The organism is Bacillus sp. RB3 (assembly GCF_030164735.1).
Lineage (GTDB): Bacteria > Bacillota > Bacilli > Bacillales > Bacillaceae_G > Bacillus_A > Bacillus_A cereus.
The window spans coordinates 1-115,343 of sequence record NZ_JASNGE010000008.1; the positions used below are offsets into that span (position 1 = coordinate 1).

The following is a 115,343-nucleotide window of genomic DNA, read 5'->3' on the forward strand; positions in this document are numbered from 1 at the left end:
TTTGTCTAGCATCTAAAATAAAAATTGACGTTTCACGTTGTTTGTTTCGTTCAGTTTTCAAAGAACTACTTAGTCGCTCATTCGCGACTTCCTTATGTTAACATCTTCATTTTTCAATGTCAACTAAGTTTTTTAATTTCTTTTTTGTCGTTTTCTGCGTTTCCGCATCAGCGACGGTTATTAATATATCATGCAGTATATACAGGGTCAATACTTTTTATAAAAAAATTTCACATCCCGTTAAAAACTTAAAAACCGCTGTAAAAATCCTTATAGCGTCCATTCATTCTTCATGGTCCCCCTCCTATTCATTTCATATCTTATCCCTTTATCAATTTACAAGAGAGTGAAAATTCTAAATTGTATGTTATATTATTAGTATAGGAGCGTGGTGAGAATGAGCATTAAGTATTCAAACAAAATCAATAAAATCCGGACCTTTGCATTAAGTTTAGTATTTATCGGCCTCTTCATTGCATACTTAGGTGTCTTTTTCCGCGAAAACATTATTATTATGACAACGTTTATGATGGTTGGCTTTTTAGCTGTTATCGCTAGCACTGTCGTTTACTTTTGGATTGGCATGTTATCTACTAAGACTATCCAAATTATTTGCCCAAGCTGTGATAAGCCAACCAAAATGCTCGGCCGTGTCGATGCATGTATGCACTGCAATCAACCTTTAACACTAGATCGAGATCTAGAAGGAAAAGAATTTGATGAAAAGTATAATAAGAAGAGTTATAAATCATAAGTATCAAGGGAAATACGAATTTGCAACACTACAAACGTTTCAACTCATTAAAAAGTTGATTTCTTAAAAAATCAACTTTTTAATTGTTTTATTAAATTTATTACACCTATTTTTTCGAAATAACAGTAAACATCCCTGTCATATTAGGCGAATAATCTTTAAAATCATATTTTTCGTAGAATGATGTTTTACCTTGCGACGCAAACAAACCAATGAATGCTTTATCTGGAGCATTCTGATTTAAGTATTCTACTAAAGTATTCATTATTTTCTTTCCAATACCATTCTTTTGATACTCTGGATGAACCACTATATCTTGAATATAGAAATAGATAGCCCCATCACCAACAATTCTCCCCATGCCGATGATTTGATTATTATCCTTGACTGTTATACAGTAAATCGAATTTTGAAGTGATATTTCCGCCACCTCAAAGTTCATATAGTTAGTCCATCCCACAGAATCACATAAATATTTATATTCTTCCAATGTTGGAATGTTATTTTTAATCTCATATTTCTTCAAAATGTCCCCTCCCAGAATTCATTTCCACCAATACAAAGTAAATTCGACAAACTTTTATCTAACCCTCCTTACTAACTTAGCACTGTAAATCCCGATTAACCTCACGCTAATCCTTATATAATAAAGAAAGAGGCTGACGTATAGCCGTCAGCCTCTTTCTTTATTATATATTACGCCTTATGACACTCTGGACAAACGCCATAAATTTCTAAGCGATGACTATTGATAACGAAGCCTGTCGTTTTCGCAGCTTCCTCTTCCAGCTTTTCCAAGCCTCCATAAGGAAAATCAACAATCTTACCACATTTTTCGCAAATCACATGATAATGTTGACTTGTAACATAATCAAATCTACTTGAAGCGTCTCCATAAGTTAATTCCTTTACAAGTCCAACCTCTTTAAACACACGTAAGTTATTATAGACAGTTGCAACACTCATATTTGGAAACTTACCTTCTAATGCTTTATAAATATCATCCGCTGTTGGGTGCGTCATTGATTCCACAAGGTACTCTAAAATAGCATGACGCTGTGGAGTAATGCGTACACCCGTATTTTTCAGCATTTCTAGCGCTTCTTTTAATTCTTCTTTGACCACCGTCATGCACCCCGATTCTATACGGATTATTATTTTATAATTCTTATAAAGAGTGTACTCCTTTTCTTATAAATCGTCAATATTTCTACTATAAGTATGTAGTTTATTTTTATATTCAGGACTTGTTTTTATGTATCTTTCCCTTTTTTCTTCATATATTCCATAGAAAAAAGTGCGACATAATCGCACTTGGAATACTATCATCTGAGGAGGTATGCCCTACACTTCCACTTTATGTAAGGCAGTAAAATATGTATAGACACTTGCCTTGTTTCTGCATATTTTATCTCCAATGTAGATTTATTTTATATAAGAAAGAACATCCTCAATATGTCCTTTCACTTTCACTTTACGCCACTCTTTTACAAGTTCACCGTCTTTATTAATAAGGAATGTAGAACGCTCGATTCCCATATACTCTTTCCCAAAGTTCTTTTTTAACTTCCAAACATCGTATAACTCTGCTACTTTATGATCTTCATCTACTAAAAGTATAAATGGCAATTCATGTTTCTCAATGAATTTCAAATGTCTATTCGCTGAATCAGGACTTACTCCAAGAATAACCGTATCCTTCTCTTGAAATACTCCATACGCATCACGAAAATCACATGCTTCAGTTGTACATCCTGGCGTCATATCTTTCGGATAAAAATAGAGAACTACATTTTTACCGCGGAAATCAGCTAGGCAAACTTCTTCTCCGTTACTTCCCTCTAATGTGAATTCTGGTGCCATTTCTCCTACTGTAATCATATTTATCACTCCTACTCTTTTCCTTTACTATAACAAATGCTTCCTTATTTTTCATTGTCTATTACAGACCTCATCACAAAAGCAAAAGGGAGTGTATATCCAATTAGCGCTTCTGCGATTGCAATCCATCGCCCAATTCCAATCGGAGATATGTCACCATATCCAACAGACAATAAAGTAACTGCGCTAAAATATAAACAAACTTCGACGAGTTGAAAAGAATGAGCGTTCAAACTTTCTCCATCCTCTTTCAAAACTGCGAAACCCATTTCCTCTAATACAACGTAACTTAATCCAAATGCGATTAGTACTGTTGTATAGATTAAAAATAATGTGGCCAAATTATAGAGCGAAAAAAAACGCGTTGAATCTGAATAGGAACTCCATAATAATTGGACACTTTTCAAAATAGCGATTGCTGCAATTAATAGAATAAATCCCCATAACATGTCCTCCACCTCATTTTATATGTATGAGGTGGAGAACTGATTTATCCCTTAGAAACGAACAAGCTTCTATAATTAATTACCCGCGCCACGATACCTTTTTACCCCTTGGTTCCAGAGGGTGATTGCAATCGTAAAACAGATAATACCAACAATTGGCGTCGCAAATGCATAACTATTCCATTCTGTTTTTCTTAAAAAGTATGCTGCTGGATATACTCCAACAAACGCAAACGGTAAAACGAACGTTAAAATGAAACGAATTACACGATTATAAATATTAACAGGATAGCGCCCGTAATTACCTATGTTATACATAAGAGGCATAATTGAACTTTTCGCATCCGACCAAAAACCAAGGCTCGCCAACGTAACAAATATCCCTCCATATACAAGTGCTCCTCCTCCTACCATCAATATAAATAAGAAGAAATCATACCAGTAAAAAGATAATTGTAACTCCACAGCTGCATATCCCATTACAACAATCCCTGTAATAGCTCCAATTAAAGATTCAAGTTCCATTCTTTCTAATATAATTTGAAATAGGCTATGGATCGGTCGCGTTAATACACGATCCATCTCCCCTTTAATAATGTATCGATCATTAAAATCCCATATATTAAAGAAAGCTGAAAAGATGGCAAATGGTACTAAAAAGAAACCATAAATAAAGATTACCTCTTCTCGACTCCATCCCTTCAATGCTTGTGTATGCCCAAATACAACGAGAATAAATATTAAATTAACTGCTTGAAGCGATAAATCAGAAAGTAAACCAACGATAAAATCGCCTCGATACTCCAATTTCGTTTTTATATATTGACTTGCATATTGTAAAAATAAGTTTATATATAGCATCTCATCATCCCCCTTGTACAATTAGACGTTTTCTCGCCGTTCTCCACATGAGTACAATTGGAATAATAAGTACAATCGCCCAAATCACTTGAAATACTAAAGCCTCATACAACTTACTCCCCTGTATACCTTCAGAAAAAATCATACTTGGAATATAACTAATAGCCTGAAACGGTAAAAACATCATTGCTTTTTGGGCCCATAACGGATAAAAACTAATTGGTAATAATAGACCTGAAAATAAATCAATAACAACGCGTTTTGCATACATAATTCCACTATTATTAAATAGGAAAAACGTAAGCATTCCCGTCATTAAATTAATTTGTGTATTAATAATAAAGCTAAATATTAAAGATAAGAAGAAATATAACCAAGTTTGAAAATTCGTTGTAATTTGCAACGAAAATAATAACGTAACGATAACCATGCCTGGAATGGAAAAGAAGGCAAAACGGAATATTCCCTCGCCAAGACCTTGCATAACTTTCATTCCCAAATAGTTATACGGACGAATTAATTCTACAGCCACACGTCCTTCTTGAATCTCTATCGCAATTTCCCTATCTATATTATTAAAATAGAAGGCACGTGCCATCCACGCGATTGCGATATACGTGGTCATTTGCGAAATAGATAAACTTTCAATATTCTCTTTTCCGCTATAAATTGCTTGCCATAAAAAATAGTAAGCACCGATATTAATCGTATAAATTAAAATCCCGCTATAGTAATTTGTACGATACGCAAGCATCATTAAAAAGCGAATTCGAATCATTTCAATATACTTACCCATGCGTAATACCTTCTTCATAAATGTTACGAATAATTTCCTCTGTAGACACTTCGTTAATTTTTAAATCTTTAATTTGAAATGCTTGTACTACTTTAGAAATAAGCATTGAAATAATAACTTCTTCATTCGGAATTTTTGCAACCCATGCATTTTCCTCTTTCGCTTTCGACCAAACGACATGATTATCTGGCATAACCATTGATAAAGCCTGATAGGAAACTGGTGCAACAAACTGAAAGTGAATTTCCTTCTCTGCTCCCCACTGCGTACGAAGATTACTTAAAGAACCGTCATACATAATATTCCCTTCATCCAGCATGATAACGCGCTCACATAAAGCTTCAATATCAGTAATATCGTGTGTTGTTAATAAAATTGTTGTTTTATAACGTTCATTCATTTCTTTTAAAAATTCACGTATTTTCAATTTCACAAGTACATCTAACCCAATTGTTGGCTCATCTAAAAATAATAACGGTGGATTATGAATTAAGGCTGCCGCTAATTCACAACGCATTCTTTGACCAAGAGATAATTTTCGAACTGGTTTATCTAATAAAGGCCCTATATCTAACGTTTCAATTACGTGCTCCATATGCTCCTTATACTGAGCGTCTGATACACCGTATACTTTCTTTAATAAACGAAACGATTCTTGTACTGCAATATCCCACCAAAGTTGCGAACGCTGTCCAAAAACAACACCAATTGTTCTTACAAATTCTTCTCTTTGTTTATGTGGGTTCATTCCATTTACTGTGATTTGCCCTGATGTCGGAGTTAAAATCCCCGTAAGCATTTTAATTGTTGTTGATTTACCAGCACCGTTCTCACCAATATAACCAACCATTTCACCTTGCTTTACAGTAAAAGATACATCGTTTACTGCTGGTACTATTTTATAATTACGATTTAATAAATCGCGAAATGCACCCTTTAAGCCCGGACGACTTGAATAGGCTGTAAACTCTTTACGTAACCCTTGTACCTCAATTACCGATTTCATAATCGGACCCCCCTCCTAAATGTCACAACGAATAGTTTACCCAACTGCCTTCGCTATCACAAACAATACGTCTTTTCGAAAAACATGTTAGAATAATACATAGATTTTTGTAAGGAGATGAATTGTAGTGAAATTCACAAAGTCAGAAGCATTACATAAAGAAGCTTTAGAGCATATCGTTGGCGGTGTTAATAGTCCTTCTCGTTCTTTTAAAGCAGTTGGCGGCGGCGCTCCTGTTGCTATGGAACGTGGGAAAGGCGCTTATTTCTGGGATGTAGACGGAAATAAATATATCGATTATTTAGCAGCATACGGTCCTATTATTACTGGACATGCTCATCCGCATATAACAAAAGCAATTACAACAGCTGCTGAAAATGGGGTACTTTATGGAACACCAACAGCGCTAGAGGTAAAATTCGCAAAAATGTTAAAAGAAGCAATGCCTGCATTAGATAAAGTCCGTTTCGTAAACTCTGGTACAGAAGCAGTGATGACAACGATTCGTGTTGCTCGTGCTTATACAGGTCGCACAAAAATCATGAAATTCGCTGGTTGTTACCACGGTCATTCTGATTTAGTACTTGTGGCAGCTGGATCTGGTCCTTCTACTTTAGGAACTCCTGACTCAGCTGGCGTACCACAAAGTATTGCACAAGAAGTTATTACCGTTCCATTTAATAATGTCGAAACTTTAAAAGAGGCTTTAGATAAATGGGGTCATGAAGTAGCAGCTATCCTTGTAGAACCGATCGTTGGAAACTTCGGTATTGTAGAGCCTAAACCAGGATTCCTTGAAAAAGTGAATGAACTTGTTCACGAAGCTGGCGCATTAGTAATTTATGATGAAGTTATTACTGCTTTCCGCTTTATGTACGGTGGTGCTCAAGACTTACTTGGTGTGACACCTGACTTAACAGCGCTTGGTAAAGTTATTGGCGGCGGCTTACCAATCGGTGCTTACGGTGGTAAGAAAGAAATTATGGAACAAGTTGCTCCGCTTGGACCTGCATACCAAGCTGGTACAATGGCAGGAAACCCTGCTTCTATGGCATCAGGTATCGCTTGTCTAGAAGTGCTTCAACAAGAAGGGCTTTATGAGAGATTAGATGAACTTGGTGCAATGCTTGAAAAAGGAATTTTAGAGCAAGCAGCGAAACATAATATCGATATTACATTAAACCGTCTAAAAGGGGCTTTAACTGTATACTTCACAACAAATACAATTGAAGATTACGATGCCGCACAAGATACAGACGGTGAAATGTTCGGTAAATTCTTCAAGCTTATGCTTCAAGAAGGAGTTAACTTAGCACCTTCTAAATACGAGGCATGGTTCTTAACTACAGAACATACAAAAGAAGATATTGAATATACAATCGAAGCTGTCGGCAGAGCATTTGCTGCCCTAGCAGACAATAAATAATCCCGTCATTAAAAGGAAAAAAGAAAGCTCACCTTTCTTTTTTCCTTTTTTCTATTTCATAAATTCCGTATTAATAGTATAATTATTCATAATTATCTGTTTTATATTCTTTTACAGCATTACTATCTCTGTGTACAAGGTGATTCGCACCTTAAATAGTAAGATTATTCTAATTTTTACAAGAGGGGGGATTGACGGATGCTCAATAAAAAAAATACATGGACACCGTCTTTATTTCGAGATTATAGAAATGCAGAACATGATGCGTGTGGAATCGTTTCCGTTATGGAGAAACGAAAAATTGCTACAAAAGAAAACATTGACCTTTGCATACAATCACTCGTCAAAATGAATCATAGAGCTGGTTTCATTAATGGTGAGGGCGATGGCATCGGCATTCACATTGATATACCAAAAACGCTTTGGAATGAAAAACTAAAAAGTAGCGGATATAATCCAACGATTGTGGATCATCCCCACTTTATCGTTGGACATTTTTTTCTAAATAAAAAAGAAGACATTACTGCCTTAAAAGATTATATTCGTACGCAATTAAACAACAAAAACTTTACTATCATTTTCGAAAGTGATGATGTAACAAACTCAGATGCACTCGGTCCACTTGGTAAACAAGAAGAACCTTTATTTTGGCAAGTTGCCCTTATCGCAGAAAACGAAATTACAAATATTGAGCAAACATTATTTTCTGTCACAATAAAAATAGAGGAAAACGAAGCAATTCATGTTGCTTCATTAAGTCGTAATCATGTTGTATATAAAGTTCTAGGTGCTGGTGATACGCTTGTTGCCTACTATAATGATTTACAACATCCGCTTATCGCTTCAACTATGACATTAGGACATAACCGCTACTCTACTAATACATTATCTAATTTTTTTCGTGTACAACCATTTAGCATTCTCGGACATAATGGTGAAATTAACACAATTGCGAAATTACGCGATCAAGCTGAAATGATTGATGTACCACTTACTGCAGGAGGCAGTGACTCTCAAGATTTAAACCGCACCTTAGAAACCCTACTTGTTCAATACAACTACAGCTTATTTGAAGCAATGGAAATTCTATTCCCACCAATTATTAATGAAATTAAACTTTATGAAACACCTTTACAAGATTTATATACGTATATACGTGAAGCATGGGGACATTTTGCCCAAGGACCAGCTGGCATCATTTCCCGTTTTAAAGATGAAGCTGTTTTCAGCGTTGATTCCCTTGGATTACGCCCAGTATGGAAAGTAGAGACAGAGAGCTCTTATATTTTCTCTTCTGAACCTGGAGTTGTATCACCAACTAAATATGTAGCAGAACCAAAACCACTCGCTCCTGGAGAAAAAGTCGGATTAAAATGGAATGAACAAGATGAACTTGTTCTTTATGAATATGACAAATATCAAATCCAAGTATATAACCGTTTTAAAAAGCGAATTGATACTACCAATTACCATTTAAATTTATCTATCCCTGAAACGAAAAAAATCCAAGGGCTATGTGATTCTGTTCAAGTTGAAACGAAACAATACGTCGCTTTCGGATGGGACCGAGAACATATTCAACTCCTTGAACAGATGGCAACAAAAGGCGTTGAGCCAATACGCTCACTTGGGCATGACTCACCACTTGCCGCACTTGATACTGATAGACGAAATATCGCTGACTTCATTAAAGAAAGTGTAGCTGTTGTTACAAACCCTGCAATTGACCGTGACCGTGAAATTGAACACTTCTCTACACGTACTGTACTTGGAGAGCGTCCAAGTTTATTAAGTGGCGCAAAACGGCCATTTGTAGTTGAAATGCTTTCACCAATTATTTTAGAAGGCAGCGTGGCACAACCTATTGCAGAGGAATTACACACAATTACGTACGAACAACTCATAGAGCTATTTAAAACTCATAACTCTATCGCCACAATCTCTGCTACATTCAGCTCGTCAGAAACTCTACAATGTGCATTAAGCCGCATTAGTTCTGAAGCGATAGCTGCTGTTAACAATGGTGCTTCCCTACTAGTATTAGATGACGCAAAAGCCCATCTAAATGAAAGATTGTGGATTGATCCACATTTAGTTACTGCTAAAGTACATCAAGCATTAAGTGAAAATAAATTACGCCGCAATTGTTCTCTCGTTATACGTTCTGGTGCCCTTCGCTCCTTACATGACATTGTCACGCTATATGGATTAGGAGCAGATAGTATTAATCCATATTTATTATTCGCGACTGTAAATGATGGAACAAAAACACCAATTACGAATCTGTATAATGCACTTAATAAAGGATTAGAAAAAGTCATTTCAACAATTGGAATTCATGAGTTACGTGGTTACGGACGTCTCTATTCATCTATTGGGTTACATGAAGAAATCGCAAATATATTACAGATTACAAATTTCTTCGGTTCAAATGATTTAGCTTTTTCACTTGAATCACTTGCTGAAGATGCAAAAATGCGAGCGGATGATTATAACAATCCTAAAATTAGAATGCGAAAATCATTTCATATATTCCCGCGAATTTGGAAAGCAATCGGCGATGTTGCAAAAGGAAATTCTTATGATGATTACCGTGACAAGTTAAGTGAACTAGAAGAGAATAATCCCATCGCAATCAGACACCTTGTTCAAACGAAACAAACAAAACATGTCGTTCCAACTGAAGAAGTATCTATCGGCATTAAAACCCATGATTTTCCATTTATTATTAGTTCTATGTCATTTGGTTCTCAAAACGAAATTGCCTTTCGCGCATATGCAGAAGCGGCCGATCAGCTAAATATGATTAGCTTGAACGGTGAAGGCGGCGAAATTAAAGATATGATTGGAAAATATCCACATACACGTGGACAACAAGTGGCATCTGGGCGATTTGGAGTAAATGCCGAACTACTAAACTCATCGAACTTAATTGAAATCAAAATTGGTCAAGGCGCAAAGCCTGGGGAAGGTGGGCATTTACCTGGTTCAAAAGTAACAGCCAAAATCGCTGAAGCACGTAATGCGACAATTGGCTCAGATTTAATTTCACCTTCTAATAACCATGATATTTATTCAATTGAAGATTTAGCTCAAATGATTACGGAAATTAAAACAGCTAATCAACTTGCCAAAGTAGCCGTGAAAGTCCCTGTCGTTCCTAATATCGGAACAATTGCTGTCGGTATCGCCAAAGCTGGTGCTGATTTTATTAACATTAGCGGATTCGATGGCGGAACAGGTGCTGCACGTATTCACGCCTTGCAACATGTAGGTCTTCCTGTAGAAATTGGTGTTAAAGCCGCTCACAACGCTTTATTAGAAGCGAGCATGAGACATAAAGTAGAGATTTGGGCAGATGGTGGTATTCGAAGTGTAAATGATGCCTTGAAAATCATGCTTCTCGGAGCAAACCGTATTGGATTTGGCACACTATCAATGATTGCAATCGGCTGCACTACTTGCCGTGGGTGTCATCTAGATACTTGTCATGTCGGAATTGCAACACAAATCGAGTCTGAAGCACAAGCAAAGGAACATGGGTTACGCCGCTTCGTCCCACGCGAATTAGAAAGCGCAGTTACTGGCCTGCTAAATTTATTCACCTCTTTCGGTATAGAACTAAAACGATTAACAGGACAGCTTGGGTGTACAAATTTACAAGCAATTGTTGGGCGTTCTGATTTATTAGAGCAAGTTCGAGGCGAAAATTTATTAAACTTACGTAATTTATTACAAATAATAGAACATCCATCTGTTACAACAACAGATGGTGTACCAGAAAAACAATTTAAGACAGTTCATTCCGCTGACTCAAAAGAATTAGTAGGCGTTGGTGTAGAGCAACGCGTTATGGGTGGTCTAGAATCATGTTATCGCGTTCGCAGTAAACTATATGAAGCTACTCAACTTGAACCACTTACATTAAAGTATACGAATGGTTCTATTCCCGGAAATGGGTTAGGCGCTTACAATAGTGAAAATTTATTTATACACGTAAATGGCGGCGCACAAGATGGCATTGGTAAAACTTCCTTTGGTGGTGGGATTTATATAACGAAATCAAAAGGAAAAGACGGAGTATATTATAACGGTTCTGTCGGAAAAGGATTTGGATATGGTGCACAAAAAGGGGCACTATACGTGCAAGGGAACGCTGATGCTCGCGCTGGCATTCGCCTTTCTGGGGCAGACATGATAATTGGAGGTAGAATAACAAAACCACTCCGTGAAAAAGAGCAAGGAAATATAGGGGCATACTCCAATATTAAAGGTTTTGCTTTTGAATATATGACAAATGGGCGAGCGCTTGTTTTAGGTGACCCTGGTCCATGGATTTGCGCTGGCATGACTGGCGGTGTTGTTTATTTGCGTCATGATTCAAACTTAGGCCTAACAGAACAGGCCTTAAAAAGAAGAATTGCAAAAGGGGCAAATGTTACATTACAACCAATTAGTAAAAATGGTTTGAAAGATGTAACTGAATTATTGCTAGACTATATTCGTGTACTAAACGAACATGAGCAATATGAGGAAGTTGCTTTATTAACAGCATTATTAGATGATATACAGAACCAGTTTTTTGAGATTATCCCGAAAAAAGAACAGGCAGACCCATCTATCTCAACAGAGTAAAATGAGTAATTTTCATTATTAAGAAAAAATTGACGAAGTACGCTTCTCATAGTAATCTATAGTAACAATTTGAGACCTGCTGAAATTCAGCAGGTTTTTTTACTAAAAACTGATGTTTAAAAGGAATTAGGAAAAATTATAAAGTGAAACTTTAATTAGCCTACACCAATCGAGCGTTTACCGGCATCTAGCTTCTAATTTTTGAGGCAGGAATCTTACTACTCACAATTAGCGGGATAAAATGAACACTAATTTCTTTTAACGTCACTAAAATATCACTTGCTAACATATTGTAATGAATGTATAGTATCATGTTGTACATTCATTATGACAAGAGAAAGGATCTTATTAAGGGTATGAAACTTGGTGCTCGCATTTTAAAAACGGGTATTGCCATCACGTTAGCTTTATTTGCTTGTATTTTACTTCAATTACCGAGTCCGGTATTTGCGGGAATTTCAGCTATCTTTGCTGTTCAACCGTCTGTATACCGTTCTTATTTAACAGCACTTGAACAAATTCAAGCAAATGTAATTGGTGCGATATTTGCTATCGCATTTGCTACTGCTTTTGGACATAATCCTTTTATTATTGGATTAACATGTATATTAGTAATTGCTCTTACATTACAATTACGATTAGAAAACACAATATCAATTGCTTTAGTAACAGTTATCGCCATTATGGAGTATCAAGGCGAAGATTTCTTTAGTTTTGCCTTACTTCGATTTGCGACGATTATGATTGGTATTATTGCGGCTTCACTTGTAAATTTAGTATTTATGCCGCCAAAATATGAAACAAAACTTTATCATCGTATCGTTGATAATACAGAAGAAATTGTAAAATGGATTCGAATGAATAGCAGGCAGGCTTCTGATTTTACAACGCTAAAAACTGATATTGATCGTATGAAAGAAAAAATGATTAAACTAAATCATTACTATTTGCTGTATAAAGAAGAAAGAAGCTATACGAAAAAAGTAAAGTTCGCAAAAATTCGTAAGCTCGTTTTATTCAGACAAATGTTAGCGACAACAAGCCGTGCTTTAAGTACGTTAAAATCATTACACCGTACTGAAAATGAACTGCGCTATATGCCGGAAGAATTTCAGGAATCTATCCAAAATGAACTTGACTCATTAACGCATTATCATGAACAAGTTTTATTAAAATTTATTGGTAAAGCAAAAAAACAACAATCAGTTGAAATGCTTGATGAAGTTGAAACAGGTAAACAAGAATTAATTGATATCTTTATGGAATATCAAAATAAGGACGATGAAGAAGCATATAAAACATGGTTACATCTCTTCCCTCTTATTTCTTCCATCATTAACTATAGCGAAGAAGTAGAGCATTTAGATTTGCTTGTAGATAGCTTCTACACATATCATAAACCAGAAAAAGAACTCCAAATCGATGATAAAAAAGAAGACGAATAAAAAAACAGCTCCTTTTATGGTAAAGGAGCTGTTTCTGTTATATGTTGAAGTTGATATAAATTGTAATAAAATCCTCTTTTTCGCATTAACTCTTCATGAGAACCAGTCTCTTTAATCTCACCGTCTTCAATGTAAATAATCGTATCAACATGCGTAATCGTCGCTAATCGATGTGCGATTATAATCGTTGTCCGGTCAGCAACTAACGTCTGAAGCGCCTCTTGAATATACCTTTCATTTTCTAAATCTAATGCTGAAGTTGCTTCATCTAATATAAGTACCGACGGATTCTTTAGAAACACTCGTGCAATTGCCACGCGTTGTCTTTGCCCGCCTGATAGCTTCACACCACGTTCTCCAACGACAGTATTATAACCATCTGGTAAGTCTATAATAAAATCATGAATTTGCGCAGCTTTGGCAGCTGCAATCACTTCTTTCTCTGTAGCTTTCGGATTTCCATATAAAATATTAGCTCCAATTGTATCGCTAAACAATAAATTATCCTGCAGTACAATTCCAATATGACTACGCAAATTTCTCATATTGTACTTTCTTACATCTATGCCATCTACATAAACCGCGCCTTCAGAAACATCATAGAAACGCGGGATCAAACTAGCAAGAGATGACTTTCCTCCCCCACTCGCTCCTACAAGCGCTACTTTCTCTCCAGGCTGCATAGTTAATGACAAGTTGTGTAATATCTCTTTTTCATCTGCATTATAACGAAAAGAAACATTGTCAAATACAATTTCTCCATTTAATTTTTTCGTTTGTACCGCATTTGGTACATTAACAATATCGTATTTTTCATCTAACAGTTCAAACACACGGTCCATCGATGCAAAAGATTGTGTTAATGTTGTAGATGAATTAACAAGGCGGCGAAGCGGACTATATAAACTATCCATATATCCAACAAAAGCTACCATCGTTCCTAGCGTTAACTGCCCTTGAATTACTTCATATGCTGCAAAACCAATCACAAGTAACGGACCTAAATCGGTTAACGTATTTACTGCCGAAAATGTTCTTGCCGTCCAACTTGTATGGGTTAATGCTTTCGTTAAAAATTCATTATTTCTTTTTTCAAACTGCTTCCCCTCATACTCTTCTAACGCAAAGCTACGTGTCACTTGCATTCCTTGAATACGTTCATGCAAATACCCTTGCATCGTCGCTAACGCTTGTGAACGCTCTTTCGTCAATTTCCGAAGACGTCCGAAAAAATATTTCACTGCAATTACATAAATAGGTAAAATCAATAACGCAACAAATGTTAATTTTATATTCATAGAAAACATAACAATGATAGCAATAGCAATTGTTGCAGTATCTAACCAGACGTTCATCAAACCAGTAATTACAAAATCCTTCGTTTGTTCTACATCATGGATGACACGCGAAATAATCTCCCCTGTTTTTGTATTGGAGTAATAACGTAAACTTAACTTTTGTAAGTGACCGAAAATATGCTTCCGCAAATCATACAGTATTGTATTTGCGATACGTTGAGCGAAATATTGACGATAATATTCAATCGGTGGTCTTAATACCGCAAAAATAAAAAAAGCAATTCCAATCGCTGTTATTAATTGAGATGTTTTATCTTGAAGTGAGCCCGCGCCTTGAATTACATCATCGATAATATACTTTAATAACCACGGCATAATAAGTGGGATACCGAACTTAACTAGTCCAATAATAATTGTAATAGCAATAAGCCATCGATATGGTTTAACAAATTGTAAATATCTTTTTATGCCTTGCACATAATCCCCCCTCTAATAGGACAAACCTGCCGGGAAGCCCCCTGCAGGTTTGTTTTAATTTCTGTACATTAAATATCGTTCATACCACATATCTACGAAGTCTGGTGCAAATGGACCTTTTCTTTGATGAATCCACTGTGTTAAATGTGCTACATTTCGTTTTAAAATTGTATCAATAACAGGTGGATACTGCATAATTTGACTATGTTTTTCATACTCATCTTCATCTAGAAGCGTATATGTCATATCTGGATATACTTTAATATCTAAATCATAATCAATATACTTTAATGCTTCAGGATCATACGCAAAAGGTGAGCTTAAATTACAATAATAATATACGCCATCTTCCCTAAGCATCCCAATCACATTAAACCAATAGTTGGCATGAAAATAACAAATTGCTGGTTCACGAGTAATCCATGTTCGGCCATCCGATTCTGTAACTACTGTACGATCATTCGCTCCGATTACAAGACTCTGTGTCCCTTTTAAAATTGTTGTTTCTTCCCACATTCTATGAATGGAGCCATTATGTTTATAACTATGTATTTGTACTTTTTCTCCTTCTTTGGGAAATCCCATATATGCTCCCTTCTTTCAACTGCAAATGCCCTTTGAACGGCATTCACTTTTTTTCTATTATAACTTTTTTGTCGAAATTTTAAAACTAAAGGGATAAGACTCTATTTTTCAAACTGAATATGCAGGAGGTTTATCGTTGAATACTATGCCCCAACTCTTCTTAAGAGATAGGGATTGTACTGCATTATTTATAAGCGAGGACATGTAATAGAAAAAGCCCTTCTCTATTTCCATACAAAGAAGGACTTTTCACCTGAAGATAACAATATATCTTACCCTAAATTTGAAATCATTTTTTCAGTTGCAAAAGATTGAATTACACTATTCGTTTGTTCTTCAAATTTCTCATGTAACATCTTCAACGCTACTTCTGTTCTATATATTTCCTGACGGATAAAATGCAGTTCTTTTTTATCGCACGTATCTTTTTCATTCATTTCGATTTGTTGATACTTCTCTAGATGTGCTTGTAACTTTAACAACTCATCCATCGTTTCTAATTGCTCCCCTACCAACTTATCAAAATCGTTCATTACTTACCCCCTTTTGGACTTATTCATCAGTTATTATTCCTAATTACATAATTCTAATTGTTAACTTCCTTCTCCTTTGACTACATTTGTTGACTTATTAGAAGTTATGTCGTTCGCTTTCTTTTCATTACAACGATCCACGCAAAAAGAAAACACTTCTCCCGAATTAGAGAAGTGTTTTTCTTTCATTACTGATTTGAGCTAGAAGATTGTGATTGTTTTGCAGCTGACTTAGCATTTTGTTTTTTCACAGAATGCACGTCTGTTTCAGTTGCAAATTCTGTACCATAACTAGCGTTTGCACTTTGTGCACCAGAAGCTTGTGCTTTCTTTGCTTCTGATTGTGCGTTTGCTTGTTTTACAGCTTGTACATCTGTTTCAGTTGAAAACTCTGTACCATAACTAGCATTTGTACTTTGAATGCTAGCACCAGAAGTTGCTTTGTTATAACCTTGTTGTTTTTTACTCATCTTTCTCACCTCCACAATCAATAATGTAACCAATTCACTTAGAAGCTATCCGTAATTTTCTTTTTTAAAATTTCCGCATATAACTTTTGTTACTCATTCAAACTATAGAAAATGGAGGTGTAAATATGTATATAGGACGCGATATGACTGAACTAACGATGATTTCAAAAAATGAATGGAAAGAAGATGAATTAGCTTATTTTCATCACTCACTACAACAGGTTCTGCCTTATTTAAATGTAGAAGGGCAAAGTATTTACAAAGAAATTGTAGTAGAAATCGAATCAAGAGGCGGCTTACAAGAAGGTGAAGCTAGTTGGACTCATGGGACAAAAATTTCTTACGATTAAAAAAGTGTTCCCTAGATTGGGAACACTTTTTTATTTATTGCATTGTAATTTTCTCCACACAATTTTCATAAATAGTACGGTGTGATTTTGAGAAAGGTAATTGCTCAAATACCTCTTTTGATACAAATTTTAATGTATCTGTATCAACAATATTACCTGTTACTTTTCCGTAAAATACAAATATATCCCAAGTACGATGTGTAAACGTATGTTGTACATTCATTGCGTATTCATCAATAGAAACCTCGAGCTCAAATTTTTCTTTCATATAATCTATAAGCTGTTCCTTCTGATTTCGAATACTTTCTCCAAGTTCTACATTCGGAAACTCCCACATGTTAGCTAACAAACCTGTACTTGGACGTTTATTAATAACGTAACGACCGTCTTCAGTTTGAAGTACACCTGCAACAATAGGTACCATTTTAGGAGCTTTCGCTTTACTTTTTACTGGTAATTCTTTTTGAACACCTTCAGCATACCCTCTGCAATGTTCACGTACAGGACAAAGTAAGCATGCTGGATTTTTCGGAATACAAATTAGTGCACCTAATTCCATCAAACCTTGATTAAAATAAGATGGATTTTCAATCGAAATAATTTCACGCACAATCTCTTCAAAAACTTTTCGAGTCTTTGGTTTTGCAATATCATCCCATACTGATAAAATACGAGATAATACACGCATAACATTTCCATCAACTGCCGGCTCTGGTATACCATATGCGATACTTAAAATAGCACCTTTTGTATATGGTCCGACTCCTTTTAACTTTTCAATTTTCTTTACATCACTTGGTACAACTCCGCCGTATACTTCTTTTACCTCTTTTACTGCCGCATGTAAATTACGTGCTCTAGAATAATATCCTAAACCTTCCCATGCTTTTAATACTTCTTCATCATCTGCGTTCGCTAACGCTTCAAGTGTAGGAAACTTCCCCATAAAATTTGCGTAATATGGTTTTACAGCCTCTACTCTTGTTTGCTGTAACATAATTTCAGAAACCCAAACGCGGTATGGATCTTTATTCTTTCTCCATGGTAAGTCGCGCTGTTCTTCTTCAAACCAACCAATTAAATCATTTTGAAACTGCTCTATATTAAAATTGTTTAGTATTTCAAGTGTCAAACTTGATCCCCCTCATTTTTTTGCATATAAGTACTATTATAAAGATTTTAGGAAAAAATTTAAGTAAGATGATACAGGAAATAGAAGGCAAAGGACTTGAGGTATCGAATAAAAAGAGTTACATTAATAAAAAACGGAGGTGGATTTCTATGGACACAGCCACTCACCTTGTTATGGGTATCACTTTAGGTAGCTTAGCAACATTAGATCCAGCCATAGCACAAAGTGATATTGGCCCCCAAGCTGTTATGCTTGCTACAATTGCTGGTTCCAACATTCCTGACATTGACACAGTTTTAAAATTGCGTAATAACGCTAAATATATAAGAAATCATCGTGGGATTACTCATTCTATTCCTGCGGTAATTCTTTGGTCATTCCTTATAAGTGGCATCTCTTTCGCCTTCTTTTCAGACGCTCCATATCTTCATCTACTGCTTTGGTCATTTATTGCTGTCTTCCTTCACGTCTTTGTAGATATTTTCAATGCCTATGGTACACAAGCATTACGGCCTTTCACAAAAAAATGGGTCGCACTCGGCGTGATTAATACATTCGATACCGTAATTTTCTTTATCCATATACTTGCAATTGCTTGCATGCTCGTCGGTTCTCATAAGGGATATACAGCTTTAGCGGCATATATATTAATGATTGTTTACTATATCGGACGGATTATGATGCACAGAAATATAAGAAGCGTTGTACACAAACGTTTCAAAAATGTCGAAAAGATTATCATTTCTCCTTCTTACCGATTTTACCATTACCATTTAGCAATCGTTACGGCTGATTATTACTACGTTGCGAGATGGCACCGTGGTAACATCATGATATATGATAAGTTCGATCGGGTACCGTTCCCAGACAATAATATTATGCGAGCAGCTAAACAAGATGAAAACATCTCGGCCTTTCTATCTTTCTCTCCTGTATATCGCTGGGATATTTTTGATCATGACCATTATTATGAAGTACGATTCATTGATTTACGATATCGAAGTAAAGATTATTATCCATTTGTTGCAATCGTTCAGCTCGACCACAATTTAAATATTATTAGTTCCTATACAGGATGGATCTTTAGTGAAGAAAAGCTTCGAAAAAAACTGGAATTACTTCCACATTAAAAAAAGCGACTTAAGTCGCTTTTTTTAATGTTTCAAATGATCTTCTTGATTAATTAAATGACTATACTTCGGATTATTTGTACGCATTTCATGAAGGCGTACACCATGATTATTAATCCATGATCGTACCACTTGTTCTGTCATTTCATCGCCTTGATAACGACCTGATTTTGCATAAGTTGTTTGAAAATCTTCCCATAGTAACTCAACCCACGCACGAGCTTGTGCGTAAGAAAGCTTGTCATTCTTGTCTAATAATTCTTTCGTTAATGTTTCATAAATATCATTCATATTATAATCTCCTTTTACCTATTTATCCCTTCATTTCTAAAGGATAGTTTCTTCAATTTTGCACATTCTATAATTGATACTTCTTAAAGAGGTATCAACCGATAATGAGGAGGGCGTTCGTAATGGGTAAACAAGCCGAATTTTGGTCTGAGTCAAAAAACAACAGCAAAATCGACGGTCCACCGAAAGCGAAATCACGCTTCGCTTCGAAACGACCTAACGGCACAATTAACACGCACCCACAAGAACGTATGCGTGCTGCAAATCAGCAGGAAGAGTAATACAAATTAAATTAACTTCCTACACGAGGTGATAAAGATGAGCTACCGTGATCGCTTAGATAGTCGTTCTGAATTATTTAACCATACGTGGACTCGTCCAAAACATGCGAAAGCGCAAGTTAACGGACAGACGCAACAAACCCAGTCTCTCATTATATTGGCAAATGAATGTAAAAAACGCCAATTTTAGAATCTCCTATCTCCTTTAACGCCTACCAAAGATGAAAACCAGAGAGATATATGCTCTCTGGTTTTTATTTTTCTTGCAATAAGGAAATTGGTATGCCAATCTCTTCATTATCATTTTGCTTATATCCCCAAGCAAATACCCCATTGAAATACGTAATTTTAAATAATACACCAGGTTCTTCTACTAATTCATATGTTTCACCAATACGGAATTTGTTTATATCCGTCATATAAGCACGAGCCATTGCCATTTTTCTCATTAATACATCAAATTCATTGACAATCCCAAGCTGCTCAGCTTTTACTGCTTGCTCCTTCAAAGCGCCAATTTCTTCCCTTAGCTCATGCGGTGTCATTTCACTGTAGCGTTTTGGCATATTCATCTTATTCTCCTCATTCCTCTTCGCGTTTCATTTGCAAAAATATCTCGATTTCATCAATAGAGAATCCTTTTCGATATAACGCTTGTTTCATCTTGTTTTCAAATGTCCATCCATCATGCTTCTTATATTTCTCATAATATTTATTCCCATGATAGTGTAACGCTTCTTGTTGCTTTTCGTCATCTTTTTCGTCTTTCAATTCTTCCAAACAAATTTGAATTACTTCTCTAGAATATCCTTTTCGAACAAGCATCTCATCTAACTTTAGTTTCATTTGTAAAAAAGAATGTTTTTGATAAGATTTTTTCTTCTTCTCTATGAGAAACAAGGCATTCTCAATTTGCTTTTCCTTCGGATATTCTTGTAAACTATGTGTAATAATTAAATCCTGAACACCTTTATTTAATAACTCTCTTTTAATAACAGTTGGACCTTTTCGATTCACATTACTTTGCGTTCGCGTATATAAAACAGCATACTCTTTATCATTAATATATCGGTCATGTAATAATTTCGAAACGACTTCAGAGATGATGGCCTGTCCCACTTCTTTTTTTCGTAAAAAATCTTCTATTTCTTGTTTTGTTCTCATTTGATAGGATAAATAGGAGATTGCTTGTAAATATGCTTTTTGCACTTCTTCATTGTACAAAATATTTCCTAACTCGATTTCATCAATTTCTAAGCCTTTTTGTAATCCATGTTTTATTAAGATTACTTGATCCACACTAAATCCGTACTCTTCGCCTTGACCTTTATCAATATAAATATTAAATCGTTCTTTCGATCGTTTTTGTACTTCTATTTTTGTAATGACAGCCATACTCTCACCTCTCTATTATTTTAACATAGTCGAGGAACATTTTTTCTTTTCAAGAATATATATAATGAGGAGGAAATACTTGTGAAAATCGCAATTTCTGGTGGTACAGGCTTTATCGGCAAATCCCTTTCTACTTTTTTTATTCAAAAAGGATATACTGTTTACATTCTCACACGAAAAAAAACTACTGAAACTTCCGATCCTAACCTTCAGTATGTTCAATGGACACCAGATTTACAAACCTTCCCCCTCTCTTCTATTGATGTAGTTATTAATCTAGCCGGAGAGTCTATTAATAGTAGATGGACAAAGCAACAAAAGAAAGCCATTTTAAACAGTAGAATTCAAACAACAAAAGGACTCATTAAACAATTGCAGGGACTCCATACAAAGCCACACACATTTATTAACGCAAGTGCTATTGGATACTATGGAACGTCTGAAATAGAGTCTTTTACAGAACAGCATGAGACTCCTGGAAATGACTTTTTAGCAAATACAGTATATTCATGGGAACAAGAAGCATCTAAAGCACGTTCTCTCGGAATACGAACAATCTACGCAAGATTTGGAGTTGTATTAGGTGCAAATGAAGGAGCTCTTCCAAAAATGCTACTTCCCTATCAATTCTATATCGGCGGCACCATTGGTTCTGGGAAGCAATGGTTATCATGGATTCATATAGACGATGTCGTTCGTATGATGGATTTCATTATACACAAAAAAGAAATTGATGGTCCTCTTAATATGACAGCACCAACACCTATAAGAATGAAGGAATTTGGAGAAACCATTGCAACTATAATGAAAAAGCCTCATTGGTTGCCTGTACCTTCTTTTATCATTCAAACTTTATTAGGTGAAATGAGCATACTTGTACTAGAAGGGCAACGTGTATTACCCATTAAAGCAATTGAACATGGATACCAATACACATTTCCAGAAATAGACCATGCATTACAAAATATACTTTCGCATACAATGTAGTACTTCTAAAACACAATTTTACATGGGCTCTTTCAAAACTTTCATTTTCTAGGATCCGAAGCATTACCATACAAATAACCTTTCAGTTACTTTCCCTTAACTTCCATTAGCATTATAAAGTAACAGAAATGAGGTACCTATGAAAATATTGCTCAAACAAGCCATTGTATACCCTATTACATCTCAAAAGTTTCAAGGAGATGTACTCGTTACAGGAGAGCGAATTACCGAGGTCAAACCTTTTATTCCACCTACTCAAGATATGACCGTTATAGATGCACGAGCACTCCATCTCTTACCTGGCTTTATTGATGTCCATACTCACCTTGGTCTCTATGATGAAGGTACTGGTTGGGCTGGAAATGATGCCAATGAAACATCTGAAGTTTCAACACCACATATTCGTTCTTTAGATGGAATCCATCCTTTCGATATTGCCTTTCAAGACGCTGTACAAAACGGAATTACAACCGTTCACGTTATGCCTGGCAGTCAAAATATTATCGGGGGTACTACTTGTGTAATAAAAACAGCTGGAACTTGTATTGATCATATGATTATTCAAGAACCTGCTGGTTTAAAGATTGCCTTTGGAGAAAATCCTAAAAAAGTCCATAGTAATGGAACAAAAGAATCCATTACACGTATGGGGATTATGGGGTTACTTCGGGAATCATTCTATGAAGCACAACACTACGGGCACGAAGCTGATTTTCGAATGCTTCCTATTTTAAAAGCATTACGTCGGGAAATACCCGTACGTATCCACGCTCACCGAGCAGATGATATTAGTTCTGCTCTACGCTTTGCAACAGAATTCAATCTCGATTTACGCATTGAACATTGCACAGAAGGACACTTTATTGTTGAAGAACTTTCAAAACACAATTTGAAGGTTTCAGTTGGTCCCACTCTGACACGCCGTTCTAAAATCGAACTAAAAAATAAAACATGGGATACTTACCATATATTATCAAAAAATGGTGTGGAAGTTTCTATCACAACAGATCATCCTTATACACCCATTCAATATTTAAATGTTTGCGCTGCTGTTGCAGTAAGAGAAGGGTTAGACGAGAAAACAGCACTAGAAGGAATCACCATATTCCCAGCACGAAATTTGCGTTTAGAGGATAGAATTGGAAGCATCGAGGTTGGAAAAGACGCCGATCTCGTGCTATGGACTCATCATCCTTTCCATTATTTAGCCAAGCCTGTACTAACTATGATTGATGGAAAAATAATTTACAAAAAAAATAAAAAAAACTAGTTTATTTTTTTGACTAGATAAAGTATTATACGATTATAAACTGAATGAAACCATAATCAATTTGTGTCGTGATTATCATTTTCAAATTGATGAATGGGGAAGGCAAATGGTGCGCCACCAGCGTTAGAAACTGGTTCTAGTGGGTTCGATTCCCACCCCGAAATTTTTTAAAGATTGATATAAAAATTTCGAGGGTGGGGTGTTTTTTCGTCATGCTACCCTCGTGTGAGGAGGAGTTAGTATGTTGAAAAAACGCGACTTACACGACAGCCACGTTCTATACGAGTTAATGGTGGATCCAGCTGTCTTCCCTTTTGTGCGTCAAAAGGCTTATTCTTATGAAGAATATTTATTCTTAACGAAACAAACGATTGAAGCTGAAGAGCGTGGTGAATTAATTTCACGCACAATTTTAGATGAATGGGGTAACCCTATCGGAACAATTACTTTATTTGATGTGCAAGAAAAAGCTGGATTTCTCGGGACATGGCTTGGCAAACCATATCATGGAAAAGGCTATAACAAATTGGCAAAAGATTCATTTTTTAGTGAACTTTTCTATGAATTAGATATTGAAACAATTTTCATGCGTATTCGTAAAATAAATATTCGTTCTATTAAAGCTGCAGAAAAACTGCAATATGTGAATCTAGCAAACGAAACAAGAAAAGCCGTATATGATGAAATTAACGCAAACGAAGAAGTGTATAACTTATATGAAATTCCAAAAGATCAATACACACTTGCTACAATGCGAGATACAACCTTCCAAGATGCTCATCAATTAAAAGAAGCGTAATCTAAATTTTCTGAAATGATAATCAATCGTTAACATTTTCCATATGCGTATATCCCCTCATGTCTTTGGAAACGATAAATAGTAACTTTAAGACACGAGGTGATTTGTAATGGATAAAAAGAAACGTGATAAAGCAAAAAACACATTATCTAGTACACAAGAAGTTCTCTATCAACGCGAATTTCAAAAAGCAGATCGTGCAGCAGGATATCGCTCGAAAAGCATTTAAAGTGAAAATGAATAATTAGAAGTTTCCCCCCTAATTATTCATTTTCATTACATAATTTTCTCGACTGATAGAAGTAAGCAAAAAAGCCCCTTATACATAAGGGACTTTTTTGCTGTGGACAACTTTATCCACAAAACCGATGAAATTGTTAGTAATTTTCAAAAACATTTAATATTTTTCTATATTAAAGCATATATCAGCTGTTTTAATTGTGGATATTTTTCTAAAAATTGTGGACAATGTGGATATAGTTGTTAATATTCCGACTTTACTGTTTAATGAAAGCGCAATCCTTTTGTGGATAACTCACTAAATTTTCTTTAAAAATAATAAAGAACCCTCTTTACATATACAAAGAGGGTTTCATATTAAGTAAAAGATTGTGCAAGAGCAGGTGATTTAATAGGTATATGACGCGGTTCTGCATGATTTTCCGCCAAAATTGCATCTACAATATGACCAGCTGGCTCTGGAAGATAGATGCTTTTCATTGCTTCTTTCATTTGAAGAAGCTTCACATCATCTTGTAATAATGCCTCTGTTTTTGCAAAAACCTCACTATCATCGCGAATGACAACTGCTGCTCCCTTTCTTTCAAAGTACATCGCATTTTCATTTTCTTGTCCTGGAACAGGCTTATATAAAATGACAGGTACTTGCAACGCTGCTGCTTCACTTAATGTTATTCCGCCTGGCTTCGTAATCATACAAGAAGTAACACGGAATAATTCATCAATATTTTCAACATACCCAAACACTTTTAATGCATCGGAATTTTGCTTCTGTAAACTTAATAAATCCTGTTTTAAAGCTTCATTTTTCCCACAAACGACAACTACTTGTAAATTAGGCACTGACATAAATGATTGGCATAGTTCTTTTACATTTCCTAATACCCCATGAGCACCTGCTACAATTAGTAAAATCTTTTTATTCTTACATAACTGATATTTATTATATATGATTTCTGGATTTACCTTTAACTCAAAACTACTCCGAATTGGAATTCCTGTTTCAACAATTTGTTCCGCAGGTACACCGATATCAACCATCAATTCTTTCACATGATCCGTTGCAACAAAATAACGATCTACTTCTCGATGAATCCATATTTTGTGCACGCAAAAATCCGTTAATACGTTATAGACAGGAATTGAAATACCTGTTTGTTTCTTCAATTCTGGTACAGCGATAATTGGAAATGTATTAATTACAATATCTGGTTTCTCCACCTGTAACAGTGTTTTCAAACGTTTTCTTCCAAAGTTCGCATACCAAGATGCTATTTTCTTATCATAAATTTTTTCTACCCCGTAATAAAACAAACGATATAATTCTTTTCCTATTGTATAACTTTTTAAATATAGATATTTTGTAATGTCAGTTATAAATGGATGTGATTCTCCAAACAAGTCGCATACAATAACATCTTCAATTCCTTTTTGGCGAAATGTTTGTTCTAATGTTTTTGCTACTTGCACATGACCATTACCGTAATGTGCAGTTAATATTAAAACCTTGGGGTTTTTTATCAAACAAATCCACTCCTAGCTTTTTGTTTCTCCATATTGCATATACGACAATAGGAAAAACATTTTCCTTAAAAATTACATAAACAGATTCTAATAATTCCCTTTCAGCTATGTACCTGTCGTGGATATGCAAAGCATATAAGATTGACCCCTTAATCCTATCTGTGCTCATATCTTTACATTATACTTTCCTATAAGAGCTTTCGCAATAACTTACAAATGTTCTCTATTCCATGATACTCACTCTTTTACTTCTTAATTCTTTTTACTATTTTGATTTCCCTTTACAATTATGTAAATTTCTCCATTTATTCCGTACAAAATTATGGATATTCTATTTTCAGTATACTCTTTTATCAATATATACTCTAGATTTTATTGTAAAGAAAGCAAAAAGCCTAATCCAATATTTGGATTAGACCGCTTGTAAAATATATTTAGCATGTTCTACATTTTTCTCAGTAGGTGGTTCTACATTTGCGAGTGGATACTTGTGTCCAAGCGCCTCCCATTTATATACACCAAGCTTATGATATGGTAACACTTCAACTTTTTGAACATTAGACAGACTTTGAATAAAGCTAGATAGTTTTTGTAGATCCTCTTCATTATCCGTAACACCAGGAACTAATACGTGTCGTACCCAAATCGGTTTATTCTTATCCGATAAATAACGAGCAAATTGTAAAATATGTTCATTTGGTTTCCCTGTTAATTTACGATGCTTTTTGGAATCGATATGTTTCAGATCCAATAAAACTAAATCTGTATAATCCATTAAAATATCTAGCTTATTTTGGAATTCTGGTTCCTCAGAATAACAACCACCAGAAGAGTCGATTGTTGTATGGATACCAGCCTCTTTACACTTTTTAAACAACTCAATTAAAAAGTCTAGCTGTAATAATGGCTCTCCACCGCTAACTGTTATACCGCCTCCGGAAGCTTCAATAAATGGAAGGTAACATGTCACATCCTGCATCACTTCTTCAACTGTTATTTCTTTACCTTTACCGATTTCCCACGTATCAGCATTATGACAATATTGACAACGTAATAAACACCCTTGTGTAAATATGACATAACGAATCCCTGGGCCATCAACAGTACCACAAGACTCTACAGAATGTATTCTTCCTTTTACCATGTTACTTCCTCCTTTATTGAAACAGCCTCCCTTCGCTATATATTAAGAGCGAAGGGACACTTTTTTCATTTACATGCTTTCATGCATTGTACGGTTAATTACATCAATTTGTTGTTCACGAGTTAATTTAATAAAGTTTACAGCGTAACCAGATACGCGAATTGTTAATTGTGGATATTTCTCAGGATGTTCCATTGCATCCATTAATGTTTCACGGTTAAATACGTTAATATTTAAGTGGTGGCCTTCTTTTACTGCATAGCCATCAAGCATTGATACTAAGTTACGTACTTGTACATCATCTTCTTTACCAAGTGCTTTCGGAATAATAGAGAATGTATTAGAAATACCATCTTGTGCATCTTCATATGGTAATTTAGCCACAGATAATAATGAAGCTAATGCACCTTTTGTATCACGTCCATGCATTGGGTTCGCACCTGGTGCAAATGGTTCTCCAGTACGGCGGCCATCTGGAGTATTACCAGTTTTCTTACCGTATACAACGTTAGATGTGATTGTTAAGATTGACATTGTATGAACAGAATTTCTGTATGTTTTATGTTTACGAAGTTTATTCATAAATGTTTTTACAAGATTTACAGCAATCTCATCTACACGATCATCATTGTTACCGTATTTAGGGAAATCTCCTTCAATCTCGAAGTCAACTGCAATACCATTTTCATCACGAATTGGTTTTACTTTTGCGTATTTAATTGCACTTAATGAATCTGCTACTACAGATAGACCAGCAATACCTGTTGCCATTGTACGAAGAACGTTTGTATCATGAAGTGCCATTTCAATACGTTCATAGCTATATTTATCATGCATGTAATGGATAACATTTAATGTATTTAAATATAGACCCGCCAACCATTCCATTGTCATATCAAACTTATGCATAACTTCTTCATAATTTAATACTTCAGAAGTAATTGGTGCGTACTCAGGACCAACTTGTGCTTTAGATTTTTCATCTTTACCACCGTTAATCGCATATAATAATGCTTTCGCTAAGTTTGCACGAGCTCCGAAGAACTGCATTTGTTTACCGATTCTCATTGCAGATACGCAACATGCAATACCGTAATCATCGCCGTATTCAGGGCGCATAATGTCATCATTTTCATATTGAATTGCTGATGTTTTAATAGACATTTTCGCACAGTAGTTTTTAAAGTTCTCTGGTAATTGTTTAGACCAAAGAACAGTTAAGTTTGGTTCTGGAGCTGGTCCTAAATTATCTAATGTATGCAAGAAACGGAATGAGTTCTTTGTTACTAATGGACGACCATCTAATGCCATACCACCGATAGATTCAGTTACCCAAGTTGGGTCACCAGAGAATAATTCATTATAATCAGGTGTTCTTGCGAATTTCACAAGACGTAATTTCATAATGAAGTGATCTACAATTTCTTGTACTTCTTCTTCTGTTAAAGTACCATTTGCTAAATCTCTTTCAATGTAAATATCTAAGAATGTAGAAGTACGCCCAAGACTCATTGCAGCCCCGTTTTGCTCTTTAATCGCTGCAAGGTATGCGAAGTATAACCATTGGAATGCTTCCTGCGTGTTTGTTGCTGGCTTAGAAATATCGAAGCCATGAGAAGCGGCCATTTCTTTTAACTCTTGAAGTGCACGCATTTGCTCAGATAACTCTTCGCGTAAACGCATTGTATCTTCGCTCATTACACCGCCAGTTAAATTTAAATCAGCTTTTTTCGCTTCAATTAAATGATCAATACCATATAACGCTACTCGGCGATAGTCACCGATAATACGTCCACGTCCGTATGCATCTGGAAGACCCGTAATAACACCTGATTTACGTGCATTTCTCATTTCTGGTGTGTATGCATCAAATACACCTTGGTTATGAGTTTTTCTCCAATCTCTAAAAATACGACTAAGTTCTTTATCCATTTCGTATCCATAAGATTCACAAGCTTGTTCTGCCATACGAATACCACCATATGGTTGTAAAGAACGTTTAAATGGTTTATCAGTTTGGAAACCGACTACTTTTTCAATATCTTTATTTAAGTATCCAGGGGCATGTGATGTAATAGAAGAAACAATTTTTGTATCCATATCAAGAACGCCACCGTTTTCACGTTCTTTCGTTGTTAAATCCATTACTTGATCCCAAAGTTGTTTCGTTGCTTCAGTTGCTTCTGCTAAGAAAGATTCGTCTCCTTCGAAAACGTTTACATTATTTAAAATGAAATCGCGAACATCAATCTCTGCTTTCCATTTTTCACCTTTAAAGTTTTCCCATGCGTTTTTAACATTTTCTAATACTTGAGTCATCCTAATCTCCTCCATTTTTGATTAGTACAGGACTAAGATTTTTTATATAACAGCTTACACACTTAGAATACTACTTTTTTACGAAAGTGAACGAAATAGTTGTGACATGTTTGTGAAATATTGAGCAAACTACTATATATATAGTGTTAACTTCATTTAAAAGTCTTTAAAATTAACCCTTTCCTTAATTGTATTTTTTTGGTATCCTTATATACGAGTCCTATTTTGTAATATAAGAACAATACCCATTGTAGAGCTGTAATACTCTTATCTCCTAATCTGTTATAGTTTTTATAACAGAACAAAAAAGTGTACACATGTTGTACACTTTTTTGTTACTTCTATAAAACATCTCTTTTTCTATTGCCATCATAGAATCCGCCACGATTGTCTGTTAATGAAATTATTTGCTCTAGTCCCTCTATATGATCACCTATAATTCGAAGTACAGCTGGAGGGTGACCTATTTTTGCGAAATGTTCACTGGGACGAATACGGTTCATCTTATCAACCTCAACACGATATACACATGCAATTTCAAATCCAGACAGAAGAGCCTTCACTTGTGCTACACAAGGTGACAATAAAGATTTATACCCAATTGCTTTCAAACACTTTTGGCTAAATGCATTAGGTACCGCAATAAGTGAGCCTACCCCTAAATCCTTTCTATCACAAGCTAAATTTAGTGCATACTTAAATGCAGTTACAAGATGAAGTGGTACTCTTAAATCTAAATAGTGATTTAAATCATTTAATGCGACGTCCTTTCCATCTGCTATAGCTTTTGCAAAAGGATATAGCTCACTCGCTGGAATAATAAAATCGCCGTCTATAAATAACACAATTTCTCCTTTGGCAAAATAAGTTCCAAGTGAGCGCCCTACATCATTTCCGAGTGCTTCTTTATATACAATTGTCGTTGCCCCTTTGTCTTTTGCAATTTTTTTCGTTTTATCTGACGAACCATTTACGACAACGATAATTTCGAAGGGTTCAATTTTGCGAAGCTCTTCTATAACGTTTCCAATTGTTTTCTCTTCATCTTGTACGGGAATAACAACAGATAGTTGCTTTCCTTTATACAAATTAGATGTGACGCCCCATCCTTGATAAAACTCTTCAAAACTTAAAGTATGATAGACACTATCCCTTTTCCTATTTCCATCATAATATCCTCCGCGCTCATCACTGCTTAATATCCGTGCCGCTACTGCTTCTATATGATCACCTATCATTCTTTTTTCAGATTGGGAAAGATTTGTTCCATATGCAGCATGCTGGAATGGACGAAATTTATTTGGCGTAATAACGTCAATGGCGCAATGACGACTAATTCTCCATTTACTTTGAAGTAGGCGTAAATGAGCCACAATAGGATTAACAAAACATTCATATCCGATGCTTTGAACGACTTCTTTCGTCAGCGCATGAGGTACATCTAATAAAGAATTAATTTTTAATTCTTCACGCTCTAACATTGCATTTAATATTTGGCGCCATACTGTAATAGAAGTAGGTTTTTGCCTTTTTAAAAATAATGCATCCAAATTATTTAAAACTACATCTGCCTGATCGTATAAAATCGGATTAAGGAATAATTTTAATTTTGAAGTTTGAATAGCAAAATCACCATCTATAAATAGTAATACATCACCTATCGCATGTTTTGCGCCGACTGCACGTCCAACATCGTTCCCTAGTAGCTCTGTATGTTTGATTACTTTACACCCTAAACGATCTGCAACATCTTCTGTTCCATCATTACAACCGTTTGCTACTACAATAATTTCTACTGGATTTAATGGTCTTACCGATTGAATAACGTCTGAAATCGTATCGACCTCATTACATGCAGGAATAATAACAGATAATGACTTAGCCATTGTTTTGTTCACGAAACCACTTAATTGTTTCCTTCAATCCGTTTTCCCACGTTACTTTCGCCTGAAATTGAACAAGCTTTTTTAATTTTGTTACATCTGGTCTTCTATTTGGAATTTCTTCAAAACCATGAGGATATACTTCTTCAAAAGGCACTTGTACAATCTTCGAAGAAGAATTCGTTAATTTTTTAATTACTTCTGCTACTTCTTTTATACTCTGTTCATTCTCAGAACCTATATTAATAATCTCACCATTTACCTTCTCATCCATTGCCCGAATTGTTGCTTCTACCGCATCACTCACATACGTAAAACAACGTGTCTGCTTTCCATCTCCATATACGAGAATGTCTTCTCCTTGCAAAGCCGCACTAATAAATCGCGGGATTACCCCTGCATACGGACCATCTTTCGCTCTTGGACCATAAATATTAAAATATCGAACAATCGTTACCGATAAACCTTCTAATGCGTATCCTAAACATAATGTCTCTTCCAAAGTTTTACAAACTGCATAACTCCAACGAATTTTAGAAGTTGCCCCGTATAATCGATCTCCCTCTTCAGAGAAAGGTGGCTTGGCCTTACCATATACTTCTGAAGTAGAAGCAAAAACTACTTTCTTCTTTCCTTTTAACGCTGCTTGTAAAATATTTCTTGTCCCATCAAAATTCGTTTCTATGAGCTCTATACTTTTTTCCATTGTTGTTTTCACACCTAAAATTGCTGCTAAATGAAACACGACATCATGCTGATCTACTAATTCATAAATAGAATTTTTATCTAAAACACTTATTGGAATAACACGGATTTTTTTCATTAACTCTTTATGGTACTTATTTTTACCTTTATAAAAGTTATCCACAACAGTGACCTCATAACCTCTTCTCATCAACTCTTCAGCTAAATGCGACCCGATAAATCCGGCCCCACCTGTAATTAAACATTTCTTACTCATTTACTCACCTTCTTTACAATCCCGCGTGTATCTATTACTCGGTCCATTCCTTTAAAAAGCTTCCAATCAATATTAGAATGATCCGTTAAAATTAAAATACAATCCGCTTTTTTAACTTTTTCTTCATCTAAAGAAACAGATTGATACACCTTATCTCCAATTTCCGCGAAAGAAATATAAGGATCATGATATTCTATCTCGTATCCTTGATTTCTTAATAATTGAATAATCGGTAACGCTGGTGATTCTCTCAAATCATTTACATCTTTTTTATACGCAATCCCTACAATTAACACCGTTGCAGGTGATTGCACCACACTTTTTACTTTCCGGACCATTTTCTCTGGCATTTCTTCATTAATTATATGTGCTGCCTCAATTAATTGACTAATTGCCCCATTCTTTTTTATTCTCCATTGAAAATATAAAGGGTCTACTGGAATACAGTGTCCCCCTATCCCTGGCCCTGGCCAATATGGAGTAAACCCAAATGGTTTTGTAGATGCCGCTTCAATGGCCTCATAAAAATCAATGCCTAAACTTTCACATAGTGTGTTTAGTTCATTTACTAAAGAAATGTTAACTAAGCGCTGAATATTTTCAAATAGCTTGCACATCTCTGCTACTTTCGGAGAGCTAACAGGTACAACTTCGTCAAAAATGGTACTATATAAATCCTGTACCTTTTGTCTACACTTTTCTGTTTGTCCACTAATAACTTTTGGAATAGCTTGAACTGAATATTGACTATTTGCTGGATCAATTCTCTCAGGGGAATATCCGATATAGAAATCTTCCCCTACCTTGTTACTATTTTGAGAAATAATAGGTAGGATGACTTCTTCAAGTGTGCCTGGATATGTGGAGCTTTCAAAAATGAAGGTTTGTCCTTTTTGAAGGTTTTGTTGTATATAATGCGAAGCTGAAATGAGGGCACTTAAGTCTGGTTCTCTTTGTTCATTAATTGGAGTCGGGACAGTGACAATAACATAATCACTATTTTGAAAATCAGCAATGCCTTGATCCGGTGTGTTTACTGTTAATTTTTTTTTCGTCAATAAACTTTGTAACTCTTTAGAAGAAACATCTGGAATATAACTTTCTCCTTTTATAATTGAGTCTATTTTTCTAATATCTTTATCTAATCCAAGTACTGTATGCCCTCTTTCTGCAAAATGTACCGCTAAAGGAAGGCCAACATACCCTAACCCAATAATAGCTACTTTACTACTATTCATTTGTATTCTCTTCTTCCCTTCTCAATTGTTGAATGATATCTCTATCTCTATCTCCATCAGTAAAGCCACCACGTTCGTCCGTACGTTGTAATAAATACGTAACCGCCTCAAGTTGATCACCGAAAATACGATCAAACGCTGAAATACGCCCATTTACAAATTCGTGTTGCTCTGGACGTACTCGATTTGTTTTTATAACATCTACTAACTCTACTGTTGTAATAGAGAATCCTTCTAAAATAGCTTTCACTTGTGCTAATGGCGGAATGATAAGGGAGTCATATCCTATTTTCTCTATTACCTTCTTATGCATGGCATGTGGTACAGCAGTTAGTGAGTTATTCCATAAATCTGGTCTTTTCGCTACCAAATTCAAAAAGTATTTTCCCATACTAATTGGATCTGCTGGATGAAACATATCTAATAAGCATTGTAAATCATTTAACACCACGTCATTTCCATCTTCAACAGCATGTAAAAATGGAGTGAGTTTTTTTGCTGGAATAACAAAATCACCATCAACGAATAAACAAATATCTGCCGTAGCATGCATAGCCCCTATTGCTCGTGCTACATTATGTCCAAGCGCCTTCGTAAATTCAACTACAATAACATTCTCTAGCTTTGCCTGTTTAACAGTCTCAACATCTGCTCCATTTGCGACAACTATAATTTCATCTACACCTGCTTCTTTCACTTCTTGTATAACAGACCTTATAATTATTTTTTCTTCTGATACCGGGATAATGGCACTATATTTCGCTTTTTTCTTTTGTAATAAAACTGGTTTATACTTTCCTACAAACGCTCTATCTCTATTGTCCTCTGAAAAACCACCGCGATTACCGTATGTTTCGATTACGTATTGTAAAGCACGCAAATGATCACCCATAATACGACTAGTCGCTTTCGGATAAGGAGAGCCAGGTGATGTGCCCGTATGGACAGGACGAACTTTATTTGTGTAAATGACATCAACTGAAGCCATATCAGAAATATCTACTCCTCTAGACATCGCCATCGCTTGAAATAATGCTGGATCTGCTAAATTCCACCACCCCAGTTTTTCAATCACTTTACGACTTATCGCATGTGGTATTGCAATTAAAGATCCTACAACAAACTCCTTCTTGTTCAAATAACGATTTAACATATATTTTCCAACCGTCGTATAATGCGGTCTCATCTTCAAATAAACGGACCATGTTAAATTATTTAAAACAATCTCATGTCCTTGCTGTATTCCTTTAATAAAATTGTATAATTCTTCACTTTTCATGACGATATCACCATCTAAAAATAAAACAATTTCACCTTTTGCTTCTCTAGCACCAATTGCCCGTCCCACATCATTACCAAGGGAATATCTATAATAAATCACACGGCAATTATGCTGTAGCGCTATTTCTTTCGTACCATCTGTCGATCCATTATCTACTATGATAATTTCATATGGTTCGAGCTTTCTTACTTCTACTAAAACTTTTGATAAAGTACTTGCTTCATTATGCACTGGAATAACAACTGACACTCTCATACTTGTATCACTCTTACCCTTCCAAGCGAACATAAGCAATAATAGGAATACGCACAACTACATCTTCTGGTGGTCCATAAGAAGGAGAAGTACGAACAATTACTGCCCCATCCGTCACAGATAAAAGAACGCCTGCAATGATTTCTACAGCTGTCACAACTTGCACTAGTTCCCCAACATGGTTACGTAATTCATCAGTAAATAACATATATAACGCTCCTTTCTTACGCTTCTTTAATTGATATAATACTTGTAAATGGTAATAAAACTTCTGTTCCTATTCCTTCTTGCAATGTTAAGAAGTCATCACCAACTGCTACAATAACGCCTGTTAACTGTCCCACTGTCACAGTAATTTCTACGTTTTTACCTAAATACTGCTCTGCAATTTCTTTAAAAGGTGATGTAGTACATTCTTTTAAAATGTTACAAATAATAGATTGAAATCTACTTGATTCAATAACTTCTTCAGTAGCTTGCTTAGAGTTTCTTTGAATAAATCTCGCGAAGTTTTGTGAAAATAAAAGTCTTTCCACAGCAGGTAATAACTTATTATCTAAAAAATAATCTAATTGCCTATTAAACAATCTCGATAATTTATTCCAATATTTTCTGAACAGACACATACACTTCTCCTCCTATTATTTTTAGATTATAAAATTTCACATCCATACATCTTAATGTATACAAAATAGATATTTTTGTGATAGGTAAGACATACATTTTCTAAAAGAAATATTTGGTTCAAGGCATAAAAAAAACTATCCAAAAGGATAGTTTCTTACACTTCAATATTCCGCAATATCGAATAAATATCGTTATTCACTTTACCAAATGATTTAATGTTATTTTGAATGTTAGATAATAAAACAACATATACACTACCATTTTTACTAAATCCGTTTAAGCAATTCCATCCTGGCATTACACCGTGATTCGAATAGCTTCCTGGGTCTACGTACCATCCAAACCCGTAATCCTTTTTTCCACCCGTAAACATTTGATCGTAACTCTCTTTTGAAATTAATTTACCAGAGAATAGTGCTTCGTTAAATAAATATAAATCATGCGCACTTGTGTATATATCACCACAACCATATAGTTGTGACATGCTCGGAATATTAGGTGTTGTCATATTATTATTTACTATTTTATAACCCGTTGATGGGAATCTTGTTTGTTCTAACGCTGTGCCAAAACCAGAATGTTTCATACCCGCAATAGCAAAAATATGTTGTTTAATATATTCTTCGAGCGACTGTCCACTTACCTTCTCGGCAATGTATGCAAGTATAGAGTAGTTCGAGTCAGAATACTTCCATTTCTCTCCTGGACCACCAATACGCTTTTGATTTCCTATCCGCTTTATCAGTTCTTCATGAGAAATATCTTCTTTTCCCTGCTCATATTCGGGAATCCCTGATGTATGTGTTAATAGATGTTTTAGCTGAATACTATTACCTTGAGGAAAATTTGGAATATACTTTGCAACAGTATCTTCTACTTGTAATTTATTTTGATCTTTCAACTGCATAATAGCAGTTGCTACAAATGCCTTTGAAATAGAACCAATATAAAAAGTCGTCTCTGAATTATTCGGTACTTTCTGTTCTTTATTTGCCATACCGTACCCTTTATTCAAAAGAACTTTTCCATTCTTTACAATAACAGCTGTCCCGCTAAATCCTGCGTTTTGTAAATACTGGTCTAATTGAGCGTTTTCATTAATTTCTTGAGGTGGTCCCTCGGGAAGCTTCTCCACAGCTTGCGCTTGCTTCACTTGTTCTTCCTGCTCTTTTTGTTTTTGCTTCTGTACTTCTTGTTTCTTTTTTTCTTCTTTCTTTTTTAGCTCTTCTTGTTTCTTCATTTCTGCTGCCGCTTTTAAAGTTTCTTCTTTCTTATTATGCGCAACAATTTTTGTATACATAAAATATACAAGTGATAATAGTAAGACGAGAATGATTGTTCTTTTTATGTATACAATCGGCCGACGTACTTTCCCATTCGCATTATTTTTTTCCTGATCCATAATTGCTTTTTTCCCCTTACTCACCAATAATTTAATTCCTCTATTAAAGATTTATTTTAGTAGATTATGGATAATCCATTCTATATCATCCCTACTTTATCACGCACTGCACATATTACCAACCTATATGTACAAAAAAGAAAAAGAAAATTTACAAAAGTAAGATTCCCGTTAAATTATTAACAAAAAAAAGAGGATATCCTCTAAAAAATTGATGTTATCAATCTTTTTGGACATCCTCTTATCTCATTATTTATACGTGTTTTTTCATATCATCGGCAACAGATTCAACATTTGTACCTACGATAACTTGTACACTTGTATTACTTAATTTCATAACACCTTTTGCACCAGCACGTTTTAATGCTGCTTCATTTACTTGACCAGCATCTTTTACTTGTAAGCGTAGACGTGTTGCACAGTTATCAATAACTGTTAAGTTTTCTTTTCCGCCTAAAGCTGCTACGTAAGTTTCACCAATTGAACCTGCAACTGGTGCATCACCATCTTCAACTAACTCATCGTCATCTTCACGACCAGGAGTTTTTAAATCGAACTTCTTAATTAAGAAGTAGAATACTATGAAATAAATTGCTGCGTAAATTAAACCAATACCTGCTAGTAAGACTGGTTTTGTTGCAATACCGAAGTTTAAAGCGTAATCGATTGCACCGGCACTAAATGAGAAACCATCATGAATGCCAAGCGATGTTGTAATGAATAAAGAAAGACCTGTTAATACAGCATGAATACCATATAATACTGGTGATAAGAACATGAATGAGAATTCAATAGGCTCTGTAATACCAGTTAAGAATGAAGTTAATGCTAGACCAGCTAACATACCAGTAACTGCTTTACGCTTTTCTGGTTTAGCAGCTGCAATCATTGCGAAACATGCTGCTGGTAAACCGAACATCATAACTGGGAAGAAACCAGTCATAAACATACCTGCTGTTTTGTCACCTGCAAGGAAACGAGCAATATCACCATTAACAACATTACCTGCTGCATTTGTAAAGTCCCCAAATACAAACCAGAAGTATGTGTTCATTACGTGGTGTAAACCAATTGGGATTAATAAACGGTTTAATAAACCAAATAGTCCTGAACCAATTGCACCTAAATTAACAATTCCATGAGCTAATGCATCAATACCATTTTGAATTGTTGGCCAAATTTGTGCAAATAGAATTCCTAATATCAGCATCACAACTGATGTAACAATTGGAACGAAACGTTTTCCAGCAAAGAAACCTAACCATTCTGGAAGTTTAATCTTATGGAATTTATTATAAAGAAGTCCTGCTATAACACCAACAATAATACCACCTAAGACTTTCATATCTACTTTAGTCGATAATTCAGCAGCCTTAGATACTTGTGTCATTGTATCCGCAAGCTTAGATGGATCTACATTTGCGCTATTACCTATTAAATCTTGGACTTTACCTAATTTACCTTGTAATTCAGCAGTTGAATATCCTTTGCTAAGTGCATCAATACTATTTTTCATAACAAGATAACCAATTGCACCTGCAAGACCTGCTGCACCACTACCATCCACTGAAAGACCGATTGCAATACCAATTGCAAAAATAAGTGCTAAGTTATCAAAAACTGCTGCGCCGGCCTGTGCCATAACAGGAATATCAAATACATCTGGTTGCCCTAAACGAAGCAATAATCCTGCTGCTGGTAGTACTGCGATCGGAAGCATTAAAGCTTTACCAATACGTTGTAAAAACTGCAACATTTTAATTCCCCCTAATTAAATTTATGAAATCGTTATCATTATAAGTACGCTTTAGAAAACGCTTTCTATTACATAACCATAATAACATATAGTTGTATAGATGTGTAGTTTTTATTTCTGAACTTTTTATGGATAAATCTCCTATTTCCAAACTGTTATATAAAAGGAAAATTCTCCTTTTTAAAATACAGAATACTCGAAACGAAAGACCTATTATAGCACATTGAACTTTCGTTTTATCATTCCACTTTTTCATGTTATTATTTATTTCCGAGCATATCGGGAAAAGTAAACTTAGTTAATTCAAAATAGGAGCGTTGGTACTATGCAGTGCATTGAAACAAACAACTTACAACAGTTGTTAGAACAAGTAAAACCATATACGAAAAAAGGAAAACTTGCTACTTATATCCCCGAACTAGGAAATGCAAATCCAGACGATTTAGGGATTGCCATTTTCCATAAAGAAACAGAATATATCCATGCAGGCAACTCACAAACACTATTTACTCTTCAAAGTATTTCCAAAGTAATTACACTTGCCCTTGCCCTTTTAGACCGTGGTGAAGAATATGTATTTTCTAAAGTTGGAATGGAACCAACGGGTGACCCATTTAATTCTATTATTAAGTTAGAAACGACAAGTCCGTCCAAACCCCTTAATCCAATGATAAATGCAGGAGCTTTAGCTATTACAAGCATGTTAGCAGGAAAAGATAACGAGGAAAAAATGGAACGTATTCTTCATTTTGTACGTGAAATAACAGATAATCCTACTATTAATTATTCCTCTAAAGTTGCCGATTCAGAACTAGAGACAGCTTACCTAAACCGTTCACTTTGTTATTATATGAAACAAAACGGAATTATCGATTGTGATATTGAAGAACTTATGGATTTATATACTCGTCAATGCGCAGTTGAAGTAAACTGCATCGATTTAGCACGTATCGGCTTAATTTTTGCAATGGATGGATATGATCCATATAAGAAAAAACAAATTATCCCTAAGCATATTACAAAAATTTGCAAAACATTTATGGTCACATGTGGTATGTATAACGAATCTGGTGAATTTGCAATTCGTGTTGGTATTCCTGCAAAAAGTGGTGTAGCCGGTGGTATTTTTGGCTGCGTAAAAGGAGACATGGGAATCGGTATTTTCGGACCAGCTTTAGATGCAAACGGAAATAGTATTGCCGGTTTTAAAATCCTTGAACTTCTTTCTGCTCAAGAAGGTTGGAGCATTTTTTAATTGCGAGTTATCCTGCTATACTAGCAGGATTTTTTATTTCGCCAAAACCTCACTTTTGTCAGTTATCAATCCTCTTACAAAAACAGTGCTGAAAGTTTCTCTATATCATGCATATTTGTTCCCCCCTCCTGAATAATATAGTACAACCTAGCGCTATATGTGGAGGTGTGAAAGATGAAACTAATATTTCAAATGGGAAAACAACCTGTTCTAGAAAAAACAATCCTTCTTTTTATACTGAGTATTGTAGAAAGCTTGAAGTTAAAAGTTGTTTCACTCGACGAAGCTCACCGATACATATTCAATTTAGAAGTACTTGAATTATTAATGGATCGGAACATCGATGATCAAGTACTTGAACTTATTCATTTCGGGATGGGACTTGAAGACATTTATCATGTGCTTCCTGAAGAACTTGAGCATACGATTGAGGAATTAAAGTGGCTTTGCATTCAAGTATTAAGTGAGTACAGTATGCATGAAGAATCCGAACAATTAATTGAAGATATACGGTAAAAAAGCACCTATGTAGGTGCTTTTAATGTTTTTTTAAACTATTTTTATACGCCTCAATATTTACTGGTAGCTCTTCCTCTTCCAAAGTATGTTCATTTACATCTTTATGAATGAACGCACCTTTAGGTGGTTGATGATCATGCCCTTTTTTCTTATGATCAAATGCTTTCCCGCGTCCCATACAAATCCCCCTTTCTTAAAAGAAATCCGTATTAGTATGGAGAAAAGTACGTCGATATATGCAATCTCTTGCTGTATTTCCAAGGAAATACTCGAACCTTGTTTTCTACTCTCCTTACAACAACTGATCGATCCCAATAAGAATTAATAACACTCCTGCGATAACTGTCGCCCATTTCCCTAAGTATTCTGCTAAAAATCGTTTTCCTACATACGCAAAACCACTAATACAAATAAAACTAAACACCCCAGAAATAGTCGCTGTAAGCCAAAGATTTAAATTTGTTACCCCTGCATCAAATCCACCTGCAATATTATTAATAGACAACGCAACTCCTAAAACAATTGCTTCTGAGAAACTAATTGTTTTAGAACCATCAAAATCTGCTTTTTCCGGATCACGTAAAATTCCCATAAGTACATTATCATCTTTAGAACCTGCAGTATTTTTTTGGCCCAAGAAAGGCTGACATAAAATAAACACACCGATTATCCCTAAAACGATTGCTCCAATCAGATTTGCTGTAAACTCTGAAATAAATAACGCAATCCAGTTTCCAAAAAATCCAGCTAGTAAAGTAAATAAAAATCCAAAGAATGCGATGATAAAATTGTTAAACCACGAAATACGAATTTTACGAATGCCATATGCAATTCCAACACCTGCATTATCTAAATTAGAAGCGATCCCGATTAAAAAAATTGAAAATAAGCCTACCGTACTCATAAATAGTCACCCCTTTTTCTCACTTTTCAATGCATATTATGAAAATGTTGAGCAACTGTGCCTGTCTGTTTCATATACTTGTAATAAATGCTCAATATTTTTTCAACACTAAAAAAGGAGTGCCTACACTATGGCTAATGAAAACCCGAATGATCGGCTTGGCAAATTAATAAAAAAACTTTTAAAAGAACGCGCCTTATCTATGCGCCAACTAGGAATACTTACAAATATTGATCCTGCAACAGTCTCAAGAATTATTAATGGTAAACAACCACCAAAACAAAAACATCTACAAAAATTTGCAGAATGTCTTCAAGTTCCACCCCAATTGTTATTTGATGAAATGTACCCTGATTCTCCTCACATTAATAAAGAAAAAACAGATATGTACACATCTCTTGATACCATTCAGCAAACGCTGCAATCCTCTAACTTATTCGATTTCGATTACACTACAACTCGCGTAAAACAAGAACTCGAAAATTACGAACGCTATGCTCAGACAACAGAAGGCGAAAAACGTATTCATGACAGTTTCGCAAGCAAATTAGAGCAAATTGATAGTGCTGGTCCTTTTATTGAACAATTAACAGATATGTATCAACAATTTTGCAATGAAACCATTTCAAAAGAAGAACGTGCAGTTCTTGGAAGCGCATTACTGTATTTCATTTTATCGACGGATATTATTCCCGACTATCTCTTTCCAATTGGCTATTTAGATGATGCGATCGCCGTTGAATTAGCAAAAGAGAAATTACTTGAAATAAAACGAAAGACATAGCAAAATAAAGAACTATTTCAGTTGTTTATTTTCACCTCTGAAATAGTTCACTAAAAAATCGTACAAGTATACATACTCGTACGATTTTACTATATAAATCTATTTTTTCGTGTGGCAGCATTCATATATAAATGCTGTTATTACTTTTGTAAATTCAATTAACTGTTCAATTTCAACTTTCTCATTTACAGAATGTGCTTCTTCTAATGTACCTGGTCCATATATAATCGCTGGAATATGAAACTCACTAAACCAACCGCCATCAGTTACCGTTGCAGACATATCTAAAATTGCATTTTTTGATAAAATAGACTCGTGTACTGAGCTAAGTTTTTTTACAGCTGCATGTTCCCTATCTACTTCTAATGAAGGGAAAATTTCACCACGATCTACAATCATTGATTCTCCGCCCCACTTAAATTGTGGCGGATTTTCACTTAACCATGGATCGGCAGCTGCTACCTTTCCAATATATTCTTCAATTTCTTTTATTATTTGTTCATGTGTTTCGTTCGGATAGAAGTGCACTGTTATCCATAACTGGCACTCATCCGCAATAAACGCCGCATGCCTTCCCCCCTCAATAACAGCTGGATTAATTGTTGTTGTTCCAAATGGATAGCCTTCATATGTTTTCATGACTGCCCAGTGACGCTCTAATTCTTGTAAGCTCTGCACAATTTTCATCATTTTTTCAATCGCACTCGCTCCAAATAAACGTCCTCCAGCATGGATCATTTGTCTGCGCGTTGCATCATGAAACGTTTGCGGACTTTTCACTGTAATCCATCCAGTAATGACACCACCTTGCCCTTGCATATGCAAATCACTCGTATCCACTACGACTGCAAAATCAGCATCGTAACCTCGCCTGCAGCATTGAAGTGTTCCTGCCTCTCCAACTTCTTCCCCTATTACTGATTGAAAGATTAAATCTCCAGGTAATTCAATACCAGCTTCTTGTAAAAGTTGAATGGCAAATAGCGCTCCAGCCAGCCCACCTTTCATATCTGCTGCGCCACGTCCAACTAACCAGCCATCTTTTATAAATGGATCAAATGGATCTGTTTCCCACGCCTCATCTGCTGACACTTCAGCTACATCCATATGCCCATTAATAATAAGACTTTTATATGAGTCACTTTTTATTCCTTTTTTTACCCCAACAACGTTCGGATCATTCGGATATACATCCCATTTATTAATACTAAAATTTCGTTTTCTTAAAAACTCTGCAACAAATTCTTGCGCTTCATTTGTATTTCTCGCTGGCGGTGCTGGTGTTTCAAAACGAATTAATGTTTTTGTAAGTTCTAACAATTCCTCTTTCCTTGAATCTATTTGTTTTAACAACTGCGAAATTTCTCGATTCATCGCTAATTCCCCTTTGCATACATAGTATGTTTCCAGCTTTATTTTCACAAAAAAAGAGACTGTTTACAATTTTACAGTCTCCTAATTGATCACTATTATAAACTCTCTACTTCCGTTGTATTTGTCTTTTCAATATGCTCTACATTACTTCCCTTATTTCTTGTAGCACGATAAAACAGTAAACAAACAATCATAAATGGAATACCACAATACAATGCCATTCTTTGTTCTGGAATAAAGGCCATGCCAACGATTACTGTTACATTTAATACTAACGCAAGCAGTGGTACGAATGGATACAGCGGTGTTTTAAATTTCAGGTCTTTGACATCCCCGCCCTGCTTTATGTATGACCTTCTAGCTAATAAGTTAGATAGAGCAATAGATGCCCAAACTAGTATCGCTCCAAATCCAGCGATAGAAAGCAGCCATAAATAAACTGTATCTTCCGCATAAATACCTGATAATAATGAGAGACAACCTACAATTGTGCTTACAATCAATGCATAAATAGGAACACCGTTTTTAGATAACTTACCAAAAATCGGACTAATCATTCCTTGATTAGACATAGACCATAGCATACGAGAAGTTGCATATAATCCTGAATTCGCAACGGATAGAACTGCTGTAATAATAACGAAATTTATAATATCAGCTGCATAAGGAATACCAATTTTATCAAATACAACTACAAATGGACTTTCTATTACTCCTGCTTGCTGCCAAGGGAATAGTCCAGCAAGAATAAAAATAGATAGTACAAAGAAAACAAGTATACGCCAAACTGTATTGTTAATTGCCTTCGGGATCGTTTTCTCTGGATTTTCACTCTCACCTGCTGCAATACCAACTAGTTCTGTTCCTTGGAAGGAAAAATTAACAGCAATCATCGTAATTAAAATAGCGGATAATCCATTTGGAAACAATCCACCATAATCAGTAAAACTAGAGAACATTGGTGCTGGTTCATTTCCTTTCATATCTAGAAAACCAAACATTGCTGCCCCGCCCAAAATAATAAATGCAATGATTGTAATTACTTTAATACTTGCAAACCAAAATTCCACTTCCGCAAAACTTCTTGAAGATAACGCATTAATAGCAAAGAGCAGTACCGCGAACACTACACACCAAATCCATGACGGTACATCAGGAAACCAACGTTTCATCAAAATACTAACTGCAATTAACTCAATACCTATCGTAGCAGACCAGTTTAACCACGACATCCATCCCACTACATAACCTGCTGCAGGGGAAATATGCTTTGTCGCATACGTTTGATAAGACCCTGCATCAGGCATCGCAACAGCTAATTCTCCAAGACAGAGCATCGTTAAATACATTACAAATCCACCGACAAGATACGCTACAATTGCTCCTCCAGGTCCAGCCTCATGAATCGTATAACCTGACCCTAAAAAAAGTCCTGTACCAATAACTCCACCGAGTGCAATCATAAATATGTGCCTACTTTTCAATTCTCTTTTTAATCCTTGGTTTTGATCCATCATATAAATCCCCCCTTTTCACTTTGCCAACCCATTTAATGTAAGCGTTTTTAAAAGTATTCAGTGTAAAAATAATGATTTAAAAGAGCAAAAATACACGTCACTTACATTAATCACTGCCTGTTACTAAAAGGTCATCCCTTACTGTTATTAATAATTTTTGATCAGCAATAGCTTGTCCTTCTACTACTTCTAATGATTCAATATAACCACTGATCCCTATCTTAATTTCTACTTTCTGTTTATCTATTGTTTCAATTAATGCTAATTTCTCCCACTCGTATACGTAAGAACTTTCCGTCACAAATAACTTCTCTACTTTTCCATAACAAGGACTATACACACCTTCTATAACTGTCTTCACTTTATAAATTCCTCCCTCTTATTAATTGACACCAAAACGTTGTATATCCTGTAAAAATTCATATTCTCCCCTCTAGAGATTTCGAATATTATTTATGCAAAATACGTACCAAGTCTCTGATTCATATATTAAATGAGAGTTTCACACAAAAAAGTGTGCACAACCGCAAAATTTTTCTATCATTTGAAAAGTTTTAAGAGAAAAATAGCAAAAAAATTTTGCGGTTTTATAAGAATTTTAATAAAATTATAAAAAGTCAGTCTTCATAGGGTGAAATGAGGAGAAGATAATCTATGCGTACAGAAGAAATTAATTTAAAACAGATCGTTGAAATGAATATGCTATATGAAACTTTACTCAATGAGCTCGATATCGGGATTCATATTATTAATGAGGAAAGTAAAACGATTATCTACAACCGCAAAATGATGGAAATTGAATCAATGGAACGCTCAGATGTATTATATAAAAGTCCTTTAGAAGTATTTGCATTTGAAGAAAATAAAAATAGTACTCTTATAGAGGCATTAAAATTAGGAAAAACAAACAAAAATATAAAACAAACGTATTTTAACAATAAAGGACAAGAAATTACAACGATTAACGATACTTTCCCTATAATAGAAAATGGAAAAATTAAAGGCGCTATTGAAATATCAAAAGAAATTAGTCACTTAAAGCAAACGATAAAAATGGGTCCTTCTCGAAAACAAAGCACCAAATTTACCTTTGATCACATAATTGGTGATTCTAAAGCCATTCAATCAATCATTACAGAAGGAAAAAGAGTAATTCGTACATCTTCCTCCATACTTCTAGTAGGAGAAACAGGCACTGGTAAAGAACTATTTGCACAAAGCATCCATAATGAAAGTCAGCGTTCAACAAAACCCTTTATTTCACAAAACTGTGCCGCTATACCTGATACCTTAATGGAAAGCCTACTATTTGGCACAAATCGAGGTGCCTTTACAGGAGCAATAGATAAATCAGGCTTATTCGAAGAAGCGAACGGAGGAACTTTGTTATTAGATGAGATTAATTCATTAAGTCCAGCACTTCAAGCGAAGTTACTGCGAGCTATACAAGAAAAAACAATAAGAAGAATCGGAGGCACACAAGAAAAAGAAATTGACGTTCGTATTATAGCAACTATTAATGAAGATCCTCTTGAAGCTATTACACACAATCGATTACGAGAAGACTTATATTATCGATTAAGCGTCGTTACTTTATGTCTTCCGCCTTTACGTGAACGAAAAGAAGATATTCCGGCTCTTGTTCAGCACTTTATCGAAAAATACAATATTCAATTCGGACTTAGTGTAACAGATGTAGATGTGCATGTAAGAGAGTTTTTATATGCATATGATTGGCCTGGAAACGTAAGAGAATTGGAACATATCATTGAAGGTTCAATGAATTTAGTTGAAGATGAAAACATCATTACAGCGTTTCATCTTCCCACTCGCTTTCGCGAACGAATAAAAAAAGAATTCAATATGCAACCTTTCTTAACTAATAACGATACTGATACGCCTAAAACGTTAAAGCACACAATAGAAGAAATGGAAAAAAACTACATCAATCAAATTCTAAAAGAGTATCACGGGAATATCTCACAAGCTGCAAAATTTTTAGGATTAAGTAGACAAAACTTACAATATCGAATTAAAAAACTGCATTTACACATATGAAATGAAACTTGGATGAGTGGATTGCTAGCCCTAATCAATTCGACTTTTATTGCTTGTTAATGCAGCATAAATCTGCTTTAACATACAAATAAACACTTGGTAAAATATGCTACAATAAACATATAACATACTAGAAAGGAGCGATATATATGAGTAATGATAACAAATTAAAGTTATTACAATACTTAGCCTTCTTCCCTACCATTGTATGTATGATGTTACTAATTGATATAAACGCCTATCCTTATGCAAAGCTATTAGCAACAATTAGTGGCTCCTTTGTAGCTATTATGCTTGCTGCTTTTTGGAATTTGAAGCTACGTATAAAAAACGAGAAATCTTCGTAATACAAAAAAAATCGAGCTACTTAGCCCGATTTTTTTATTTGCCATTAAAACTCAACATTCTCTAAATACAACCCACTTGCCTCAGCAAGACAATTAATTTGATTGCGCTGCTTTTCCTCTAAAATGTTTGGAATTGCTTCAGCATCTAATTGTCCTAATCCAACTTCAATTAATGCCCCGACAATTTTTCTTACCATATTATGAAGGAAGCCGTTACCACTTACTCTAATTTGTACAAACCCTGCCTCTTCCATCACATCAAGTGTATATACTTCTCGAACCATAGATTTTTTCTTTGATTTCGCATTTGAAAAAGCAGTAAAGTCATGTGAACCAATTAAATGTTTCGCAGCTGCTTTCATGCTTTTCACATTTAATTTTTTATTCACATGCATGCTGTATTTACGCATAAATGGATTTGTATGCTCTTCATTCCAAATTTTATACAGATATGTTTTTGCTTTAGAATTGTAACGAGCATGGAAACGATCATGTACTTCTTCCACATTCGTAATGCTAATATCATTAGGTAAATATTGATTTAAATATTTTTTCACTTTATGTTCCACTAACTTCTCATCACTTTGAAAGTTAGCAACTTGATTCAAAGCATGTACACCAGCGTCTGTTCTACTACAACCGATAATTTCAATTTCTTTTCCGACCATTTCAGATATGACACTTTCGATTTTTCCTTGAATTGTATTATCGTTATTACCGAGACGTTGCCATCCTTTAAAACGTGCGCCATCGTACTGAATCGTTAATTTATAATTATGCATAATATTCTCCTTCATAGAAAATATTCCCTCATACCATGAGGGAATATTAATAAACTTTACTTTCTAACAAGCTTCACTACATTTTCTACGTGAGCTGTATGCGGGAACATATCAACTGGTTGCACATACTCCACTTCATAGCTCTTCATTAATGCTTGTACATCACGTGCTAATGAAGAAGGATTACAAGACACGTACACAACTTGTTTCGGCTTCACTTTTAAAATTGTTTCCAGTAATTTATCATCGCAACCTGTACGTGGTGGGTCGACAACAATTACATCTGGACGCCATCCTTCTTTTACCCATTTCGGTAACCATTGTTCAGCTTTACCTGCTTCATATTTCGTATTTGTAAATCCGTGACGCTTTGCATTTTTTCTTGCATCTGCAATCGCTTCTGGAATTACATCCATACCACGTACTTCCGCTGCATCATTTGCAAGCCAAAGACCGATTGTACCAACGCCACAATACGCATCTACAATTTTCTCATCGCCTGTTAACGCAGCGGCTTTTTTTGCTTCATTATATAAAACAACGGTTTGCTCTGGATTCAACTGGAAGAACGCACGTGCTGATAATTCAAATGATAAATCACCAAGTGTTTCTTGAATTACTTCTTTTCCAGCTAATTTAAATGTTTTGTCGCCAAAAATAACAGATGTTTTACGCCAGTTTACATTTTGCATAATTGATTTAACCGCTGGCATCTGTTTTTGTACTTCTGCAATAAATTGTTCTTTATTTGGTAATTCTTCTTTTGTTGTAATAAGTGTAACTTGTACTTCACTTGTTTGAACTGCAGTACGTGTTACAATTGTGCGTACTAAACCTTTTTGTTTTTTCTCATTGTAAATAGAAACATTTAATTTTTCTAAAATACGTCTTACAACTTTTGTCGCTTCATTCGTTGCTTTATGTTGAATCATACAGTGAGCGATATCAATTAACTGATGTGAGTTTTGTTTATATAGCCCTGTAATAACCTTTTCGTCTTTACGCCCCACTTGTAATTGACTCTTATTACGATAATGCCATGGATTTTCCATGCCAAGCGTTGGACGAATTTTCTCTTCCATACTATTTTTCATGTACTTCTCAAATGCTTGTACAACGATATCACGCTTTTGATTCAATTGTTCTTTATAATCTAAATGTTGCAGCTGACAACCGCCACACTCCTCATATACTGGACACGGTGCTTTCACACGATGCGGTGAAGCTTTACGAACTTTTTTCACTTTCGCTTCAGCGAAGCCACGCTGAATTTTCGTTGTTTCTGCAACAACTTCTTCTCCTGGTAATGCCCCTGGAATGAAAACAACTTGTCTCTTAAAATAACCAACGCCTTCTCCGTTAATCCCAAGACGTTTAATTGTCACAGGAAACGTTTGACCAACTTCCAACTTACTCTCATGTTGCTTTTGTATCATTATTACACCTCTACTCTATACTTTTCCATAAATATAACGCTGCATAACTGCAGTATGGTTCACACTCTTGTTTCAATTTTTCTAAAAATGCATCATCAGGTTTATCATCTAATTGAAATATACCTTGCACTGCACGCTGAATCCCAATGTCCGCTTTCGGGAACATATTTTTCCGTCCAAGCCCAAACGTTAAAAAGTTTTGCACTGTCCATGCACCAATTCCCCTAATTGGCAACAATTGTGCTGAAATGTCTTCTTCCGTCCCATTTTCTATACTCGCTAAATTTAATGTACCACTGACAATACTTCGACCTAATCCTACTATATATTCAGCCTTTCGCTGACTAAACTTCTGCTCTCTCAATTCTTCTATTGAAATATTTGCTACTATTTCCGGAGTGGGGAAAAAGAATACACCGTTCTTCTCTGTTCCATACCGTTTCACAAATTGTTCTGTTAACACAGTAGCAAATTTCAAATTTATTTGTTGGTGAATGATACAGCGAAGCAGACAAGCAAAATAATCAAATTCTAAAATAATTGGAGTATAAGCATATGTTTCAAATAGTGGACGTAATGATGTGTTTAAAAAATGATTTTGTATATCTTGAAACGGTTCATTCCAATGAAAAATGGCTCTCATTCGTTTCATGACTTTCTCTGGATCTCCTGTCTGACTAGAAATCCAAAACTGTGGATTTTGAACAGTACCAATCCCTTGTAAGCGAACAACAACCTGTTCCTCGTCGATACAAAGCGGGATATAAATAACTTTCTCATCTAATTGAATGACGTTAAGAGGATCAAAAGATAAACGTTTTAATACTTCTTCAAAATGATACGGATACTCTAACGTAACATGCTCGCTCCACATACGTTTCCCCATCCTTTTTACACATCATTATAGCATGAGAAAACCGTAAGCATACATGCTTACGGTTGATTGCCTTTTACTAAGTCATCTAGACTTTTAAAATGATACCCTTTCTCGCGCAAATCATCAATGATTTTTGCAAGTGCTTCTGCATTATCTTTTGATATTGCATGAAGTAATAAAATAGATCCTGGATGAATCATCGTCATAACATTATTATGCGCATATTGCCATCCTCTTTGCTGATCCACTTTCCAATCCAAAAATGCAAGTGACCAAAATACATTATAATAGCCCATTTCTTTCGTAAGAGCTAACGTTCTTTCACTAAATACACCGCGCGGAGGACGTACATATTTCACTTCTTTTTGCCCAGCTACTTTTTTAATTTCTTCTGTTACACTCGTTAATTCTTCACGAAGTTTCTCATCATTTACCGCTGTAAAATCAGGATGACTCCAAGAATGGTTTCCAATAATGTGTCCTTCATCCTTCATTCTTAACAATAAATCTTTTTGTGTTTTAATGTAATGTCCCGTTACAAAGAAAGTTGCTGGTACTTTTTTCTCTTTTAATACATCTAATATTTTCCCTGTGTATCCATTCTCATATCCATTATCAAATGTCAAATAAATATCTTTTTTCTTCGTATCTCCTAAATAAAACCCGCCATTTTTTTGTAGTAAATCTGTATATAACTTTCCTGCATCTGGTACTGTTTCATTTTTAGGACGCGGGATTCCCCAGTTATGTGGAGTATTTGTATAAGCCAGTGCTGAAACTGGAACAAGTGCCATCATAATTGAAAAAATGAGACCGATATATAACCATTTATATTTCATAAATAGTCTCCTTTCCATATATAATCGTACTTGTAGTTTCTGTTGCAACGCATTCTTTCATGCTGAACATGTTTTTCTATATATACCAAAAAAATGCATCTCGAATCATTCGAGATGCATTTTTTATTTACTTAAATACTGGCTCTTTAAAGCTAGCTAATTTTTCAAGTGATGTTTTATCAACATCTGCATGTAAGCTATTACCATGAGAGTCCATCGTTACAACTGCTTTAAACCCGTCGATACGTAAATGCCACATTGCTTCTGGAATACCAAATTGTAAGAAATCAACATCTTTCACTTCTTTAATACATTCAGCATAATATTGCGCTGCACCACCGATTGCGTTTAAATATACACCGCCATGTTCTTCTAAAGCCGCTAATGTTTTCGCACCCATACCGCCTTTTCCAATGACAGCGCGAATACCGAATTTCTTCATAATATCGCCTTGGTACGGTTCTTCACGAATACTTGTCGTTGGACCTGCCGCTTTAATTTGCCAATTGTCATTGTCATCTTTCACAACAACTGGACCACAGTGGTAAATAATTTGTCCATTTAAATCTACTGGACAATCATTATCCATTAAATGCTTATGGATTGCGTCACGACCCGTATACATCATGCCATTAATTGTTACAACATCACCAACGCGAAGTTCACGAATTTGCTCTTCTGTAATTGGTGCTTCTAATATAATCTCACGTTGCTCTGTTTTTTCTTGTACTTCATGCTGAAGTGTATCTTCCCCTTCTTGATATAGCCAATCCATAATGTCTCCTGTTTCAGGATGGATTTTCACACCAAGGCGACGATATGCCCAGCAATTATACGCAACAGATACATAGAAACTAGCTGGCAAACGATTATAGACGCCAATTTTACAACCAAGTAAAGTTGTTTCTCCGCCAAATCCCATCGTACCAATGCCAAGCTTGTTCGCATTTTCTAATACGTACTCTTCAAGATGTTGTAACTCTGGTACTGGATTGACATCATCTAATGTACGGAATAATTGATTTTTTGCTAATTCATAACCTGATGTGCGGTCTCCCCCGATACCAACACCAATTACACCAGCGCTACATCCTTGCCCTTGTGCTTGATATACTGCATGAAGAAGGCATTTACGAATCCCTTCTAAATCACGGCCAGCTCGTCCAAGTCCTTCTAGTTCACACGGTAAGCTATATTGAATATTTTTATTCTCACAGCCACCACCTTTTAGGATTAAACGTGCATCAATATAATCTTTTTCCCATTGTTCAAACTTAATCACCGGCGTACCTGGTCCTAAATTATTTCCACTATTATCTCCAAAAAGAGAATCAACAGAATTGGGACGAAGTTTACCATCTTTTGTCGCCCGCTCAAGCGCATTATAGATAGCTTCCTTCAACTTTAATTGATTCACACCAACTGGTGTATAAATTTTAAACGTTGGCATCCCTGTATCTTGGCAAATCGGCGAGATGTTATCATCAGCCATTTTAATATTATTTGTAATTGTGCCAAGTGCCATCGCAGAACGAGTCCCTGCATTTTCTCGCTCTTTCGCTTGTTGAATCGCACGACGAACATCTTTCGGTAAGTTCGTTGACGTTTCAACAATTAGTTGATACATGCTTTCTTGAAGCTTTTCCATTGTTACTTCCCCCTCAATTGTGAACGCTACCAAAACGTTATGAGCTGAAAATTCAATTGTTATGCTCTTTAGCTATTTATTTCACGCTATTAGAGCATAAATGAAATTTTTCACAACTTGATTATACCTCTTTTTCTATCGTCCTTCTATTACCCGAACAGAAAAAGGCTACCAAATTGAAATTGGTAGCCTTTTTAATATATTATTCGTCTTTTTTAAATTGCTCACATTTTAATTCTAATTCATCTAACATTGCAAGAAGACGATCTACATCTTCTAATTCTACTTCTTCGGGTTCAATTGTATCAATTACTTCAATGAACATATTTAAACGTTCTTTTAAATATACTAATTGTGTATCTTTATCTTGAATTGCTTTTCCCATGAAGGCACTCTCCTTTTAATTCGAGTTGCTTTTATTATACCGCAAAAACGATTGCTATGGGCATGAAATTTCATCAATTTTGTCACAGTCATCCACTATAATGTAAGCCCTCTCTCTTTTCATGCTAAAAAGTTTCACTTTATAAAAAGCACATATTCTTCTATTATAGAGAATGGACAAATTGTTATTTCAATAGTCAAAGGAGTATTTCATATGACGATATCACAAAAAATGAAGCCGATTACTCCTTCTTACGATCCATGGGAAGCGTATATGGACCTTGAAGAGTACGGCAAACTACTATTAACAAATGTTGAATTTACAACGACGACGTTATGCAATATGCGCTGTGAGCATTGCGCTGTTGGTTACACGTTACAGCCGAAAGACCCAAATCCGCTTCCGATGGATCTTTTATTAAAACGATTAGATGAGATTCCTCATTTACGTTCTTTAAGTATTACTGGCGGAGAACCTATGCTTTCAAAAAAATCCGTCGACAACTATGTAACACCACTCTTAAAATACGCCCATGAACGAGGCGTTCGCACTCAAATCAACTCTAACTTAACTATAGATTTAGCACGTTACGAACAGATTATTCCTTATTTAGACGTATTGCATATCTCTCATAACTGGGGAACAATTGATGACTTCGTTGAAGGCGGATTTGCAATGATGGAGCGTAAGCCTACTTACGAACAACGTGCAAAATTATTCGAAAGAATGATTACAAATAGTAAGGCTCTATCAGATGCAGGTGTACTTGTATCTGCCGAAACAATGTTAAACAAAAGAACTCTACCACATATTGAACATATTCACCGCCAAATCGTCGAAGAGATGGGCTGTAAACGTCATGAAGTTCATCCAATGTATCCAAGTGACTTCGCGAGTAATCTAGAGATTTTAACAAAAGCTGAAATTCGTGATGCGATTGAGCATTTACTAGAAATTCGCGATGAAAATGTATGGATGTTATTTGGAACTTTACCTTTCTATGCTTGTAGCGATGACGAGCGAGACATTGCCACATTTAAAAAGTTACAAGAGAGCAAAAATGTAACTGTTCGTAACGATCCAGATGGTCGTTCACGCTTAAATGTAAATATTTTTGATGGCAATATTATCGTTACTGATTTTGGTGATGTTCCACTTCTAGGAAACATACAAACAAACACATTACAAGAAGCGTATGAAAAATGGAGCGCTTCAAAAACTGCAAAATCATTAAGCTGTCACTGTCCTGCAGTAAAATGTCTTGGACCAAATGTTCTTGTAAAAAACAGCTACTATCCGACAGAAGATTTCTTATCAAAAACAGCAAACATTACATTATAAAAAAACGTCAGCTTATAAGCTGACGTTTTTTCATGTTATTGCGAGTGGGAAGAAGAAATGAATTTAAAATACAAATGATCATGAATTGGAATAGCAGCTCCAATTCCTTGAGAAGTAATATTTTTCACAACAAGTCTTTTTTGATTTCCCTTTAATACAAGATACACTTCTCCAAATGTTACTTTTCCTTTTTCATTTACTGCTGGTGTATAAGCGTATAAATATCCGAGTTGACTCGGACTAATATTATACACACGCTCATGTCCAGTACCATAACCAATGGTCGTTTTAAACGAAAGGGGTAATTGTACTTTTTCAAGTGCTTTGAGAAGCATCATTTTTTTCACATCTGCAGCATCTTTCATATCTGCTGTTAAATCGCCTTCAACCGTCTTTTGTGTTTCTTGCTTATAGCGAAGTGGATATAAACGGTCTCCTCCGCGATTATCATACACATTTCGATTCACTTGTTTATATTCCCAATTAATCGATGTGTCTACTGATTCATAATGTAAAGCCCATTGACCCAAATAAATTTTTGCCCGATACCCTACTGCAAGCGGCGCATTTGAAATTGTCGTTTCATTAAACATCCGAATTAAGTCTGGATTTTCAATTTTAATATTAGCCGTTTTCAATAGCTCTTGAGCAAATTTACTTGGTTGTAAACGTGGCAAATCTTGCGCATCATTTGGAAATGTATTGTCTTTTGAAATATTTAAAACAGATGAAGGCATTTTTGTTCCTACTGTTGTCTTTGCAAAACTCATGTTAGGAAATAATAAAATAAACGAGACCATAGTTGAAAGACATATGCTGTATACTCGTTTCACCTGTCTGGCTCCTTCCTATGTAGGTATATATACTACTTCGTTTATTGTTTTCTCTGAGCGCAATTGTTATGCCTATTTTTCATAATAAATAAAAACCAATTCCCATAATGACATACGCCGCTAGTAAAGTGCCACCTTCAAACCAGTTTGTATCTCCATCATTGGAAATCGCAATCGTTAAGAAAACGGCTGTAATCATAGATACAAGTTCTGGTATGGTAAATACTAAAGGCATCCTTTGCGCGAAGAACATAGATAGCAATACTAATACAGGAGCAACAAACATGGCGATTTGTAATGTAGAGCCTATTGCAATTTCGACTGCAATATTTACTTTATTTTTATAAGCCATAATAATTGCAGACGCATGTTCCGCTGCATTCCCAACAATTGCAACGATAATAACCCCTATAAATAACTCTGACCAACCAAATGACTTTGCAACAGTTTCAAAAGTATGTACGAGTGCCTCTGACACATAAGCTACTGCCAGTGTTGCTATCGCTAAAATAAGGAGCGCCTTCCCTTTTAACCACTCTGGCTCTTCTTCATGCGCTACTTCGTCACTTTTATGTTGATATACACCACGGTGCGTAACTAACTTAAATAGTAATGCAGCAAGGTACATGATAATCATAATAATAGAAACACCTATACTTAATTGATACGTCTTGCCAGCGTCCATCTTCATTGAAAAGATCTCTGGAATAACAAAGGCCACAACAACAGCAAATATTAATAAAGCTGAATTATGCCTTGCATCATATACATTAAAACTTTGTCTTTTGTATTTAAGACCTCCAACAAAGAAAGATAACCCTCCTACCAATAATAAATTTCCAAGTACAGAACCGGTTAAAGAAGCTAACACCACTTCAATTAACCCTGCTTGAAGTGCAAAAATTGAAATGATAAGTTCAACAGCATTACCGAAAGTAGCATTTAATAATCCGCCTATTCTAGGACCAGAAACAATTGCTAGACTCTCTGTTGCTCTCCCCATAAAACCAGCTAATGCGATAATCGTAATACAATACACAGCGAACATAATTGTTTCTGGCCAATGAAGTGTTTTTCCAAGTACAGATAGTGGTACACCTATAAGCGCTACTATAAGAAATATTTTATTAAACATGCTTTTCATCCTTCCATCGTATGTATTTCTCCTCAATATTATTATTATTCTTCTCCTAACTTGTCCGATTTCATCACAATTACGTTTAAAAAATCGGATTGAAGAAAACAGTATGAAAGATATTTAAATTATCTTGTTTAAACAGACAGAATTATAAATTGTGAAAAGGGGTTAAAATTATGCACTTAAAAGAAAAAATCGCAACTATTATTCAAGGTCAACGTACTGGTGTATTATCTACAGTACGAAATGAGAAACCTCATAGCGCCTTTATGATGTTTTTCCATGAAGATTTTGTACTATATGTTGCAACAGATCGACAATCAAAAAAGATAACAGATATTGAACAAAATCCTAATGTCCATGTACTACTCGGACGAGAAGGAAAAAAATTAGATGAAGATTATATTGAAGTTGAAGGGTTAGCTTCAATCGAGGAAGACTCAACATTAAAAAACAAGTTTTGGAATAATAGCTTAAAACGTTGGTTACTCGGTCCTGAAGACCCTAATTACGTATTGATCAAAATCAATCCCGACACAATTTATTACATTGATGGTGCGGGTACGACGGAGCCTGAGTTTTTACGACTATAAAATAAAACAAGCCCCCCCTTAGGTGGGCTTGTTTTGTCGAAAAGTTCTTTTAAAAAAAATAATAAAATAGGTGGAACTTTCCAAAGATTCTGTTATATAATAGCAGTAACTTAAATAAACTGTATTAAAACAGATTGAGAGGAGAAATAAAATTGATGAAGAGAGAAGAACGCAAAAATATGATTGAGTTTATTGAAAAGAAAAAAGGGATTGAGCGTGACGAATTATTGTTTATGACAGACGATGAAGTAGAACATATTTATAATGTAACGTACTTTTTATATGAGGAAATTGCAGAGTAGTATAATAATCCCCACCTTATTAAAAATATAAGGTGGGGATTATTTCGTTATTTAGCCCACTATTTACAGGCAGTAAAACTCCCACCTTAAAATTCAGGTGGAGCAAGAAGTTAAGTTGAAGTCGCGCTTTCTATAAAGCTCAATTGCTTCAACTTTATACATGAGAATCATTTTCATGTATAATACTGTAAGATTGGAGGAATTTTACTATGAGTTCGTGGCTCTTATTTGCACTATTATCAGCAATTGCTGCTGCCCTTGTATCTATTTTTGGAAAGTTTGGTTTAGACGGCATCGATGCAAACGTTGCAACAACAATTCGATCTATTATTATGGCATTATTTATGATAGGCGTTATTATCATACAAGGTAAATTTCAAAATATCGGCGACGTACTGCTAAATAAAAAAGCACTGCTATTTATCACATTAAGTGGGGTTGCAGGTGCTTCGTCATGGCTATTTTATTTTCTTGCCCTCAAAACAGGAAAGGTTTCACAAGTAGCTCCTGTCGATAAATTAAGCGTCGTATTTTCTATCATTCTCGCTATGATTATCCTCGGTGAAAAGTTAAACTTTATGACCGGTGTTGGTGTAGTCTTTATTACAGCTGGTGTATTATTTATTGCTTTCAGCTAAAAAAACCGCTATTAGCGGTTTTTCTTTTTCTTTATGTACAACCATACAACACATGTAACAACTGCTGAAATTAATAAAATCCATATTCCATAATGATGTAAACTATACTCAACGAAGCGCCACTTCTCGCCTAACTTCCAGCCAAGCCCAATAAAAACACTTATCCAAATGAGCGCACCACCGTAAGCGTACAAACAAAAACGCCAAAGTGTCAAATTTGATACCCCAGCAAAATATGCCGTTAAATGACGTACTCCCGGTATAAAATAACCAATCATTAAAAGAAATGGCCCATATTTTTCAAATAAAATATGTGTTTTTTCAATGTGATGTTCTTTAATTCTAATTTTCGGCCCATATTTCTTTAAAACAGGGAGCCCAAGTTTTAAACCTAATATGTAGCTTAACGTGATCCCTAACATCGCACCAGCCATCCCACTTAAAAAAGCAGCAGTTCCTGACATAACTCCTTTTGAAACATTATAACCAACAAAGGTCAATAAAAACTCGTCTGGTATCGGTAATCCGACAATACCACCAGCCAAAGCTATAACAATTCCAAAATAGCCATAATGCGCGATTAACTCGCCAATATGTTGTTCCATTCGGAAGACACATCCTATGCACGATCGTTATTCCACATTGTACCCTTTCTATCTTTAAGGCAAACATGGTATACATATTCACTATACATTGTTTTTATAATGAACTCTACTTCTATTCTTTCCTTTAACAGAGATAAAGTGAAACTTTAATCAGTGGGAGTTTTGTTCATCCTCTACTAATTATTAACCTATGCCAATCTTGCTTCTACAGACATCCCGACTCCCACATAACTTACTTACATTCAACAATTTTGAGATTAGATTCTTACTGCCCGCAAATAACCCGATAAAAAATAAAAATTCATATGCGTGTTTTTTTGTTACAATAAAGGAAAGTTACTTTTCGCAACGGTTTAACTCTCAAGAAAAATGATATATCTAGCAAAAACATAGTTTGGTCTATATAATGCAACTTCTACCTATTAAAAGAACATACACCCTTTTACATACGACATCATTTTTCTAAATTATACAGGGGGGGAACGAACATGACCATTGAAAATCAATTTATTCAAAAAGTTTACTATAAAACATTTTTAACAGAAGAAACTTCTACTCCTGCATCGGAAGTACTCGGTGAAGCATATATAAATGAATCTAAAAATGAATTCTCCAACATTTCTAATATTCGATTTGCTCAAGGTGAATTTTATTATCAAAATAAAGATTTTGAAGCAGCTATATTTAAATGGGAAAAAGTAAATAATGCTCTTGCACTTTGGGCGACAAAAAATATTGCAGATGCTTATTTTGAACTAGGATTCTTACCAAAGGCAGAAGAAATTTATCAATCTATTCAAACGGAAGATACAACTCTTACGATGGAGGTTTCCTTACAACTTCTTTCTCTTTATATCGAACAAGATCGTTTAGGACTCGCTTTTAAGACGATTAGTGAAGCTGTTGCATTCCAACCGGATTATCCAAATATTACTGCAATTGCACGTTCTTTCTATGAAAAACAAGAAGATTGGAACAACGCTATCGAACTAGCTGTTCAAGAAGGTATTCGAACACAATCTTTACACTGGTTTGATACGTTAATAGATTACATAAACAAAGGATTTACAAAAAATATTAAGCCTGAATATTTCTATGAGTCTTTAAAAGCTCTATATGCTGTTGATCAAGCTCAATTTAAAGAGCTTGTTATTGCTCTTTGGAATAGCTATCAACATGAATCCTTATACCTTCCTTGGATTCAAAGTATTAATCATTTATTCTTGCATATTGAAACAGACAATAATGACGATTGGAATGAAATTTCTACTCGCTATCAAGAAACATACTTTGCATTAATTACCGGAAATCATTTTATGCATGAATTAAACGGACTTGTACCAAATTTATTAACAAATTGGTTTAGTTTAACGAAAGCAAAAGATTCTCTAGTTGTCTCTGCAGCAGTGTTAGCATGGAATGAAGTCTCACCTACAACTTTAGAATCATTACTCGTAAAAAGTGCTGGATCCTTACTTTCTAATACATCAGCTGAAGCAGATGTAAATATGGAAACAGTTTCTCATTTATTCGAAACAATCGCTGTATGGGCTGAGAAAAATGATGTAGATTTAAGTCATCAATTTACGCTACTAGTCCATGAACTATGTGATTTAAATGTCACACCACTACTAATAGCTGGAACTAGTGACCATGATAAAACATCATTTGTTAATTCAATATTGGGAGAGAACATCTTAACTGAAACTTTAACAACTCCTATTCTATTTAAAGACGCTAGTCAAACTGAAATAACAGAATTTACCGAGTTAGATATACGAAATATCCCTAACCTTGATGAATTCCATCAAATAACGGCTACATCTGCTCAGTCAGAACTTGAGAAAAAATGTATAGAAATTAAGCTACCAAGTAGGTTTTTAAGAAAAAATAAGTTTACATTTCTTCTTACACCATCCATTCAAGAGCAATTGGATAAAAACAATGCATACTTTGAATACTTACAAGCAGCAGATAGTCTTGTTTACGTATTAAATTCTTCTTCACCATTGCATAGTAAAGAAATTGATACATTAATTTATTTACGTGAACAAGTACCAAACTTACAAATTCACTTCGTATTACACACAAATAATACGACTACTAATGAAAAACTAATTAGTAAACTTAAAGTACATTTTCCAGATGCACAATTCTTCCCATACTCTCCTTCGCAAGAGAGTAGCCAGCAACTTGGAGATGTAACAGAATCTATTCTCTCTAATCTTGCAAAACGCGATATAGAAAAAGAACGTATAGAAAAGCTAATATGGTTTACACAAAAGACAATTGCTTATCTCATAAATGAACGTGTGGAATTAGAAAATACATTAGTAAAATCCGTACGCTGGAATAAACACATCTCAGTGAAACTTACTGGATTTATTAATAACCTTACTGCTCTTGAAAAAGATAAAATTCGCTCTATTACCGAATCCTATCTTTTAACGAAAGAAGAAATTACACGAGATATACATTCTCAAATTCCTGAATTATTACAGAGTTGCTCTGATCTTGTTCAAGAAGATAGTGATTTCAAACTAGTTCATGAAGAATTAAATGCTGCAATGAATGAACGTGTTCAAAAGCATGTACAACAGGTACTTCTTCCTAAATTTACTGGGTCTATTCAAGAATGGATTGAAACAGCACATAATGAATTTATTCAAGCTCAAGCTTATTTAGATGAAATGAGTGAAACGTTTAATAAATTATATAAAGAAGAACGTATGAAACTTCCTTGCGATTTCAAATTATTAGATGATTGGAATCGAGATGTTGCACGAATGACAAATCGAATTACAGTAACGAACATCAATATTTTATTACGCTTTACACCGACACAGTTTTTCTTAAAAAGTGCCGGAAAATTATTTGGTAATATGCAAAAAAACCAATCTATGCTCGCCAACAAATATAAACAATATATTGAAACAGAAGACTATACAGAAATTGCTCACACAATTTCCAAACAATTCTTCCTTCAATTTGAAGTATTTGAAGGTGCATTAGAACGTGATATCATGATGTTCTTCAAAGATCCACTTAATATATTGAAACAAAATGTAGATGCAGCTCAACTTGAGATACAGGAAGACGAGCAAACATTAGCGACGCTAAGAAGCAATCCAGAAACATATCATGATCCTTTGGCGTTATTTAAACTACAATTACTACAACATAAATTTGTTTTAAGTACTACAAAGAAACATGAAGATATCTTTGTATCAAACGAATCTCCTACTGTTTAACAAAAAAACCAAGCAAACTAAAATTTGCTTGGTTTTTTTTACTTTATTATTTTCATATGTTCAAACGGATAATAAATGCCTGCTAACTTTCCTAACACATCTTCTCTATCAATAAAACCTAAACCATTTCTACTATCTTTACTTATTAAGCGATTATCTCCCATAACAAAAATCTTATTTTTAGGAACTGTAATCGGTCCAAAGTCCTCTGTTAAATTCATAAGTTTTTTTTCTGCTTGTTTTTTATTACTATCCAAATACTCTTCATCTTTCACTTCAGAATTTACATATAATTGATCATTTCTCATCTCAATTATATCTCCAGGCAATCCAATCACTCTTTTGACATAAAAATTATCTGTTTTCACAACAATAATATCTTCTCTCCCATAGCTTTCAAATTGTTTTGCTAACTTATTAACAATCACCTTATCTCCATCTTGCAACGTTGGCCTCATAGATGCTCCTTTTACAGTCGTCGGAAAAAACACAAAAATTTTCGCCAAAAACACCAATAAACATGCAATTGCAATAGTTCCAAAGAATTCACGCCAACGTTTTTTCTTTTGCATCATTTCACCAACTCATCATCTTTTTACTTTTATTATAAATAATACGACCGATGATTTTCTACAAAATTCTGAATTATAAAATTATAATATTAGAAATTTCAAAATAAAAATACTGATCAAATTAACAAGCAAAAAAGATACTCTCAAAATAGTCTATCCACTATTTTGAGAGTATCTTTTTATAATCCCACATATATAATACACATTTGAGCAGCTACATATGTAAACCAAATCCAAAGTGGCTCATACTTCAATTTACGCCCTCCGATATCTGTCACGCCAATAATGAAATCAGAAATTACAAACAGTAAGCCACCAAACGCTGGTATCCACCATATCCCTGTATTTTCATAATATAAGGCGAATGCAAAGCAAGCCATTCCTCCAACCCACAATCCGTAAATTAGAGCTCCTATCGTAAACAACTTATCCTGTTTATCATTTCGGATAAAGAAGAACCATCCTACAATTAGAAAGAGCCCATATACGAGTAAGCCAATCCAAAAACCATTCCATGAAATTCCTGTTTGCAAAAATGCTTTTACATAAAAACAATGAGCAACAGCGAAAGTAACCATCCCTCCAATTAATCGATGACCAATTGGAATCAGCCCAGCCATAAACAAATCTCCCACAGTTGATAAAGTCATACCAAGTGCAACCCACGTACTATACTCTACAGATGGATCTTGTAACCATATGCAAATTGCACTACCTGTTAAAGAAAAACTAAGAATAAGACGAATTGCTAAAGGTAACGGCATATTATCTTTCGTTCTTTTTGTCTGCCCCATTGAATAAATTGCACCAATAAAAAAAAGAAATATTTGCCCAATTAACACCACGTAAAGTAGATTCATAATATTTTCTCCTCAATAAATGCTTTTTGTATCTTTTTTCGTTACACTTAGTCTATTATCCTTTTTCTATAAAAAAAGAAGAACAGTACTGTTCTTCCATTGTAATCGCTTTTCTGCTCTCTATGCTACTTGTTTTTCTTGCTCCATTTTTTGCTTAGCTGGTGTCCTATTTACCACAATGATTCCCGCGGCTACACATGCTAAACCGAGTAGCACAAATGAATGAATTGCTTCACCTAAAATCATGCTCGATAATAACACACCAAATACGGGTATAAAGAACATATACATAGATACTTTTCCAACCTTGTTATACTTCATAATTGTATTCCAAATGCAAAAACCAGCTGCAGATAAGAAAGATAAATAAATTAGCATAAGTAGTGCATGTAGACTAAATGTAAATGGCATGACTCCAACTTGTAAAGCCCCTATACATAATAATCCTGTAGAACCAAAAATCATTTGGTATGCTGTCATATAACCAATATCTAATGTTTTACTACCTTCTTTTGCTAATATGTTTCCATATGAATACAGCATTGCTGCACTAAGAAGTAATAAGCTTCCGATCCCAAAATGAAATGATAAGCTATCATCACTCGGCACATTTACTAAAATGACGCCACAAAAACCAATAGATACCCCAATTAATTTTCTCATATTGAGAGTATCATCTTTATATAAAAAATGGGCGAGTAAAATTTGAAAGAATGATGATGTTCCTGAAATGATAGCTCCTTCAATTCCTGAACTATAACTCATTCCAATGTAAAAACAGATATATTGAAGAAACGTTTGGAATAAACCAATTTGTATTAACTGTTTCCCTGTTCCTTTTTTGAAGCTCATATCTTTTCCTAACACTTTAAAGAATAATAAGAGCATGACTCCAGATAAAAAGAAACGATAACCGGCAAATAATATTTGCTCTCCAACTTCTTGTGGTTGAATTCCAAGTTCAACATAACTTAATTTAATAAAAGGAAATGCGCTTCCCCATAAAAAAGTTGCTACTATTGCAGCAATAAATACGCCAATCGGATGGGTAAAAATTTTCTCTGTCTTCACTTGTTGTCTTCCTTTCCGATCTTTTTATGAACAATATTCATATATACCAGAGGAGTTGCGAAAACACAAGTTTTCCGTTTATACTTGAAACAAAACCGTACCATCTCATAAAAACATATGATATACTATAGAATAATTACAACATAAGAACTATTAAAAAACAGATTCAACAGAAATGCTGCTATCCATTATGGATGGCAGCTTTCGTCGTTTTATAGGGGTTTCGATTTTGATTATTTTTCTCAATAAGAATGCGGAAGGAGCGGGTAGTAATGAACTCAGAAGTAAAAACGTTACAGTCAAAAGAAACAATTTCTCATCCCTCTTTATGGGACACATTAAAAAAACATTATGAACTTGTATTTGCAGTAGCATCTGGTATTTTTATTTTAGTTGGCTGGTTATTCACAAAGAACGATGTAATGAATGTAGGTATTACTTGCTATATCCTTGCTTATATAGTTGGTGGATATGCAAAAGCGAAAGAAGGCATTGAAGATACGATTGAAGAAAAAGAGCTAAATGTTGAAATGCTAATGCTCTTTGCAGCTATTGGTGCTGCAATTATTGGCTACTGGGCAGAAGGGGCTATCTTAATCTTTATCTTTGCGCTCAGCGGTGCTATGGAATCTTATACATTAAGTAAGAGCCAAAAAGAAATTTCCGCTCTTCTTGACTTACAACCCGAAGAAGCATTACGCATTTCCAACGGAACGGAGGAACGTGTTCCTGTTGGAGAGTTACAAATTAACGACATTATTTTAATTAAACCAGGTGAACGTGTTCCCGCTGACGGTACGATTCATAACGGTGAAACAAATATTGATGAAGCAGCAATCACGGGAGAACCTATTCCAAATGAGAAAAGACATGGCGATGAAGTATTTGCAGGTACTGTAAATTTACGTGGTGCTATCGAAGTTAAAATTACGAAGCCAAGCGATCAAACATTATTCCAAAAAATTATCCGTCTCGTCCAAAGTGCACAAAGTGAAAAATCACCATCACAACTATTCATCGAAAAGTTTGAAGGAACATACGTAAAAGGTGTACTACTCGTTGTTGCGCTTATGATGTTCGTTCCTCATTTCTTACTTGACTGGAGCTGGAATGAAACGTTTTATCGCGCTATGATCTTACTTGTAGTCGCATCTCCTTGTGCACTCGTTGCTGCCATTACACCAGCAACGTTATCTGCAATTTCTAACGGAGCAAGAAATGGAATTCTCTTTAAAGGTGGCATACATTTAGAACGCCTCGCTTCAGTAAAAGCAATCGCCTTTGATAAAACAGGAACATTAACAGAAGGAAAACCTACCGTAACAGATGTATATGTTCGAGAAAATATGACAGAAAAAGAAGTACTTTCTATTACAGCATCCATTGAAAGTCACTCTACACATCCTTTGGCTGCATCTATTGTTAAATATGCACAACATGCGTACGACATTACATTAAAAAAACCTGAAAAGGTTGAAGATGTAACTGGTTTTGGGCTAAAAGGAATATTCGAAAACAACGCTTATAAAATAGGTAAAGCTGATTTTATCGGTGAAGAAACAAAAACATTTCATAATGGTATTTCTGCCTCACTTGAAAAGGAAGGTAAAACTGTCGTTTATATTAGTGATGAGGGAGGCATTCTTGGACTTATCGCTTTAAAAGATACGCTTCGCCAAGAAACAATAGCTGCTATTCGTGAATTACAAAGCATTGGTGTCGAAGCAATTATGATTACTGGAGATAATGAAGAAACGGCAAAAGCAATTGCCTCTGAAAGTAATATAAAGGAATATTACGCATCATGTTTACCAGAAACAAAAGTTGAAACGATTAAAAAGTTAAAAGAAAAATACGGTACAGTAGTAATGGTCGGAGACGGTATAAATGATGCACCTGCACTAGCTACTGCTAGCATTGGCGTCGCAATGGGAGAAGGAACAGATGTAGCTTTAGAAACTGCGGATGTTGTACTGATGAAGAACGAACTATCTCGTCTTTCCCAAGCAATTCGTTTATCAAAACGAATGAACCGTATTGTGAAGCAAAACGTAATCTTTTCGCTAGCCGTTATTGCCATGCTAATTTGTTCAAACTTCTTGCAATTTTTAGCTCTTCCATTCGGTGTTATTGGCCATGAAGGAAGTACGATTCTTGTCATTTTGAATGGCTTACGATTATTAAAAGGCAGCAAATAAAACGGGTCCCTCATAGAGGACCCGTTTTTTTTAATGATAGCTATTATGACCGTTCGCACTGCTACTCGTTTTATGCTTTGGATGCGAACTGCTCTTTTGTTTATTATTACTTTTATTATTATGGTTCTTTTTATTATTACTCATGAAATATCCCCCCTGTTCCTTTTTATTATGGAACAAGAGCTCATTATTCATTACGGGAATTATTGTCACCGGTTCTATAATGGTGGAGTAAACCATTAATTTCACCGCCAAGTAAAATTACCCATCCAGTTAAGTAAAACCATAACATTAAAATAATGATACCACCGAGACCACCATATGTATTGGCGTAATTCGCAAACTTATCTACATAATAAGCAAATGAGTACGATACCACAATCCATCCTACAGTAGCAAATAACGCCCCTGAAATAACTTCTCTTCTTTTTAACTTTCGATCTGGGGCAAATGTATATAAGAAACTAAACAAAGCAAATAGCACGAAGAAACTCGCTACTAATCGTGTAATGCTCCACACGAAAGAAAAACTATCTGATAAACCGAGTGCTTTAAACACTGCTGCTCCAATAACTTGTCCGAATACCGGAACAATTAATGCAAAGACAATCATAAAAATAATAGCTAATGTAAACACAATTGATAACGCTCTTGTTGTAATAAAAGAACGTGTTTCCTTCACGTCATAAGCGCGGTTAAAAGCATTCATAACCGCATTAACACCATTTGAGGCAAACCATAACATGGATAATAAACCAAATGATAATAAACCACCATTTTGCTGGTTTACAACTTTATCTACATTTACCTCAATTAAGTTCATTGCATCATCTGGTACATAAACCTCTAATAAACTAAGCACATCCTCTGTTTGAATGGGAATAAATCCAAGAAGCGTAATTAAGAAAACGAGCCCAGGAAAAATTGCAAGCAAGAAGAAATAAGCGAGCTGTGCTGCCAAGCCCGCTACATCATCGCGCATCGTCCGGTCATATAAATCTTTACCAAACGAATAAGTACGATTTCTTCTCACCTTTTCTAAAATTTTTCTCATATATGTTTAAACGCTTTTCTTCTCTTCTTTATCTTGCTTTAACTCAATGTACGCTTCAGTTTTTTTTTCCACTGCATTTGAGTCTTTCATAAATAATTCACGCGCTTCTTTCATACCACCATCTTCAGCAACTACTGGCTCTTCTTCTGCTTTCAGCTCATCTACCTTTGGAGATACAGCTTGAATTTCAATCGTTTCTGGCTTTTCTTCCGGTTCAACTTTTTTCTTACTAAAAATTTCTTTCGTTTCTTTTAACGTCTCTACAACAGATGGCGTTAATTTTTTAATTTCTGCTACTTTCGCTTTTACCACATTGAAATCAGCAAGTTCGCGTCCTTTATCTGTAACAGTTTGCACTTTTTCTTTAATCTTTGCATTTTCACCAATTTCAATCATCTTTGTTTTTGCTTTTTCTGCTGTATTTTTTACTTTTTCACGGTTTTCTTTCTTTAACATGGATACAGCTACACCTGCCGCTACACCAATCGCAATGTTTCGAGCAATATTATTTTTCTTTGCCATATTCCTTCACCCTTTCATTTCTTATGTTAGAAAGTATTTCTTTCTAAGCTTCCTCATATTCCTTGTTCATTTCGAATGAAAGCTAATAGCTTTGCACACCCTTCTGTTACAAGGTCATATACTTCTTGGAAATTCCCTGTATAGTAAGGGTCAGGAACGTCTGTCCAGCCACCGTCTGGAACAAAGTCGGACAGCCTACCAATATAGCCTCCAGTTTTACCTAAACTTTTTAAATCTGCTATATTCTTGTTGTCCATGGCAATAATATAATCAAACTTTGTTAAGTCTTCTTTTTCTACTTGCCTTGCTTTAATTCCTTCAAAAGTGACTGCATTTTCTTTTAAAATTTTTTGTGTTCCTTTATGTGGCGGATGGCCAACATGCCAATCTCCAGTTCCTGCAGAATCAATGACAATTTTCTCTTCAAGTCCCTCTTTTACGACAAGATTTCGAAAAATCGCTTCTGCCATCGGAGAACGGCAAATGTTCCCAAGACAAACAAACAATACTTGAACCATACTTTTGTTTCTTCCCTTCTTGGTGCATTTCTTAATATATACTTATAGTATAAACAACCAATTATTAAATATAAAGGAAATCCCTACTAATTTAATGGGATTGAAAAGATTCATTAACGAAAATGATAAAAAATGTTAAGATAGCCTTATGTTATTTTAAAGGGGGACACTTCGGTGGATTTATCCGTAAAGTCAGAAGAAAACGTTGAATATATGGTCGAAGCTATTAAAGAAAAATTACGTATGGTTAATGCTGGAGCGATGAGAGCTGCTAGTTTTAACGAAGAAATGTACGAAGATTTACGTGACATTTATGATCATGTTATGAAACGTGAAACATTCAGCATTAGTGAAATGCAAGCTATTACAGAAGAATTAGGTACATTAATTAAAAAGTAAAAAAGCCTCTCTTATATGAGGCTCTTTTTTATTTCCAACAAATTCATGACAACTCATCTCTTTCCCTCAACCAACTGTAAAATATTGTACAATAGAAGTAGAACCTCATCTTAGATTTTTTCTCCATACATACTACTCACAAATAATAGCAACACTACCATTGCTAACTGTTTTTACTGGAGGTGCTTACTTATGAGCAATTGGTACAGTAAGACGAAAGATCAAACATTAATTGACCTAGAAACAAACGAACAACACGGTTTAACAGATGAAATTGTAAGTGAACGTTTAAAGCAATACGGTTCTAATGAATTAGCTACAAAACAAAAACGCACTTTATGGCAGCGTATTTTCGCCCAAATTAATGACGTCCTCGTATATGTCCTTATTATTGCTGCCCTTATTTCTGCCTTTGTAGGTGAATGGGCGGATGCCAGTATTATCGCGCTTGTTGTAGTTTTAAATGCTGTTATCGGTGTTGTCCAAGAATCTAAAGCAGAACAAGCTTTAGAGGCACTAAAAAAGATGGCAACACCTAAAGCTATCGTCAAGAGACATGGTGAACTAAAAGAAATTCCATCTGAACACGTCGTTCCAGGAGATATCGTTATGCTTGATGCCGGACGATATATCCCATGCGATTTACGCCTTATTGAAACCGCAAATTTAAAAGTTGAAGAATCTGCTCTAACTGGTGAATCTGTCCCTGTTGATAAAGATGCAATCTACCACCCTTCCATGCAAAGTGATGAACAAGTACCACTCGGCGATCAAAAAAACATGGCCTTTATGTCTACTCTTGTAACATACGGAAGAGGCGTCGGTGTTGCTGTTGAAACTGGAATGAACTCACAAATTGGTAAGATTGCTACCCTTTTACATGAAGCAGACGATGATGTGACACCACTTCAAAAAAGCTTAGCACAAGTCGGAAAATATTTAGGCTTTGTCGCTGTAGCTATTTGTATCATTATGTTCCTCATCGGTTTTTTACAAGGCCGGGATACGTTAGAAATGTTTATGACTGCTATTAGTTTAGCCGTTGCAGCTATTCCAGAAGGCTTGCCAGCTATCGTTTCCATCGTTCTTGCAATTGGTGTGCAACGTATGATTAAACAAAACGTTATCATTCGGAAACTACCAGCTGTTGAAGCCCTCGGTTCTGTCACAATTATTTGTTCAGATAAAACAGGTACGTTAACGCAAAATAAAATGACCGTTACTCACTTTTATAGTGATAACACATACGATCGCTTAGAAAGTTTAAATGTAAATAATAATGCGCAACGTCTATTGTTAGAAAATATGGTGCTATGTAATGATGCGTCTTATAATAACGAATCACAAACGGGAGACCCGACTGAAATTGCACTTCTCGTTGCTGGAACCACTTTTAACATGCAAAAAGATTATTTAGAAAAAATACATGAACGTGTTAACGAAGTACCTTTCGATTCAGATCGTAAAATGATGTCAACCGTACATACATACGATGGAAGCTACTATAGCATGACGAAAGGCGCTATTGATAAGCTCTTACCTCGATGTACCCATATTTTTAAAAACGGCAAAATCGAGATTTTAACTGATTCTGATAAAAATCAAATATTAGAAGCTGCCGGATCAATGTCTCAAGAAGCTTTAAGAGTACTTTCATTCGCATTTAAACAATACGATTCAAACGATGTGGATATAAATCATCTTGAAGAAAACCTTATCTTTATTGGTCTTGTCGGTATGATTGATCCACCGCGAACTGAAGTGAAAGATTCAATTAAAGAATGTAAAAAAGCCGGTATTCGCACAGTTATGATTACTGGTGACCATAAAGATACCGCCTTTGCAATTGCCAAAGAACTTGGTATTGCTGAAGAAATATCTGAAATTATGATCGGAACTGAATTAGATAACATTTCAGATACAGAGCTAGCAAGCAAAATTAATCATTTAAATGTATTCGCCAGAGTCTCTCCAGAACATAAAGTAAAAATTGTAAAGGCATTGCGTGCAAAGGGAAATATCGTTTCTATGACTGGTGATGGTGTCAATGACGCTCCATCTTTAAAGCAAGCGGATGTTGGCGTAGCGATGGGCATTACAGGAACAGACGTTGCAAAAGGGGCAGCAGATGTCGTGTTAACAGATGATAATTTCTCATCTATTGTGAAGGCTGTTGAGGAAGGTAGAAATATTTATCGTAACATAAAAAAATCAATCCTCTTCCTACTCTCTTGTAACTTCGGAGAAATTATCGCTTTATTTTTAGCCATTTTACTTGGCTGGGCAACACCTCTACGACCTATTCACATTTTGTGGGTGAATTTAATTACAGATACACTTCCTGCATTATCACTTGGGGTTGATCCTGAAGATCCAGATGTGATGAAGGAAAAACCACGACATGCGAAAGAAAGTTTATTTAGTGGTAGCATTCCTTTTCTGATTTTCAATGGGGTTATCATTGGACTGTTAACGCTAATAGCTTTTATCGCCGGAGCAAAATTCTATACTGGAGATACAAATTTATTCCCTCTTTTCCCAGAACGAATTGATGACGATGCTCTATTACACGCTCAAACGATGGCATTTGTCGTTCTTAGTTTTTCTCAGCTCGTTCATTCATTTAACTTGCGTTCAAGAACGAAATCAATTTTTTCAATTGGGATCTTTACCAATAAATATTTAGTCTTCTCCCTTCTTATCGGTGTTCTTATGCAAGTTTGTATCATCTCCATCCCGCCCCTTGCAAATATATTCGGTGTACATGCATTAACGATGCGAGATTGGGGATTTGTTCTCTTATTAAGTATCATTCCACTTATTGTGAATGAGATTATTAAATTAGTGAAGAGAAACTAAAAGGCAATGAGGACTATTCCTCATTGCCTTTTCATTTACCCTACTATTTTCCGTGCAGTAAAACTCCCACCTCAAAATTCAGTTTGAGCAAAGAAGTTAGGTGGTAGATTAACTGCCCATAAATGTCCAATTGGTGAAGGCTAATAATCGGTGGGGATGAACAAAACCCCACTGATTAAAGTTTCACTTTATCCTTGTAATTCTTTTTTAATGTTTTCAGTTAATGTAGCCATACGCTTGCGGCTTTCTTCACGCTCACGTTTGTTTTGTTCTTCAATTTGTTGTGTTTCTTGCATACCTCTTGAAATAATGTTCCAAGTTTCCTCAAGTGTTTCCATCTTAATACTAGAAGAACCTGATAATCTCGCTACTTCTACACTTTGCGTTGCGATATTTTGTGCATTTTTCTTAAGTAATTCATTTGTACGGCGATCCAGTTCAGCCATAGAATCTGCAACAAGCTTTTGACGCTTCGCATTTACCGCTTGAATGATACCATTTTTAAAGATCGGAATCGTTGTAATAAATGCTGTATTAATTTTACCAATTAATTTATTATTACCACGTTGAATCATACGAATTTGTGGTGCTGTAAGTAGTGCAACCATACGCGCTTTTTCTAAATCATCAATACGTTGCTCTAAAATTTCAACCGAGTTTTTAAGCGACTCTAATTCAATACCTGCTAATTGATCATTATTACGCACACGCTCTTCATACATCGGAACTAATTCTGTATTTAAACGCTCTAATAGCATTTCTCCTGCTACTACATACTTCTCTAAGTCTAAATAATATTTTAAGTTTTGCTCATACAAGCCATCTAACGTACCAATTGATTTTTTCATCTCATCTTGGTACTTCGTAATTTCCACATACACTTTATCAATTTCACGGCCCATCGTTTGATACTTGCTAAAGATTTGTTCAATCATTTTATCCGCTTTTTTGAACATACGTGAGAAGAAACCACTTTTCTCTTCCGCAAAGTCTTTGCTATCAAATCTGTCCATAATTTTACCAAGCTGTTTTAATAATTCACCAGAATCTTCTATCTTTGATAATGACATTGTATGTAAAATTTGATCAGCAAAACGTGAAATTTCCATAGAAGGTTCTTTTCCAAGTTCAATTAATTCTAATTGATCTTTAATATCTACCGCATTATAAATACGTTGTACATCCGCATCTTGTCTAAGTTGCAAGCGAACATCTTGTGCTGTTTGCTCATTTAATTCTGTTTTCGGATCTAGTACGACTGGGTTATTCATATGGTATTCTCCCTTTCCTTATAAAAATGGACGAAATAGTCCTTTTATTGTTTGTGATAAATTTTTATAGGCTGATGAACCATGAAACTCAAGATCGAAATTAACCTCTTCAAGCCAATGGGAATCAAATGCCCCCGCTTCAATATACGGTTCAATATCGTTTCTTCCCGTTGGATTGAAATGGAATACATCTACTCCAATTTGATTTAAAAATAGTAATAAAACAGCATCAGAACGAGTTAACTCTCCACTCTTCTCATTATTAAATATAACAATTTTCGGCACATCTTGTGAATAATCAAATTTCTCAAGATGTTCTAAAATATTCGGTGGTATTTGAGAAAGTTGCGCGAAAACATATAGCGCTACATCTTGTTTTGTCTCTTTCGCAATTGGTTTGCACATTTCACTTTCACACGTATGGATAATCGCTTCTGCAATCCCATGTTGTAAACCTTCCGGTAAACGCTTATGCGGCCACCAATGGCTATTCATAATTAGATCAGGATGTAATTTCCCCCCACGGTCTAATGCATCTCGATAATGATATTGGAAGTTTGCTTTTTGCTCTTTCGTAAATGGGAATGTATTAACTAGTATACTGTTATCAAATGATGTAACAGCCTTTAATCGTTGAAAATACTCTTTATCATTCTTTGAAACGCCTGATATTTTCGCAAATAAAGAAGGGATATAAATATGTTTATTTTCAACAAAGAATGTCGGGCGTACAAACGCCTTTTCTTTCGTAATTAAAAAGAGCTCATCATATGTTGTTTTTAGTGTACGAGCTACAGGCGTATAGGAACGGAATTGCCACGGCTTGTACAGCAGTGAATTATCGTGGTGAAGTACTTGCTCAATTTCTTTTGAAGCTTGATACGCTACTGTTGCCACACGCTCGCGGCGGCGATCTGGAAATGGTTCAAGAGAAATACGGCCTGGATGAGACACAATAAAGGTCCTTCCCTCTTCATCAACATTCTCAAATCCATCTTTTCCTTCTGGGTGATAATAAAGCACATCACAACCGAGCATAATAAGAAAGTATAAGAAATATATACGGCTTTCCTGTGCATCACCATACCAAACGATACTCGGCATCTGTTTCTTATAATTAATCGTAGAAAACCACTTCGCTACATAATTTTCGCTTAGTTTAATTATGTCGATTAAGAAACGACGGAAGCCTTCTGTCTTTAACGACTGATTATGTTGTTTCTCATATAATTTCAATAGTGAAATAAACGTCGTATGTATGTAATGCTGTAAATCAGGATTGTCTACTTTCGGTAAAAGTTGTTTCCCAGATAAGTGTGCAACTAACCTATTTACTGTCAGACCATTTGGTGCTTCTTGATGTAATCCGAACACTTCTTGAATATGACGAAGCTTTTCCGAATCAATCACTTTGTTTAAATTTTGTTCGTGTAAAACTTCGATTCCTTTCGCTTCACTATAATCAAACAGTTCATTAAAATATTCATCTACATCATTAGGAACGCCAAGGATTCGACATGCTATATAACTAAATTTCATCTCATTCTCTGTCAGTTCATATTGTGGACGTTTTTCTAAAAGCGTTTCAAATTGCTTTAAATCTGATTCATCTTTTAATGCATATGGTTGAAGTGTAAAACGTGAAAACACAACAGTTCACCTCCAAAAACAGTTACGTTTTTTCTAAGTCCTTCTTCTATTATAAACTATTTTTTGTTATAAAAAATGGGCGCTCGCAAAACGAGCAAACCCATTTCAATTATTTATTATCTTCTTTAGTAGCTGCAACTTCTTCTTTAGCTTGTCCAGAATTCTTCATGTAGTGAATTATAAATGTTGCTCCAAATGCTACAACTAAAATAATAAAGAATAGTGTATGACTAATCTCAATCTCGATTAAAGACAGTAACATTTTCGATGCAATAATTAAGATTAAAATGTATGCTGTCGTTTCAAGCTCTGGAATACGCTCTAATAATTTCAAGAATACACCGGCAATACCACGCATCATTAAAATACCTAGCATTCCGCCTAATAATAAAATCCAAACTTCATTAGATACACCAAATGCAGCAAGTACACTATCTACAGAGAATGCGATATCCATTAATTCGACCATTGCAACTGTTCCCCAGAAGACACCGAACATTCTGAAGAAAATACTGTTTTGGTTCATACCATGAGCTTCCTCTTCTTCACCTGCACCTTTACGCTTATCAATAAAGTATTTTACTGATAACCAAGCAAGGTAAAGTGCACCAAGAAGTTTTACCCACCATAATTTAATCAAGAACATTCCGATTCCAATTGCAATAAAGCGGAATATATAAGCTCCAATAAGTCCATAGAATAATGCTTTTTTACGTTTCTCTTCAGGAAGGTGTTTTACCATTACCGCTAACACAAGTGCGTTATCAGCAGATAACAACCCTTCAAGTACAACAAGTGTACCAATTAATCCCCAAGATACTGGATCTTGCAACACTTTAATCCACATGTCCAAGTCGAAAAACTGAGCATACGTATCAAGGATTCCTTGCAAAATACTCATCTTACCTTTATCCCCTATTCTTTGCTAGATTTATAGAAAGGTCAAAAAAAGGAAACGAATATCGTTTCCTTTCTATGCATCCAAGCCATACGCTCTTACAAGCGCACCTAAACCACCTTGGAATCCACTTCCTACTGCATTAAACTTCCACTGTCCATTATGACGGTATAATTCACAAAAGACAACTGCTGTTTCGATAGAGAAGTCTTCCCCTAAATCAAAACGAAGAACTTCTTCGTTCGTCTCTTCATTCGCTAAACGAACGAATGCGTTTCCTACTTGTCCAAAGTTTTGATTACGGCCTTCCGCATCATAAATTGTAACTGTAATAGCAATTTTATGAACGTCTGCTGGAACCTTTTTCAAATCTACAACAAGTTGCTCATCGTCGCCTTCGCCTTCACCTGTTCTGTTATCGCCAGTATGTAAAACTGATCCACAAGGAGACTTTAAATTATTATAGAAGATAAAATCAGTTTCCTTCGTACATTTCCCGTTCGCATCTAATAAAAAAGCAGATGCATCTAAATCGAAATCGTCTCCGCCATCATAAGATTTAATATCCCATCCAAGACCAATTACTGCTTTTGTTAAACCAGGACTCGTCTTACCTAAATCAATCTTCTGTCCTTTTTGTAACTGAATAGCCATTTATATTCACCTCTATATTTTTATCTTTAAAAATATACCCATCAGTAAACATGCATTTCACCAATGGATATATAAATTGAATCTATTACTCTACATCTAAACCAAAGTTATTACATAGAGACGCTAACCCACCTTGGAATCCACTTCCGATTGCATTGAACTTCCAATCACCTGCATGGCGGTATAATTCACCTACTACTACCGCTGTTTCAATAGAGAAATCTTCTCCTAAATCGTAACGAATTAACTCTGCATTCTTTTCTTCATCGAGAATACGTACGAATGAGTTAGAAACTTGACCAAAGTTTTGGCTGCGGCCTTCTCCATCATAAATTGTAATTGTGAAACAAATACGTTCGATGTGAGCAGGAACATTTTTTAAATCGATTTTAATCGCTTCATCATCGCCTTCGCCTTCACCAGTTCGGTTATCTCCTAAATGCTCTACAGCACCATTCGCACCTTTGGGATTATTATAGAAAACGAAATCTTCTGCTCCTGAAACTTTACCGTTCGCACCTACTAAAAAGATACTAACATCTAAATCAAAATCAGCTTGTCCATCATAACGATTTGTATCCCAGCCAAGCCCTACAAGTACCTTTGATAAACCTGGATTTGTTTTTGTTAAATCTACCTTTTGTCCCTTTTTTAAAGAAATAGATGCCATTTAAAAATTCCTCCTTAGTTTATCCTATTGATAACGTGATACAATCTCACTTAAGTTTTTATCTTGCGTGCCTTCTCCAACTGCTGAAAACTTCCACTCATTTTCGTAGCGATACATTTCTCCTGCAATTAAAGTTGTTTTACTAGCATAGTTTTCTGATAAATTATAACGTGCTAATTCCTCACCTGTATGAGGATTTTGAATACGAATATAAGCGTTACGAATCATACCAAAGTCTTGACGTCTGTTTACACAGTCATAAATATTTACAACGAATACTAAACGGTTAATACGACTTGGGACTTTATGTAATTCTACAAAGATTGTTTCATCGTCACCTTCGCCTTCACCTGTTAAATTATCTCCTGAATGAATAATACTACCACAAGTAGAAAGTTTGTTTCCGAAGTAAACTAAATCATTTTTGTTTAAAAAACGATCTCCTTCTAACATAACAACAGATGCATCACAATCTATATTTGGTTTACTTCCAAATAATGAAGACAGAAATCCACCTGATTGCCCAATTGGATCCCAGCCTAAGCCAACCTGTAGTTTTGCTACTTTTGGTTGTCCTTTCGTTAAATCGATCTTTTGACCTTTTTCTAAAATAATAGGCATGAAGTTTCTCCCTTTCTACAAAGCATTTTCCATATCGGAAAATATTGTATTCTTCTCTTATATTGTAGCATTATTTACCTATTGATAAAAAGGATAAATTCTCAGTTATATGAAAACATTCATATAATTTACTTATGATGATGTAATAAGTGGTAAATAGCACCAATCATTCCTGCACAATTACCGTTTTGTGCAAGTTCAATCTCACAATTATTATAAATCTCTTGATTTAAGTATTTACTGACCTCTTCTTTTACTTCTTTTAAAAACTCATTTCCTCTATCGGTAATTCCTCCCCCAATAATAATTGTTTCTGGATTAAAAATATAAGCAAGATTACTAATTCCGATTGCCAAATGTTTAAAGAAAATCCCAACTGCTTGAGCAACTTCTCTATCTCCTTTATCATACAACTCAAAAATTGTTCTCCCATTCCACTCGCCTTTGCCTTTATATTTTCTTACAAGCCGAATTAATCCTGAAATCGAAGCAACCTCTTCAAACGTTTTTCCTTCTATTAGCATATTCCCCCATTCACCAGCACTAAATGAATGTCCTCGGTACAATTCTCCATCTATAAAAATTGCTCCCCCAACTCCTGTTCCAATGGTGAGCATAATAAAGTTCTCTTTCTCTCTTACACTACCATTCCACTTTTCTCCAAACGCTGCACAATTCACATCATTGTCAATCGATACTGGAACTTTTAATATCTCTTGCAATCTATCAATAATAGGAATAGTACTATATCCCGGAATATGATCCGCGCCTCCCGTCACAATTCCCTTATTAATATCAACAATTCCCGCAGTGCTAATACCAATTCCGGCAATAGTATGTTCATTCATTAATTTTTTTGATAAAAGAATGAGTTTTTGAATAATTTGTTCTCCGCCTAAGTGAATTTCTGTTGCAACTGTTTTACGCTTTAATACTCTCCCTGCTTCTGAAATAATGCCATACTTAATTTGCGTACCGCCAATATCAAACGCTATATACTCTTTCATCTACTGCCACTTCCTCTACCGTTATGAATGTAAATTCTCCACCTATTTGTAGGAAATCTACATTAACTCTTTTCTGCTTTGACAAATATACCACCTTTTTCTATATATAGTTTTTTTTGCATAAAACTCTTTTTCCTAAGAAATATTACAAAGGGATGTATTTTAGATGGAACATTCATTTCTTAGGAGGAAAACCATGACGAAAATCTTCATTTTAGCATCAACACTCTCTCTATCTTTTTTTAGCGGTTTAAATATCGGTAATGCTGCAACTGAAAACTTCCAACCATTAACAAACGCTATTGTACAAAATAGCGATCATTTTGCAGAAGGAAACTCAAAGGATAATAATAAACCTCCAGGAAATAACGGTTCTCAGGACGATAGTGGTTCCGGTGGCAGCGGCTCTGGTGAAAACGGTTCTGGTGGCTCTGGCTCTGGCGGCAATGGTTCCGGCGGTAACGGTTCTGATGGCAGTGGCTCTGGCGGCAATGGTTCCGGCGATAACGGTTCTGGTGGCAACGGTTCTAGCGGCAGTGGTTCTAGCGGCAGTGGTTCTGGTGGCTCTGGCGGCAACGGTTCCGGCGGTAATGGTTCCGGTGGCAGTGGTTCTGGCGGTAACGGTTCTGGTGGCAATGACTCTGGTGGCAGTGGTTCTGGCGGTAACGGTTCTGGTGGCAACGGTTCTAGCGGCAGTGGTTCTGGCGGCTCTGGCGGCAACGGTTCCGGCGGTAATGGTTCCGGTGGCAGTGGTTCCGGTGGCAGTGGTTCTGGTGGCAATGACTCTGGTGGCAGTGGTTCCGGCGATAACGGTTCTGGTGGCTCTGGCTCTAGTAGCAACGGCTCTGGTGGCAGCGGTTCTGGCGGTAACGGTTCTGGTGGTAACCGTTCTGGTAGCAACGGCTCTGGTGGCAGCGGTTCTGGCGGTAACGGTTCTGGTGGTAACCGTTCTGGTGGCGATGGTTCTGGTGGCAGTGGCTCACACGGCGGTAATGGCTCTCAAGGTGGCAATCGTGTTAAAGGCGATAGCAATTCTCAGGAGGGCAACGGTTCTCAAGGGGGTAATGTAAAAGATAATACGAAAAAACTAGGTGATAAATTACCGAATACCGCAACGCATTACCCTATATCTATTTTAATGGGTCTTTCAATATTCCTAATTGGTATGTTACTGTTTATTCGTCGTAAAAACGTAAAATAAGAGCAACATACTTCCATCTAAAGAATACATGAAATACTTTATAAAGCTAAAAAGGACTTTGGATTGCATTTTATTATGCAGCCCAAAGTCCTTTTTATCACCTATCAGAAAAAGTATTAATACGCTTTTCCCCAATACACCATTTGTTTAGCTTCTTTACCACAACAAATACATTCATCAGCTAAATGCTCTTGCTCAAAAGGCATACAACGTGAAGATACTCCAACTTCTTCTTTTAGTTTTTCTTCACAAGCTAATTCCCCGCACCACATTGCCTTAATAAAGCCTTGCTTTTCGTCAGCTATTTTTTTCATCTCTTCGAAATTTGTCGCAACATACGTATTCTCATCGCGAAATGCTTTTGCTTTATCAAATAAGGCAATATGAATTTCTTCAAGTAATGCTGGAATACGTTCTTCTAATTGATCCATTGGTACAAACTCTTTTTCCTTCGTGTCTCTTCTTACAAGTACAACTTGATTCTTTTCAATATCTTTAGGGCCAACTTCTAATCGAATTGGAATCCCCTTCATTTCATACTCATTAAATTTCCAGCCTGGTGTTTTATTACTAGCATCTATTTTTACTCGTGCAACCTTTTGAATATGTCCTTGTAACTCTGTTGCTTTTGCTAAAACTCCTTCTTTATGCTGAGCAATCGGTACAATAACAACTTGCACTGGAGCGACTTTTGGTGGCATTACAAGTCCATTATTATCACTATGAACCATTATTAGCCCGCCTATCATTCTTGTTGATACACCCCAAGATGTTTGGTGCACATATTGCCACTTACCGTTACGATCTAAAAACTTAATATCAAATGCTTCAGAGAAATTCGTTCCAAAGTTATGAGAGGTTCCTGTTTGAAGCGCTTTTCCATCATGCATTAAACTTTCAATTGTATAAGTTGCCTTTGCTCCAGCAAACTTCTCCTTTTCTGTTTTTTGCCCTTTAATAACTGGTATCGCTAAATAATCCTCACAAAAAGAAGCATATAAGTTTAAAATATTTAATGTTTCAGTCTGCGATTCTTCTGCCGTTTCATGGATTGTATGACCCTCTTGCCATAAAAATTCAGTCGTACGAAGGAATGGCCTAGTTGTCTTCTCCCAACGAACTACTGAACACCACTGATTATATAACTTTGGCAAATCATTATAGGATTGCACAATTTTTGAAAAGTGCTCACAGAACAAAGTTTCAGATGTAGGACGTACACAAAGTCTTTCCGCTAACTTTTCATCTCCACCATGCGTAACCCATGCTACTTCAGGAGCAAATCCTTCAACATGATCCTTCTCTTTTTGCAATAAACTCTCTGGGATAAACATTGGCATATATACATTTTCATGGCCAGTTCCTTTTAACTTCTCATCCATCACCTTCTGCATATTCTCCCATAAGGCATAACCATACGGACGTAAAATCATGCACCCTTTTACACTTGAATAATCAACAAGTTCGGCTTTTTTTACAATATCAGTATACCACTGCGCAAAGTCCTCTTCCATCTTCGTAATGGCTTGCACTTGTTCTTTTGCCATAGTCAGTCTTCCTCCTTCTAGAAAATACAAAAAAGCCCGCGTCCCTAAATAGGGACCGAGCTTTGCCGGCGTTACCACCCTGATTCATGCACAAAAATTGCGCATGCTCTCTTTTTGATAACGGGAAATTCCCGCTGCATATGCAGAACTCAAAGGCAGGTTCCATATTGCCTTTTTAAGAATCTTTCAGCCTGACGGATTCTCTCTCTGCTAAAAAGGTTGAACATGTACTAGTCCTTTTTCATCGTTATAACGAAATAAATTTGTTGATTATCATAATACAAATTCTTTTTTAAAACAATAGCTAATTTTCTTATTTTTATATATCCTTTTCATTTTTTGCAGTTTTATACGTAGCTTTTCCGCGTAATTTTCACAAGTTGATGTGCAATCATACCGATAAGTGTACCAATTAGGACGAAGAAACCAATAAATCCATATCCCATTCCTTCCCACCCACCAATAACCATCATTGTAACGGGAAAGGACGCTAAGCAAAGAAGTATTAAACTAAGTGCAAATATAATATCAAACTGTTTGTCTGGAAACCGTTTCTTTAGTAAATATGAAATAGTAAATACAAGGATAATCGTGATTCCGCCAATGATGTAAAAAATACCAAATCCATCTAACCAATCCATAGTGTTCCCTCCCTCCATAGATTCCCTTATACTTAATTATATGTTTAATTTTTCTGAAAATAAATAATAAACTTTCACCTAAATATATATATTTATTACTAGGTGTTAATAGTAATATATAATAATAGGTTTTATATAATCAGGAGGGAACTTTATGGATAAAGCATTAACAAACCACGTCATCATTTTATCATTCGACTGTTTATCAGCTTTAGATTTTCCTATACTACAAAAACTACCTCATTTCCAATCTCTAATAAAAAAGGGCACGGTTGTCGAAAAAGTAGAACCAATTTATCCTTCTGTAACATATCCAAGCCACTCAACAATCGTAACTGGTAATTACCCTAACAAGCACGGTGTTGTTAGCAATACGTTACTTCAACCAGGGCGTGAATCACCTGATTGGCATTGGTACCGAAAATCAATAAAAGGAACAACATTGTATGATGAAGCGCGCAAAGCAAATTTAACGACAGCTGCCCTTCTATGGCCTGTTACTGGAAGAGCGAACATCGATTACAATTTACCAGAAATTTTCCCCAATAGACCTTGGCAAAATCAAGTGTTAGTTTCCTTATTTAGCGGTAGCCCACTATACCAATTAGATTTAAATCGTCGTTTCGGCCATATAAGAAATGGTTTATCACAACCAGAGCTGGATGATTTCGTCCTCGCCTCTGCTGTGCATACAATCCAGACGAAAAAGCCTAATGTCATGTTCGTACATTTCACCGATCTAGACACACAAAGACACTATCACGGCTTTGAATCTAACGAAACAACAGCTGCTATCCAGAGACACGACGAACGTCTAGGGAAAATTATTCAAGCACTAAAAGAAAGTGACCTATACGAAGAAAGTACAATTATTGCCCTTGGTGATCATAGCGCTTTAAGTGAAAACAAATCCATCCAATTAAATGTGCTATTCTATCAAAGAGGACTTATATCTCTTAATAAAAAAGGAAAATTAGTAGACTGGAAAGCCTATTGCCAAAGTTGCGACGGCTCCGCCTATGTATATGTAAAGGACAAAAATGATACGGATACAATCCGGGAGGTACAACTACTCCTTGAAGAACTACTTCAAAATAAACAAAACGGAATTGAATTTATACTTCATGATGAAGCTGCCAAAGACTGCGGTGCAGACGGTAATTGTTTATTCATGTTAGAAGCACGAGAAGGGTATTATTTCACTGAAAACTATACAGGAGATTTTATAAAAGAAATTACTGAAAAAGATGTTACGCCTAGTAAAAAATATACATTTGGTACGCATGGATACTCTCCAACAAAACCTAACTATGAAACAATTTTTATCGCTGCTGGGAAAGGAATAAAAAGTGGCTTTACCGTCCCGTATATGAGACTTATTGATGAAGGTCCAACTATCGCTAGACTACTCGGTTTACACTTAGGTGAAACAGACGGAGCAATTGTAGAGGATTTACTCCAATTGTAAAGAACTGTGTATATATGTAAAAGTTATGTAAAATTCATCACTGTTTCTCTTTTTATAATTTTTATTTTTGTACACTGTTAGTAAAACAAATTTAAGGGGGAACATTATATGAAAAAAATGTCCAGACAAGAAAAAAGCTGGATATTATACGATTGGGCGAACTCTGTATACTCGCTCGTCATTACAACTGCATTATTTCCAATTTACTTTAAAGCAGCTGCAAAAGAAGCTGGACTATCTGGGGCAACTTCAACAGCATATTGGGGATATGCAAACTCATTCGCAACACTTTTAATTTCTATACTTGCTCCTATTCTTGGCACAGTTGCTGATTATAAAGGATTTAAAAAACGTTTTTTCACATTCTTCTTTGGACTCGGTATCGTATTTACAAGTATGTTAGCAGTCGTTCCAACCTCTCAGTGGTACTTATTGCTAGGGTGCTATATGCTCGCCTTAATCGGCTTTGCTGGAGCAAACATTTTCTATGATGCATTTTTAGTAGACGTCACTTCTGAAGATAGAATGGACCGAATTTCTACAAGAGGATTTGCATTAGGTTATATCGGGAGTACAATTCCTTTTATCGGTTGTATCGCTCTTATTATTCTTTCTCAAAAAGGAACTATTCCCTTATCGGTCGGCATTGCTAGTCAAATTTCCTTTGCAATAACAGCTCTTTGGTGGGGGTTATTTACAATTCCAATGCTAAAAAACGTAGAGCAAACACACTATATTGAGCGTCATCCAAGACCTATTAGAATGAGCTTCAAACGTCTTGCTGATACTTTTAAAAATATTAAAGAATATAAAACTGTATTTATGTTTCTAATCGCTTACTTTTTCTATATTGACGGAGTCGATACAATTATTACTATGTCTACCGCTTACGGAACCGATCTCGGTATTAGTGCAACGAATCTATTAATCATATTATTTGTAACACAAATTGTCGCTTGTCCATTTGCTTTACTATACGGAAAATTATCTGAAACATTTACTGGCAAAAAAATGCTATATGTCGGTATCATTATTTATATCATTATTTGCACATATGCTTATTTTTTAAAAACGACACTTGATTTTTGGATTTTAGCAATGTTAGTTGCTACATCTCAAGGTGGTATTCAAGCACTAAGTCGTTCATACTTTGCAAAACTAGTACCAAAAGAATCTGCTAATGAATTCTTCGGATTTTATAATATATTTGGGAAGTTTGCCGCAATTATGGGTCCGGTATTAGTCGGTGTTACAACGCAATTAACAGGAAAAACAAACGCTGGTGTTCTTAGTATTATTGTTCTATTTATTATCGGAGGATTCTTACTAACTAGAGTTCCAGAAAATAATACATCCGTTACACCACCTAGTCCAAAGACTAAAACGCTATAAGAAAAGATCCTCTTCTCATAAGAAGAGGATCTTTTTTATTTTTAAAGGTGCGCCTTATAATGAACGACTCTACTGCTTGTACAAAAATAATTTATCAACAGTTGTTCCTAATACTTCAGCTAAACGGAACGCTAACGCTAAGCTTGGATCATATTTATTATTCTCAATTGCATTTATCGTTTGTCTAGAAACCTTACATTTATCAGCTAATGCGCCTTGTGAAATATTATTTTCAGTGCGTAATTCATAGATTTGATTTTTCACACCATTGCTCCTAACCTGTAAAATCGTTTTTACAACATCAGTATATAATTGGCTCATATAGTTGTCAAAAGTTCCTCAAAGAAAAAAGGAGCAATATTGCTCCCTTACAATAGTTATTTTGAAGCTAATGAATTTGTTAGTGCCTCTTTGTTAGCGATATCTTCTTTCTTTATTTGCATACGTACAACTGGCCCTATCGCTAATAAAATAAGTGCCATCGCTATACAAAACACAGTAACTAGTGAAGTTAGTTCCTTTAATCCTCCAGCTAATGAAGTTCCAATTAGCATTGCCCCCATAAACAGTGGTAAAATCGTTCCATTTACTCTTCCAACCATATTTTCTGGTACAAGTTGAATCATAAGCGTACCGACAACAATATTAACACATGCTAAACAAATACCTGTTCCAAATCTCATGAAACTAGTAATCCAAAATGATGTAGATAGCCCTTCTACTAAAAATGAAATGGCTAATATACCCATACCGAATACAAACATCTTTTTCGGATTCACTTTTGAAGCGAAAACTGCAGCAACAATACCACCGAGTAACATACCTATTCCGTCAGCTGCCGCTAAATATTGAACAGCTTCTTTTTCCATACCTAAACGTTCAATTACAAGGAATACTTCTAATGGATTCGTTAATCCAACAGCTAAACCCATAATTGTAAAAGTGATCGTAATCATACGTAAATTTTTCGTATGAAGAACATACTTCCAACCTTCTTTTATATCATTTTTTAATGAGTCTCTCGCCACCTGCTCTTTTTCAACCCATTTTGGTAAGAATGAAAGGGCAATAGCAGATAACAAAAATAAAATGATTAAGCTATATAGTGATGTAAATAAACCAAGTTGTGTATACACAAGCGATCCCACCACTGGTCCAAAAATCAGAAATAATGACTGTAATGTTTGGTTAAATGCAATCGCATTTGCTATCTCTCCTTCTTTTACATAGCGCTTAAATATACGCGAAGATGAGGGCTGAGAAAACTGACCTACAATCGCGGAAATGAGTGTTGCAAAAAATATAGCCTGCCAATAATCCAGCTTTAACAACAAGACAATTCCTATAATAGACAGTACACTTAATACATCTCCAGCGACCATTGTTCTTTTCGGATTCCAGCGATCAGCTAGCGCACCACCGATAAACGAGAAAATAAAAATAGGTGCATATTCCATAACTGATAACAACGAAACAGAAACTGGATCATTATTCGTTCGCTCCATTATAAAATACAAAAGAGCCATATTTCTGATCCAAATTGCAAATTGTTGTAAAATATCAGACGCCATAACGAGCATAAATGCTCGGTTTTTAAATAAAGCGTTCATTTTCATTCCCCTTTCATAAACCGACCGTTCGGTCTAATTTATTTTGTAAGAAAAGCAACTGACCTATTATTCAGCTGCCATTCCTTTTAACAATACATCTATTGCCTTTTTATAAATACGTTTCAGCTCTTTATAATCTAATTCGTAGTAAAGCACTCCAAGTCCTGATAATAATCCGTTTACAATATACATAAGATCACGAGTATTATCTTCACGGAACTCTCCAGACTGTATACCTACTTCAATTAATTTCTCAAACATAACATATGATTCTCTAGTTAAAGCTAACAGTTCATCCAGAACCTCTTTACTTACAACTTGGCTCATAGAGAATTCCTCTATTGCATTTGAAATTGGTTGCTGTATGTCCTCTACATGATATTCCGCGAGACCATATAGTTTTTCAGTACTAGTGCTATACAACTTCTCTTTTTCATTCCATTTTTCAATCCAATCATACGTATGCTGTTTCACTACAAATAAAAATAATTCTTCTTTACTTTTAAAGTGATAATAAATACTTCCTTTACTTCGCTCTGTAATTTCACAAATCTCTTCCATAGATGTAGCTGCGTAGCCCTTCTGTGAAAATAGACTTTCTGCTTTATATGCAATTTCTTTCTTTATCTCTTCTGCGCTTCTTCTCATATTCACACCTCTTTAAACCGACCGTTCAGTCTAATAATAACAAATCAAAAACCTCTATCGCAAGAGGCTATATTCCTTATTTAAGAAAACGTACTTTCAAACCAAGTTCGAATCATATGTATGGTTCCAAATTTAAATGCTAATTTAACAAGAAATACGCCTCCCGCAGCTAATAAAAATAACACTACTTTCCCCTTATTTTTCACTTTCGGTTCCCTTTTCATTTCCATTCCCCTTAGTATGTTAAAAATATTAAACAAACGTTTGTTTAACTGTGTTTATGCATAGTTTGTTTAAAAAGAAATACGCCTATATAAGGCGCATTTTTATCAATCACCACCGCCACCACAGCTTCCTCCGCTATCTCCCCCAAAAGATCCTCCACAATCATGTGAGCCGCCATCATGCGAGCTATCATTATCAGATCCAGCAAAGAAAAATAATGGTGATGAGCTGTTAGATGAATTATGAATGTTATTTTGTTTTGTAAGATTTACCTTCTTTTTGTTCGATCGAACTGCTGTTACGATTGTTCCAACTACAACAAATAATAGTATGACAATAATAAATTCCATTTAAAAGCCTCCCTTATTCCTCGAATAATTGAATGGTTCTCTCTAGATTTTCAAGTGAAATGAAGCGTGATTCACGAAGAATTTCTTTTCCATTATGAAATAATAAAATTGTTGGCCCTGTAAATACTCCATATCGCCCCGCAATCTCCTGCATGTCTTGTAGTAATATCTCTATTTTCTCTACGTAATCATAATTCTCTAATACGCAATTTACTTTTCTTAGCATAACATCACAAACACCACAATTTTCCGTTTTAATAAACAGAAGTACCAATTGTTGTTCTTCGATATAGGTCGCTAATTCTTCTATCGTTTTAAATGTAGTCATCTTATCCCTCTTAGCGTAATTTACGAAATACTTTGTCTTGATACATACGAAAAGCTGAACTATCTTTAATCTTTCTCTTTTCCATTACCTGCTGAAAACGAAGCGTTTTTGCTGTTAACTCTTCTCGTAATCTCTTTCTCTCTTCTTCATCATAACAGCAAGCAATTAGATCCTCTATTTTTAATATATCTTTTTGTAGTTCCATTTCTGGTGGAATCATTCCCGCATTTTTTAAAATTTTATAACTCATTCTAAGTTCTGGAGGTACCATTGAAAGATCTTCTAATTGTAGTGGTTTTCCTTTTCCCGGAAGATAATCAAGATCACCATTCCGTATTGCTTGTCGAATTTTTTCTTCAGCAATGTTCAAAAACACATCCACACCATTCCCTCCTTTACATATTTTTACTATTATTTTACATGATATTTCCTTATCTTTCTATGCCTTTAATAATTGGCTCCATACAATTTTTTCTCAAATTTATTTATAATGAGCTTTTTCCTCCCATACCGATCTTTCGTTTTCATATACAGTTTGTATTCAAGCCTTTTTGTATTGAGAAAGTCTTTTTCAATTTAATAAAGCGTTTACACTAAATCTTACATTTGTTACGATTTAATCACCCCCAGCTCCCTTGTATAGACTTCGTGATGTCTGATCATTTTATCTAGACGTTTCACACGTCTAGATTCATTTTGATTTATTGGCGTATGCCTTTAAATATATCTTTTATTTTGAAAGGAGAAATGGCTATGAGGTCTCAAAAATTCACACTGTTATTACTATCTCTACTACTTTTCTTACCTCTTTTTCTCACAAATTTTATTAATCCAAATCTCGCATTAGCAGATTCACCAAAGCAAAGTCAAAAAATTGTTGGGTACTTTCCTTCGTGGGGCGTTTACGGACGTAATTATCAAGTTGCTGACATTGATGCATCAAAACTTACTCACCTTAACTATGCTTTCGCGGATATTTGTTGGAACGGAAAACATGGAAACCCTTCTACTCATCCTGATAATCCAAATAAACAAACGTGGAACTGTAAAGAATCTGGTGTACCATTGCAAAATAAAGAGGTTCCTAATGGTACTCTCGTACTCGGTGAACCATGGGCTGATGTTACCAAATCGTATCCTGGCTCAGGGACAACTTGGGAAGATTGCGATAAATATGCCCGTTGCGGAAATTTCGGGGAACTAAAACGATTAAAAGCTAAATATCCTCACTTAAAAACAATTATTTCCGTTGGTGGCTGGACTTGGTCTAACCGCTTTTCTGATATGGCCGCTGATGAAAAAACAAGAAAAGTATTTGCTGAATCTACAGTAGCTTTTCTTCGCGCATATGGGTTTGATGGCGTAGATTTAGACTGGGAATATCCGGGCGTTGAAACGATTCCTGGTGGTAGTTATCGTCCTGAAGATAAACAAAATTTCACTCTCCTTCTTCAAGACGTCCGAAATGCTTTGAATAAAGCAGGTGCTGAAGATGGCAAACAATATTTACTAACAATCGCTTCAGGTGCAAGTCAACGCTACGCTGATCATACAGAACTAAAGAAAATTTCTCAAATACTCGATTGGATTAATATTATGACATATGATTTCCACGGCGGATGGGAAGCTACTTCTAATCATAATGCAGCTCTATATAAGGATCCAAATGACCCAGCAGCAAATACGAATTTTTACGTAGATGGTGCTATAAATGTTTATACAAATGAAGGTGTTCCAGTCGATAAACTAGTATTAGGCGTACCCTTTTACGGACGTGGCTGGAAAAATTGTGGCAAAGAAAATAACGGACAATATCAACCTTGCAAACCAGGTAGTGATGGGAAACTTGCTTCTAAAGGTACTTGGGATGATTACTCTACCGGTGACACAGGTGTGTATGATTACGGTGATTTAGCAGCCAATTACGTTAATAAAAATGGTTTTGTACGCTACTGGAATGACACAGCTAAAGTACCTTACTTATATAATGCAACTACAGGCACATTTATTAGCTACGATGACAATGAATCTATGAAATACAAAACAGACTATATAAAGACGAAAGGTTTAAGTGGAGCAATGTTTTGGGAACTAAGCGGAGATTGCCGTACAAGTCCAAAATATAGTTGCAGTGGTCCAAAATTACTTGATACGCTAGTAAAAGAATTACTTGGTGGACCTATTAGTCAAAAAGATACTGAGCCACCAACGAATGTTAAAAACATTGTAGTTACGAATAAAAATTCAAACTCAGTTCAATTAAACTGGACTGTATCTACTGATAACGTAGGAGTTACGGAATATGAAATTACTGCTGGAGAAGAGAAATGGAGTACAACAACAAATAGCATTACAATTAAAAACTTAAAACCTAATACGGAATACAAATTTTCGGTAATTGCCAAAGATGCTGCTGGAAATAAATCACAACCTACCGCCCTTACTGTCAAAACGGATGAAGCTAATACGACACCTCCTGATGGAAATGGTACTGCTACATTTTCAGTCACTTCGAATTGGGGCAGCGGTTATAACTTCTCGATTATAATCAAAAATAATGGAACGACTCCTATTAAAAATTGGAAATTAGAATTTGATTATAGCGGCAATTTAACACAAGTTTGGGATTCTAAAATTAGTAGTAAAACAAATAATCATTATGTAATTACGAACGCAGGATGGAATGGTGAAATTCCTCCTGGTGGATCTATTACAATTGGCGGTGCAGGAACAGGTAATCCTGCCGAACTTTTAAATGCCGTCATTAGCGAAAACTAGACGTAATATCCATTAATTACTTCAATAAAGTTTGAATTTAGGTTTGAGCAATACCTCCTAAATTCAAACTTTTAATTTTATGAAAAATCAAAAATATCACAATAACCTATTATAATTATATTTAATTTTTAATATGAAGTTTATATGAAGTTCATTTGAATTTTACATGAATTTCCTTTAATTTCTATTGTCTTCCTATAATATCCATATTATCCTTTACATAAAGGAATTATTTTTATTCCATTTTGAACTATCTATATATATAAAGAAAGATAGTCACCTGTTAGGGAAAGGCTTTCGTATTATAAATATAACAAAAGAAAAAGCACGCTTATAAGCGCACCATAAGAGTGCTTCTTCATACAATTCTCATGTAAGAGTTCTCGAAAATCATGTTAATCACAAAGAAAAGGCATTAGCTCATAAAAGCTAATGCCTTTTCTTTATTCATATTGTTGAGTATTCCATTCTTCTATATTTCATAATTTTGTTATCTACGATTCATAGAAAGAAGGTTCATGTGAGACAATTAAAACCGTTCCTTTGTATTGTTGTAACGCTTCCTGTAAAGCCAGCTTAGTTTCTACATCCAAATGATTAGTCCGTTCGTCTAAAATTAAAACATCAGCTTTTTCTATTTTTTCATATAAGGAGCTAACACACTTAAAATCTCTTCTTTATCCTTTTTTAATTCGAGTGATGTTAACATATCCATCGTTCTCGGCCTAGGTAATTTCACTTGTACCTCGCCAACTATTGACGCTGGTCTTTGAGATAAAATAAATACGCGATCTGAAAGCAAGATTGCCTCATCTAAGTCATGTGTAACCATAACGATTGTTTGCTTCTCTTGATGCCAAGAGTTTAAAAGCCAGCTATGTACTTCCATTTTTGTAAATGCATCTAATTTACCAAAAGGCTCATCAAGCAGCATAATTGGCTTTTCACATAAATATGTGCGCAGAAAACTAATTCTTTGACGCATACCACCAGACAATTCATCTGGATAATGGTTTGCATATTCATCTAGTTCGAACTGCTTTAATGCTTCCATTCCTTCTGTCAGCCTTTGTTTTTTCGGCTTTCCTTCAATTTCTAACGGAAGAACGATATTTTGCAAAGCTGATCGCCACGGTAGTAATAAATCTTGTTGTGGCATATAACTAACAACATCTTGCTCTTGTACTTGCTTATCGTTATACGTTACGTTCCCGCTTGTTGGTTTTTCAACATTTGCAATCATGTTTAATAATGTGCTTTTCCCGCAACCACTCGGTCCTACAAAGGAAACAAACTCTCCCTCTTGTATAGAGGCACTAATATTCTCTAATACATTCTTTCCGTCGAAAGATTTCACTATATTTTTTATTTGTAATCCGCTCATTTTTCACTTGGAAGGAATTCATTTGTAAAAGCATCTTTTACATCGATTTTCTTTTTAATAACTTTGTTGTCATATAAGAAATTCATGTAATTCGTCCAAATTTCTTCCTTCTGTACTCCCCATGCTTTAGCATCATCTTGATACTTCGTACTTAACCATTTTTGGCTTTCTTGAACTAAATCTTTATTCACATCTGGAACAGCTTTAATTAAAATATCAGCAGCCTCTTTCGGTTCCTTAATTGCAAAATTATAACCTTCTGTCGTTGCACTCATAAACTTTTTCACAAAGTCTTTATCTTGCTTCGTATGTTTTTCACTCGTAATAATAACAGGACTATAGAAATCAAGCGCTGGATCTAAGTCCTTCACCATAATCGTATTTAACTCTTTTCCTTGACGCTTCGCTTCAATACCATCCCAACCGTAATAAATCCATTCAAAATCTGCATCACGGCCAATTGATTTAAAGAAATCTGTTTGTCCTAAGATGATTTTTTCAACTTTATTAAAATCAGCTTGATGTTTATCCATAATCGTCTTTAATGTCGCTTCTTCTGCTGGTCCTCCCCAGCCGCCGTAACGTTTACCTTCAAAATCTTTCGGTGACGTCATATTGTCTTTCTTAAGCGATGCAAACGCTGAAGTGTTATGCTGAATAATCGCTCCTACAGATACAACAGGAATTCCTTCTACACGAGCTAACGTTACATTTTCTTGTGCACTTATTGCGAAGTCTGCTTTTCCTGATGCTATCATTTGCTCTGCTGTTACATTGTCACCTGGTTGAATAATTTCTACATCTAATCCTTGCTTTTTGTAATAATCTTTCGTTTTCGCTACATACAAGCCAGTATGATTCGTATTTGGAAACCAATCTAATACTACTTTTACTTTTTGATCTTTACTTGCACTTTCTTCTTTCTTCGCCGGATTACATCCAGCCACACCTACCGCTACTAAGGCAGCTAACATAACTTTCAAACCTTTTTTCATTTTCTGCCGTCCTTTCTATATATCCATGGTGCTGTTATTCTTGCCATAAACTCTACGATAAAATACAGGCATAATGTCACCATAACGATGATTGCTGCAACACCAAATACTCGGGCAGTCAAAAAGGATTTTGTAGCCCTCGTAAGCATAACGCCTAATCCTTCACTTGCACCGAGCCATTCTCCGATAATTGCCCCCATTACGCTATATGTAACTGCAATTTTTAAACCTGAGAAAAAGTATGGGAGCACTGCTGGAAATTTTACCTTCTGGTAAACTTGCCATTTCGTCGCCTTCATTGTTTGTAACAGTTTCAGCATATTTTTATCTACTGTTTGAAAACCTTCTAAAATACTAAGCGCAATTGGGAAGAAACAAACGAGTATTACGACCATTACTTTCGGCAACATCCCATATCCAAACCAAATAATAAATAGCGGTGCAAGTACAACAATTGGAATTGTTTGCGAAATAACGAGCAATGGATTTATTAAAATACGAAATAACGGTATAACATCCATAATAATTGCGATGCTCGTCCCCAATAAAATTGCAAAGAATAGTCCAATTATAACTTCCTGCAGTGTTTGCATCGTATTTGGTAATAGTAAATCTTTCATCCCAATTAATTCTTGAACAATGGCAGAAGGCTTTGGTAAAATCCACGGTTCGATTTTAAATAATGAAACAGATCCTTCCCATATCGCAATGAGAAGGATAAGCCAAATAGTTGTAATAAGTTTAGATTGCTTCTGGTTTTGCATATTCATCACGGTACTTCCAAACCTTTTCATCTATCGTTACACCAGTGCTTGGACGATAATGGATTTTAATAGAAGTAATCACTTCTTCTGCTCCAGCATCGACGCAAGCTTGTTGCGCACGTTTAACGACATCAAGAAGTACATCTAATTCTCCTTCCAAAGTTGTTTCCATTGCCCCTACTTCATAACGAACTCCCGATTGTTGCACAACTTCAATTGCTTTATCGACAACAGAATATACATCTTTCGTTTTCGCTTGTGGTACTACTGAAAATGACATTGTAACTTGTTGTGACATAATAAAATCCCCCTTATAAAATTAAATTTCAAAAATAAGAAAAGGCTTTCCTACTGCGTAGGAAAGCCTTGTATGCAAGTTATTACAGAATAACATATGCTACATCACTTTAAGTAACTCCCTACGCTGGCATTATCCAGATCAGGTTGAGGGTCGATGTTTACTTACATCCTCTCAGCCAATTGGCTCCCCGGTCCTTAATTCGTTTTCATTGTAGCATGATTTATTTTATTGAACAAACAAAAGCATGCATAATCATTTCATTATTTTTGGAAAATAACCAACTTTTTCACCATGAGCTAATAACTGCTGTATAAATTCTTTATTGATTGCTGGTACTATCAATTCTTTTTTCTTAATCCATTCATTCGTTCTACGCGTACCCATTACAATTTCAGATTGCTGCGCTCCATCTCCTGCAACTTGAGAAGCAATTAACTCTGCTATTACTTCATTTCCCTTCGCTAATGCAAGTCCGGTATTTACATATTCTGAAAGTGGAACCATTTCAAGATTGTATCCACACTCTCCAATTAGCTGTATAAATTGTTCAAACTCAATTTGATGTGGATGACAAATATGTAACGTCTCTCCTACAATTTGCGCATCTTGTAAATACGATACAATTGATTTACTAGCAAAATCAATTGGTGTGAAATCAACTTTCCACTTCACATTTGGTGCTTTCCCAATTAATAGCATTGTTTTAATAAGACGATAAAATGCGTTTCCTTCAATATTTTGTTGGAACGAACCTGTTTCTGAATGACATGCTAAATTACCTGCACGATAAATATTTCCGCGCAAACCATTTTTCATTGCTTCACGAACAATGTTTTCCGCTTGTAGTTTACTATTTGAATATACATTCTCTAAGTCTACACTGTAATTAAAATCACCAGTTTTCATGTATGTATCCCATTGATCTACCGCTAATTCTAACGGGATACCAATTGTAGAAATAAAATGGAATGTAGCACCTTTCTCCGCTAATGCTAGCATACGGCTAGTTCCTTGGACATTTATATTTTCAAATTGTTTTACATCTCCAAAATGTCTTACATCTGCACCGCAATGAATTATCGTATCCATCTTAGAACTGATGAACATAAATTCTTCTTCGCTCATCCCAAGATACTCTTCTCCCAGATCACCAGCTACGGCCTGTATACGCTGTAACCATTCTTCACATATATCATTAAAGTAGCCTGTTAATGTATCTATAATTCTTTGCTGCACATCTTTGGTTGGTCTTACTAAACAATAAATAGTAGCAGATGTATCTCTCAACAATTCATATAATATGTGTGATCCTAAATAACCAGTAGCTCCTGTTAAAAAGACATTTGAAATCTGGGTTTCTTCCAAAACGTTTGCATACGTGATAGTATCTGGCTCGTGAATCACTTTATATTCACGAAATACTTCTTCTTTCTCTACTTTTACTTCTCGCTCAATTCGAGTTAATCCATATATCGTTCTTTCTTTAAAGAAATCTTGAATTGTTAAATGTGAGAAATCTTCTTTTAACAATGTTAAGACTCGTAATACTTTTAATGAATGTCCACCAATTGTAAAGAAATCATCATGCACTCCAACTTTTGAAATTCCTAATACTTCCGCCCAGGCGTTCGCTATTTGTTTTTCTGCTTTATTAGAAGGTGCAACATATTCTTGTAGCCGAACCGGTTCATACTTTTCTTCTAACTGAGCTAACTTCTTAACATCAATCTTTTTATTAGGTGTAAGTGGTAATTCATTAATATAAATTAGTTTAGATGGCACCATATAATCTGGTAATTGCTCTTGTAACTGATAAACTAATTCTGGTATTTCTTTTTTATTTAAAGTTGTATAGAACGCGATTAAATATTGGCTACCTTCCTTACTCTTCTTAGCAAAAACAGCATTTTCTTTTATATTATGATTTTGAGAAATTTTACTTTGGATTTCTCCTAGTTCAATACGATGTCCTCTAATTTTTACTTGATCATCTTTCCGATGTAAAAACTCTATATTTCCATCCTCTAGCAACTTAACGATATCACCTGTTTTATATATATTAACTATAGGATTAAAAGGGTTCGGAATAAAAGCTTCAATTGTTTTATTAGGCTTATTAAAATACCCTTTTGCTAATCCCACTGAATCTATATATAATTCACCAGGTACACCAATTGGACAAAGATTCATATTCTCATCCAAAATCATAACTTGATAATTAGCACATGGTTTACCAATGGGAATACTCGCAACATCCTCATTTAACTGACTAGGTATTTTATAGGTTGTCGTCACTACAGTACATTCTGTCGGTCCGTATACATTATAAATTTCAACATTTGTACCTATTCTTTCTCTCCACAATTTAATAACCTCTACAGGCAACATTTCACCGCCAATCGCAATTCTTTTTAGGGAAGCTAGCTTATATATATCTTCTTCTGCTAAATAAGTTGCTACTTGTCGAACAAAAATTGTTGCTAATGCCAAGATTGAAGTTGCTTTCACTTTATAGATTGCATTTGCAAATGCTTCTGCAGACAATCGCTCTTCCTCTAATAGTACATACAAGTTTCCTCCGCAGAATAAAGAAGCAAATGACTCCCATACAGAAGCATCGAAACTAAAGGAAGGAAATTGAGCAAATACATCCTCTTCTGTCAATTCATATTGCTTTTTCATCCAAGTGTACAGATTAACAACGCCTCTATGTGCTAACATCGTTCCCTTTGGATTCCCTGTTGAACCCGATGTATAAATCATATAAGCTACATCATCACAATGAATAGACAACTTTACATCTATATCTTCATAAGTTTCACTATCATACAATGAAACTGTTTGAACCCCATCACATGTTATAGGCGTCTCTTTCATCAATATAACTTTCGCTTGGCTATCTTGAATAATGTACTGTATTCTACTTTCCGGATAATCTGGATCAATCGGAACATACGCTGCACCAGCTTTTAATATAGCTACCATACTTACTACTGTGTCTATGCTACGTTTCATAAATATTCCAACATAGTCTCCTAATTGGACGCCGTTTTTAATTAACATATGAGCTATTTGATTACTTTTTTTATTTAGCTCCTCATAAGTTAAAGTACCTTCCCTTGAAGATAAAGCTATACGATTTGGAAATTGAGTAACAGTATTATAGAACATATCGACGATACTTTTCTCAGGATATACTGCTGTCGTATCATTCACTTGACTATAAAGTGCCATCTCGGCCTCTGTAATAATATTAAAATGTTTTATATACTTATTAGTATTTTGTGATATATCAACTAAAACACCTTGTATTTGTTGTGCATAACGAGTAATCGTTGTCTCTTTCCAATTAACACTATTAAATATTATTTCTACACTTTGCATATTTTTACTAAATACAAATTGTAATGTATTCGTGTCTTTTAGCTCATAATATGTTTCCCCAATAATAATAGGTGACATTTCATATAATGTATTACCGTTTTGAAACTCTTCTATTTCTTCCTCATTCATTTCTTTAATTTGCTCCAGTTGCTCTTCAATTTGTAAATTTAAACTTTCATAGGAGAGAAAATTAGAAACTTCAATAGTAATTGGAAATAAATTTCCTCTCACATGATAAAGCACGACAATATGTTTTTCTTTAGAAATATGATATAACCACGTTGCAGTCGCTCCTATTAAATCTACAATGTGAGTCAAATTTGAAAACAGTTCCGTTTTCCTTTTTATCCTAAGTTCTGTTCCTTGCACATCTTTAGGTATTTTAATACTTCCTTCTACTTTTCCTAAAAATTCTTTTACCATCTCATTATAAGAAATTGCTAATTTCATATTTATGTAAATTCCTCTCTTAAATATAATAAAGGTGTGAAAATTCACACCTTTTTCATCCCTTATTAAAGGGCAGATTCGTTCAATTCATAATCAGTAGCGGAGATACCCCCTTGATTAGAATTGAACTTTCTCCTTATTCGCTTTTAAACTCACCAATAAGCTCTTGTAATTCCTGAGAAAGCCAACTTAAAGAAGTCGCTAATTCTGCAATATCTTGTACTGATATTTCTTGCTCTTTCATGCTTTCTTCAACATTACTACTGCTGTTGGCATAAGTATTTGCAATATGTGATAATTCATTTACGACTTGAACAATATTCTGGCTATTTTGTAAAATGTCACTCGAATTACCGGAAACAGCTTTTACTTGATCTGTAACAGATTGCGCTGATTTTGAGATTTTTTCAAAGAAATCTCCACTACTTTGAACAAGCGAAATTCCAGTTTCTACTTCTTTTGAACCTTTTTGCATGGAAACTACAGCATCTTCTGTCTCAGCTTGTGTTTCACCAATCAATTTCGCTATATCTTTTGCAGACGCTTCCGTTTGTTCTGCTAATTTTCGTACTTCATCAGCAACAACTGCAAACCCTCTTCCAGCTGCTCCAGCACGTGAAGCCTCAATAGAAGCATTTAAAGCTAATAAATTTGTTTGATTTGAAATACCTGTAATTACAGTTACGATATCACTAATTTCTTTTGACCTTGTTTCTAACGAATAAATGATGGAAGATAAATCTTGTACTGCATTTTGGATTAAACTCATTTGATTAATAATTTGTCCAATCACTTCATTACCTTCAATTGAATGTTGTTCCATACCTTCAGAAGCAACCGCAACTTGTTTTGCAGCCCCAGTTATTTCTTCTACCTTATCTTCCATTCCATGTACAATTCCTAAACATTGTTGTACTGAAGTTTTTTGAGACTGTGCCCCTACTCTTAAACCTTCAATAGAACTTGCAATCTCTTGAACTGCCATGCTGTTTTCCTCTGTACTCGCCGACAATTCTTGTGAAGAAGAAGAAACTTGCTCAGCAGTTTGCCTTACTTTATCTATAATCCCTTTAAATTTTTCAATCGTGTTATTGAAATAAACATTAATAATTCCAATATCATCTGGTCTTTCTTTTAATTTAATACTTAAGTCACCTTCACCAATTTTACGTAACCCTTCTCGTAAATCTTTTAATGGAGCTAGCGAGTGACGCACGATAAAGAATTGAGTAATAGTCGCAATTGCTAATGAAATAATGATGAAGAGTAAGCCCTGTATCATAAACTTCTCTTTTGTAATAGGAACAATGGAAGCATCTAAGTCAGCCGCAATAATTGCAACAATATTGTTTTCTCCATCTGTAATTGGTTCTAATATTGTCACCCACGAACCTATTTCATCTTCATATACTTCTGTCATTTGAGCCTTTTTCGTATCAATCACTTTATCGTATGCCTTCATCCAATGAGCGGGTTGTTCATAATAATCTCCCGGCTTTATAGGAAACGCATTTGTTAACTCTGTAGTCAAACCAACGAGTTGTAATTCTCGCTTTTCATTCGGCTTTGCTCCTGTAACATACGTTTGTCCAACGCTTTTCAATTCTTTTGATACTTCATCTAATTTCTCTGTTAACTTTTCTTTTTTCACTTTTTCGGCTGTAGGATCTTTCGCCATGTCTCTAACTAATTCTACATCCAGTTTTTTCAATACTATTTCTCCTGTTTCAATAGACTGCCTTTCAAATAAAGACATCATACTATTTTGAAACATGTTGAAACTTAATGCACCCATACTTCCAACAAGTGTCAAAATAACTAATACGGTTAATAAGACGTTCTTTTGAAGGAACGATAACTTATGCCAATATTTTTTCATTAATATCCACCTTCCTTAATCAACATAAACAAAAAAACAAAATATATGAATATTTTGTTTGAAAATGTTTCTCAATATGTTCGAGAATAAAAAAAAGCCAATGTAAAAGCATTGGCCAAGACCAACCCTATCCGTCCGGTAACTGGCTAGCGTAGCCTTTCGACCTTAGCTCCTGTAGTTTTGCGTCCTCATGTTTCCATCAGTTTGCCTTTCTCGCTGAACGAGTTGAACGATATGGGAGTTCTATGAGAATCAATTTATTCTCTTTCAAAGATTACAACATATAAATCAAAATGTCTACTTATTTAGAGATATAAATACAAATTTTCAATGCATTGCTTTTTCAAAATAATTTCAAAAAGTACGTGAATGTTACTTTTTTTGTGTTATATAATAAAAAATGTATAAATAACAAGGATTTCTTCGGGTATTTATTTAATTTTCAATCAAATTAAACTATTCGAATATATCTTAACTAATGAATTTCGGAGGTAGTTTATCATGTTTTGGCTACAATTTCTTACCTTGTTACTCTGTATTTTTATTGGTGCACGCCTAGGCGGAGTTGGTTTAGGAGTAATGGGTGGAGTTGGTATGGCAATACTCGTTTTTGTCTTCCACTTACAACCAACGGCGCCTCCTATCGATGTAATGCTTATGATTTTGGCAGTAATTACAGCTGCTGGTGCTTTGCAAGCCGCTGGAGGAATGGACTACCTTGTTCATCTAGCTGAAAAGGCATTACGAAAAAATCCAAAACGCATTACATTCTTTGCTCCAATTGTTACTTATTTATTTACACTTTGTGCAGGAACTGGTCACGTTGCTTATTCTGTACTTCCTGTTATCGCTGAAGTCTCTCGCGAATCCGGAATTAGACCAGAACGACCAATGTCAATTGCCGTAATTGCTTCCCAACAAGCAATTACAGCTAGTCCTATATCAGCTGCAACAGTTGCACTTTTAGCAATGTTAGCTGACTATAAAATCACCTTATTAGATATTTTAAAAGTAAGTATCCCTTCTACTTTCATCGCTTGTATGATAGCTGCATTTGTTGCTAGTAAGATGGGAAAAGAATTAAATGAAGACCCTGAATACTTAAAACGATTAAAAGAAGGATTAATTCCTAAGCTTGAAGAGAAAAAAGAATTTGTAGGTGTAAAGGGCGCAAAATTATCAGTTATCCTTTTCCTTGTAGGAACCTTCCTTGTTGTACTTCTTGGTTCATTTGAAGCACTTCGTCCAGGATGGATAGTTGATGGGAAGTTAGCCCGTCTTTCCATGCCGAACACAATTGAGATGGTTATGTTAACTATCGCGGCTCTTATTATTATTTTCTGTAAACCAAATGTAGAAAGCATTGTATCTGGTAACGTCTTTAAAGCAGGAGCAACAGCAGTTGTTGCTATTTTCGGTATCGCTTGGATGGGAGATACTTTCTTTAATGGAAACTTAAATATGATTCAAGGATCGATTCAGCATTTAGTAACAAGTGCACCTTGGCTATTTGCTATCGCACTATTCATTCTATCTATTTTACTGTACAGCCAAGCAGCAACAGTTCGTGCCTTAATGCCACTTGGACTATCTCTTGGTATTCCACCAGCGCTACTGATTGCGATGTTCCCTGCAGTAAATGGATATTTCTTCATTCCAAACTATGGAACAATCGTTGCTGCCATTAACTTTGACCGTACTGGTACAACAGGTATCGGTAAATACGTATTAAATCATAGTTTTATGATTCCGGGCCTAATTGCAACATTTACTTCTATCGGAATTGGAATGCTCTTAATTTCAATTATGTTTTAAAGAAAAAGCACAAACCTTTATTTAAAAAGGTTTGTGCTTTTTTAATCAAATATTTGTTTAAATTTTGGGCAGTCTATTTCTTCATGTAGCACTTAAAATACTACACTTCCTTCCCTACAAACTTCTCTTTACTTCTTCAACTAATTTTTTCGTACTTTCATACGCAGATTCCGCTAAACTAATTGCTGAAATAACTGAAACACCGTCCGCACCCGCCTCTATAACTGCCGCTGTATTTTCAATTGTAATCCCACCAATACCAACGATTGGCACTGTAATTCCTTGTTCTCTAAAATAAGCTAATCCTTTCGTTCCTTGAACCGCTTTCGTATCTTTTTTCGTACTCGTTGGGAAAATAGGACCAACACCTAAATAATCCGCTCCATTTTCGATTGCAAAGCGTGCTTCTTCAATTGTATGAGCAGATACGCCGATAATTTTATCTCCCATTTTTTCACGAACAGATGTAATTCCTTCATCATCTTGTCCAACATGAACACCATCTGCATCTAATTCAATGGCTAATTCTACATCATCATTTACAATGAAAGGAACACTATATTCCTTACAAAGCGTCTGCAATTCTTTTGCAAAGCGCACTCTATCTTCTCCGATTAAAGAACCTTCCCCCTTCTCGCGAAACTGAAAAAGTGTCACTCCACCATCTAACGCTTCTTTCAATACAGCTAAAGGATCCCTCGTGCAGTTATTACTTCCCATAATAAAATACACTTGCAATAGCTTAGACATTTTATCTATTTCAATGCGTGCCATTTCTTTCACTCCCTCTTACTCTAACTCCACAATCTTCCCATACTTCTCAATATCACCTGAAGTTGTATTCGCTAATTGATTTAAAAATTCAATTTGGAAACTACCAGGTCCCTTTTCCACGGTCTTAGCAGCTGCCAGTTCCGAAGCTACACCATAAAACGTTAATGCTGCTACTGCTGCTTTAACATAATCTTTTTCCACTGCTACAAATGCTCCTATTACAGAAGTTAGTAAACAACCTGTTCCCGTAACTTTCGTTAAAATAGGGTGACCATTTCGAATAACAATAGTTCTCTCTCCATCTGTAACAACATCTTCTTTTCCAGTAATGACTGCAACTGTATTTAGTTCATCTGCTGCCTGCCTTGCAATACTTACAACATTGCCATTTCCAGTACCAGCGTCTACCCCTTTAATTTCCCATTTCTCATTAATAACATTTGCTATTTCAGCTGCATTTCCGCGGATAATTGCTAAATCGATTTCAGCCGGAATATGTCTCGCAACTTCTGTTCGATACGAAGTTGCTCCTGCACCAACTGGATCAAATAGTACTGGCACATTGTTCGCATTTGCTGATTTACCCGCAAGTAACATCGCTTCTACTTCTTCAGGACGAAGTGTCCCCATATTTAATACTAACGCTCCAGCAATGCTAGCCATTTCTGCTACTTCTTCTTTTGCATACGCCATTACAGGCGATGCCCCAAGTGCCAACAAACCGTTAGCAGTAAAATTTGTTACAACAACATTTGTAATATTATGAACGAGCGGATTAGATTCTCTCACCAAATCCACTACTTTACTAATTTCTTTCATATTCATCCTTTTCATCTCCTAATTATAATGATGGGAGATACACAAAAAGACACTTTGCGCGTACGCAAAGTGCCTGAACATATGCTTTTACACTCTCCCTACGCTGGCATTATCCAACAGGTTCAAATGGTCAATGACGGACTAGTAGTCATACTCTCAGTTTGTATCCACAAACTCCCATGTGCTTATTATTCATCTACTTCAAAGTCTACTCTTATTCTAGTAAAATAACAAGTTCTTTACTTTTCTATTTCATATAGAAGCAACCTATATAACAATAAACATAATCAAGTGAAACTTTAATCAGTGAGTGTTTTGTTCATCCCACTAAAAACCGATCAAATATGGAGCGAAACTGAATCTCAAGAAGATGTATGCTATATTTAACTTATGGAAATTTGAAAGGATGTTTTTAATATGTCAAAAAGCGTTGTAATCGCTGAAAAACCTTCCGTTGCACGAGATATTGCTCGTGTACTGAAGTGTGATAAAAAAGGAAACGGCTATCTTGAGGGTAGTAAATATATTGTAACTTGGGCTTTAGGTCATCTCGTTACATTAGCAGATCCAGAAAGTTATGATGTGAAATATAAAAAGTGGAATTTAGAAGATTTACCGATGCTACCTGAGCGTTTGAAATTAACGGTTATTAAACAAACTGGTAAACAATTTAATGCTGTAAAAAGTCAGCTACTTCGAAAAGATGTAAATGAAATTATTGTAGCAACAGACGCTGGACGTGAAGGAGAATTGGTTGCTCGTTGGATTATTGATAAGGTTCGAATTAACAAGCCAATCAAACGTCTATGGATTTCATCCGTTACTGATAAAGCAATTAAAGATGGTTTTGCAAATTTAAAACCAGGTAAAGCCTATGACAATTTATACGCTTCAGCAGTTGCACGTTCAGAAGCTGACTGGTATATCGGTCTTAATGCAACTCGTGCTTTAACGACTCGCTTTAATGCTCAGTTAAATTGTGGTCGTGTACAAACCCCTACTGTTGCTATGATTGCTAGTCGTGAAGATGAAATAAAGAACTTCAAAGCTCAAACTTACTACGGTATTGAAGCTCAAACTACGAATCAGTTAAAACTAACTTGGCAAGATGCAAATGGCAATAGCCGTAGTTTTAATAAAGAAAAAATCGATGGTATTGTAAAAGGTTTAGATAAACATAATGCTACTGTTTTGGAAATTGATAAAAAACAGAAGAAGTCATTCTCTCCTGGTCTTTACGATTTAACTGAATTGCAACGTGATGCCAATAAAAAGTTCGGTTACTCTGCGAAAGAAACATTGAATATTATGCAGAAATTGTATGAGCAACATAAAGTGCTAACGTACCCTCGTACAGATTCACGCTATATTTCATCTGATATCGTTGGAACACTTCCAGAACGTCTAAAAGCATGCGGCGTTGGGGAATATCGTCCTTTAGCACATAAAGTACTACAAAAGCCTATCAAGGTTAATAAATCATTTGTTGATGATAGTAAAGTAAGTGATCATCATGCGATTATTCCAACAGAAGGATACGTTAACTTCTCCGCCTTCACAGATAAAGAACGTAAAATTTATGATTTAGTTGTAAAACGTTTCTTAGCTGTTTTATTCCCAGCATTCGAATACGAGCAACTAACATTACGTACCAAAGTTGGTAGTGAAACGTTCATTGCACGCGGAAAAACGATTTTACATGCTGGTTGGAAGGAAGTATACGAAAATCGATTTGAAGACGATGATGTAACTGATGACGTAAAAGAGCAGATTCTACCTCACATTGAAAAAGGCGATACATTAACTGTAAAGTTAATTATGCAAACATCAGGTCAAACGAAAGCACCTGCACGCTTTAATGAAGCAACCTTACTTTCAGCAATGGAGAATCCTACAAAATATATGGATACGCAAAATAAACAACTTGCTGATACGTTAAAATCGACTGGTGGATTAGGTACTGTAGCGACACGTGCAGACATTATCGACAAGCTATTCAATTCATTCTTAATTGAAAAACGTGGTAAAGATATTCACATTACTCCAAAAGGTCGCCAGTTACTTGATTTAGTACCAGAAGAATTAAAATCTCCTACACTAACTGGTGAATGGGAACAAAAACTTGAGGCTATCGCAAAAGGTAAATTGAAAAAAGAAGTATTCATTTCGGAAATGAAGAACTATACGAAAGAAATTGTTTCTGAAATTAAATCGAGTGATAAAAAATATAAACATGACAACATTTCAACGAAGTCTTGTCCAGATTGCGGTAAACCAATGCTAGAAGTAAACGGCAAAAAAGGAAAAATGCTCGTTTGCCAAGACCGTGAATGTGGTCATCGTAAAAATGTATCTCGTACAACAAACGCTCGCTGTCCTCAATGTAAGAAGAAGTTAGAATTACGTGGTGAAGGCGCAGGACAAATTTTCGCATGTAAATGTGGCTATCGCGAGAAATTATCAACATTCCAAGAGCGACGTAAAAAGGAATCTGGAAACAAAGCTGATAAGCGTGACGTTCAAAAATATATGAAACAACAGAAAAAAGAAGAAGAACCATTAAATAACCCATTCGCAGAAGCATTAAAAAAATTAAAATTTGATTAAACAAAAAGGTTCCTACCTCTATCGGTAGGAACCTTTTATTTTAGTGAATGATTTTACTTCCTTTTGCATTCTCAACAAATTTTTCACTTGATTTGTTAATTGGTGTTTTCAGTAATAACGCAGCAACGATCATAACTACTACAAAAGCACTTAACACAAGTAAATCTCGCGTTACGATATCCCAAAGCATTCCGCCAACTGTTTCACGAATTGCACTAATTGCGTATGTGAATGGTAAGAACGGATAAATCGCTTGGAAGAACGCTGGTGTCATTTGGATTGGGAATGTTCCGCCCGATCCTGCTACTTGTAGTACAAGTAAAATGATCGCCATCGATTTCCCAACGTTTCCGAAAATAGAAACGAGTGAGTATACGATACAAACGAAGACTCCACCAATAAATAAACTAAATAACACAAACCAGAATTTATCGACTACATACGTACCGAGTAAGAATATATCTCCCATCGATACGATAAACGCTTGTGAAAGACCTATCGTTAAGAATGTTAATAAACGTCCGAAGTAAATTTCATGGCTCTTATAATTCGCGCCCTCTTCGTGTACTTCTACTGTTAATAATGAAACCATTAATAATGCGCCTACCCATAATGCAAGCACTGTATAGAATGGTGACATCGCTGAACCGTAGTTCGGCATCGCAAATAATTTATTCTCTTTTAAATTTACTGGATTCGCAAAGTAATCACTTTGCTTCTCAACATCGTTTTTCAATAAACGTATGATGTCTTTTAAATCCTCTTCAGATTCAAAATCACGAATTTTATTTGCTAATTCTTTAATCTTTTTCTCAGTCTCCGGCATTTCAGCTTTAATGTCTACTAATTTCTTTCTACCGTCTACCAAGCCTTTTGATGAATCTTCTAGTAACTTTTTAACATCTGGAAGCTTTTTGTCTGCCTCTTTTAAAATTTGAGATGTGTTTTTAGACATACGTTTCGTACGTTCAATTGCTGTGTTAAAGTTTGGAACGATTTCTGAATCATATGTTGCTAAGAAATCGCCTAATTGAGCTGAAGCATTTTGTGTTGCTTCATTAATACTTTCTACAACCTCTTTTGTAGGCTTCTGTCCATTGTTAATTAGTGTAGTTGCCTTATTCGTTGCATCTATACCTTTTTGAACAGAATTTTGTATTTTGTTCAATTTTGCAATTCCGCCATTAAGGTTTTTGTCACTATTTACATCTGCTAATACCTTATTTGTGCTTTCTAACACCGGAATCGCATCACCAATTAGATTATTAGTAGCTTGTAATTGACCATTTAAATCGTTTAAAGATACTTTTGCCCACTCTAAATCAGTGACACCTTTATTTGATATGTTTGCTTTAGCATCTTCAACACCGTTTTTGAACTTATCATATTCATTTTTCACACTATCATACGCTTCATTTGCATCAGCTTTAGCTTGATCAACTGTGCTAACTGCTTTTTTATAATCTGCTACAAATGTTTCATTATAATCTTTTTCTGCTTGATCAATTAATCCATTTGCTGCATCTAATTTTTGATTCGCTACATCTGTTACATCTTTCTTTACTTCTTGTCCTGTGCCAATAACATTTACAATATCTTTAATACCGTTGTTTGCATTTTCCATACCTTTTTTAACATTAGTTAAGTGATTCACTCGCTCTTTGAAAAATCTTTGACCAAAATCAGTCGTCGCCGATTTTTCAAGTTCAGTAAATACATTAATAAGATATGCAATACTATCTGTACGACCTTGAAGATTTTCAGAAACCGCATTAAGATCTTGTTTTGCCTTTTCTGGATCAAATTGACCATTCTGCAATCCGTTTACAACACTTTTACCATATGTTGTTCCTGCACGTGCCGAGTTTAAAACGTTATTCACTGTTTGATTAATATTTCTTGCAATATTTTTATAACCTTCATCGTTCAACTTTGAAAGATCCGGACGCGCTGGAAACTCAGGCAATCCTTTCATACCAGAAAAGTCTATTCCTGGATGCATTAAAAAATCCGTAAAAGCATTTGCTTTATCCATTACATTTTTAGCCGCTGTTAAATGATTTCGTATCGTCCCAGGTGCATTTTGCAATGTTTGATCATTGTTTGCAAAGAATTTATCTAAATTCCCTAACGCCTCTTGCCCATCATTCATAACACTCTCTACAACCGGCAACTCTTTTTGCGCTACTTTCACAACATCTTCTGCTCGAGTTGCATCATCTAACGCCTTATCCATAAGTGTATTCATTTCTGGGAACTGCGCTTCTAACTTAAATACAAGATCTTTTACTTTTTCGATACTTGGTAAGTTTGTTTCTAAATCGATTCCAAGGTCATTGAAAATTTTAAAAATCTCACCGTTTGCTGTTTTTACAAAGTTTTTACTAATTTCTTCTGTAATACCTGATGCACCTTTTGCTGTAATCTTCGGTGCAATCGCGTTTACTTTTTCATTCACATAGTAATCCAGTTCTGGTTTTTTCGGATTTTCATCCAGAACAGTTGCAATTTTTTCAGAGAAGTCTTTTGGAATCGTAATACTTGCATAATAATCCCCACGCTCAACTCCGTAAATTGCTTGTTTTTCATCTACAAATTTCCAGCCAAGATTTTTGTTTTTCTTAAGGGAGTCTACAATCTCTTTCCCGATATTAATATCTTTCCCTCTTAAATTAGAACCTGCATCTTGGTTGGAAACTGCAATGGGAACCTCTTTTGTATTTCCATACGGATCCCAAGAAGCTTTAATGTTAAACCATGCATATAACGATGGTAAAATCATTAATCCTAAAACAATAACAATTGCAGCCCAATGTTTGGCTACATTCCGTAAATCTGTCTTATAAATACGCCAAATCTGTTTCATAGAAGTTATCACCTAATTATATATTTTTCCTTCTTTAGAAAATGATACATGCATTTTGCAATTATATCACTTTCTACATCGTGTATTAACCAAAAACGTACTATTTTTTCCCATTAACTTTCACTTACTTCATTATATAACGAAGTGAGTCAAAGTATGAATACAAAATGACCAAATCGGTTTTACATTCAATAATAACAAATATATATGAAATGTCATAAAAAATACAAGTATTTTCTCTTGGAAATACTTGTATTCCTAAAAAAAATCCTCACAGCTTTTATTCTCTGTGAGGATTTCTTCTATTATATATCCAATTGAACCTCTACACCGAAATGATCTGAAATTACATTTCTGTTTGTACCATTAAAAATAACTTTTGAAGAATGAACTTTTTTACTTTGGTTACACAATATTAGATCGATTCGCAAATTATGTTTATTTTCATCCCAACCAGCAATCTCACCTTGGACAGTCGTTCCTTCATCCTTCTCTATTGCTAATTCATATGTGTCATACAACCCTTTTTGCATCATATACTCATAACCTTCGCCTTCCAACCGAGCATTGTTATTAAAATCCCCCATTAAGAAGGCGAGCTTATTGCTATCTACACGCTCCATCAAACGATCAACTTGACCTTTGAATGACTCTTCTTCATCATTCCACCAACCGAGATGGCAAGAGTAAAACGTTATATCCTTACCATTATAAGCAATTGTTGTACTTACAATTTTACGTGTTTTCCAATACGTTGTATTCTCGTTTTTTGAAATGAAGAACGTATCTTCTTTTATGATATTATGCTTCGTTATAATCGCTAATCCTTCTTCATACACGTCATAACCAATATGAGAGAAATCCCAAGTAATATTGTAATCTTTTACATGTAGCGCTTTTAACTCTTCTAATAGTAAAAGTCCAAAATTATCTTCTTTCTTGTTACCGCATACATTTTCAGCTTGTATGGACTGACTTACTTCTTGCAATGCGATGACATCGTACTCTTCTTCTTGAATTACTTTAGCAAGGTATTGTATCTTTTCTATTTGATTCTCTTCTTGCCAAGAATGACAGTTTAAAGTTAGCAATTTCATATTATTACGCACCTAACATATCTTGAATGTCTGACTTTAATACGTCAGCTTTCGGACCATATACCGCTTGTACACCTTTATCTTTTACAATAAGCCCTAGAGCACCATTTTGTTTCCATTGTGCTTCTGGTGCAACAACATCTAAATCTTTTACTGTTACACGTAAGCGCGTCATACAAGCATCTACGTCAGCAATATTTTCTTTTCCACCTAATAAATCGATAACTTTTGTTGCTAATGAACCGTCTTGTACATTTCCTGTTCCTTCTGATGCCTCATCTTCATTATCAATATAGTTACCTGCACGCCCTGGTGTTGGTAAGTTGAATTTTTTAATTAAGAAATTAAATAGTGTAAAGTTAAGACCGAAGAACACTAATGAAACAATAACAAAGTTGATTAAGTCTCTTGTTAAACCTGCGTTAACCATCATTGGTGTACGAGTAATTAACTCAATAAATCCAAATGCATGAACACGTAAGTTAATTAAATCAGCTAGCGCGAATGCAAGTCCTGTTGTAATAGCATATACAACATATAATACTGGAGCAATAAACATGAACATGAATTCAATTGGTTCTGTTACACCTGTTAAGAATACTGCTAATGCTGCTGATAAAAACATTGGTTTATATTTTGCACGCTTTTCTTTATCAACGTTACGGAACATCGCAAATGCAATCCCCATTAACGCTGCTGTTGAGCCGATAACTTGTCCAGCTTTGAAACGAGCTGGTACAACGTTATTTAATAAATCGTTATATGCCTTCGTATCTCCATTTGCTAGTAAATTATTTAAATCTGTAATCCATGCAAGCCATAATGGATCTTGTCCTGCTACAACTTGTCCAACTTTTGAACCAGTTAGCATCGTATATGTTCCGCCTAGCTCTGTATAGTTCATCGGAATCGTTAACATATGGTGTAAACCAAATGGTAATAATAAACGCTCTAACGTTCCATATACAAACGGTGCAACAACTGGTGCACTATCTTTTGAAGCTGCAATCCAGCGACCAAATTCATTTAACCCACTTTGGATGAATGGCCATAGAAGTGATAATACAATCGCAGTAACTGTAGACCAAAGAATTACAACGAATGGTACAAATCGTTTTCCATTAAAGAATGCTAATGCCTGTGGCAGTTTATTATAGTTATAATATTTGTTATATAAAGTAGCTCCTAAGAAACCTGTGATAATCCCTACGAACACTCCCATGTTTAATGCGGGTGCACCAAGTACAGAAGTAAAGTAATCTTTTACAATTAAATCTCCCGCTATTACTGAAGAAACTTTCGCTTTTGAATCCGCTAACATTTCAGCGTTTACCCCAAATATAGCTCCTGTAATTCGGTTTGTTAAGACGAATGCTAATAGCGCTGCAAATGCACCACCCGCGCGATCTTTCGCCCAAGATCCCCCAATTGCTACTGCGAATAAGATGTGTAGATTTGTAATGATTGCCCAACCGATGTCTTCCATTACGCGAGCGATTGTATGAACTGCGTTAACATCCCCAGCAGACATACCAATTAACTTACCGATGGAAATCATTAAACCAGCTGCTGGCATTACAGCTACAACAACTAATAAAGCTTTCCCGAACTTTTGCCAAAAATCAAAAGACGTAATTTTCATCTGTTCTTCCTCCCCTTTATTTATAACAACATAATGATTTAAATTATAATTTCTGTTCCCTTTATGAAAACGATTCCTTATGTTACTTTATTTTTATCTTTACGCAACCGTTTTCATAAATCTATTTTAATAAAAGCGTTTTCACTTTGCAATAGAAATTTATTTTTTTTCATAAAAAAAGATGCTCAAAGAGCATCCTTTTTTATTATGAAATGCGATAAACCCTTGTTTCATAAGGTTTTAAAGCAATTGTTGTTACTTCTTCATGTTCCGCAACTTCATAGTTATTTAAAAGCAAACGTTTGCGTTCTAGTGCAAATGAACCCTCATTATACACAGCTTCCTCTTTTGAGATATTACTAATTACAATGACTTTTTCATCCTGTAACGTACGTGTATATGCATAAATTTGTGGATCATCTTCTAAAAGTAAATCGTACGTACCATAGTTCAGTACATCGTGCTCTTTTTTCAGGGCAATCATTTTCTTATAGAAATTGAAAATAGACTTTTCTTCATTTTTTTGCTTCTCAACATTAATTTCTTTGTAATTTGGATTCATGCTAAACCAAGGTGTACTCGTTGTGAAACCAGCATTCATCTCATCATTCCACTGCATAGGTGTACGTGAATTATCGCGGCAAGAAGCCCATATAATCTCCATCATATCTTGATGTGGTACGCCCTCTGCAATTTTCTCGCGATATAAATTTTTAATTGCTACATCATCGTAATCTTCAATATTTGGTAACTGAACATTTGTCATACCAATTTCTTGTCCTTGATAAATAAACGGTGTACCGTGCATAAAGAAATACATCGCTCCTAGAGCTGTTGCACTTTCACGCCAATATTGTTTGTCATCTCCCCATGTTGAAACGATACGTGGTTTATCGTGATTCTCAATATATAAAGCGTTCCATCCTTTATTTTCTAATCCTTTTTGCCATTTCGTTAATACTTTTTTCAATCCTACAACATCAAGGTCTTTCTTCTTCTCTGCATCCCATAAACTTAAATGTTCAAACTGGAATACCATATTGAACTTACCTTGCTCTTCTCCAACCCAAAGCTCAGCATCTTCAATCTTAACGCCATTTGCTTCACCAACAGTCATAATATCGTACTTAGAGAATGTATTTTCTTTTAGCTCTTCTAATAAAGGTTGAATACCTTTCACATTCATATGTTTATCAAAAGATGGCACATATTTTAACTCTTTTGGATTTGGCATATCCTTAAAGCCTTCTTCTTTTTTAATATGACTGATCGCATCAACGCGGAAACCATCAATACCTTTATCAAGCCACCAATTAACCGTATCATATAGTACTTCGCGAACTTCTTTATTCTCCCAGTTCAAATCTGGTTGTTTACGTGAGAATAGATGTAAATAATATTGTTCTGTTTCTTCATCATATTCCCATGCCGAACCATTAAAAATACTTTCCCAGTTGTTTGGCTCCGCACCATCTTTACCATCATGCCAAATATACCAATCACGCTTCGGATTATCTTTAGATGAACGTGATTCAATAAACCATGGATGTTCATCACTCGTATGATTAATAACTAAATCAATAATTAGCTTCATATCACGCTTATGAACTTCATCTAGTAAAGCATCAAAGTCTGCCATTGTACCAAACTCATCCATAATATCTTGATAATCACTAATATCATAACCATTATCATCATTAGGCGATTTATACATTGGACAAATCCAAATTACATCTATACCTAAATCTTTTAAATAATCCAGTTTTGCAATAATACCTTGTAAATCTCCAATACCATCACCATTTGAATCCATAAAGCTTCGTGGATAAATTTGATAAGCAACCGCTTCTTTCCACCATGTCTTATTCATAGTCATTCTCTCCTTTTGCATCCCATCGGAATTTTATGCAAACGTTTTCGTAACACTATCATAACAAAATATGAACAGTTTGCAACTGTTTTCATTGAACTCTATGTAGATTCTTTATTCTTATGCTTTATTTATTTCTCACAAAGGTAAATCTCATTCTTCACCTCTCCTTGAAACTGGTAGCCCCTCTCTCTTTATAGAAGAAGTTCCTTATATAAAGGCTGTTGAATTTTTTAATAGCGGTAACATCCCTGAAAATTTCAAGCGCTCTGGTTCCTATGTCTATAAACCTATTCCCCTTAAAGGCATTCAAATCATGCAATACTTTCTTTCTCATGCACCAAATAAAGATGCTAGTATTTGGCATCAATCGATCATAGGTGCTGTTGAAAATATTTCGCCGAATAAAACGGCTTATTTTCATCGTAAAGCAATTATTGCTCAAGAATACATTACCTCTTGGAAATGCGATGATGAAGAAAATCGAAATATACGCTGGGTTAAAGGTTTACGAGAAAGCTTAGATCCTTATACACTAGGTGACTATGTGAACTGGCCCGATATCGATATTAAAAATTGGCAAACTAGTTATTATGGCTCTAACTTTCACAGATTACGTAAAGTAAAAACCATGTATGATCCTTGTGATGTTTTTCATTTCCAACAAAGTATTCCTCCTTTTCATACGTGAAAAAAGGGGATAACATAAAAAAATCATCCAATATACCGTTACCTCGCAGTATGTTGGATGATTCAAGTTGATTTTCTATATCGTTTCAAATTCTTGCTCCTACTCATAAACTTTTACTTACAGATTAATTGTATTTCGTATCATTTTCATGCAATGAATGTAATTTAATATTTGGTACTTTATCTTTTTCAATACCTCTATTATAAGAAACAGGAACTTGAAATTCGAATTGCTTTGTCTCATGTTTTTGTAAATAGACTGGTTTCGGTACTGGATAGCTTTTTGAATTCTCGTTTGCATTATCGTATAAAACAACTTTTAATGCTTGTGAATGATTACGATAATTTTTTAAAGTAACAATGCACTTCGGTTGGATATTCTCTCCATTTTTCTCCATTCTACACTGGCTATCTTCTTTTTTATATTCTATTGCTTCTACCCCTGTTTTTCCTGCGTAGTACCATGTTTTATTCAATGTCTGGAGGATTGTATTTAAAATAAACGGCATCATTACAATCAAAATACTAATGCCTACTACTTTTATCTTATTCGTTTTTCTAAATGTACTAGACTCCTTTTTTCCTAGCCATTTTAAAAATAATATAAATGCAATTACATGTAGTATGAAAGAAACAATCAATATATTTGAGACTTTATAATCCATATAAACATACGTATGTATCGGAAC

The 115,343-nt window shown here is 35.2% G+C and carries 106 protein-coding genes, 3 pseudogenes, 3 riboswitches and 1 other annotated feature (1 of these 113 running past the window's edge); of the genes and pseudogenes, 32 read left to right on the forward strand and 77 right to left on the reverse strand.

The genetic code is table 11. From position 1 onward, the window contains the following. Positions 1-397 precede the first annotated feature (397 nt). Positions 398-754, forward strand: a complete 357-nt coding sequence (locus tag QO049_RS12600) for a YgzB family protein (protein WP_000025058.1) — start codon at positions 398-400, stop codon at positions 752-754. A 106-nt stretch (positions 755-860) separates the two neighbouring features. Here QO049_RS12600 and QO049_RS12605 read toward each other — a convergent pair whose 3' ends face one another. The 7 genes from QO049_RS12605 to QO049_RS12635 all read right to left on the reverse strand — a co-directional run bounded on the left by QO049_RS12605 (position 861) and on the right by QO049_RS12635 (position 5,744). Continuing rightward, entirely contained in the window at positions 861-1,280 is a 420-nt protein-coding gene (locus QO049_RS12605) for a GNAT family N-acetyltransferase (protein ID WP_000759738.1), read from the reverse strand. Between the two features lie 170 nt (positions 1,281-1,450). Further along, the gene (gene perR / locus QO049_RS12610) at positions 1,451-1,879 is read right to left on the reverse strand and encodes a peroxide-responsive transcriptional repressor PerR (protein ID WP_000237829.1); all 429 of its coding nucleotides are present in this window, start codon (positions 1,877-1,879) and stop codon (positions 1,451-1,453) included. A gap of 300 nt (positions 1,880-2,179) precedes the next feature. Beyond that, complete coding sequence (bcp, locus tag QO049_RS12615; protein ID WP_048568183.1) at positions 2,180-2,635, reverse strand: thioredoxin-dependent thiol peroxidase; 456 nt, start codon at positions 2,633-2,635, stop codon at positions 2,180-2,182. A 44-nt stretch (positions 2,636-2,679) separates the two neighbouring features. Next, the gene (locus tag QO049_RS12620; RefSeq protein ID WP_000964343.1) at positions 2,680-3,084 is read right to left on the reverse strand and encodes a potassium channel family protein; all 405 of its coding nucleotides are present in this window, start codon (positions 3,082-3,084) and stop codon (positions 2,680-2,682) included. Between the two features lie 72 nt (positions 3,085-3,156). Further along, complete coding sequence (locus QO049_RS12625) at positions 3,157-3,942, reverse strand: ABC transporter permease (RefSeq protein WP_000965772.1); 786 nt, start codon at positions 3,940-3,942, stop codon at positions 3,157-3,159. A 4-nt stretch (positions 3,943-3,946) separates the two neighbouring features. Beyond that, positions 3,947-4,738, reverse strand: a complete 792-nt coding sequence (locus QO049_RS12630; protein WP_284489285.1) for an ABC transporter permease — start codon at positions 4,736-4,738, stop codon at positions 3,947-3,949. Further along, entirely contained in the window at positions 4,731-5,744 is a 1,014-nt protein-coding gene (locus tag QO049_RS12635; protein ID WP_000843658.1) for an ABC transporter ATP-binding protein, read from the reverse strand. The genes QO049_RS12630 and QO049_RS12635 overlap by 8 nt, the downstream gene beginning before the upstream one ends. Before the next feature lie 127 nt (positions 5,745-5,871). On the opposite strand from QO049_RS12635, the gene hemL reads away from it, so the two are divergent. The 3 genes from hemL (at position 5,872) to QO049_RS12650 (ending at position 13,250) form a co-directional block, all read left to right on the forward strand. Beyond that, entirely contained in the window at positions 5,872-7,170 is a 1,299-nt protein-coding gene (gene hemL / locus QO049_RS12640) for a glutamate-1-semialdehyde-2,1-aminomutase (protein ID WP_061140037.1), read from the forward strand. Between the two features lie 198 nt (positions 7,171-7,368). Continuing rightward, positions 7,369-11,805: a glutamate synthase-related protein gene (locus tag QO049_RS12645; RefSeq protein ID WP_246961852.1), complete on the forward strand. Its 4,437-nt coding sequence runs from the start codon at positions 7,369-7,371 to the stop codon at positions 11,803-11,805. Between the two features lie 356 nt (positions 11,806-12,161). Then, on the forward strand, positions 12,162-13,250 hold the full coding sequence (locus QO049_RS12650; protein WP_000765787.1) for an aromatic acid exporter family protein: 1,089 nt from the start codon (positions 12,162-12,164) through the stop codon (positions 13,248-13,250). Between the two features lie 14 nt (positions 13,251-13,264). Here the strand turns inward: QO049_RS12650 and QO049_RS12655 are convergent, their stop codons facing one another. The 4 genes from QO049_RS12655 to QO049_RS12670 all read right to left on the reverse strand — a co-directional run bounded on the left by QO049_RS12655 (position 13,265) and on the right by QO049_RS12670 (position 16,613). Further along, entirely contained in the window at positions 13,265-15,025 is a 1,761-nt protein-coding gene (locus QO049_RS12655; protein WP_246961848.1) for an ABC transporter ATP-binding protein, read from the reverse strand. A 54-nt stretch (positions 15,026-15,079) separates the two neighbouring features. Beyond that, positions 15,080-15,610, reverse strand: coding sequence for a nucleoside tri-diphosphate phosphatase (gene ntdP / locus QO049_RS12660; RefSeq protein WP_000506624.1), 531 nt, complete (start codon positions 15,608-15,610; stop codon positions 15,080-15,082). Between the two features lie 272 nt (positions 15,611-15,882). Next, a complete protein-coding gene (locus QO049_RS12665) occupies positions 15,883-16,143 on the reverse strand; it encodes a YgaB family protein (protein ID WP_000997575.1) in 261 nt (86 codons plus the stop codon). Positions 16,144-16,331: 188 nt separating this feature from the next. Further along, entirely contained in the window at positions 16,332-16,613 is a 282-nt protein-coding gene (locus QO049_RS12670) for a gamma-type small acid-soluble spore protein (RefSeq protein WP_000039046.1), read from the reverse strand. Positions 16,614-16,738: 125 nt separating this feature from the next. Here QO049_RS12670 and QO049_RS12675 point away from each other — a divergent pair, with 125 nt between their 5' ends. After that, complete coding sequence (locus tag QO049_RS12675; RefSeq protein ID WP_000275436.1) at positions 16,739-16,963, forward strand: hypothetical protein; 225 nt, start codon at positions 16,739-16,741, stop codon at positions 16,961-16,963. A gap of 34 nt (positions 16,964-16,997) precedes the next feature. Here QO049_RS12675 and mutY read toward each other — a convergent pair whose 3' ends face one another. Further along, entirely contained in the window at positions 16,998-18,095 is a 1,098-nt protein-coding gene (gene mutY / locus QO049_RS12680; RefSeq protein ID WP_000171391.1) for an A/G-specific adenine glycosylase, read from the reverse strand. A 149-nt stretch (positions 18,096-18,244) separates the two neighbouring features. Here mutY and QO049_RS12685 point away from each other — a divergent pair, with 149 nt between their 5' ends. Then, positions 18,245-19,225 (forward strand): metal-dependent hydrolase, encoded by a 981-nt coding sequence (locus tag QO049_RS12685; protein WP_000379106.1) that lies wholly within the window; start codon positions 18,245-18,247, stop codon positions 19,223-19,225. 24 nt (positions 19,226-19,249) lie between these two features. Here QO049_RS12685 and QO049_RS12690 read toward each other — a convergent pair whose 3' ends face one another. Next, a complete protein-coding gene (locus tag QO049_RS12690) occupies positions 19,250-19,516 on the reverse strand; it encodes a YfhJ family protein (protein WP_000998166.1) in 267 nt (88 codons plus the stop codon). 122 nt (positions 19,517-19,638) lie between these two features. Between QO049_RS12690 and QO049_RS12695 the strand changes: the two genes are divergently transcribed. Continuing rightward, positions 19,639-19,797, forward strand: coding sequence for a small, acid-soluble spore protein K (locus tag QO049_RS12695; protein WP_284489286.1), 159 nt, complete (start codon positions 19,639-19,641; stop codon positions 19,795-19,797). Positions 19,798-19,834: 37 nt separating this feature from the next. Next, on the forward strand, positions 19,835-19,987 hold the full coding sequence (locus QO049_RS12700; RefSeq protein ID WP_000122093.1) for a YpzG family protein: 153 nt from the start codon (positions 19,835-19,837) through the stop codon (positions 19,985-19,987). 64 nt (positions 19,988-20,051) lie between these two features. Here QO049_RS12700 and QO049_RS12705 read toward each other — a convergent pair whose 3' ends face one another. Both QO049_RS12705 and recX read right to left on the reverse strand, forming a co-directional pair. Further along, positions 20,052-20,369: a YfhH family protein gene (locus QO049_RS12705; RefSeq protein WP_001057024.1), complete on the reverse strand. Its 318-nt coding sequence runs from the start codon at positions 20,367-20,369 to the stop codon at positions 20,052-20,054. A gap of 10 nt (positions 20,370-20,379) precedes the next feature. Further along, entirely contained in the window at positions 20,380-21,192 is an 813-nt protein-coding gene (recX, locus tag QO049_RS12710; RefSeq protein WP_000268502.1) for a recombination regulator RecX, read from the reverse strand. Positions 21,193-21,273: 81 nt separating this feature from the next. On the opposite strand from recX, the gene QO049_RS12715 reads away from it, so the two are divergent. From QO049_RS12715 to QO049_RS12730, 4 genes are all read left to right on the forward strand, one after another. Beyond that, positions 21,274-22,179: a TIGR01777 family oxidoreductase gene (locus QO049_RS12715; protein ID WP_000684380.1), complete on the forward strand. Its 906-nt coding sequence runs from the start codon at positions 21,274-21,276 to the stop codon at positions 22,177-22,179. A 139-nt stretch (positions 22,180-22,318) separates the two neighbouring features. Then, a complete protein-coding gene (locus tag QO049_RS12720; protein ID WP_000698314.1) occupies positions 22,319-23,449 on the forward strand; it encodes an amidohydrolase in 1,131 nt (376 codons plus the stop codon). Between the two features lie 241 nt (positions 23,450-23,690). Beyond that, positions 23,691-24,248 (forward strand): GNAT family N-acetyltransferase, encoded by a 558-nt coding sequence (locus tag QO049_RS12725; protein WP_000914737.1) that lies wholly within the window; start codon positions 23,691-23,693, stop codon positions 24,246-24,248. A gap of 109 nt (positions 24,249-24,357) precedes the next feature. Further along, positions 24,358-24,477 carry a YfhE family protein gene (locus QO049_RS12730; RefSeq protein WP_000358482.1) on the forward strand — a complete coding sequence of 40 codons (120 nt, stop codon included), beginning with the start codon at positions 24,358-24,360 and terminating at the stop codon, positions 24,475-24,477. Between the two features lie 368 nt (positions 24,478-24,845). On the opposite strand, the gene QO049_RS12735 is transcribed toward QO049_RS12730, so the two are convergent. From QO049_RS12735 to QO049_RS30740, 13 genes and pseudogenes are all read right to left on the reverse strand, one after another. After that, the gene (locus QO049_RS12735; protein ID WP_000594688.1) at positions 24,846-26,012 is read right to left on the reverse strand and encodes a diglucosyl diacylglycerol synthase; all 1,167 of its coding nucleotides are present in this window, start codon (positions 26,010-26,012) and stop codon (positions 24,846-24,848) included. Positions 26,013-26,424: 412 nt separating this feature from the next. Beyond that, positions 26,425-27,156, reverse strand: a complete 732-nt coding sequence (pflA, locus tag QO049_RS12740) for a pyruvate formate-lyase-activating protein (protein ID WP_000238467.1) — start codon at positions 27,154-27,156, stop codon at positions 26,425-26,427. A gap of 69 nt (positions 27,157-27,225) precedes the next feature. Next, positions 27,226-29,475 (reverse strand): formate C-acetyltransferase, encoded by a 2,250-nt coding sequence (gene pflB, locus QO049_RS12745; RefSeq protein ID WP_000195464.1) that lies wholly within the window; start codon positions 29,473-29,475, stop codon positions 27,226-27,228. 152 nt (positions 29,476-29,627) lie between these two features. Next, a pseudogene (locus QO049_RS12750) lies at positions 29,628-29,848 on the reverse strand (hypothetical protein). Then, entirely contained in the window at positions 29,817-31,361 is a 1,545-nt protein-coding gene (locus tag QO049_RS12755; protein WP_002100715.1) for a glycosyltransferase family 2 protein, read from the reverse strand. The pseudogene QO049_RS12750 and the gene QO049_RS12755 overlap by 32 nt, the downstream one beginning before the upstream one ends. After that, positions 31,354-32,319 (reverse strand): NAD-dependent epimerase/dehydratase family protein, encoded by a 966-nt coding sequence (locus QO049_RS12760; RefSeq protein ID WP_087966450.1) that lies wholly within the window; start codon positions 32,317-32,319, stop codon positions 31,354-31,356. The genes QO049_RS12755 and QO049_RS12760 overlap by 8 nt, the downstream gene beginning before the upstream one ends. After that, positions 32,316-33,557, reverse strand: coding sequence for a nucleotide sugar dehydrogenase (locus QO049_RS12765; RefSeq protein WP_246961845.1), 1,242 nt, complete (start codon positions 33,555-33,557; stop codon positions 32,316-32,318). The genes QO049_RS12760 and QO049_RS12765 overlap by 4 nt, the downstream gene beginning before the upstream one ends. Continuing rightward, a complete protein-coding gene (locus QO049_RS12770; RefSeq protein ID WP_001266461.1) occupies positions 33,550-35,094 on the reverse strand; it encodes a glycosyltransferase family 2 protein in 1,545 nt (514 codons plus the stop codon). The genes QO049_RS12765 and QO049_RS12770 overlap by 8 nt, the downstream gene beginning before the upstream one ends. Before the next feature lie 13 nt (positions 35,095-35,107). After that, positions 35,108-35,302 carry an LSm family protein gene (locus QO049_RS12775; protein ID WP_000899469.1) on the reverse strand — a complete coding sequence of 65 codons (195 nt, stop codon included), beginning with the start codon at positions 35,300-35,302 and terminating at the stop codon, positions 35,108-35,110. A 16-nt stretch (positions 35,303-35,318) separates the two neighbouring features. Next, a complete protein-coding gene (locus tag QO049_RS12780) occupies positions 35,319-35,720 on the reverse strand; it encodes an LSm family protein (protein WP_000335548.1) in 402 nt (133 codons plus the stop codon). Between the two features lie 155 nt (positions 35,721-35,875). Further along, entirely contained in the window at positions 35,876-37,123 is a 1,248-nt protein-coding gene (locus QO049_RS12785) for a serine hydrolase domain-containing protein (RefSeq protein ID WP_000371841.1), read from the reverse strand. 253 nt (positions 37,124-37,376) lie between these two features. Then, positions 37,377-38,879 carry an N-acetylglucosamine-specific PTS transporter subunit IIBC gene (gene nagE / locus QO049_RS12790; RefSeq protein ID WP_000938900.1) on the reverse strand — a complete coding sequence of 501 codons (1,503 nt, stop codon included), beginning with the start codon at positions 38,877-38,879 and terminating at the stop codon, positions 37,377-37,379. A gap of 141 nt (positions 38,880-39,020) precedes the next feature. Beyond that, positions 39,021-39,135, reverse strand: a pseudogene (locus QO049_RS30740) (transcriptional regulator). Between the two features lie 69 nt (positions 39,136-39,204). Here QO049_RS30740 and glsA point away from each other — a divergent pair. After that, on the forward strand, positions 39,205-40,134 hold the full coding sequence (glsA, locus tag QO049_RS12795) for a glutaminase A (protein WP_001149850.1): 930 nt from the start codon (positions 39,205-39,207) through the stop codon (positions 40,132-40,134). Between the two features lie 174 nt (positions 40,135-40,308). Next, on the forward strand, positions 40,309-40,650 hold the full coding sequence (locus QO049_RS12800) for a DUF3969 family protein (protein ID WP_000766604.1): 342 nt from the start codon (positions 40,309-40,311) through the stop codon (positions 40,648-40,650). A 22-nt stretch (positions 40,651-40,672) separates the two neighbouring features. Here the strand turns inward: QO049_RS12800 and QO049_RS12805 are convergent, their stop codons facing one another. Then, the gene (locus QO049_RS12805) at positions 40,673-40,831 is read right to left on the reverse strand and encodes a hypothetical protein (protein ID WP_000532409.1); all 159 of its coding nucleotides are present in this window, start codon (positions 40,829-40,831) and stop codon (positions 40,673-40,675) included. Positions 40,832-40,945: 114 nt separating this feature from the next. Then, on the reverse strand, positions 40,946-41,557 hold the full coding sequence (gene ytaF / locus QO049_RS12810) for a sporulation membrane protein YtaF (protein ID WP_000108728.1): 612 nt from the start codon (positions 41,555-41,557) through the stop codon (positions 40,946-40,948). Positions 41,558-41,687: 130 nt separating this feature from the next. Here ytaF and QO049_RS12815 point away from each other — a divergent pair, with 130 nt between their 5' ends. Next, positions 41,688-42,341, forward strand: a complete 654-nt coding sequence (locus QO049_RS12815; RefSeq protein WP_001262772.1) for a DUF1232 domain-containing protein — start codon at positions 41,688-41,690, stop codon at positions 42,339-42,341. 99 nt (positions 42,342-42,440) lie between these two features. Here the strand turns inward: QO049_RS12815 and QO049_RS12820 are convergent, their stop codons facing one another. From QO049_RS12820 to QO049_RS12830, 3 genes are all read right to left on the reverse strand, one after another. Next, positions 42,441-43,715: an acetylornithine deacetylase gene (locus QO049_RS12820; protein WP_246961842.1), complete on the reverse strand. Its 1,275-nt coding sequence runs from the start codon at positions 43,713-43,715 to the stop codon at positions 42,441-42,443. A gap of 95 nt (positions 43,716-43,810) precedes the next feature. Continuing rightward, positions 43,811-45,232, reverse strand: a complete 1,422-nt coding sequence (locus QO049_RS12825) for an amino acid permease (protein WP_000969250.1) — start codon at positions 45,230-45,232, stop codon at positions 43,811-43,813. A 106-nt stretch (positions 45,233-45,338) separates the two neighbouring features. Next, positions 45,339-45,593 carry a biotin/lipoyl attachment domain-containing protein gene (locus QO049_RS12830; protein WP_000859489.1) on the reverse strand — a complete coding sequence of 85 codons (255 nt, stop codon included), beginning with the start codon at positions 45,591-45,593 and terminating at the stop codon, positions 45,339-45,341. 293 nt (positions 45,594-45,886) lie between these two features. Here QO049_RS12830 and QO049_RS12835 point away from each other — a divergent pair, with 293 nt between their 5' ends. Beyond that, on the forward strand, positions 45,887-47,290 hold the full coding sequence (locus tag QO049_RS12835) for a sigma-54 interaction domain-containing protein (RefSeq protein ID WP_001258455.1): 1,404 nt from the start codon (positions 45,887-45,889) through the stop codon (positions 47,288-47,290). A gap of 149 nt (positions 47,291-47,439) precedes the next feature. Then, complete coding sequence (locus tag QO049_RS12840; protein ID WP_284489287.1) at positions 47,440-47,637, forward strand: hypothetical protein; 198 nt, start codon at positions 47,440-47,442, stop codon at positions 47,635-47,637. 44 nt (positions 47,638-47,681) lie between these two features. Here QO049_RS12840 and truA read toward each other — a convergent pair whose 3' ends face one another. From truA to QO049_RS12870, 6 genes are all read right to left on the reverse strand, one after another. After that, positions 47,682-48,419 carry a tRNA pseudouridine(38-40) synthase TruA gene (gene truA, locus QO049_RS12845; RefSeq protein WP_000553117.1) on the reverse strand — a complete coding sequence of 246 codons (738 nt, stop codon included), beginning with the start codon at positions 48,417-48,419 and terminating at the stop codon, positions 47,682-47,684. A gap of 56 nt (positions 48,420-48,475) precedes the next feature. Then, the gene (gene rlmD, locus QO049_RS12850) at positions 48,476-49,855 is read right to left on the reverse strand and encodes a 23S rRNA (uracil(1939)-C(5))-methyltransferase RlmD (RefSeq protein WP_284489288.1); all 1,380 of its coding nucleotides are present in this window, start codon (positions 49,853-49,855) and stop codon (positions 48,476-48,478) included. 10 nt (positions 49,856-49,865) lie between these two features. Then, positions 49,866-50,729 carry a DNA-3-methyladenine glycosylase family protein gene (locus QO049_RS12855; protein WP_284489289.1) on the reverse strand — a complete coding sequence of 288 codons (864 nt, stop codon included), beginning with the start codon at positions 50,727-50,729 and terminating at the stop codon, positions 49,866-49,868. Between the two features lie 59 nt (positions 50,730-50,788). Beyond that, positions 50,789-51,571 (reverse strand): delta-lactam-biosynthetic de-N-acetylase, encoded by a 783-nt coding sequence (pdaA, locus tag QO049_RS12860; RefSeq protein ID WP_284489290.1) that lies wholly within the window; start codon positions 51,569-51,571, stop codon positions 50,789-50,791. Positions 51,572-51,698: 127 nt separating this feature from the next. Next, positions 51,699-53,219, reverse strand: coding sequence for a class I fumarate hydratase (fumA, locus tag QO049_RS12865; RefSeq protein WP_246961836.1), 1,521 nt, complete (start codon positions 53,217-53,219; stop codon positions 51,699-51,701). A 202-nt stretch (positions 53,220-53,421) separates the two neighbouring features. Continuing rightward, positions 53,422-53,604, reverse strand: coding sequence for an SE1561 family protein (locus QO049_RS12870; RefSeq protein WP_000513558.1), 183 nt, complete (start codon positions 53,602-53,604; stop codon positions 53,422-53,424). Positions 53,605-53,817: 213 nt separating this feature from the next. On the opposite strand from QO049_RS12870, the gene yfkAB reads away from it, so the two are divergent. Beyond that, positions 53,818-54,945, forward strand: a complete 1,128-nt coding sequence (gene yfkAB, locus QO049_RS12875; RefSeq protein ID WP_000156023.1) for a radical SAM/CxCxxxxC motif protein YfkAB — start codon at positions 53,818-53,820, stop codon at positions 54,943-54,945. Between the two features lie 35 nt (positions 54,946-54,980). Here the strand turns inward: yfkAB and QO049_RS12880 are convergent, their stop codons facing one another. Together QO049_RS12880 and cax are read right to left on the reverse strand one after the other, a co-directional pair. Then, complete coding sequence (locus QO049_RS12880; protein WP_002102695.1) at positions 54,981-55,778, reverse strand: YfkD famly protein; 798 nt, start codon at positions 55,776-55,778, stop codon at positions 54,981-54,983. Between the two features lie 79 nt (positions 55,779-55,857). Further along, the gene (gene cax / locus QO049_RS12885; protein ID WP_141525919.1) at positions 55,858-56,913 is read right to left on the reverse strand and encodes a calcium/proton exchanger; all 1,056 of its coding nucleotides are present in this window, start codon (positions 56,911-56,913) and stop codon (positions 55,858-55,860) included. Between the two features lie 179 nt (positions 56,914-57,092). On the opposite strand from cax, the gene QO049_RS12890 reads away from it, so the two are divergent. The 3 genes from QO049_RS12890 (at position 57,093) to QO049_RS12900 (ending at position 58,449) form a co-directional block, all read left to right on the forward strand. Further along, complete coding sequence (locus QO049_RS12890) at positions 57,093-57,509, forward strand: pyridoxamine 5'-phosphate oxidase family protein (RefSeq protein ID WP_000550220.1); 417 nt, start codon at positions 57,093-57,095, stop codon at positions 57,507-57,509. 155 nt (positions 57,510-57,664) lie between these two features. Next, positions 57,665-57,811, forward strand: coding sequence for a BH0509 family protein (locus tag QO049_RS12895; RefSeq protein WP_000817786.1), 147 nt, complete (start codon positions 57,665-57,667; stop codon positions 57,809-57,811). Positions 57,812-58,020: 209 nt separating this feature from the next. Next, positions 58,021-58,449 (forward strand): EamA family transporter, encoded by a 429-nt coding sequence (locus QO049_RS12900; RefSeq protein WP_000100296.1) that lies wholly within the window; start codon positions 58,021-58,023, stop codon positions 58,447-58,449. Between the two features lie 11 nt (positions 58,450-58,460). Here the strand turns inward: QO049_RS12900 and QO049_RS12905 are convergent, their stop codons facing one another. After that, positions 58,461-59,054 carry a DedA family protein gene (locus QO049_RS12905; RefSeq protein WP_000434878.1) on the reverse strand — a complete coding sequence of 198 codons (594 nt, stop codon included), beginning with the start codon at positions 59,052-59,054 and terminating at the stop codon, positions 58,461-58,463. Positions 59,055-59,542: 488 nt separating this feature from the next. Here QO049_RS12905 and QO049_RS12910 point away from each other — a divergent pair, with 488 nt between their 5' ends. Next, positions 59,543-62,305 (forward strand): tetratricopeptide repeat protein, encoded by a 2,763-nt coding sequence (locus QO049_RS12910; protein WP_284489291.1) that lies wholly within the window; start codon positions 59,543-59,545, stop codon positions 62,303-62,305. Between the two features lie 38 nt (positions 62,306-62,343). On the opposite strand, the gene lepB is transcribed toward QO049_RS12910, so the two are convergent. From lepB to QO049_RS12925, 3 genes are all read right to left on the reverse strand, one after another. Beyond that, entirely contained in the window at positions 62,344-62,880 is a 537-nt protein-coding gene (gene lepB / locus QO049_RS12915; protein WP_000983308.1) for a signal peptidase I, read from the reverse strand. A 176-nt stretch (positions 62,881-63,056) separates the two neighbouring features. Beyond that, the gene (locus tag QO049_RS12920) at positions 63,057-63,737 is read right to left on the reverse strand and encodes a lysoplasmalogenase (protein ID WP_246961833.1); all 681 of its coding nucleotides are present in this window, start codon (positions 63,735-63,737) and stop codon (positions 63,057-63,059) included. A gap of 120 nt (positions 63,738-63,857) precedes the next feature. Further along, complete coding sequence (locus tag QO049_RS12925) at positions 63,858-64,808, reverse strand: DMT family transporter (protein WP_246961830.1); 951 nt, start codon at positions 64,806-64,808, stop codon at positions 63,858-63,860. A 272-nt stretch (positions 64,809-65,080) separates the two neighbouring features. Between QO049_RS12925 and QO049_RS12930 the strand changes: the two genes are divergently transcribed. Further along, positions 65,081-67,006, forward strand: a complete 1,926-nt coding sequence (locus tag QO049_RS12930; RefSeq protein ID WP_246961826.1) for a heavy metal translocating P-type ATPase — start codon at positions 65,081-65,083, stop codon at positions 67,004-67,006. A gap of 187 nt (positions 67,007-67,193) precedes the next feature. Here QO049_RS12930 and QO049_RS12935 read toward each other — a convergent pair whose 3' ends face one another. Genes QO049_RS12935 through QO049_RS12945 form a run of 3 tightly spaced genes read right to left on the reverse strand, consistent with a single transcriptional unit; the run spans position 67,194 to position 69,100 of the window. Continuing rightward, positions 67,194-68,060, reverse strand: coding sequence for a YihY/virulence factor BrkB family protein (locus QO049_RS12935; RefSeq protein WP_001226536.1), 867 nt, complete (start codon positions 68,058-68,060; stop codon positions 67,194-67,196). Positions 68,061-68,066: 6 nt separating this feature from the next. Next, on the reverse strand, positions 68,067-68,582 hold the full coding sequence (locus QO049_RS12940) for a DUF4075 domain-containing protein (RefSeq protein WP_001085388.1): 516 nt from the start codon (positions 68,580-68,582) through the stop codon (positions 68,067-68,069). A gap of 53 nt (positions 68,583-68,635) precedes the next feature. Then, the gene (locus QO049_RS12945; RefSeq protein ID WP_000250916.1) at positions 68,636-69,100 is read right to left on the reverse strand and encodes a low molecular weight protein-tyrosine-phosphatase; all 465 of its coding nucleotides are present in this window, start codon (positions 69,098-69,100) and stop codon (positions 68,636-68,638) included. Positions 69,101-69,274: 174 nt separating this feature from the next. Here QO049_RS12945 and QO049_RS12950 point away from each other — a divergent pair, with 174 nt between their 5' ends. After that, positions 69,275-69,499, forward strand: a complete 225-nt coding sequence (locus tag QO049_RS12950) for a DUF1128 domain-containing protein (protein WP_000366196.1) — start codon at positions 69,275-69,277, stop codon at positions 69,497-69,499. A 192-nt stretch (positions 69,500-69,691) separates the two neighbouring features. Continuing rightward, on the forward strand, positions 69,692-72,358 hold the full coding sequence (locus QO049_RS12955; RefSeq protein ID WP_284489292.1) for a cation-translocating P-type ATPase: 2,667 nt from the start codon (positions 69,692-69,694) through the stop codon (positions 72,356-72,358). A 188-nt stretch (positions 72,359-72,546) separates the two neighbouring features. Here the strand turns inward: QO049_RS12955 and QO049_RS12960 are convergent, their stop codons facing one another. The 7 genes from QO049_RS12960 to QO049_RS12990 form a co-directional block, all read right to left on the reverse strand. Next, positions 72,547-73,629, reverse strand: a complete 1,083-nt coding sequence (locus QO049_RS12960) for a toxic anion resistance protein (RefSeq protein WP_001064409.1) — start codon at positions 73,627-73,629, stop codon at positions 72,547-72,549. 18 nt (positions 73,630-73,647) lie between these two features. After that, a complete protein-coding gene (locus tag QO049_RS12965) occupies positions 73,648-75,279 on the reverse strand; it encodes a YceG family protein (protein WP_246961823.1) in 1,632 nt (543 codons plus the stop codon). A 109-nt stretch (positions 75,280-75,388) separates the two neighbouring features. Beyond that, the gene (locus QO049_RS12970; protein WP_000025688.1) at positions 75,389-76,180 is read right to left on the reverse strand and encodes a TerC family protein; all 792 of its coding nucleotides are present in this window, start codon (positions 76,178-76,180) and stop codon (positions 75,389-75,391) included. Between the two features lie 72 nt (positions 76,181-76,252). After that, a complete protein-coding gene (locus QO049_RS12975; protein ID WP_001007532.1) occupies positions 76,253-76,831 on the reverse strand; it encodes a TerD family protein in 579 nt (192 codons plus the stop codon). A gap of 85 nt (positions 76,832-76,916) precedes the next feature. Next, positions 76,917-77,501, reverse strand: a complete 585-nt coding sequence (locus QO049_RS12980) for a TerD family protein (RefSeq protein ID WP_000146720.1) — start codon at positions 77,499-77,501, stop codon at positions 76,917-76,919. A 24-nt stretch (positions 77,502-77,525) separates the two neighbouring features. Continuing rightward, entirely contained in the window at positions 77,526-78,122 is a 597-nt protein-coding gene (locus QO049_RS12985) for a TerD family protein (RefSeq protein WP_001121578.1), read from the reverse strand. A gap of 128 nt (positions 78,123-78,250) precedes the next feature. Continuing rightward, on the reverse strand, positions 78,251-79,129 hold the full coding sequence (locus QO049_RS12990; protein ID WP_000666107.1) for an ROK family protein: 879 nt from the start codon (positions 79,127-79,129) through the stop codon (positions 78,251-78,253). A gap of 196 nt (positions 79,130-79,325) precedes the next feature. On the opposite strand from QO049_RS12990, the gene QO049_RS12995 reads away from it, so the two are divergent. After that, positions 79,326-80,330 (forward strand): LPXTG cell wall anchor domain-containing protein, encoded by a 1,005-nt coding sequence (locus QO049_RS12995; RefSeq protein ID WP_284489293.1) that lies wholly within the window; start codon positions 79,326-79,328, stop codon positions 80,328-80,330. A gap of 116 nt (positions 80,331-80,446) precedes the next feature. On the opposite strand, the gene proS is transcribed toward QO049_RS12995, so the two are convergent. Together proS and QO049_RS13005 are read right to left on the reverse strand one after the other, a co-directional pair. Then, positions 80,447-81,877: a proline--tRNA ligase gene (proS, locus tag QO049_RS13000; RefSeq protein ID WP_097856519.1), complete on the reverse strand. Its 1,431-nt coding sequence runs from the start codon at positions 81,875-81,877 to the stop codon at positions 80,447-80,449. A 47-nt stretch (positions 81,878-81,924) separates the two neighbouring features. Further along, positions 81,925-82,131: a binding site (T-box leader), on the reverse strand. A gap of 93 nt (positions 82,132-82,224) precedes the next feature. Next, positions 82,225-82,518, reverse strand: a complete 294-nt coding sequence (locus QO049_RS13005; RefSeq protein ID WP_000383858.1) for a YesK-like family protein — start codon at positions 82,516-82,518, stop codon at positions 82,225-82,227. Positions 82,519-82,672: 154 nt separating this feature from the next. On the opposite strand from QO049_RS13005, the gene QO049_RS13010 reads away from it, so the two are divergent. After that, entirely contained in the window at positions 82,673-83,986 is a 1,314-nt protein-coding gene (locus QO049_RS13010) for an alkaline phosphatase family protein (protein ID WP_097856520.1), read from the forward strand. 108 nt (positions 83,987-84,094) lie between these two features. Continuing rightward, positions 84,095-85,378 carry an MFS transporter gene (locus QO049_RS13015; protein WP_000738812.1) on the forward strand — a complete coding sequence of 428 codons (1,284 nt, stop codon included), beginning with the start codon at positions 84,095-84,097 and terminating at the stop codon, positions 85,376-85,378. Between the two features lie 69 nt (positions 85,379-85,447). Here the strand turns inward: QO049_RS13015 and QO049_RS13020 are convergent, their stop codons facing one another. From QO049_RS13020 to QO049_RS13050, 7 genes are all read right to left on the reverse strand, one after another. Then, complete coding sequence (locus tag QO049_RS13020) at positions 85,448-85,699, reverse strand: helix-turn-helix transcriptional regulator (protein WP_002023181.1); 252 nt, start codon at positions 85,697-85,699, stop codon at positions 85,448-85,450. Between the two features lie 56 nt (positions 85,700-85,755). Beyond that, positions 85,756-86,988 carry an MFS transporter gene (locus tag QO049_RS13025; RefSeq protein ID WP_246961819.1) on the reverse strand — a complete coding sequence of 411 codons (1,233 nt, stop codon included), beginning with the start codon at positions 86,986-86,988 and terminating at the stop codon, positions 85,756-85,758. 66 nt (positions 86,989-87,054) lie between these two features. Beyond that, entirely contained in the window at positions 87,055-87,636 is a 582-nt protein-coding gene (locus QO049_RS13030) for a TetR/AcrR family transcriptional regulator (RefSeq protein ID WP_246961817.1), read from the reverse strand. An 80-nt stretch (positions 87,637-87,716) separates the two neighbouring features. Next, positions 87,717-87,860, reverse strand: coding sequence for a hypothetical protein (locus QO049_RS13035; RefSeq protein ID WP_000817981.1), 144 nt, complete (start codon positions 87,858-87,860; stop codon positions 87,717-87,719). Positions 87,861-87,965: 105 nt separating this feature from the next. Next, positions 87,966-88,211 (reverse strand): hypothetical protein, encoded by a 246-nt coding sequence (locus tag QO049_RS13040; protein WP_000394369.1) that lies wholly within the window; start codon positions 88,209-88,211, stop codon positions 87,966-87,968. A 13-nt stretch (positions 88,212-88,224) separates the two neighbouring features. Next, positions 88,225-88,539, reverse strand: a complete 315-nt coding sequence (locus QO049_RS13045) for a thioredoxin family protein (RefSeq protein WP_000206517.1) — start codon at positions 88,537-88,539, stop codon at positions 88,225-88,227. Between the two features lie 10 nt (positions 88,540-88,549). Next, positions 88,550-88,921, reverse strand: coding sequence for a DnaJ family domain-containing protein (locus QO049_RS13050; RefSeq protein ID WP_000382380.1), 372 nt, complete (start codon positions 88,919-88,921; stop codon positions 88,550-88,552). 371 nt (positions 88,922-89,292) lie between these two features. Here QO049_RS13050 and QO049_RS13055 point away from each other — a divergent pair, with 371 nt between their 5' ends. Further along, positions 89,293-91,317 carry a glycosyl hydrolase family 18 protein gene (locus QO049_RS13055; RefSeq protein WP_246961815.1) on the forward strand — a complete coding sequence of 675 codons (2,025 nt, stop codon included), beginning with the start codon at positions 89,293-89,295 and terminating at the stop codon, positions 91,315-91,317. Between the two features lie 634 nt (positions 91,318-91,951). On the opposite strand, the gene QO049_RS13060 is transcribed toward QO049_RS13055, so the two are convergent. The 6 genes from QO049_RS13060 to QO049_RS13085 form a co-directional block, all read right to left on the reverse strand. Then, positions 91,952-92,701: an ABC transporter ATP-binding protein gene (locus QO049_RS13060; RefSeq protein ID WP_000016085.1), complete on the reverse strand. Its 750-nt coding sequence runs from the start codon at positions 92,699-92,701 to the stop codon at positions 91,952-91,954. Beyond that, a complete protein-coding gene (locus QO049_RS13065) occupies positions 92,698-93,696 on the reverse strand; it encodes an ABC transporter substrate-binding protein (protein ID WP_000715568.1) in 999 nt (332 codons plus the stop codon). Before QO049_RS13065 ends, QO049_RS13060 begins: the two co-directional genes overlap by 4 nt. Continuing rightward, positions 93,693-94,466: an ABC transporter permease gene (locus tag QO049_RS13070; RefSeq protein WP_001057166.1), complete on the reverse strand. Its 774-nt coding sequence runs from the start codon at positions 94,464-94,466 to the stop codon at positions 93,693-93,695. Before QO049_RS13070 ends, QO049_RS13065 begins: the two co-directional genes overlap by 4 nt. Then, positions 94,438-94,758 (reverse strand): MTH1187 family thiamine-binding protein, encoded by a 321-nt coding sequence (locus tag QO049_RS13075; RefSeq protein WP_000082906.1) that lies wholly within the window; start codon positions 94,756-94,758, stop codon positions 94,438-94,440. The genes QO049_RS13070 and QO049_RS13075 overlap by 29 nt, the downstream gene beginning before the upstream one ends. Before the next feature lie 101 nt (positions 94,759-94,859). Then, a riboswitch (TPP riboswitch) is annotated at positions 94,860-94,961 on the reverse strand. Positions 94,962-95,013: 52 nt separating this feature from the next. Then, positions 95,014-98,595, reverse strand: coding sequence for a non-ribosomal peptide synthetase family protein (locus QO049_RS13080; RefSeq protein WP_246961813.1), 3,582 nt, complete (start codon positions 98,593-98,595; stop codon positions 95,014-95,016). Between the two features lie 136 nt (positions 98,596-98,731). After that, complete coding sequence (locus QO049_RS13085; protein ID WP_000761081.1) at positions 98,732-100,474, reverse strand: methyl-accepting chemotaxis protein; 1,743 nt, start codon at positions 100,472-100,474, stop codon at positions 98,732-98,734. Between the two features lie 134 nt (positions 100,475-100,608). Beyond that, a riboswitch (cyclic di-GMP riboswitch) is annotated at positions 100,609-100,693 on the reverse strand. A 282-nt stretch (positions 100,694-100,975) separates the two neighbouring features. Here QO049_RS13085 and QO049_RS13090 point away from each other — a divergent pair. Then, entirely contained in the window at positions 100,976-102,289 is a 1,314-nt protein-coding gene (locus tag QO049_RS13090; RefSeq protein ID WP_000498691.1) for an anaerobic C4-dicarboxylate transporter family protein, read from the forward strand. Positions 102,290-102,403: 114 nt separating this feature from the next. On the opposite strand, the gene thiE is transcribed toward QO049_RS13090, so the two are convergent. Next, positions 102,404-103,063 carry a thiamine phosphate synthase gene (gene thiE / locus QO049_RS13095; protein ID WP_000090965.1) on the reverse strand — a complete coding sequence of 220 codons (660 nt, stop codon included), beginning with the start codon at positions 103,061-103,063 and terminating at the stop codon, positions 102,404-102,406. 15 nt (positions 103,064-103,078) lie between these two features. Further along, the gene (gene thiM, locus QO049_RS13100) at positions 103,079-103,888 is read right to left on the reverse strand and encodes a hydroxyethylthiazole kinase (protein ID WP_246961810.1); all 810 of its coding nucleotides are present in this window, start codon (positions 103,886-103,888) and stop codon (positions 103,079-103,081) included. A gap of 72 nt (positions 103,889-103,960) precedes the next feature. Beyond that, positions 103,961-104,073, reverse strand: a riboswitch (TPP riboswitch). 226 nt (positions 104,074-104,299) lie between these two features. On the opposite strand from thiM, the gene topB reads away from it, so the two are divergent. Beyond that, positions 104,300-106,489, forward strand: coding sequence for a DNA topoisomerase III (gene topB, locus QO049_RS13105; protein WP_246961808.1), 2,190 nt, complete (start codon positions 104,300-104,302; stop codon positions 106,487-106,489). Between the two features lie 40 nt (positions 106,490-106,529). On the opposite strand, the gene QO049_RS13110 is transcribed toward topB, so the two are convergent. The 4 genes from QO049_RS13110 to QO049_RS13125 form a co-directional block, all read right to left on the reverse strand. Then, positions 106,530-109,355: a YhgE/Pip domain-containing protein gene (locus tag QO049_RS13110; RefSeq protein WP_246961806.1), complete on the reverse strand. Its 2,826-nt coding sequence runs from the start codon at positions 109,353-109,355 to the stop codon at positions 106,530-106,532. A 305-nt stretch (positions 109,356-109,660) separates the two neighbouring features. Further along, positions 109,661-110,452, reverse strand: coding sequence for an endonuclease/exonuclease/phosphatase family protein (locus tag QO049_RS13115; protein ID WP_098207197.1), 792 nt, complete (start codon positions 110,450-110,452; stop codon positions 109,661-109,663). Between the two features lie 4 nt (positions 110,453-110,456). After that, the gene (locus QO049_RS13120; RefSeq protein ID WP_000705560.1) at positions 110,457-112,094 is read right to left on the reverse strand and encodes a PTS transporter subunit IIBC; all 1,638 of its coding nucleotides are present in this window, start codon (positions 112,092-112,094) and stop codon (positions 110,457-110,459) included. Between the two features lie 205 nt (positions 112,095-112,299). Beyond that, positions 112,300-113,964, reverse strand: a complete 1,665-nt coding sequence (locus QO049_RS13125) for a glycoside hydrolase family 13 protein (RefSeq protein WP_001044700.1) — start codon at positions 113,962-113,964, stop codon at positions 112,300-112,302. A 154-nt stretch (positions 113,965-114,118) separates the two neighbouring features. On the opposite strand from QO049_RS13125, the pseudogene QO049_RS13130 reads away from it, so the two are divergent. Beyond that, positions 114,119-114,655 (forward strand): annotated as a pseudogene (locus QO049_RS13130) (BBE domain-containing protein); the annotation flags it as partial. 124 nt (positions 114,656-114,779) lie between these two features. Here the strand turns inward: QO049_RS13130 and QO049_RS13135 are convergent. After that, positions 114,780-115,343: the 3' portion of a hypothetical protein gene (locus tag QO049_RS13135; protein WP_000619194.1), read on the reverse strand. The gene runs 120 nt beyond the window's last position; the window shows 564 of its 684 coding nt (coding positions 121-684); the start codon falls outside the window, past its right edge; it ends in the stop codon at positions 114,780-114,782.

What these genes read in the sequence shown, in the direction of transcription:
- QO049_RS13060 (WP_000016085.1), bottom strand. Translation starts at nt 92,701, where the DNA reads ATGAGCGGATTACAAATAAAAAATATAGTGAAATCTTTCGACGGAAAG.
- QO049_RS12805 (WP_000532409.1), bottom strand. Translation starts at nt 40,831, where the DNA reads ATGGGACGCGGGAAAGCATTTGATCATAAGAAAAAAGGGCATGATCAT.
- QO049_RS12635 (WP_000843658.1), bottom strand. Translation starts at nt 5,744, where the DNA reads ATGAAATCGGTAATTGAGGTACAAGGGTTACGTAAAGAGTTTACAGCC.
- QO049_RS13055 (WP_246961815.1), top strand. Translation starts at nt 89,293, where the DNA reads ATGAGGTCTCAAAAATTCACACTGTTATTACTATCTCTACTACTTTTC.
- QO049_RS13015 (WP_000738812.1), top strand. Translation starts at nt 84,095, where the DNA reads ATGAAAAAAATGTCCAGACAAGAAAAAAGCTGGATATTATACGATTGG.
- QO049_RS13020 (WP_002023181.1), bottom strand. Translation starts at nt 85,699, where the DNA reads ATGAGCCAATTATATACTGATGTTGTAAAAACGATTTTACAGGTTAGG.
- QO049_RS12920 (WP_246961833.1), bottom strand. Translation starts at nt 63,737, where the DNA reads ATGAATCTACTTTACGTGGTGTTAATTGGGCAAATATTTCTTTTTTTT.
- QO049_RS12600 (WP_000025058.1), top strand. Translation starts at nt 398, where the DNA reads ATGAGCATTAAGTATTCAAACAAAATCAATAAAATCCGGACCTTTGCA.
- QO049_RS12975 (WP_001007532.1), bottom strand. Translation starts at nt 76,831, where the DNA reads ATGGCTATTCAGTTACAAAAAGGACAGAAGATTGATTTAGGTAAGACG.
- QO049_RS12765 (WP_246961845.1), bottom strand. Translation starts at nt 33,557, where the DNA reads ATGAATAGTAGTAAAGTAGCTATTATTGGGTTAGGGTATGTTGGCCTT.
- pdaA (WP_284489290.1), bottom strand. Translation starts at nt 51,571, where the DNA reads ATGAAATATAAATGGTTATATATCGGTCTCATTTTTTCAATTATGATG.
- QO049_RS13065 (WP_000715568.1), bottom strand. Translation starts at nt 93,696, where the DNA reads ATGAAAAAAGGTTTGAAAGTTATGTTAGCTGCCTTAGTAGCGGTAGGT.
- QO049_RS12720 (WP_000698314.1), top strand. Translation starts at nt 22,319, where the DNA reads ATGAAAATATTGCTCAAACAAGCCATTGTATACCCTATTACATCTCAA.
- QO049_RS12990 (WP_000666107.1), bottom strand. Translation starts at nt 79,129, where the DNA reads ATGAAAGAGTATATAGCGTTTGATATTGGCGGTACGCAAATTAAGTAT.
- QO049_RS12800 (WP_000766604.1), top strand. Translation starts at nt 40,309, where the DNA reads ATGAAACTAATATTTCAAATGGGAAAACAACCTGTTCTAGAAAAAACA.
- cax (WP_141525919.1), bottom strand. Translation starts at nt 56,913, where the DNA reads ATGTTTAATAAAATATTTCTTATAGTAGCGCTTATAGGTGTACCACTA.
- pflA (WP_000238467.1), bottom strand. Translation starts at nt 27,156, where the DNA reads ATGGTAAAAGGAAGAATACATTCTGTAGAGTCTTGTGGTACTGTTGAT.
- QO049_RS12835 (WP_001258455.1), top strand. Translation starts at nt 45,887, where the DNA reads ATGCGTACAGAAGAAATTAATTTAAAACAGATCGTTGAAATGAATATG.
- QO049_RS12935 (WP_001226536.1), bottom strand. Translation starts at nt 68,060, where the DNA reads ATGAGAAAAATTTTAGAAAAGGTGAGAAGAAATCGTACTTATTCGTTT.
- QO049_RS12905 (WP_000434878.1), bottom strand. Translation starts at nt 59,054, where the DNA reads ATGGAACAACATATTGGCGAGTTAATCGCGCATTATGGCTATTTTGGA.
- QO049_RS13035 (WP_000817981.1), bottom strand. Translation starts at nt 87,860, where the DNA reads ATGAAAAGGGAACCGAAAGTGAAAAATAAGGGGAAAGTAGTGTTATTT.
- QO049_RS12760 (WP_087966450.1), bottom strand. Translation starts at nt 32,319, where the DNA reads ATGAGTAAGAAATGTTTAATTACAGGTGGGGCCGGATTTATCGGGTCG.
- QO049_RS12815 (WP_001262772.1), top strand. Translation starts at nt 41,688, where the DNA reads ATGGCTAATGAAAACCCGAATGATCGGCTTGGCAAATTAATAAAAAAA.
- QO049_RS12665 (WP_000997575.1), bottom strand. Translation starts at nt 16,143, where the DNA reads ATGAACGATTTTGATAAGTTGGTAGGGGAGCAATTAGAAACGATGGAT.
- QO049_RS12620 (WP_000964343.1), bottom strand. Translation starts at nt 3,084, where the DNA reads ATGTTATGGGGATTTATTCTATTAATTGCAGCAATCGCTATTTTGAAA.
- QO049_RS12820 (WP_246961842.1), bottom strand. Translation starts at nt 43,715, where the DNA reads ATGAATCGAGAAATTTCGCAGTTGTTAAAACAAATAGATTCAAGGAAA.
- QO049_RS12700 (WP_000122093.1), top strand. Translation starts at nt 19,835, where the DNA reads ATGAGCTACCGTGATCGCTTAGATAGTCGTTCTGAATTATTTAACCAT.
- QO049_RS13115 (WP_098207197.1), bottom strand. Translation starts at nt 110,452, where the DNA reads ATGAAATTGCTAACTTTAAACTGTCATTCTTGGCAAGAAGAGAATCAA.
- nagE (WP_000938900.1), bottom strand. Translation starts at nt 38,879, where the DNA reads ATGTTGCAGTTTTTACAACGTATTGGTAAAGCTTTAATGCTTCCGATC.
- QO049_RS12670 (WP_000039046.1), bottom strand. Translation starts at nt 16,613, where the DNA reads ATGAGTAAAAAACAACAAGGTTATAACAAAGCAACTTCTGGTGCTAGC.
- fumA (WP_246961836.1), bottom strand. Translation starts at nt 53,219, where the DNA reads ATGGAAAAGCTTCAAGAAAGCATGTATCAACTAATTGTTGAAACGTCA.
- QO049_RS12985 (WP_001121578.1), bottom strand. Translation starts at nt 78,122, where the DNA reads ATGCCTATTATTTTAGAAAAAGGTCAAAAGATCGATTTAACGAAAGGA.
- QO049_RS12645 (WP_246961852.1), top strand. Translation starts at nt 7,369, where the DNA reads ATGCTCAATAAAAAAAATACATGGACACCGTCTTTATTTCGAGATTAT.
- QO049_RS12825 (WP_000969250.1), bottom strand. Translation starts at nt 45,232, where the DNA reads ATGATGGATCAAAACCAAGGATTAAAAAGAGAATTGAAAAGTAGGCAC.
- QO049_RS12940 (WP_001085388.1), bottom strand. Translation starts at nt 68,582, where the DNA reads ATGGCAAAGAAAAATAATATTGCTCGAAACATTGCGATTGGTGTAGCG.
- QO049_RS13010 (WP_097856520.1), top strand. Translation starts at nt 82,673, where the DNA reads ATGGATAAAGCATTAACAAACCACGTCATCATTTTATCATTCGACTGT.
- QO049_RS12970 (WP_000025688.1), bottom strand. Translation starts at nt 76,180, where the DNA reads ATGAGTATTTTGCAAGGAATCCTTGATACGTATGCTCAGTTTTTCGAC.
- QO049_RS13080 (WP_246961813.1), bottom strand. Translation starts at nt 98,595, where the DNA reads ATGAAATTAGCAATTTCTTATAATGAGATGGTAAAAGAATTTTTAGGA.
- QO049_RS12690 (WP_000998166.1), bottom strand. Translation starts at nt 19,516, where the DNA reads ATGAATGATATTTATGAAACATTAACGAAAGAATTATTAGACAAGAAT.
- QO049_RS13045 (WP_000206517.1), bottom strand. Translation starts at nt 88,539, where the DNA reads ATGACTACATTTAAAACGATAGAAGAATTAGCGACCTATATCGAAGAA.
- QO049_RS12730 (WP_000358482.1), top strand. Translation starts at nt 24,358, where the DNA reads ATGGATAAAAAGAAACGTGATAAAGCAAAAAACACATTATCTAGTACA.
- QO049_RS12705 (WP_001057024.1), bottom strand. Translation starts at nt 20,369, where the DNA reads ATGAATATGCCAAAACGCTACAGTGAAATGACACCGCATGAGCTAAGG.
- QO049_RS12725 (WP_000914737.1), top strand. Translation starts at nt 23,691, where the DNA reads ATGTTGAAAAAACGCGACTTACACGACAGCCACGTTCTATACGAGTTA.
- QO049_RS12685 (WP_000379106.1), top strand. Translation starts at nt 18,245, where the DNA reads ATGGACACAGCCACTCACCTTGTTATGGGTATCACTTTAGGTAGCTTA.
- QO049_RS12840 (WP_284489287.1), top strand. Translation starts at nt 47,440, where the DNA reads ATGAGTAATGATAACAAATTAAAGTTATTACAATACTTAGCCTTCTTC.
- lepB (WP_000983308.1), bottom strand. Translation starts at nt 62,880, where the DNA reads ATGATGCAAAAGAAAAAACGTTGGCGTGAATTCTTTGGAACTATTGCA.
- QO049_RS12855 (WP_284489289.1), bottom strand. Translation starts at nt 50,729, where the DNA reads ATGTGGAGCGAGCATGTTACGTTAGAGTATCCGTATCATTTTGAAGAA.
- QO049_RS13025 (WP_246961819.1), bottom strand. Translation starts at nt 86,988, where the DNA reads ATGAACGCTTTATTTAAAAACCGAGCATTTATGCTCGTTATGGCGTCT.
- QO049_RS12890 (WP_000550220.1), top strand. Translation starts at nt 57,093, where the DNA reads ATGCACTTAAAAGAAAAAATCGCAACTATTATTCAAGGTCAACGTACT.
- rlmD (WP_284489288.1), bottom strand. Translation starts at nt 49,855, where the DNA reads ATGATACAAAAGCAACATGAGAGTAAGTTGGAAGTTGGTCAAACGTTT.
- QO049_RS12625 (WP_000965772.1), bottom strand. Translation starts at nt 3,942, where the DNA reads ATGCTATATATAAACTTATTTTTACAATATGCAAGTCAATATATAAAA.
- QO049_RS12980 (WP_000146720.1), bottom strand. Translation starts at nt 77,501, where the DNA reads ATGGCATCTATTTCTTTAAAAAAGGGACAAAAGGTAGATTTAACAAAA.
- truA (WP_000553117.1), bottom strand. Translation starts at nt 48,419, where the DNA reads ATGCATAATTATAAATTAACGATTCAGTACGATGGCGCACGTTTTAAA.
- QO049_RS12780 (WP_000335548.1), bottom strand. Translation starts at nt 35,720, where the DNA reads ATGTGTCTGTTCAGAAAATATTGGAATAAATTATCGAGATTGTTTAAT.
- QO049_RS12630 (WP_284489285.1), bottom strand. Translation starts at nt 4,738, where the DNA reads ATGGGTAAGTATATTGAAATGATTCGAATTCGCTTTTTAATGATGCTT.
- QO049_RS12900 (WP_000100296.1), top strand. Translation starts at nt 58,021, where the DNA reads ATGAGTTCGTGGCTCTTATTTGCACTATTATCAGCAATTGCTGCTGCC.
- recX (WP_000268502.1), bottom strand. Translation starts at nt 21,192, where the DNA reads ATGGCTGTCATTACAAAAATAGAAGTACAAAAACGATCGAAAGAACGA.
- QO049_RS13005 (WP_000383858.1), bottom strand. Translation starts at nt 82,518, where the DNA reads ATGGATTGGTTAGATGGATTTGGTATTTTTTACATCATTGGCGGAATC.
- QO049_RS13040 (WP_000394369.1), bottom strand. Translation starts at nt 88,211, where the DNA reads ATGGAATTTATTATTGTCATACTATTATTTGTTGTAGTTGGAACAATC.
- QO049_RS13125 (WP_001044700.1), bottom strand. Translation starts at nt 113,964, where the DNA reads ATGAATAAGACATGGTGGAAAGAAGCGGTTGCTTATCAAATTTATCCA.
- QO049_RS12995 (WP_284489293.1), top strand. Translation starts at nt 79,326, where the DNA reads ATGACGAAAATCTTCATTTTAGCATCAACACTCTCTCTATCTTTTTTT.
- QO049_RS12785 (WP_000371841.1), bottom strand. Translation starts at nt 37,123, where the DNA reads ATGGATCAGGAAAAAAATAATGCGAATGGGAAAGTACGTCGGCCGATT.
- QO049_RS12870 (WP_000513558.1), bottom strand. Translation starts at nt 53,604, where the DNA reads ATGGGAAAAGCAATTCAAGATAAAGATACACAATTAGTATATTTAAAA.
- QO049_RS12955 (WP_284489292.1), top strand. Translation starts at nt 69,692, where the DNA reads ATGAGCAATTGGTACAGTAAGACGAAAGATCAAACATTAATTGACCTA.
- QO049_RS12775 (WP_000899469.1), bottom strand. Translation starts at nt 35,302, where the DNA reads ATGTTATTTACTGATGAATTACGTAACCATGTTGGGGAACTAGTGCAA.
- QO049_RS13090 (WP_000498691.1), top strand. Translation starts at nt 100,976, where the DNA reads ATGTTTTGGCTACAATTTCTTACCTTGTTACTCTGTATTTTTATTGGT.
- QO049_RS13120 (WP_000705560.1), bottom strand. Translation starts at nt 112,094, where the DNA reads ATGAAAATTACGTCTTTTGATTTTTGGCAAAAGTTCGGGAAAGCTTTA.
- QO049_RS12910 (WP_284489291.1), top strand. Translation starts at nt 59,543, where the DNA reads ATGACCATTGAAAATCAATTTATTCAAAAAGTTTACTATAAAACATTT.
- bcp (WP_048568183.1), bottom strand. Translation starts at nt 2,635, where the DNA reads ATGATTACAGTAGGAGAAATGGCACCAGAATTCACATTAGAGGGAAGT.
- QO049_RS13030 (WP_246961817.1), bottom strand. Translation starts at nt 87,636, where the DNA reads ATGAGAAGAAGCGCAGAAGAGATAAAGAAAGAAATTGCATATAAAGCA.
- proS (WP_097856519.1), bottom strand. Translation starts at nt 81,877, where the DNA reads ATGGCAAAAGAACAAGTGCAAGCCATTACGAAGATGGAAGAGGACTTT.
- QO049_RS13075 (WP_000082906.1), bottom strand. Translation starts at nt 94,758, where the DNA reads ATGTCACAACAAGTTACAATGTCATTTTCAGTAGTACCACAAGCGAAA.
- ntdP (WP_000506624.1), bottom strand. Translation starts at nt 15,610, where the DNA reads ATGGGATTTCCCAAAGAAGGAGAAAAAGTACAAATACATAGTTATAAA.
- topB (WP_246961808.1), top strand. Translation starts at nt 104,300, where the DNA reads ATGTCAAAAAGCGTTGTAATCGCTGAAAAACCTTCCGTTGCACGAGAT.
- pflB (WP_000195464.1), bottom strand. Translation starts at nt 29,475, where the DNA reads ATGACTCAAGTATTAGAAAATGTTAAAAACGCATGGGAAAACTTTAAA.
- QO049_RS13110 (WP_246961806.1), bottom strand. Translation starts at nt 109,355, where the DNA reads ATGAAACAGATTTGGCGTATTTATAAGACAGATTTACGGAATGTAGCC.
- QO049_RS12895 (WP_000817786.1), top strand. Translation starts at nt 57,665, where the DNA reads ATGAAGAGAGAAGAACGCAAAAATATGATTGAGTTTATTGAAAAGAAA.
- QO049_RS12945 (WP_000250916.1), bottom strand. Translation starts at nt 69,100, where the DNA reads ATGGTTCAAGTATTGTTTGTTTGTCTTGGGAACATTTGCCGTTCTCCG.
- QO049_RS12960 (WP_001064409.1), bottom strand. Translation starts at nt 73,629, where the DNA reads ATGAATAACCCAGTCGTACTAGATCCGAAAACAGAATTAAATGAGCAA.
- glsA (WP_001149850.1), top strand. Translation starts at nt 39,205, where the DNA reads ATGCAGTGCATTGAAACAAACAACTTACAACAGTTGTTAGAACAAGTA.
- QO049_RS12695 (WP_284489286.1), top strand. Translation starts at nt 19,639, where the DNA reads ATGGGTAAACAAGCCGAATTTTGGTCTGAGTCAAAAAACAACAGCAAA.
- QO049_RS12770 (WP_001266461.1), bottom strand. Translation starts at nt 35,094, where the DNA reads ATGAGAGTGTCAGTTGTTATTCCAGTGCATAATGAAGCAAGTACTTTA.
- QO049_RS12650 (WP_000765787.1), top strand. Translation starts at nt 12,162, where the DNA reads ATGAAACTTGGTGCTCGCATTTTAAAAACGGGTATTGCCATCACGTTA.
- thiM (WP_246961810.1), bottom strand. Translation starts at nt 103,888, where the DNA reads ATGAATATGAAAGAAATTAGTAAAGTAGTGGATTTGGTGAGAGAATCT.
- yfkAB (WP_000156023.1), top strand. Translation starts at nt 53,818, where the DNA reads ATGACGATATCACAAAAAATGAAGCCGATTACTCCTTCTTACGATCCA.
- ytaF (WP_000108728.1), bottom strand. Translation starts at nt 41,557, where the DNA reads ATGAGTACGGTAGGCTTATTTTCAATTTTTTTAATCGGGATCGCTTCT.
- QO049_RS13085 (WP_000761081.1), bottom strand. Translation starts at nt 100,474, where the DNA reads ATGAAAAAATATTGGCATAAGTTATCGTTCCTTCAAAAGAACGTCTTA.
- QO049_RS13070 (WP_001057166.1), bottom strand. Translation starts at nt 94,466, where the DNA reads ATGAATATGCAAAACCAGAAGCAATCTAAACTTATTACAACTATTTGG.
- thiE (WP_000090965.1), bottom strand. Translation starts at nt 103,063, where the DNA reads ATGGCACGCATTGAAATAGATAAAATGTCTAAGCTATTGCAAGTGTAT.
- QO049_RS12755 (WP_002100715.1), bottom strand. Translation starts at nt 31,361, where the DNA reads ATGGCTAAGTCATTATCTGTTATTATTCCTGCATGTAATGAGGTCGAT.
- QO049_RS12675 (WP_000275436.1), top strand. Translation starts at nt 16,739, where the DNA reads ATGTATATAGGACGCGATATGACTGAACTAACGATGATTTCAAAAAAT.
- QO049_RS12930 (WP_246961826.1), top strand. Translation starts at nt 65,081, where the DNA reads ATGAACTCAGAAGTAAAAACGTTACAGTCAAAAGAAACAATTTCTCAT.